Below are 110,417 nucleotides of genomic sequence, written 5' to 3'. Positions count from 1 at the left end.
GCCGACCAAAAACCGGCTCTCCAGCGACTCGTTGGGCCGTTGCTTGATGGCGTATTCGGCATCGCTCAGGCCGCATGCGTAGCCCATGCGCGTCAGCAGGCGCCGGGCGTGGTCCGCCCCCACCGAGGTGATCAGGTCCTGGCGCAGCGCCGCCAAGGCCGCCGTGTGCATCAGCACCATGCGCCGGTCGCCCAGCCAAATCGTGCCGCTGTCGGGTTCAAAGCGCAACAGGCGTCGCAAATCGAGGTCGGAAGGGTATTTGACGTTCATGGGCGGATCACTGGGTCGTGGAGCAGGCATTGTCTCGATATTTCGAGATTCACGCCGAGGCGCGTTGGCAGCCCCGTCATCTTTCTCGATTTGCTCATTTGATGAATTTTAGGTACAGAGGCTTGCTTAAATCGGCAAATTCTCGAATTTGGCGGCACTTTTGACGTTCGGGTAAACCCGAACAGCGTCGAATCCATGCCAATTTTCCAGATCAAGCGATGGCCCATTTTTAGGGGTTATCCCTATAAATATCGAGATTTCATGGGTTTGTGACAAAGCTGGCAAGCTCTTTGCAAAGTGCTGAGGGTCAAGCCCACCCCATCACTGCCATGCCAATCACCCATTGTTTTCAGCGCCAAGTCGGGCCTGCCGTGCCTCGGTTCTCAGGGAGCCGAGCATGAACCCGCAGACCCCGCCGGGCACGGATGAAGCCAGCGTCGAGATCCAACACAAGTTTGTTCGCATCAAGGAAGTGCGCCCAGGCGGACTAGTCTGCTTCGAGTTTTCTATTGGCTGGCCGGAGTTGTTTGTTGATTTGATGTTGCCGCAGGTTGCTTTTGACGATTTTTGTGCCCGCAACCAAGTGCAGCGCTTGAATGACTGATTCCCCTCAAAGCTTCTTTTTAAAAGGATAGTCCCCATGTCAGTTGATCTCCATACGCGTGAAATCAAACCTCTGCGCAACACCTTTTCCCACACCGCCCACTATGTCGGCCATGAGAAACCCGCGTCGCGCTACCAGGAGGCCACGCTCGACACACAACCGACGGACAACTTCCACTACCGCCCCACCTGGGACCCCGAGCACGAGATTTTTGACAAGTCGCGCACGGCCGTGAAGCTGGCCGACTGGAACGTGTTGCGTGACCCGCGCCAGTATTACTACGCAACCTGGACCATGGCCCGCGCCCGTCAGCAAGACGCCATCGAGTCGAGCTACGAGTTTGTGCAGTCCCGCGGGCTGGTTGCCAAGATGACCGATGTCGTGCGCCGCAAGGCCTGTGAGGTGCTGATGCCGCTGCGCCATGTGGCCTGGGGTGGCAACATGAACAACAGCGCGATTGGCGCCTACGGTTATGGCACGGTGTTCACCGCCCCGGCCATGTTCCACGCCATGGATCAGCTGGGTGCGGCGCAGTTCATCACCCGCCTGGGCCTGGCGCTGGACGAACCTGCCATTCTGGACGCCGGCAAAAACGACTGGCTCCACACCGCCTGCTGGCAGCCGCTGCGCCACTACGTGGAAGACACGCTGGTGCTGCAGGACCCGTTTGAATTGTTCGTGGCGCAAAACCTGGCGCTCGACGGCCTGCTTTACCCGCTGATCTACGGCCACTTTGTCGATGACCACATCGCCTTGCAAGGCGGCACCGCGGTGTCGATGCTGGCGGCTTTCATGCCCGAGTGGCATACCGAGAGCGCCCGCTGGATCGATGCGGTGGTCAAGGTGGCGGCGGCTGAATCCGACGCCAACCGCCAGCTGATCTCGGGCTGGGTGAAGGCCTGGACGGACCGCGCCCAGACCGCGCTGGCACCCGTGGCCGAACTGGCGCTGGGTGCCCATGGCGCCGACATCTTGCAAGAGGTGCGCGAAGCGCTCGACGTGCGCTGCAAAAAAGCCGGTCTGGTGGCCTGAGCGCGCCAAGCCCTTCCTTCATTCACGAAAGACCTCAGCATGTCCAATGTTTTCATCGCCTTCCAGGACAACGAAGATTCGCGTCCCATCATCGAGGCCATCCTGGCCGACAACGCCGCTGCGCAGGCCAGCTACCCCACCGGCCTGGTCAAGATTGATGCCCCCGGCAGCCTGGTGGTGCGCCGCGCCACCATTGAAGAGTTGGTCGGTCGCTCTTTCGACTTGCAGCAAATCCACGTCAACCTGGTGACCCTTTCGGGCCACATTGACGAAGACGACGATCAGCTCACGCTGAAATGGAACAACTGAACCCGAACCCCACCGCAAGGAGCACACATGGACACCCCTGTACAAAAAAAGAAACTCAGTCTCAAAGAACGTTATGCCGCCATGACGCGTGGACTGGCCTGGGACACCACCTACCAGCCCATGGACAAGGTTTTCCCGTATGACAAATACGAAGGCATCAAGATCCACGACTGGGACAAGTGGGAAGACCCGTTTCGCCTGACCATGGACGCCTACTGGAAATACCAGGGCGAAAAAGAGAAAAAGCTCTACGCCGTGATCGAAGCCTTTGCGCAAAACAACGGCCAGCTCGGCGTGACCGATGCTCGCTACATCAACGCACTCAAGATCTTCCTGACCGGCGTGACGCCGCTGGAGTACTACGCCTACCGGGGTTTTGCCCACGTCGGGCGCCAGTTCACCGGGGCCGGTGCGCGCGTGGCCTGCCAGATGCAGTCGATCGACGAGCTGCGCCATAACCAGACCGAAACCCACGCCCTGAGCCACTACAACAAGTACTTCAACGGTCTGCACAGCCCCAAACACATGTTTGACCGGGTGTGGTACCTGTCGGTGCCCAAGTCGTTCTTTGAAGACGCTTACACCGGCGGCCCGTTCGAGTTTTTGACCGCGGTGAGCTTCTCGTTCGAATACGTGCTGACCAACCTGTTGTTTGTGCCCTTCATGAGCGGCGCGGCCCACAACGGCGACATGTCCACGGTGACCTTCGGCTTCAGCGCGCAGTCTGACGAATCACGCCACATGACGCTGGGCATCGAATGCATCAAGTTCATGCTGGAGCAAGACCCGGCCAACGTGCCGATCGTGCAGGGCTGGATCGACAAGTGGTTCTGGCGCGGCTACCGGCTGCTGACCATCGTGGCCATGATGCAGGACTACATGCTGCCCAAGCGGGTGATGAGCTGGCGCGAAAGCTGGGAAATGTATGTGGAAGACAACGGCGAATCGCTGTTCAAGGACCTGGCGCGTTATGGCATCCGCAAACCCAAGGGCTGGATCCAGGCCTGCGAAGGCAAAGACCACATCAGCCACCAAGCCTGGGCGACCTTCTACCAGTACGGCGGCGCCGCAGCGTTCCAGACCTGGGTTCCCGAGAAAGAGGAACTGGCCTGGCTGAGCGAGAAATACCCCGAAACCTTTGACAAATACTACCGTCCGCGCTGGGAGCACTGGGGTGCACAGGCTGCAGAAGGCAAGCGCTTCTACAACATGACGCTGCCCATGCTGTGCACCACCTGCCAGGTGCCGATGCTCTTCACCGAAGAGGGTGACCCCACCAAGATCGCCTACCGCGAGAGCGACTACCTGGGTAACAAGTACCACACCTGCTCTGACCACTGCAAGGACATCTTTGACAACGAACCCGAAAAGTACGTCCAAAGCTGGCTGCCAGTGAACCAAATCTACCAGGGCAACTGCTTCAAGGAAGGCGTGGACCCGACCGCCGAAGGCTTCGACCCGCTGATGGCTGTGCTGGACTACTACAACGTCAAGGTTGGCCGCGACAACTTCGACTTTGAAGGTTCGGAAGACCAGAAAAACTTTGCTGCCTGGCGCGGTGAATCTGCAGAAGGAAACCAAAAATGAGCGTCAAATCAATCAAACCCTACAACTTTCCGGCCAAGGACGTGCGCGAAAACTTCCCCGCGCCACTGCTCTTCATCGGCTGGGAAGACCACCTGATGTTTTGCGCCCCCTTCGCCTTGCCATTGCCGCCCGACACGCCGTTTGGCGCGCTGAGTGCTGCGGTGCTGCCGACCATGTACGGTGTTCACCCCGACTTTGCCAAGATCGACTGGGACACCGTGCAGTGGTTCAAGTCGGGTGAACCCTGGCAGCCCGACCCCGCCAAGTCGCTGGCAGAAAACGGCCTGCAGCACAAGGACGCCATCCGCTTCAGAACCCCAGGGCTCACCGGCCTGAACGGCTCCTGCAGCTAAGGGATGCCGCTTCAGCACCATTTGAAACCTGAACCCTCCAAAAAGACCATGAGTTATGAACTGACGATCGAACCGCTGGGCGCCACCATTGAGGTGGAAGAAGGCCAGACGCTGCTGGATGCAGCGCTGCGCCAGGGCATTTACATCCCGCACGCCTGCGGGCATGGTTTGTGCGGCACCTGCAAAGTGCAAGTCAGCGAGGGTGAGGTCGACCATGGCCACGCCAACCCGTTCGCCCTGATGGACTTCGAGCGCGATGCCGGCAAGACGCTGGCCTGCTGCGCCACGCTGCAAAGCGATGCCTGCATCGAAGCGGACATCGACGAAGAGCCTGACGCCGAAATCATTGCCGTGCGGGACTTTGACTGCGTGGTGTCGCGCATCGAGGTGCTCACCCCCACCATCAAGGCCATTTTTCTCAAGCTGGGGCAGCCGCTGCACTTCCAGGCGGGGCAGTATGTGCAGGTGGTGATTCCCGGCGTCGAAGGTGGTCGCGCGTTTTCGATTGCCAACTCACCTGCCCAGGTACAAGCCACCGGCGAAGTGGAACTCAACGTACGCATCCTCCCAGGGGGCGCGGGCACCACCTGGCTGCATGAGCAGTTGAAGCCGGGTGACGCGTTGCGCATCTCTGGCCCCTATGGCCGCTTTTTTGTGCGCAAGTCTGCGGCCAAACCGGTGGTCTTTTTTGCCGGTGGGTCTGGCCTGTCCAGCCCGCGTTCCATGATTCTGGACCTGCTTGGTGGCGGCAGCACGCTGCCCATCACCCTGGTGTACGGCCAGCGCACGCCCGACGAGTTGTATTACGACGCCGAGTTTCGTGCGCTGGCGGCGCAGCACGCCAATTTCACCTACGTGCCGGCGCTGTCTGACACCGCCCAAGCGGCTGGCTGGCAGGGTGCGCAAGGTTTTGTGCACGAGGTGGCCAAGGCGCATTTTTCGGGCGACTTCTCCGGCACCCAGGCCTATCTGTGTGGCCCACCGGTGATGATCGAGGCCTGCATTGCCACCCTGATGCAAGGGCGCCTGTTTGAGCGCGACATCTTCACCGAGAAGTTCCTCTCGGCGGCCGATGCCAACCAGCAGCGCAGCCCCTTGTTCAAGCGCGTGTGAGGAGCGGCCATGTTCTTTGATACCCGCCCCAAAGTGCCGGTGCACGTGGTGCAGACCGGCGAAACCTTCCCCTGCGCCCATGACGAGAGTTTGTTGCAAGCCATGTTGCGCCTGGGTCGCAAAGGCATCCCGGTGGGCTGCGTCAATGGTGGCTGCGGCGTCTGCAAGGTCCACATCGTCGAGGGGGCGTGCCAGTCGCTGGGCCCCATCAGTCGCGCCCATGTCAGCGCCGAGGAGGAGGCCGCGGGCTTCACCCTGGCCTGCCGTGTCGCCCCGGTCACCGCCGTTCGGCTGGAGGTGACAGGCAAGTTTGAGAAGCCGTTTTGTAAAGGCTTTGCCAGCACGGCAAACGCCTGATTTTTTAACCACAAGGAGACAGCAATGGGCATCATGCGAATTGGTCACGTCAGCATCAAGGTGATGGACATGGCCGCGGCACTCAAGCACTACGAAAACGTGCTGGGTATGACAAAAACGATGGAGGACAAACACGGCAACGTGTACCTCAAGTGCTGGGACGAGTGGGACAAATACTCCCTGATCCTGACGCCCTCCGACCAGGCCGGCCTGAACCACGTGGCCTACAAGGTCGAAAAAGACAGCGACCTCGATGACCTGCAAAAGAAGGTCGAAGCCTACGGCGTTGCCACCACCGTCCTGGACGAAGGCACGCTGCCGTCCACCGGACGCTTGCTGCAGTTCAAGCTGCCCAGCGGGCATGAGATGCGCCTGTACGCCATGAAAGAGTACGTGGGCACTGAAGTCGGCACCAACAACCCCGACCCGTGGCCGGACAACATCAAGGGCGCCGGTGCCCATTGGCTCGACCACTGCCTGCTGATGTGCGAGATGAACCCGGAAGCCGGTGTCAACAAGGTGGCAGAAAACACCCAATTTGTCATTGAAGCGCTGGACTTCTTCCTCACCGAGCAAGTCCTGGTCGGCCCGAACGGCGACATGCAGGCCGCCACCTGGCTGGCGCGCACCACCACGCCGCACGACATTGCTTTTGTGGCGGGTCCGCGCATGGGTCTGCACCACATCGCTTTCTTCCTGGATTCGTGGCACGACATCCTGAAGTCTGCCGATGTGATGGCCAAGACCAAGACCCGCATCGACGTGGCCCCCACCCGCCATGGCATCACCCGCGGCGAGACCATTTATTTCTTCGATCCAAGCGGCAACCGCAACGAAACCTTTGCCGGTTTGGGTTACCTGGCGCAGCGCGACCGGCCTGTGACCACCTGGGACGAATCGCATCTGGGCAGCGGCATTTTTTACCACACGGGTGAGATGGTGCCGTCCTTCACCGAGGTGTACACCTGATTCCCTGACCGGTGTCATCCCGCCGCGCCCCCGAGTGGCGTGGCGGCCCATGTTTTTTGTCCCCCCATTTTTTGAACCACACAAGCATGAAAAAAATCGTTCTAGCCGCCCTGGCCACCGTGGCCAGCGTGTGCGCCACCGCAGGCGGGCATTACGTGCCCGGCGTTGAAGGCATCCAGGCCGCCAGCGTGCCGCCACCCGGCATGTATTACCTGGGTTACCTGGTGAACTACAGCATTGACGAGCTGCGCGCGCCCGGCAGCGAAACCAGCCTGCCAGGCAGCAACACCGGCACCGTCAGCGCGCTGGCCAACCGCTTTGTCTACATCAGCAACACCAAGGTCTTGGGTGCCGACTACGGCGTGGAAGCCATCGTGCCGGTGATTCGCAAGTCGATGGCCTTCGCTGGCGAGTCCAGCTCCGGTATCGGTGATGTCTACCTGGGCCCGCTGGTGCTGGGCTGGCATGGTGGCAACTGGGATGCGGTCGCGGCAGCCGGTCTTTGGTTTGACAACGCCAACAGTGATTCGATTTCCAAGCCCGGCAATGGCTACAAGTCCACCATGCTCACGGGCGGCGGCACTTACTATTTTGACGCTGCCAAAAGCTGGAGTGGTTCGGCCCTGCTGCGCTACGAGATGAATTCCAAAGACGACCGTGGGTTTGAGCCCGGCGACCAGGTCACCATGGAGTGGGGCATTGGCAAGACCGTTGGCCCCGTCCAGCTGGGTCTGGTCGGCTACGACCAATGGCAGACCAGCGACGACACGGGAACGGGCGCCAGCAACGACCGCGCCGAGCGCCATGCCATCGGCGTGGAGGTGGTTTACCCGCTGATGAAAGAGGCCGGTGTGATGCTCAAGGCCGCTTATTACGACGAGTATTCCGCCAAGGGCGGCAGCAACCCCCAGGCCAAGGGCTCGACCCTGCGCTTCACCTTCGTCAAGGCCTTCTGAGTCATGCCACGCTCCCTGATGCGAGACGGTGCCAGGGGGCGCAGCACGGCTTGCGCTATGCAAAAGGGGTATAGCTTGGCTTCGAAAATGGTATTGGACGGTATCGCAATGCATTTCTACGATACCGGCAACCCAGCGCTGGACACGGGTCAGCGGCTGGGGATCTCCCCACAACCAAGAGACAACATGCGCCGCCAATCAATCAGCCACCTAGACCGCCGGACCGCCATCCAGGCCCTGGGCGTCACCGCGTCCGGGGTTTGAGCCATGGACCTGCGGCAGCTGAAAAATTTTGTGGTGTTGGCTGAAGAGTTGAACTTCAGCCGCGCGGCCGTGCACTTGCACATTTCGCAGCCACCCTTGAGCCGCCAGGTGCAAGCCATAGAAAACGAGATCGGCGCGCCCCTGTTCGAGCGGCTGCCCAAAGGCTTGGCGCTGACCGCTGCCGGGTGCACCTTGCTCGACGATGCCCGGCGCATTCTGGGCATGGTGGACGCCGCCAAAGACCGCGCGGGCCAGGCCGGTCGGGGTGAAATGGGCCGCTTGGATGTGGGCATTTTTGGCTCGGCCATCTTTCACCACATTCCGCGTCTGCTGTTGCAGTTTCGCAGCCTGTACCCCCAGGTGAAGATCAGCTTGCATGAACAAACCAAGGCCGAACAAATTCGGGCATTGCGTGAGCGGCGTCTGACCATTGGCTTCAACCGCCATGTCCGGCCCGAGCCGGACCTGGTGGTCGAACCGGTGTACCAGGAGCCCCTGCTGGTGGCGCTGCACGGTGAGCACCCGCTGGCACAGCAGGCCGCCATCAGCGTGCGCGAGCTCAGTGCACAGCCGCTCATTCTGTACCCCAACAACACCCGTGAAGGCTTTGCGGACCACGTGTTGTCTTTGTTTCGCATGGCCGGGCTGCAAGCCCAGGTGGAGCTGCAAGTGAAGGACGTCGTCACCGCGGTGGCCCTGGTCTCCAGTGGTTTTGGCCTGTGCGTGACGCCCGAGGCAGCCAGCAGCCTGCAACTGCCGGGAGTGGTGTACCGGCCGCTCGACGCCGACCCGGCGCCCACGGTGGAACTGGTGTGCCTGTACCGCCGGGATGATGCCTCGCCGGTGCTGGCCGCTTTCCTGGACACCGTGCGCCAATTCCGGCCGCAAAGCGCCTCCCTCCCACCGGTTCGCTGAACACGCATCATGCCAAGCTACACCATCCACATTGAAAACGACGGCAGCAGCTACCGCTGCACCGACACCCGCAGCGTGCTCGAAGGCATGGAATCGCTGGGCAAGAAAGGGATTCCGGTGGGCTGCCGCGGCGGTGACTGTGGCGTCTGCAAGGTGCAGATTCTCAGCGGCAGCTACACCAAGCGGGTGATGAGCCGTGCGCACATCAGTGCCGAAGAAGAAGCCAGCGGCTGCGTGCTGGCCTGTCGCATCAAACCCACCAGCGACCTGTTGTTGCGGGTGATGGGGCCGATGAAAAAAAGCGTTTGCGGGGTGGTTGAACCGGCAGGCGTCCTCTCTCCCTCAACCTGATACTGGAGACATGCAACATGGCAATGACAGGTGTTTTGCGTCCCGGCCACGCCCAGCTTCGCGTGCTCGACATGGACGAGTCGGTCAAGTTTTATACCGACGTGATGGGCTTGCTGGAGACTGGACGCGATGCCTCGGGCCGCGTCTACTTCAAGACCCGCGCCGAGCGTGACCACAACAGCATCGTGTTGCGCCAGGCCGACCGCGCCGGGATGGACTTCCTGGGCTACAAGGTGCTCAACCAAGCCACGCTCGATGACCTGGAAGCCAAGCTCAAGGCCCACGGTGTGGCCACCGAGCGCCTGCCCGCCGGTGAGATGCTGGAGACCGGCGAGCGCGTGCGCTTCAAGATCCCGACCGGCCACACGCTGGAGCTGTACGCTGACAAAACTGATGTCGGCAACGGCATGGGCTACACCGACCCCGAGGTCGACGTGATCGACGGCAAGGGAATCCGCCCGATCCGCATGGACCACGCCCTGCTGTACGGTGGCGACATCGACGGCTCGCGCAAGATTTTTGAAGACGTGTTGGGCTTTAACCTGGTGGAGCGTGTCAAGCTCGAAGACGGCGCCACCGACCTGGCGGTCTGGCTGACCTGCAGTGCCAAGGCGCATGACGTGGCCATGGTGCGCCATGCGGAAGATGACAAGTTGCACCACATCTCGTTCCAGCTCGCCAGCTGGGAGCAGGTGCTGCGCGCCGCCGACATCATGAGCATCAACCGCGTCAGCATCGACATCGGCCCGACGCGCCACGGCATCACCCAAGGCACGACGATATATTTCTTCGACCCGTCGGGCAACCGGCTGGAGACCTTCTGCGGCGGTTATGACCACTACCCCGACATGCACCCCATCACCTGGACCTGGGACGAAGTCGGCCGCGGCATTTTTTACCACGACCGCAAACTCAACAGCGCTTTCCTGAGCGTGGTGAGCTGATGCAGGTCGCAGTTGCCCAATCGGTGGTGGGCTGGGATGCCGCCGCCACAGCGGTGCACGCCGCCGTGCAGCATGCCGACCAGCTGGGTATTCGCATCAACGTGGCGGTGGTCGATGTGGGTGGCAACCTGGCGGCGTTTTTGCGCATGCCTGGCGCGTTTTTGCACTCGATCGACATCGCCATCGACAAGGCGTACACGGCGGCCAGTTTTGGTTTGCCGACCAGCCAGTGGCATGCCGCGCTGCAGCAGCATTCCGACGCGGTGCGCGAAGGCATCGTGCGCCGCCCCCGTTTTGTGGCGTTTGGTGGTGGCTTGCCCATCGTCGAGGCGGGGCAGCGCGTGGGCGGCATTGGCGTCTCGGGTGGCTCCGAAGAACAAGACGAGGCCTGTGCCCAAGCGGGGTTGGCTGCGATCGGTTTGAGCAGCTGACTTTCCTGGCCCGGGTGGCAACCCTGCGGGCCATGAAAGTTATTTCACGTTAACGGCGCCAGGCTTTTGCCAACGCGCCACTTTAGGAAGAGTGGACCATGAAAGAAATCAAGAACTTCATCAACGGCCAGTACGTTACCAACGTCAGCGGTAAGACTTACGAGAAACGCAACCCGGTCGACAACAGCCTGATCGGTATGGTGTATGAAGCCGGTCAACCCGAAGTCGACGCCGCCGTGGCTGCCGCCCGTGCCGCGTTGCACGGCCCCTGGGGCAAGCTCTCGGTGGTGGACCGCTGCGCCATGCTCGACGGCCTGGTGGCCGAGATCAACCACCGCTTTGACGACTTCCTGCAAGCCGAAATTGCCGACACCGGCAAACCCGCACACCTGGCATCCCACATCGACATCCCGCGCGGTGCTGCCAACTTCAAGATATTCACCGACACCATCAAAAACGTCTCGACCGAGTCGTTCGAGATGCGCACCCCGGACGGCAAGACCGCCCGCTCTTATGGCGTGCGCACGCCACGCGGGGTGATTGCCATCATCTGTCCGTGGAACCTGCCGCTCTTGCTGATGACCTGGAAATGCGGACCGGCCATGGCGTGTGGCAACACCGTGGTCGTCAAACCTTCTGAAGCCACCCCCAGCACCGCCACGCTGCTGGGTGAAGTCATGAACAAGGTCGGCGTGCCCCCGGGCGTCTACAACGTCGTCAACGGCTTTGGGCAGAACTCGGCTGGCGCCTTCCTCACCGCCCACCAAGGCGTCAACGGCATCACCTTCACCGGTGAAACCAAAACCGGCACCGCCATCATGAAAGCCGGTGCGGACGGCATCCGCCCGGTGTCTTTGGAACTCGGTGGCAAAAACGCCGCCGTGGTGTTTGCCGACTGCGACTTCGAGAACGCCGTCAACACCGTCACCCGCTCGGTGTTTGAGAACTGCGGCCAGGTCTGCCTGGGCACCGAGCGCGTGTATGTGGAGCGCCCGATTTTTGAGAAGTTTGTCGCCGCCCTGAAAGTCAAGGCCGAGCAGATGAAGCCCGGCCGCCCGTTTGACCATGACACCAAGATCGGCCCGCTGGTCAGCAAGATTCACCAGAAAAAAGTGCTGTCTTACTACGCCAAAGCCAAGGAAGAGGGCGCCAATATCGTCTTTGGCGGCGGTGTGCCCGACATGCCCGACGACCTGAAAGACGGCTGCTGGGTCGAGCCGACCATCTGGACCGGCCTGCCCGAGACGGCCAGCGTGGTGCGTGAAGAAATTTTTGGCCCGTGCTGCCACATCCAGCCGTTTGATTCTGAGGAAGAAGCCGTGCGCATGGCCAATGACACCAAGTACGGCCTGGCCACCTCGATCTACACGCAGGACATCAGCCGCGCCAGCCGCCTGGCCACGCAGATCGAAGTGGGCCTGTGCTGGATCAACAGCTGGTTCCTGCGCGACCTGCGCACCCCGTTTGGCGGCTCCAAGCAGTCGGGCATCGGGCGCGAGGGCGGCGTGCACTCGCTGGAGTTCTACACCGAGCTGCGCAACGTGATGATCAAGTATTGAAAGTCCGCGCCATGACTCAAAACCCTGAAATCGGCCAATCCATCGTGGCCAACGGCATCCGTACCAACTACCACGACGTTGGCACCGGCTTCCCGCTGTTGATGATCCACGGCTCGGGTCCGGGCGTGAGCGCCTGGGCCAACTGGCGCCTGAGCATTCCGGTGCTGGCCCAAGATCGGCGGGTGATTGCGTCGGACATGGTGGGCTTTGGTTACAGCGAGCGCCCGGCCGGCATCCGGTACAACATGGCCACCTGGGTGGCGCAGGCGGTGGGCTTGCTGGACGCGCTGTGCATCGAGCAGGCTGACCTGGTCGGCAACTCGTTTGGCGGTGGCCTGGCGCTGGCACTGGCCATCGCCCACCCAAAACGTGTGCGCCGCCTGGTGCTGATGGGCGCGGCTGGTGTGTCGTTCCCGATTACGCCGGGGCTCGATGCGGTCTGGGGCTACCAGCCCTCGATTGCCAACATGCGCCAGCTGATGGATTTGTTCGCCTATGACCGCTCGCTGATGAGCGACGAGCTGGCCGAGCTGCGTTATCGGGCCAGCATCCAGCCCGGCTTTCAGGAGGCTTTCCAGTCGATGTTTCCGGCACCCCGGCAAAACGGTGTGGACGCGCTGGCCAGCCGCGAAGAAGACATCCGTGCCCTGCCGCACGAGACCCTGGTGTTGCACGGCCGTGAAGACTTGGTGATTCCGTTGTCCAACTCCCTGACGCTGGCCGACTGGATCAACCGCTCGCAGCTGCATGTGTTTGGCCGTTGTGGCCACTGGACGCAAATCGAACACTCCGCGCGCTTTTGCCAACTGGTCGGCAACTTTCTGGCCGAGGCGGACGCCCAAGCTGCCTGACTGGCACCCACCCTGATTCACTTCAACCAACCAACCGGACACCAACTTTATGGATTCCAAACTGATCGAAACCCTGGGCGATGAGCTTTTTCAGGCCATGCGCACCTGCACCGTGGTCGACCCGCTGACCAGCCGCCACCCCGACATCACCATCGAGAACGCCTACCACATCCAGCAGCGCATGCTCTCCAACCGGCTGAACGCTGGCGAGCGTGTGGTGGGTAAAAAAATTGGCGTCACCTCTGCCGCGGTGATGAACATGCTCGGCGTGTATCAGCCTGACTTTGGCTATTTACTGGACGGCATGATCTACAACGAAGGCCAGGCCATTGATGCCAGCACGCTGATCCAGCCCAAAGCCGAAGGCGAGATTGCCTTCATCCTCAAAAAAGACCTGATGGGCCCCGGCATCAGCAATGCTGACGTGCTGGCCGCCACCGAATGCGTGATGCCGTGTTTCGAGATTGTCGACAGCCGCATCCGCGACTGGAAGATCAAGATCCAGGACACCGTGGCCGACAACGCGTCCTGCGGCGTGTTTGTGCTGGGTGACCGTGCGGTGGACCCGCGCCGCGTGGACCTGTCCACCTGCGGCATGGTGCTGGAGAAAAACGGCGAAATCATCGGCACCGGCGCCGGTGCTGCCGCGCTGGGCTCACCGGTCAACGCCGTCACCTGGCTGGTCAACACGCTGGGCCAGCTGGGCATTGGCATGAAGGCTGGCGAAGTGATTTTGTCGGGCGCCTTGGCCGCCATGTCGCCGGCCAAAGCGGGTGACAACTTCCGCGTGAGCATCGGCGGGCTGGGCAGCTGCTCGGTGCGTTTCTCCTGATCTGCCATCAGCGCCATGGCCACCACCGCAGCTCAAGCCGTCAGCGCCGTCACCGTGCTGGTGTCGCGCCGCGTCAAGCCGGGTCATGAGGCCGCTTTCGAGCAAGCCTCTGCCGCCATGACTGCCGCCGCGCGGCCGTTTCCCGGTTACCTGGGCGGGCAGCTGGTGCACCCGGACCCCGAAGGCGACGCCGAGGAAAGCAACCTGTACCACACGGTATTTGCCTTTGACACGCCCGAGCATTTGCAGGCTTGGCAAACCTCGCCCGAGCGCACCGAGCGCCTGGCCGCCATTGCCCCGCACACGCTCAGCAGCACCCAGCTGCGCGAGGTCAGCGGTCTGGGTCACTGGTTCACACCGCCCGCAGGCGCGGCGCACCAGCCGCCACCGCGCTGGAAAGTGGCGGTGGTCACCTGGCTGGGCATTTGCCCGACGGTGTACGTGTTGTTCCTGACGGTCGCGCCTTTTCTGGCCGACTGGGCGCTGCTGCCGCGCGTGATGGTTATCACGATGCTGGTGGTGCTGCTCATGACCTGGGTGGTGGCGCCGCGCCTGACCACCTGGTTGAAACCCTTTTTGTATGCGCAAGCGCGCCACACAACCTGACAAGGACGCTGTATGGATTTGTTACTGCAAGGCAAACGTGCGCTGGTCACCGGCTCCACCTCCGGCATCGGCTGGGCCACCGCGCGTGAGCTGGCGTTGGAGGGCGCGCATGTCGTCCTCAATGGCCGTGACGCCGCCCGGCTGGCCAGCGCTCTGGCGCGCATCCAGGCCGAGTGCCCGCAGGCCACCGTGCGCGGCGTGGTGGCTGACCTGTCCACTGCCGCCGGGTGCCAGCAACTGCTGCGTGATGCCGGTGAGGTGGACATTCTGGTCAACAACCTGGGCATCTTTGAGCCCAAGCCGTTCGAGCAAATCAGCGACGACGACTGGATGCGTTTTTTCGAGGTCAATGTGATGAGCGGCGTGCGTCTGGCGCGGCATCACCTGCCCGCCATGAAGGCCCGCAATTGGGGCCGCATCGTGTTCATCTCCAGCGAATCGGGTATTTGCCCACCGGCCGAGATGGTGCATTACGGCATGAGCAAGTCGGCCCAGTTGTCGGTGTCGCGCGGCTTGGCCGAAACCTGCATCGGCACCCAGGTCACCGTCAACAGCGTGTTGCCCGGCCCCACCCGCACCGAAGGCGTCGGCGAGTTTTTTGCGAAGCTGGCGCGTGATGCGGGCCAAACCCTGCAACAGGCCGAGCATGACTTCTTCAAATTTGCCCGTCCCACCTCGCTGCTGCAGCGCTTCATCGAACCCGCCGAAGTGGCGGCCATGGTGACCTACGTTTGCAGCCCGCGCTCGGCTGCCACCAACGGCGCTGCCTTTCATGTTGAAGGCGGCGTGGTGCGCTCACTCATCTAATTTCAACCCACGGAGTTCTCATGTCTCAAAAAATCAAATGTGCCCTGATCGGCCCCGGCAACATCGGCACCGACCTCTTGGCCAAGTTACAACGCAGCCCGGTGCTGGAGCCGGTCTGGATGGTCGGCATCGACCCCAATTCGGACGGCCTCAAACGCGCCCGCGAGATGGGCATCAAAACCACCGCGGAAGGTGTCGACGGCCTCATTCCCCACATGCTGGCCGACGGCGTGCAAATCGTGTTTGACGCCACCAGCGCCTACGTCCACGCCGACAACAGCCGCAAGGTCAACGCCCTGGGCGCGCTGATGATTGACCTGACGCCTGCGGCCATCGGCCCGTTCTGCGTCCCCCCGGTCAACCTGATCGAACACGTCGGCAAGGGTGAGATGAACGTCAACATGGTCACCTGCGGTGGCCAGGCCACCATCCCGATGGTGGCCGCAGTCAGCCGCGTGCAACCCGTGGCCTACGGCGAAATCGTCGCCACGGTGTCCAGCAAATCCGCTGGCCCGGGCACCCGCAAGAACATCGACGAATTCACCCGCACCACCGCCAGCGCGGTCGAGAAGGTCGGCGGTGCCAAGAAAGGCAAGGCCATCATCATCCTGAACCCCGCCGAGCCGCCGCTGATCATGCGCGACACCGTGCATTGCCTGACCGAAACGGAACCCGATCAAGCCAAGATCACTGAATCCATCCACGCCATGATCAAGGAAGTGCAAAAGTACGTCCCCGGCTACAAACTGGTCAACGGCCCGGTGTTTGACGGCAACCGTGTCTCCGTCTTCCTCGAAGTCGAAGGCCTGGGCGACTACCTGCCCAAATACGCTGGCAACCTCGACATCATGACGGCAGCGGCCGCCCGCACCGCAGAGATGTTTGCCGAAGAAATCCTCGCGGGTCGCCTGACGCTCAAACCCGTGCAAGCCTGACCCCAAGGAGAAACACCATGACACAAGCCAAAAAAATCACCCTGCACGACATGACCCTGCGCGACGGCATGCACCCCAAGCGCCACTTGATGACACTCGACCAGATGAAAAGCATCGCCTGCGGGCTGGACGACGCGGGAATCCCGCTGATCGAAGTCACCCACGGCGACGGCCTGGGCGGCAGCTCGGTCAACTACGGCTTTCCGGCGCACACCGACGAGGAATACCTCAGCACCGTTATTCCGTTGATGAAGCAGGCCAAGATCTCGGCGCTGCTGCTGCCCGGCATCGGCACCGTTGACCACCTGATGATGGCCAAGGACCTGGGCGTCAACACCATCCGTGTCGCCACCCACTGCACCGAGGCTGACGTGAGTGAACAACACATCACCAAGGCCCGTGCGCTGGGCATGGACACGGTCGGCTTTTTGATGATGGCGCACATGGCCAGCCCGGAAAAGCTGGTCAGCCAGGCCAAACTGATGGAAGGCTATGGGGCCAACTGCATCTACGTCACCGACTCGGCCGGCCACCTGCTGCCCGACGGCGTCAAAGCCCGCCTGAGCGCGGTGCGCGCCGCACTCAAGCCTGAGACTGAGTTGGGCTTTCACGGCCACCACAACCTGGCCATGGGGGTGGCGAACTCGATCGCCGCCATCGAAGTGGGTGCCACCCGTATCGACGCGGCGGCGGCTGGCCTGGGTGCCGGTGCCGGCAACACGCCGATGGAAGTGCTGGTCTCGGTGCTGGACCTGATGGGCATCGCCACCGGTGTCGATGTCTACAAGATCCAGGACGTGGCCGAAGACCTGGTGGTGCCGATCATGGACTTCCCGATCCGCATCGACCGTGATGCCTTGACGCTGGGTTACGCCGGGGTCTACGGCAGCTTCCTGCTGTTTGCCAAACGCGCCGAGAAGAAATACGGTGTCAGTGCCCGCGACATCCTGGTCGAGATGGGCCGCCGTGGCATGGTGGGCGGGCAGGAAGACATGATTGAAGACACTGCCATGACGTTGGCGAAAGCGCGCGCTCAAGCTTAATTTTTAGGAACCTTATGAAACTCGATAACGCAACCATCAACGCCCTGGCCGAGCGGCTGGAAAATTGCCAGCTCACCCAGACCGACACCACCAAAATCACCGACGACCATCCCGACATGGATTGGGATGACGCCTACGCGATCCAGAACGAAATCCGCCGCCGCAAGCTGGCCCGGGGCCGCACCATCGTCGGCCTGAAAGCTGGCTTGACGTCTCACGCCAAGATGAAACAGATGGGCGTCAGCACCCCTGTGTTTGGCTTCATGACCGACGATTACGTGGTGGCTGACGGCGGCGAATGCAAAGTCAGCGAATTGATCCACCCCAAGGTCGAGCCCGAAATCGCCTTTGTCACCAAGACCGAGTTGCGTGGCCCGGGTTGCCACATCGGCACCGTGCTGGCCGCCACTGACTTTGTTTTGCCCGGCATCGAAGTCATTGACAGCCGCTACCGCGACTTCAAGTTTGACCTGAAAAGTGTGGTGGCGGACAACACCTCGGCGGCGCGCTTCGTGGTTGGTGGCCAGCCCATGAGCGTGGCGGATTGCGACCTGCGCACCGTGGGCGTGGTGATGGAAAAGAACGGCATCCCGGTGGCGTTTGGTGCCGGTGCCGCCGTGATGGGCCACCCGGCTGCCGCCATTGCGGCGCTGGCCAACCTGCTGGCCGAGCGTGGTGAGTGCATTCCGGCGGGCACGCTGATTTTGTCTGGCGGCATCACCGAAGCCGTGGCCGTGCAGGCTGGTGACAACGTGACCCTGCGTGTGCAGGGCATGGGCAGCACCAGCATCCGTTTCGTTTAATTTGAATTTTTAGCTCACAGGAGTCAAACATGCCATTTGCACAGATTTACCTCATGGAAGGCCGCACCGAAGAACAAAAGCGCGCCGTGATCGAGAAGGTCACCGCCGCACTGGTGGAGGCGGTGGGTGCTCCGATTGCCAACGTGCGGGTCTGGATTCAGGACGTGCCCAAGGAAAACTGGGGCATTGCCGGCGTCAGTGCCAAAGATCTGGGGCGCTGACCGCACCAACCACCGCCGTGGGATGACACCCCACGGTGGTCATTGAGAAAGTGGCTGCGGTTGCACCAGAAGCCGTCATTGCGGGCTTGACCCGCAAGCCATGACCCCGGGGGCCTGGATACCGGGTCAGCGCCCGGGATGAGAGCCCAAGCCTCCAACGCCCGAACCGCCCAGCACCGCCTCGCTTTGCGCATGCCAGGTGCCGCAGGCGCGCCGCCTAAAATAGCCGCACCCCACGTCGTAGCGGCTCGACATTTCCCCTCCCCAACCCGTCCATCATCGTCCATCAGCCGCATGGCTGTCGGTGACGGCGGCCTGTCGCTGCGGCCATTCTTCTTTTTCTCACGATCAACACCTACCTTTATGAGCTTGCTGGACTGGACCGAAAAATCGACCGATGTACTTCGACAAGGCGGCGTCATCGCCCCGGATGAACGCCTGCCTTGGCCGCAAACCGCCGTGATGGGCATGCAACACGTGATCGCCATGTTTGGCTCGACCGTGCTGGCGCCCATCCTGATGGGGTTTGACCCCAACCTGGCCATCCTGATGAGCGGCATCGGCACCCTGATCTTCTTTGTTTTGACCGGAGGTAAGGTGCCCAGCTACCTGGGCTCCAGCTTCGCGTTCATCGGGGTGGTGATTGCGGCCACCGGGTATGCGGGCAGTGGCTTCAATGCCAACATCGGTGTGGCGCTGGGCGGCATCATTGCCTGTGGTGCGTTGTACACCGCCATTGGCTTGCTGGTTCAGGTCGTGGGCACGCGCTGGATTGAGAAACTGATGCCACCGGTGGTGACCGGCGCGGTGGTGGCGGTGATCGGCTTGAGCCTGGCCTCGGTGCCGATCAAGAACATGGCCGCCAGCAATTTCGACAGCTGGATGCAGGCCGTCACGTTTCTGTGCGTGGCCCTGGTGGCGGTGTTCACACGCGGCATGGTGCAGCGGCTGCTGATTCTGGTGGGCTTGGTGGTGGCCAGCGGGGTGTATGCGCTGCTGACCAACGGGCTGGGTCTGGGCAAGCCAATGGACCTGTCGGGCCTGTTCAATGCCGCCTGGATCGGTGCGCCGTCGTTTTCCAGCCCGGTGTTTGACGCCAAGGCCATGCTGATGATTGCGCCGGTGGCCATCATTCTGGTGGCCGAGAATCTGGGCCACCTGAAAGCGGTGACGGCCATGACCGGCAAGAACCTGGACGTCTACATGGGCCGTGCCTTCATCGGTGATGGCGTTGCCACCATGGTCAGCGGCAGCGCTGGCGGCACCGGTGTCACCACCTATGCGGAAAACATCGGCGTCATGGCTGCGACCAAGATTTACTCCACTGCCATGTTTCTGGTGGCGGCCTTGCTGGCGGTGGTGTTGGGCTTCAGCCCCAAGTTTGGCGCCATCATCCAGACCATTCCGTTGCCGGTGATGGGCGGTGTGAGCATTGTGGTGTTTGGCCTGATCGCGGTGGCCGGGGCCCGCATCTGGGTGGAGAACAAGGTGGACTTTGCCGACAACAAAAACCTGATCGTGGCCGCCATCACGCTGGTGCTGGGCACCGGGGACTTCACGCTCAAGTTTGGTGACTTTGCTCTGGGTGGTATCGGTACCGCCACGTTTGGTGCCATTGTGTTGTACGCGTTGTTGAACCGTGGCAACGGTCAGGCATCAAGCGTGCCGTCGACCACGGCAGGTCATTGAACCCGTCGGGCCCGGTGGTTCAGTCGCTGTCGTCGGCATTGCCGCGCAACGCCGCCGGATCGGCGGTGATTGGGCGGTAGATTTCCACGCGTTGGCCGGGCTCCAGCCGCGCCTCGAGCGACACGGTTTTGCTGAAGATGCCCACTTTCTGGGTGCTCAGGTCCAGCGATGGAAAGCTGCGGGTGATGCCGCTGAGTTCAATGGCCTCGCGCACGGTAGCGTGTTCGGGCACCTCGATCTCGAGCCAGGTTTGCCGATCCGGCAAGCCGTAGGCGACACTGACCTTCATGATGCGGCAGCCAGGCTGGGGGGTGTGTCCGCTGGCGCGGCTTGTGGTCGTGGCGCCTTTTTGCGGGCGTCCAGTGTGCGTTTGGCGGCAATCATCAAACCCAGCACAATGAAGCCGCCCGCAGGCAGGATCATCACCAGCGCGCCGTCGCCCGGGTACAGGCGAGTCTCCAACACCCCCATGGCTGGCCCCAACAAGTTGGCGGCACCAGAGAACACCGTGCCACTGCCACCGATTTCACGCAGGGCGCCCATCAGCGTCAGCGCCAGAGTGAAACCCGCGCCCATCGCCAGCCCGTCCAACGCCGACAAAGCCACGCTGTTTTTGCAGGCGAAAGATTCCGCCCGCCCGAGGATCAGGCAGTTCACCACAATCAGCGGAATGAACAAGCCCAGCACCTTGTGCAACTCGTGCAACCAGGCGTTCATGGCCAAATCAACAATCGTCACCAGGGTGGCGATGATCAGCACAAAGGCGGGGATACGCACCTCGTCGGTGATCAGGCCGCGTAACAACGCCACCAGCGCGTTGGAGGCGATCAGCACCGCCATGGTGGCCGCGCCCATGCCCAGGCCCTGGGTCGCGGCCGAGGTCACGGCCAGGGTGGGACACAGCGACAACATCTGGCTGAACACCACATTGTTGCGCCACACACCATCAGAAATGATGTCACGAACTTGACTCATGGTTGGGCCTCCTGAAGCAACTCGTCACGGTGCGCGGCAAACAGCCGCAGCCCGTCGCGCACGCCCTTGACCACCGCGCGTGGGGTGATGGTGGCCCCGGCAAACTGGTCAAACGGGCCGCCGTCCTTTTTTACCGCCCATTTCTCTTCGGGCGGGTTGGTCAAAGACTTTCCGGTGAAGCGGGTGATCCAGTCGGTGCGGGTCACTTCAATCTTGTCACCCAGACCGGGCGTTTCGGTGTGGTGCAGCACCCGCACACCCAGCAGTTGGCCGTTTTTGTCAATGCCCAGCAGCAACCGGATGTCGCCGCTGTATCCGGAGGTGTTGGTCTCAAAGGCAACCCCGGTGATCTGCTTGGTTTGGCGTGCCCGGTACACCAGGACTGGCGCACCATCCACCAGCAACTCCAGGGTGTCGCCCGCCGGGTTGTTGTCGTGGATGCTGGCCGGAATCACCTGCTCCAGCGAGTGGCGCAGGTCTTCCAGCGCGCTTTGTTCAATCGGCGCCTTGGTCAGGCTGTAGGCCACCGTCAGCAACAAGGTGGCAACCAGCGAGAAGCCTCCCAGCACCACGGCGTGTTTGCCTCCCACCAGTTCCATGAGCCTGGCCACACGCTGCGAAAGACTGGCCACGGGCGCCAGGGGCGGTGTTGTGTCGGTGGTGTTCATAGTTTGATCTTCTGTCCCGAGTTGGCATCCAGCGACTGGCCACGCCGACTGCGGCCAAACACGCGCGGGCGAAAGCCCCTGTCAATCAGCGGCACCATCGCATTCATCAGCACCACGGCAAAGGCCACCCCTTCCGGATAGGCCCCGAGCGAGCGGATCACCCAGGTCAGGGCACCAATGCCGGCACCAAACAACAGTTGCCCACTGCGTGATACCGGCGAGGTCACGTAGTCGGTGGCGATGAAAAAGGCGCCCAGCAAGGTGGCCCCGGACAGCAGGTGGATCGGCATCGCGGCAAAGCGGCTGGGGTCCAGCGCGTTGGAGACCAGCGCCAGCGTGGCCAGGGTGCCCAGCATCGCCAGAGGGATGTGCCAGGAGATGATGCGCAAGGCCAGCAGCAACAGCCCGCCCGCCAGCAGCAGGCCAGCCGAGGTTTCGCCCATCGAACCTGACTCGCGGCCAATGGCCAGTTGCTCAGGGGGTGGCAGCTGTTCGGTGGTTTTGGCCACAGAGATGCCGCGTGAGTGTTCGGTTTTGAGAACACCCAGTGAGGTGGCTGCACTCATGTGTTCAGGCAGCGCGGTGTGGCCTGCGAAGTAAGCCAGGGCCTGTTGGAAGGACGGCGCACCAGGGCTGCCCATTGGCGCCGGTGCCACCCACACCGTGAGCTGCACCGGGAATGAAATCAATAACACGATACGCGCCACCATCGCGGGGTTGAACATGTTTTGGCCCAAACCGCCAAACAGGTGTTTGCCCAGCACAATCGCCACCAGCGCGCCCAGAAACCCGATCCACCACGGCGCCCAGGGTGGCAAACTCAGGGCCAGCAACCAGCCGGTCAGCAGGGCCGAGCCGTCCGCCAGCCGGGCGCGCACCGGCTGGCCCAGCAGCTTCAACATCAGCGCCTCTGCGACCAGGGCCGTGGCCAGGGTGATGGCAAACAGAAAAATGGCAGGCCAGCCAAACAGCCACAAACCGTAGGCGGTGGGTGGCAGCAGTGCCGCCATCACCCACAGCATGGTGCGGCTGATGCTGTTGACGGTGTGGGTGAAGGGCCCGGCCCGGGTGGCCATGGTGATCATGTGGATTCCTCCAGCTGGCTGGCAGGTGTGTCGACCGGCGCGGCGGCGCTGGCGGCTGCGGCGGCAGCTTTGGCGGCTTTGCGGGCAGCGGCGGCGGCCTTTTTGGCTTCGGCCTCGCGCGCGGCGCGTTCGTTGCGCGCCTGGATCAGGGCGCGGATACGGTCCTGCCGCCTTGAGTCGCGGTCCAGCGCACCCAGCTGCCCCTTGGCGAAGTTGAAGTAATGCGACAGCGGGATGTGCGACGGGCAGATGAAGGAGCACGAGCCGCAGCTCACGCAGTCCTGCAGGCCGATGGCTTGTGCCCCTTGCAGGTCGCCCCGGCGCACCAGTTGCGCCATCTCCAGCGGCACCAGGCCGCAGGGGCAAGCCGAGACACAACTGCCGCAGCGGATGCAGGGCGATTCGGCCCCGTCGTTGACCTCGTCGGCAGTCAGCGCCAGCACACCGCTGGTGCCCTTGACCACCGGCACCTGCACCGACGGCAGGGGCGCACCCATCATCGGGCCACCACCAATGAGTTTGTGTGGCACCGGGTGCAGGCCACCGCAGAACACCAGCAGGTCTTCCACCAGTGTCCCCAAGGGCACATTGATGTTGGCTGGCTCGCGGATGCCGCGCCCAGACACCGTCACCACCCGGCTGATCAGGGGTTCACCGCTGCGCACGGTGCGCGCCACGGCGCGTGCGGTGGCCACGTTGTGCACCACCACACCGATGTCTGCCGTGAGTTTGCGTGAAGGTGTTTCGCGCCCGGTGCAGGCCAGCACCAGGTGGCGCTCGGAGCCCATCGGGAAACGGGTTGGCAGGGCCATCACCTTGATCCAGGGCTCCACCCGGGCTGCCTCGCGGATGGCGGCCAGCGCCTGTGGTTTGTTGCGCTCAATCGCAAACACCACCGACTGCACCTCCAGCGCATAGGCCAGGATACGCACACCGTCGATCACGGCGGCGGCCTCTTCGCGCATCAGGCGGTCGTCGCAGGTCAGGTAGGGTTCACACTCGGCCCCGTTGATCAGCAGGGTGTCGAGCTGGTAACGGCTTTTCAGGTCGAGCTTCACCGCAGACGGGAAAGCCGCACCGCCCATGCCCACAATACCCGCCGCTGCCACGCGGCTGTTGAGTTCAGCGGGTGTCACACCCAGCGGAAAATCGTCGGTGATGGGTTTGGGCAGCTCGGCCCAGCGGTCTTGCCCGTCGGTGGCAATGATGATGGTCTTTTGCCGCAAACCGGACGGGTGTGGTGCCACATACTCTTCAATGGCAACCACCGTGCCGGAGCTCGAAGCATGCACTGGCGCCGACAAACCCGGCGCCGCCTTGGCAATCAACTGGCCCTTGAGCACGGTGTCACCCACCGCCACCACGGGTAGGGCAGGCGCGCCAATGTGTTGCTGCAGCGGCAGGTAGAGCCTGCGCGGCAGCGGCATAGGCACCACCGCTTTTTCGCTGGACAGTTCCTTGTGGTACTGCAGCTTGACGCCGCCACGAACACGAAAAGACCACATGCTGAAACGTCCTCGTTATTCGGTTGTCAAAGGGCTGGCCACGGCCGTTTTGGGCTTGGGTTTGGGCCAGTGCCAGGTGGCCAGCGTTGGCAGCACCGGTTTCATCACAATCGCTTGGGTCGGGCACTCGGCCACACACAGGCCACAGGCGTAACAGGCCTCGGGCAGCACGGTGTGCATCTGTTTGGCGGCTCCCACTATCGCGTCCGAGCCACATTTGCGGATGCAGCGGGTGCAACCAATACAACGCGCTTCTTCCACCCACGCCACCGTCGGCAGGGCCTCGTCTGAACCATCCATCACCAGCCGCATTCCCAACAAATCAGCCACACGTTGTGCCGTGGAGGCGCCACCGGGTGGGCAGGCGCTTGGGGCGGCGCGGCCGTCCACCATGGCGGCAGCGGCCTGTTTGCACCCGGCAAAACCACATTGGGCACAGTTGGAGCCTGGCAGCAGCGCGGCCACTGCCTCGGCGCGGTCATCCACCGGTGTCGACAAATAACGTGACGCCACCCCCAGAATCACGCCCAGAACCGTGCCCAGCACACCGATGGCGCCCACCGCCTGCGCGGCATGGCTGAGTGCGGTTGCGTCCATCAGTGGCCTCCCAGTCCGGCAAAACCCATGAACGCCAGCGACAAAACACCGGCGGTGATGAAACCAATCGGCGCCCCCTCAAAAGCCTTGGGCACCGAGGCCAGGGCCAGGCGTTCACGCAGCCCGGCAAAAATCACCAGCACCAGGCCAAACCCCGAGGCCGCGCCAAAACCACGCAACAGGCTGGCGACAAAGCCGTGACCGGCCTGGATCGTCAGTAGCGCAATGCCCAGCACCGCGCAGTTGGTGGTGATCAGCGGCAGGTAGACGCCCAGCGCCTCGTACAGCGGCGGTGAGATGCGCCGGATCACCATCTCGGTGAACTGCACCACTGCAGCAATCACCAGGATGAAAGTCATGGTGCGCAGGAAGGACAGGTCCAGCGGCGCCAGCAGCAGCGCCTCGGCCACCCAGACAAAACCGGTGGAGAGGGTCAGCACAAAGGTGGTGGCCAGCCCCATGCCAATGGCGGTGTCGATGCGCGACGAGGTGCCCATGAACGGGCACAGCCCCAGAAACTTGGCCAGCACCACGTTGTTGACAATGGCGGTGCTCAGTAACACAAGCAAAAAGTCATGCATCACAGACCCCGCTGCTCAACCACGGGAATGGCGACACGGCGCAGCGGCTCTGCGCTGGACGACCCACAGCCCGCGCCCGCCGCGCCGCTGGCGCGCCCCAGCACCACCGGCACCAGCGCCTCACGCCAACGCCGCGCCAGCACCCGTGCCGCAGCCACACCCAGCAACAAACCTGCCAGCGCCGCGACCACCGCCACCGTGTCACCTGCCGTTTGCAGGGCACTGGCGGCGACCAGCATCGTCAGCAGCGGCAAGGCATAAGCGGTCAGAGAGGCGCGTGTCAGCGCCCGGCGGTCCACCCCCACCAACACCTGGTCACCCAAGGACAGCAGGGGCTGGCCTGGCCCCAGGTCGCGCGGCACACACCAGCTGGCGCCGCGTTTGGCCTTGCCACTGCCACAGGCACTTTGGGTGGCGCAGCTGCCGCAGGCCGGTGGCGCCTCGGTGGCCAGCCAGACCCGGTCACCGTCGACACCAACCACGCGGGCCAGGCCCTCGATCAAGGCTTCATCGGGTGGGTAGGGCGTGTTCATGACAGCTCACTGACCTGGCCAGCGTGGTTGATGCAAATGGCACGGCAACCCGGTTGGGTGCGCAACAAGGCCAGCCGCGCTGACACATCGGTGCTGGGAATCAGCGCCAGCGCGGTGGACAAGGCGTCACCTTGCGTGGCTGTGGGCGCCACCACCGTGACACTTTCATAAGCGGGGGCGGTGCGCCCTGAGCGCGCATTGATCAGGTGGGTGTAGCGGCCAGCGTCATCCAGCCGGGTGCCATAACCACCGGAGGTGGCCACCGCTTGGTCCAGCACCGACAGGGTGTGGATCTCCCGGCTCGGTTCACGTGGGTCAGCCAAACCAATTTGCCAGGCCGAACCATCGGGCTTGGGCGCCACCGCGCGGGGCTCCCCCATGTCGACCAGCATGTGGCTGAAGCCGTGGCTGCGTAACACCGCGCTGCAGCGGTCGGTGATGAAACCCTGCGCCACGCCGTTGAGTGACAGCGCCATGCCAGGGCGGGCCAGCCGAACCTGGGAGCCTGTTATCTGCACTCCCTGCCAGTCCACCAGAGCACGGGCCTGCGCCACCTGCTCCTTGGCCGGTGGCGCTGTGTTGGCACCGGTCACAAAATGCTCAAAGTACAGACGCCACAGCGGCTGGATGCTGGGGTCAAACACGCCCTTGGAGGCTGCCGCCATGTCCAGCGCGGTGCCCAGCAGTGACACAAATTCGGTTGGCGCATCCTTGAGTTGGCCGCTGCGGTTGAGCTCGGAGATCAGCGAGTCAGCGCGAAACAGGCTGAACATGGCCTCCAGTCGGTTCACCTCGGCCAGCATGGCCGACAGTGCCGCCTGGGCGCGTGTCGTGTCGCCCCCATGGTGGAGGGTGACCGAGGCGGGCGCACCCATGGCCAACCCCTGCCACTGCAACGGGGCGGCATGGGCGCCTTGCTGAACGCGCCAGGCCACCAGTGGCACCGCCGCAGCCAGCAGCATCAGGCGGCGCCGGGTCAGCAGACCCTGCCGGGGCGCAACAACAGCCTGACTGACAGCCGTGACAGGGTGTGAAGGGCGTTGGGACACGGTGACTCCTTGGGGCTTGTCGAGGTGCTGCGCTTCAGGCCAGGGCGTGGCGTGGCAGCGATGACTTGAGGCTGTCCAGCGACACATGCTGGCGGCCATTGACGTCCTGAAACACCTTGAACACCTTTTCCTGTGCCGGGGTGGACTTGACGAAGTCGTTGTAGGCCTTGATCAGCTGCTCGCGGTAGGCGGTGTACAAGCCCACTTCGTTGCTCTCGGCCAGCAGGTTCTCTTGGCGGATGTACTGGAAGAAACGTTTCAGGATGTGCAGGCGGCTGACGTTGACCACACTCTGCTCAAACGGCACCCCGAAGTAATGCAGGAAGTCCTCGGCCGAGGAGAGGGCTTTGAGCTGTTGAAGAAAGGTTTCCATGGGGTGTCCTCCGGTGTGGCTGTGGGTGGGCAGTGGTGCGTTCGGTGGTTTAGGCTGCTCTGGCAAAAGCCAGAGGTGTTGGCCGTGCCAAAGACTCCAGCAAAAAGCTGCGCAGTTCGTCCGCTGTGGCTTCCTGCTTGACACGCATGGCATGGTCGCGGATGCGCCCAAGCAGGCGGGCGGTCAGGGCGTCGTCGTCCAGCACCACCCCCATCTGGGCATAAGCCTGGCGCACAGCCTGGGAGCCCGAATGTTTGCCCAGCACGGTGCGGCGCTGGCGCCCCAGCTCCGACGGGTCAAAACTCTCGTAGGTCGAGGCGTTTTTGAGCAGACCGTCGATGTGGATGCCGGACTCGTGGGTGAACACCGCCTCACCCACAATGCTTTTGTTGAACGCCACCTGGCGCCCCGAAGCGCGTGCGACCAAGTGCGAGATGGTCACCAGCGCTTGTGTGTCAACACCGGTGCAAGCGTGGTGTAGGTGGCGCACCCCCATCACCACTTCTTCAAGGGCCGCGTTGCCAGCACGTTCACCGAGACCGTTGACCGTGGTGTTGGCATGGGTGGCGCCAGCGCGCAGCGCGGCCAGGGTGTTGGCAGTGGCCAGGCCCAGGTCGTTGTGGGCATGGATCTCGATCTCGATGTCGACCGCGTCGCGCAATCTGGCAATGGCGTCATAGGTGGTGAACGGGTCCAGCACCCCCAGTGTGTCGGCAAACCGGATGCGGCTGGCACCACAGGCTTGCGCCCGACGTGCCACCTGGGCCAGAAAAGCCGGGTCGGCACGTGAGGCGTCCTCGGCGCCCAGCGACACCGTGCGGCCGCTGGCCACTGCCTGGCTGATCACCCGCGTGACCTGTTCAATCGCCCAGTCGCGCGACTGGTTCAGCTTGTGCTGCAGGTGGATGTCCGACACCGGGATCGACAGGTGGATGATTTCCGCATCACAACGCAGGGCGCTGGCCAGATCGGCCTCGGTCAGGCGGCCCCAGACCATCAGCTGGGCGGGTAACTGGAGGGCCGCGATGGCATTGATGCAGGCGATCTCTTCCTCACCCATGGCCGGGATGCCGACCTCCATCTCGGGCACACCCGCTGCTGACAACGCGGTGGCAATCGCACACTTCTCGGCCACCGTGAACGCGACACCGGCGGTTTGTTCGCCGTCGCGCAGGGTGGTGTCGTTGATGATGGGGTTCAGAGGCATGGTGTCGCTTCCTTTGCCTACCTCTTTGCAAGGCTTATGCCATCTGCATTTGCGCCCTTTTTCAGCCATTTAGCCCGATTGGCGGACCAGTTTGTCGGTTCTGGGTGGCACTTTCAGGCCAGCTGGCCGACGGCGCTTGTCGGAATTGTGGTGTTTCGCACAGAGCGTGGCTGCGCAGCAACACGCAGTTGTCCTGCGGTTGGTAGAAGTGGAATTGCTGCGACTTCCATAGTGGCTAGCCCTTGATTTATAAGGGCTAGAAGGCAATTTCATTCGCAAACTGGGCTTCAGCCCAACAGATGCGATCAGGTCTGACCCTTCTCCACCCACTTCTGGACGGTAGGCGCCTGGTAGCTGGCAAAACGGTCCAGCAGCGCGTCGGGCGTGGGCTCCACCATCAAGGTGCTGCGGTGTGCTGGCCGCACGAACTGCTCGGCCACCGTGTGGTCCAGGAACGTGGTCAGACCGTCGTAATACCCCGCCACATTGAGCAGGCCGCAGGGTTTGGCATGAAAGCCCAGTTGCGCCCAGGTCCAGACCTCGAAAATTTCTTCCAGCGTGCCAATGCCGCCCGGCAGCGCAATAAAGCCGTCTGACAGCTCGGCCATCAGGGTTTTGCGCTCGTGCATGGAGCGGGTGACATGTAACTCGGTCAGCCCGGTGTGCTCGATCTCCTTGCGCTTGAGGGCTTCGGGAATCACACCCACGGCGCGCCCGCCCAGTTGCAAGACCGAGTTGGCGATCAGCCCCATGATGCCGACGCTGGCACCGCCATAAACCAGCCCCAGGTCGCGGTCTACCAAGGCCTTGGCCAGCGAGCGCGCACCGTCTGCATAGGCCTCCAGTCGACCCGGGTTGGAGCCGCAATAAACGCAAATATTTTTCATGCTGTGTTGTGAGGAATGTGTTGAATCAAATCACATCCGTCTCGACTGGCCGCCCGTCATTCAGACAGACCCAGTGGACGCGCGTGTCAAAGTGAACATGGGATTGTGGTGCCAAATCAAGGGGCTCCAGACCCAGCGCACAGGCCATATGGCGATGTCAGAGTGAGTGTGCCGTTAGACAACCTCCTCGATGCACGCCAGGGCGACTGGGCCAGGCGCATGCGGTTTGGGGACCCAATCACGCGCGAGTGATGCCGATCAGTACGCCAGCCCCTGAGACGCGCGCCTTGGGCCCCCAAGCCCGGTCGCCTGACGCAATCACCCTGTCTCAGCCGTGCCGGTCAAGGCGGATTGAAGACGACACCTACAGCGAGCTGGTCAATGAAGGCCAACGCGGTGATGCACCGCTGGGCGCCATGAAGTCATGGGACACCACGGGCAATGTGATTTACTGCGCATCACTGCACAAAATTCTCGCGCCCGGTATGCGCCTGGGCTGGATGGCCGCCGGACACTGGCAAGCCCGGGTCGAAATGCTCAAGTTCACCCAAACCCGCAGCAACGAGGAGCTGTCACAACTGGCGGCGGCAGACTTCATCGCCTCACCCGCCTACGACCGCCATCTGCACCGCTTGCGCGCCACCTTGCAGGTTCAGCGGCAACACACGGCGGAAACCATTGCCAGCCATTTCCCGCCCGGCACCCGCCTGACTCTGCCCGACGGTGGCTTGTCGCTGTGGGTGGAAATGCCGCAGCAGCTGTCGAGCAAACGGGTGTTTGATGCGGCCTTGAAAGAGCAGATTCTGGTCAGCCCCGGCCTGATGTTCTCCAACTTGCTGCTCTTTGACGCCTTTCTGCGCATCAGCTGCGGCTGGCCGGTGGACAGGGATGTGGAGCAGGCGCTGAGGCGGCTGGGGCAGATCGTGACGGGGTTGTTGTGATTGCCTGCCCGGCCTTGGTGGGCACTGTGCAGGCCAATCGTGGGCATTGGACTTCGGATGACCCTAAACTTTTGGAGTCGCCCTGTCCTCCCTGGATCGATTCCTAGAAATTGATTGCATGAGTCAACACGCGGCAAGCATCGTGTTCTTTTGCGAGACTGCGGAACGGTTTTCGGCGCGGGCGGGCCGATTGTTTCGCTAGCCTATTTGGGTGTTTTTGGCAGGTTGGAGGTTTTGAACGACGCCCCGTCGCCCAAGAAGTCCCCAGGAGACTACTGAAACGATTTGGCAACATAGTGCGACAATAGAGATTGCGAAATACAATCGCTTTTATCGCACTATCGACCCCGTTTTCATGGAGTAGTCATGGTTAACTTAAAAGGATCAAGCGCCAGATCGGCAGATGGTTCGTTTGTACCGACTGAACGCACTCGCGTAGAGAACACGGCTCTCACGTCACTGCTGCCGCTTTTGGATAAGTCTAGATTGAAGGACAAAAACAAGGTCGATACCTACATACTTACACTTGCAAAGCTGATGAAAGACATGGAGGGACTCAGAAGAGGTTTGGACGTTCTTCAGAGATCAGCTGTGGATGATCACTGGGCGACAAAAGCCTTAATAGAAGAGACTCCAATTCGAGGCCTGGATCAGGTCAAAGACAAACTGAGGCGAAGGGGCGTTGAAGCTGTCCTCTCTGGTACGGAATGGCTCAAGGCAAAAGAGGTGGGGGAACGTGCAGCTCCGCTCGCCGAAAACAAGCATTCGCTGGTCTCACGGTGGCAAAAGGCTGGGAAGATCTTTGCGATTGAGCGTGCTGGCGTGAAATACTACCCCAACTACATTTTTGATGATTTGGGTAATCCGATCCCAGAGGTAGCGGAAGTGCTCAAGAGTTTTGAGGGATACACACCGATTCGCGTTGCATCCTGGTTTGAATCGACCAGTTCCGCAGCAGGCGGCAAGCGCCCGAGGGAACTGCTCAGCAATGAGCCAAAAAGCGTAATCGAGTTGGCAAAGGAGCACGTGGAGGGTGCTTTGCATGGCTAGTGCTAAGCCCGTCAGCACCTCTATGGCGAGCATGGCTCCACTGCCGTACCCACCTCCGAAAAACTCCTTTAGAGAACATTCAGTTCCTGCTGGCATTTGGTATCGAGTCCACAACTACGACGCAAGCACCGGCTTGTACGGGCCAACCCAGTTCAATGACACAAAACGCGGAAATGCACGCTTTAGCCCTTTGGTCGATAGCACCGGTAAAGTCATCCCGACCATCTATGCCGCCAAGACAGTACGCGGGGCCATGGCCGAAATCCTTCTGCACGATGTGCCAACGCCATCTACGAACTACCAGCACGACTGGGAGAGGGACAAATCGGGCAATCACCACCTCTCGCGGATTTCGCTCACGGATTTGAGCCTCGTTAACTTGACCACTCTTGGCTTGCGTGCTGCGGGTCTGACTGTGGCTGAAATTTTTGGTACGGAAAAGCCTGATTACCCACGCACCCGAGAATGGGCGTTGCACATCTGGAAGACGATGCCAAAGGCGCAGGGCTTGCACTGGATGTCCGTGCGAGACAACACGTGTGAGGTTGTGATTTTGTTTGGGGATCGGCTGAAGAGTAACAACATCCAGGATGAAAGGGACTCCAAGCACGTCATTCACTACGAGGCAGAGTTGATGAAGTTGCTGGACGATCTGGGTGCATCGTTAGCAGGAGCATGATGAAGGCCATCGTTAGGTTATGCGGTTGCGCGCTTCACTCCCATCGTTTTGCTGCCTAAATTGGCATCGCACGATTTCAGCAAGATCAGGGGGCCACTTTGACGTCAATGCCCGGAATGTCTGCCATCAGGCAAAGAGCATGAGCCAACCGAATTCCGCTTTGGGTCGATACCTATCTCCGAGGCCGGGCAATTGATTCGCTGTCTTGAATCCAAATCTATTCCCCACAACCCACCCGCCTAGCGCCACGCACACCAAGCTGTCAACAAACTTCTCTATTGATGATAGCTACCTACCCTTGATTTACCTGGTCTAGAGGCCAATTTCATCCACAAGTGCCTGGGATGCCATATCCTTTCGCCGCGCCGTCTTCGTGCGTGAAGAGGCATTTGCCGTCTGGGCTCAAGCTGGCTTACTGGTCGTCGTCCGGGGAGATCGCCGCTACGGGGAATGGGGTGCGCTCATCGCGCCCGCTCTTACCGGTTGTTGGCCGCGAGCTTGAGCCCAAACCCGATCAGTGCCAAACCGGCCAGCCGGGTCGCTATCTTGCGCGCCGAGGGCAGGGCTTTCAGGCGGGCCGCCACCGCATTGCCGACCAGAACCAACCCGGCCTGGTACAGCAGGCTGAGCACAGTGACATGGGCCATCATGACCGCCAGTGTCAGCGCCGAGGCCTGTGGCTGGATAAACAGCGGAAAGAACGCCACAAAAAACAGGATCACTTTCGGGTTGGTCAGGCTCACGGTCAAGGCTTGCCGGAAGTAGACGCGCGGCGAGCTTTGTTCTGTCTGCGAGACGGGCGCAGCGTTGACCGGTGTGCGCAGCAGTTGCCAGCCCATCCAGCACAGGTAGCCCGCGCCAAACCACTGCAATGCCTGGAACAGCATCGGGTTGGCCTGCATGGTGGCGGCCAGTCCGGCCACGGCGGCGAACATCATGATGAAGTCACCCAGCAGCGTTCCCAGCACGGCGGCCATACCCACTGCGATGCCGTGGCGTGCTGTGGCATTCAGGATGGCGATGGTGCCCGCACCGGGAACCAACTGAAAGACAAGCACGGCAAGCACAAAGCTGGTGTAGTTCTGGATGTCAAACATGGCGATGAGGCAGATGCAGGGGTTGAGGGCAGGTCGCCTCATCTTAAACCGGCATGCCGGGCAGCGACAAGCAATCACTCTATTTGTGATAGCTGAGGGCGTAATGTGGGTGAAGGCTGCAGGGCGATTGGGCGGTGGCTTGTGCGTGCCACCAAAGCCATTTTGATGATTCAAAGGCCGAGCCCCGCAGGCAAGGGTGATGCCCGGGGGAAGGTGACTTGCAAATAGGTCCCTTGTGAGGCCCCACTGCGCAACACTGGCTCGTGACCAGCTTGCTGGGTGCTGTGGATGACAGATGCCTTCAGTGTAGGCCGCAGGCCGGGGCAGAAGATTGCGTTGTTGCCTTGATTTGCTTTTAAGTTGGCATAACATGCTTCAATCAAATCCAACATTGGCAGAAATATGAAGATTGACCGCTACGACCAGCAAATCCTCGACATCCTGCAGGCCGATGGCCGCATCAACAACCAGGAGCTGGCCGACCGCATCGGCCTGTCGCCGTCACCGTGCCTGCGTCGGGTGCGGGCGCTGGAAGAGTCGGGCCTGATCACCGGTTACCACGCCCAGCTCGACGCCAAGAAGCTCGGCCTGTCATTGATGGCGCTGATTCATATCTCCATGGACCGGCACACGCCCGAGCGTTTTGCCAACTTCGAGGCTACGGTGAGCTTGCTGCCTGAGGTGCTGGAGTGTCTGTTGATCACCGGCCAGTCGGCCGACTACCAGCTCAAGGTGGCGGTGCGCGACATGGACCATTACCAGGCCTTGCTGCTCAACAAGATCACCCGCATCGAGGGTGTGACCGGTGTGCACTCCAGCTTTGTGCTGCGCCAGGTGGTCAGCAAGATGGCGCTGTCGGTGGTGAGTGGTGCGCTGTGAGCGGCAATTGCGGCCATGGCTATTCTTCGTAGCGGGTCTGGCTTTCTTTGGCCAGATGTCTGATTGAGACACGAAAATTGCTGAATAAATATAAAAGCAGCAATAGTCTGTCTAAAAAGATCGAAAAGATGACAAAAACGCAATCATTCACCCCGGCTTCAAGCCTACGATAGCTATCACTGTCCGTTATCGCTTCCAGAGGAACTTGCTCCATGTTGTCCAACCCCGCCACCAAATACCGCGCCTTTCCCACCATTGATTTGCCCAACCGCCAATGGCCGTCGCGCAGCATCACCCAGGCTCCTATCTGGATGAGTTCGGACCTGCGGGATGGCAACCAGTCGCTGTTTGAGCCGATGAATGTGGAGCGCAAGATGCGCATGTTCCGCACCTTGTGCCAGGTTGGGTTCAAGGAGATTGAGGTCGCGTTTCCGAGCGCCTCTCAAACCGACTTTGACTTTGTGCGCACCCTGATCGAGGGCGGCCACATTCCCGACGACGTGACCATCGAAGTGTTGACCCAATCGCGGGAACACCTGATCCGGCGCACGATTGAGTCCCTCAAGGGCGCACGCCGCGCCATCGTGCACGTCTACAACGCCACCTCGCCAGCGTTTCGTGAGATTGTGTTTGGCATGAGCCGGGATGAGATCAAGGCGCTGGCGGTGTCTTCGGTGCGGCTCATCAAGGACTTGTGTGCGCAGCAGCCTGAGACCGAATGGGTCTTGCAGTACAGCCCCGAGGTGTTCACCAGCACCGAGCTGGACTTTGCCTGCGAGGTGTGTGACGCGGTCACCGCCGAGTGGGGCGCGACACCCGACAACAAGGTCATTTTGAACCTGCCTGCCACGGTGGAAGTGGCCACGCCCAATGTGCATGCCGACCAGATCGAGTGGATGCACACCCACCTGGCACGCCGCGACAGCGTGCTCATCAGCGTGCACCCGCACAACGACCGGGGTTCGGCCGTGGCCGCTGCCGAGTTGGGCCTGATGGCGGGCGCCGACCGGGTCGAAGGCTGTTTGTTTGGCAATGGTGAACGCACCGGCAATGTCGACATCGTCACCTTGGCTTTGAACATGTACACCCAGGGCATTGCCCCAGGGCTGGATTTCTCTGACATCAACGCCGTGGCCCGCACCGTGGAGCATTGCAACCAGTTGCCGATCCACCCACGCCACCCGTATGTGGGTGACCTGGTGTTCACCGCTTTCAGTGGCTCACACCAGGACGCCATCAAAAAAGGTTTTGCCGCCCAGCAGGCTGCCGGGCCGGATGCCTTGTGGAATGTGCCCTACATGCCGATTGACCCGGCTGACGTGGGCCGCAGTTACGACTCGGTGATCCGTGTCAACAGCCAGAGTGGCAAGGGCGGTGTGGCGTATTTGATGGAGGCCGAGTTTGGTGTGGTCATGCCGCGGCGTTTGCAGGTGGAGTTTTCGGGCGAGGTGCAAAGTTACACCGACAGCCACGGCGGTGAGATGACGGCACAGGACATCTGGAAACTGTTCGAGAGCACCTATCTGGACGCCCCCGGCGCGTCAATGCGTTACGTGGAGCACCACCTGTTTGACCATGTCACACCGGGGAGCAAAAACCGTGTGCAGGGTATTCGCATCGGGGTGGAGGTGAACGGCCAGCCCATGTTGCTCACCGGCGAGGGCAATGGCCCGATCGACGCGGCGGTGCATGCGCTCCAAGGCGCTGGTATCGAGGTGCAGGTGCGCAGTTATGAGGAGCGATCCACCCGCGCCAGCACCCACGCCGGGGATGCCCAGGCCTGCGCTTTTCTGGAGCTGGTGTCCGCTGCCGGTGGCACGGAGCGCTATGGGGTGGGTATGGACACCAACATCGTCACCGCCTCGGTCAAGGCGCTGCTCAGTGGGGTGAACCGGCTGGGCTTGGTGGCTGCACTTGAGTTGGAGAGTGAAGCGGCCTGAGGGGTGGGCTGAGTTTGCCCACTGTCACACAACGCAGGCTACTTCTATGACTCACTCAGAAGGCGTTTGGACATCTGCTGCGTTGTTGTGCGCACAAAGCTTTGCAGGCGCAGGGCCAGGGTCTTGGCACCTGGCAGCCTCAAGCGTGCGGCCAGTGCCGCCCAAGTGGTGGCTTGGTAGGCCGGGCGCTCAGGGCTTTGACCCGCTGGCAAGATGACAAAACCACCCGCCGTGTCCCCCGCCACTTCGCGCAACAAGGCAAACAGGGTGGAGGCTTTTTTGCTGCTCGCAATGAAGCGGCGCAACTCACCCTCGGGCAGCAGGTTTTCAAAAAAGGCCGTGACTGCCGCGCTGCTGATCGGGCCTGCCGTAGGTGTGATGGCAGCAATTTGCGCTGTCTCGGGGCGGGCCAGCCACGCGTCGCTGTAAGTGAAGGACAACGGCGCGCTGTCAAACACGTGGCCCACCAGCTGATCACCGAAAAAAACCGCGAGTTGCGCCATCTCGGGCATCGGTTCGGGTGTCACTGGCTGGCTCCCGCTTTGGCGCGAATCACCACCTCCAGGCCCAGCAAGGCCAGCACATCAAGCACCTTTTGCAACTGCAATGTGGGTTTGCCCTGCTCCAGCTCGACGATGAAGCGGTTGCCGGTGTTGCTCAAGCCAGCAACATCCAGCTGCGTGAGCGCCATCTGTTGTTGACGTTCACGCGCCAGCTGGCCGAGTTCGGCAGTGCTCTGAATCACCTGGTCACTGCCAGTCAAAAAATGACCGTTCGGGATGATTTTTTTGCTTGTGCTCATGGTTGGTCCTAAAACTTACCGTTCGGTAATTCTAGGGCGAATGGGATGAACTTGGGAGCAAAAATGACCTATCGGTCATATGCCTGCCGTGGCGACCGGCTTGAATCTCTCAATGCTCCCGCGCATGGTTGCGCGTGTGTCTGGGCAGCTCGATGGTGATGTCGCTCTCGCCCAGCTTGATACAACAGGACAGGCGCGACTGCGCCTCCAGGCCCCAGGCGTTGTCGAGCTGGTCGTTCTCGTTGTCATCAGCCCCAGCCAGCGAATCGCCGCCTTTGCGCACATAGACGTGGCAGGTGGAGCAGGCCGCCACCATCTCGCAGGCGTGTTCAATCGCCACACCGGCCTTGAGCAAGCCTTCGCACAGAGACTTGCCGGGTTTGATCTCGATGTCCCGCCCCTGCGGGCACAGTTCGGGGTGGGGCAGCAGGCGGACTCTGGGCATGTGGTGTTTTTTTGGGGTGGTGGGTGACTCTGGCGGGCAGACGGGGTTCAGGCCAGGCTGTCCATGCTCTGTCCGGCCAGCGCCTGACTGATCGAGGCATTCATGCGCCGGGCGGCAAATTCATCGGTGGCAGAACTCAGCGCACTGGTGGCACGGCGCAGGTCAGCCAGCGGCGCCTCGGTTTCCAGCATCTCGCCCACCCGGTACATGGCCAGATGAATCGCCTGGATTTCCGGTGCCGACACCAGTGCGGCATCCGCGTGCAAGGCGGCCTCGGTGGCATCGAGCAGGCGCCGGGCGTCCACCTGCGCCTCGCGCATAGATCGCAACTGCATGTCTTCCTGGCTGGCGCTGATGGCGTCCTGCAGCATGGCCGAGATCTGGGTGTCGGCCAGGCCGTAGGTGGGTTTGACCTCGATGTGTGCCTCGATGCCGCTGATGCGCTCTCGCGCTGTCACTGACAGCAGCCCGTCGGCATCAATCTGAAAGGTCACGCGGATGTGCACCGAGCCCGCCACCGCAGGCGGAATGCCACGCAACTCAAACCGTGCCAGCGACCGGCAATGTGCCACCGACTCGCGCTCGCCCTGCACCACGTGTAATGACATCGCGGTCTGTCCGTCCTTGAATGTGGTGAACTCCTGCGCGCGGGCCACTGGCAGGGTGGAGTTGCGCGGGATGATCTTCTCCACCAAGCCGCCCATGGTCTCCAGCCCCAGGGAGAGCGGGCACACGTCCAGCAGCAGCCAGTCGTCGCCACTGCCGTTGCCCACCAGCACATTGGCTTGCAGAGCGGCGCCAATCGCCACCACCTGGTCGGGGTCGATGTCGACCAGCGGTTCTCGCCCGAAAAATTCGCTCACCACCGTGCGTACCATCGGCATGCGGGTGGAGCCGCCCACCAGCACCACCCCGGAGATGGTCTCGATGCCGAGCTTGGCGTCGCGCAGGGCACGCCGGGTGGCGGCCATGGTGCGCTTGATCAGCGGTTCGCCGAGTTCGGCAAACTGGGCACGCGACAGGATCGCCTGTTGGGTGCTGCCATCGGCGTTGGTCAGCGCCAACGCGGCAGATTCGTGGTTTGACAAGGTTTCTTTGGCTTGGCGCGAGGCGGCTAGCAGGCCTCGCTGGGCGCCGGGTGGCAAGGCGGCCAAGCCAGCGATGCCGTGCTGGGTGCAAAACCACTCGGCAATCTCGTGGTCAAAGTCGTCACCCCCCAGCGCAGAGTCACCGCCGGTAGCCAGCACCTCAAACACACCTTTGCTCAGGTGCAGGATAGAGATGTCGAAGGTGCCACCACCCAAGTCGTAGATCGCAAAGGTGCCTTCGGCCGCTTTGTCCAGCCCGTAGGCAATGGCCGCCGCCGTGGGTTCGTTGAGCAGGCGCAGCACGTTGAGTCCAGCCAGCTTGGCCGCGTCCTTGGTGCCCTGGCGTTGTGCGTCGTCAAAGTAAGCTGGCACGGTGATCACCACCCCGGCCAGCGGTCCGCCCAAGGACACTTCGGCGCGTTCACGCAAGGCAGTCAAGATCTCGGCCGACACCTGCACCGGCGAGCGTTCCCCGCTCACGGTGTGGATTCCAACCATGCCTGGCCCGTCGGTAAAACGGTAAGGCAGGCCAGCGGCTTGGGTCACGTCGGCCAGGCTGCGGCCCATAAAGCGCTTGACCGACACAATCGTGTTCTCGGGGTCGTCGGCTTGGGCGTCCTGCGCTTCACGACCGACCACAATGCCATTGCCCGGCAGGTAACGCACCACCGAGGGCAGCAGCAGCGCCCCGTCTTCGTCGGGCAGCGCCCGCGCCTGGGCACTTTGCACCGTGGCAATCAACGAGTTGGTGGTGCCCAGATCAATGCCCGCCGCCAGCCGGTGCTGGTGCGGCGCGGCGCTTTGACCGGGTTCGGCAATTTGCAACAAAGCCATAAAAGTGTTCTCAGATCGTGCTAACTGCGGCGACCGTTGTTAGCAGCAGGCCAAAGCCAGAAACACCGCGGGACTGGCTTTGCCAGACCGCCGGTGTTGCCCCCTTGAGGGGGGTGGCGGCTACACGCAGTGAGCAAGCAACGGGGGGGAACTTCATACAGTAAAACTCTCACCACAACCGCAATTGGCCTTGGCGTTGGGGTTGTTGAACTTGAAGCCTTCGTTGAGGCCTTCGCGCACAAAGTCGAGTTCGGTGCCGTCCAGCATGCTCAGGCTGCGTGGGTCCACAATGACCTTCACACCGTGCTGCTCAAAACAGGCGTCTTCGGGGTTGGTGGCGTCGACAAACTCCAGCCCGTAGGCAAAGCCGTTGCAGCCACTGGTTTTGACGGCCAGGCGCAGGCCCAAACCACTGCCTCGCTTGGATAGCGACTTCTGCACATGCCTGGCTGCTGCGGGGGTGAGGGACACACTCATGGCAAACCTCTCAGACCGAAAACGAACTGCCACAGCCACAGGTGGTCTGGGCGTTCGGGTTGTGGATGATGAAACGTGAGCCTTCCAGGCCTTCCTCAAAGTCGACCCGCGCACCCATCACATACTGCAGGCTCATCGCGTCCACCACCAGCGTGACGCCTTCGGTGACGGTGAGGGTGTCGTCAGCGGCCACGCTGTCGTCAAAAGCAAACCCGTAGGAAAAGCCCGAGCAGCCGCCGCCGGTGACGTACAGGCGTAGCTTGAGATCGGGGTTGCCCTCTTCCAGAACCAGCTCTGCCACCTTGGCCGCCGCAGCGGGCGTGAATTCGAGCAGGCTGGGCATGTCGCCCACAGACACGGGGCTTTCAGTTAGTAAGGCCGCTTGCATGGTGAGTCCTTTGCTACAAAAGTTAAAGTGGGCAAGGGGTCAGCGGGTGCTCGATGCACACGCAATCTGCTCTGACACCAGGGTGGCTGCACCCGCCGGATGCCGTGCGCGAAAGTCCGCCACCGCCGCCTTGATCGCGTCTTCGGCCAGGATCGAGCAGTGGATCTTGACGGGGGGGAGCGCCAGCTCTTCGGAGATGTCCGAGTTCTTGATGGCCAGTGCCTCGTCCAGCGTGCGACCACGCACCCACTCGGTCACCAGCGAGCTCGACGCAATCGCCGAGCCGCAACCGTAGGTCTTGAACTTGGCGTCTTCGATCACGCCTTGGGCGTTGACGCGGATCTGCAGGCGCATCACATCACCACAGGCGGGCGCACCCACCATGCCGGTGCCCACGTTCTCGTCGTCCGCAGCAAACGAGCCGACGTTGCGCGGGTTTTCGTAGTGGTCCACCACCTTGTCGCTGTAGGCCATGTGTGTTCTCCGGTTGTCAGTTGAAGGGGGTGTTCATTTAATGCGCAGACCACTGGATGCTGCTCAGGTCGACCCCGGCTTGCACCATGTCCCACAGCGGGCTCATGGCGCGCAGCCGGGTCACCACCTGGGTCACCTGCTCAATGGCGTAGTCGATGTCCTGCTCGGTGGTGAAACGGCCAATCGAAAACCGCACCGAGCTGTGCGCCAGCTCGTCGCTGCGCCCCATGGCGCGCAACACATAACTGGGCTCCAGACTGGCCGAGGTGCAGGCCGAACCGGATGACACCGCCACACCTTTGATGCCCATCAGCAGGGATTCACCCTCAACATAGTTGAAGCTGACATTGAGGTACTGCACCGCGCGCTGGGTCTCGTCGCCGTTGAGCACCACCGCGTCCAGTTTCTGGAACCCGGCCCACAGGCGGTCGCGCAGGGATTGGATGCGGGCGTTGTCAGCGTCCATGGTGTCGCGCGCCAGCCAAAAGGCCTCACCCATGCCCACAATCTGGTGGGTGGGCAGGGTGCCGCTGCGCATGCCGCGCTCATGGCCGCCACCGTGCATTTGCGCCTCCAGTCGCACGCGCGGTTTGCGCCGCACATACAAAGCACCAATGCCTTTGGGGCCATAAATTTTGTGCGCTGACAAAGACATCAAATCGATGGGCAACTGCGCCAGATCGATGGCCACTTTACCCGCCGCCTGCGCGGCATCCACATGGAACAGCACCCCTTTGGCGCGGCAAATGGCACCTAAAGCGGACACATCCTGGATCACACCGGTCTCGTTATTGACATACATCACGGAAGCCAGCACCGTATCGGGGCGCAGCGCCGCTTCGAACACCGCATGGTCCAGCAGGCCGCTGGGCAACACCGGCAGCACCGTCACCTCAAAACCTTCGCGCTCCAGCTCGCGCATGCTGTCCAGCACCGCCTTGTGTTCGGTAGCCACGGTCACCAGGTGTTTGCCTTTGCTCTTGTAGAAATGCGCCGCGCCTTTGATGGCCAGATTGTTCGATTCGGTGGCGCCCGAGGTCCAGGCGATTTCGCGCGGGTCGGCATGGATCAGCGCACACACCTGTTCGCGCGCCAGCTCCACCGCCTCGTCGGCGGCCCAGCCATAGGCGTGGGAACGGCTGGCCGGGTTGCCATAAATTTCCGTCAGGTAGGGCACCATCTTGGCCGCCACACGCCGGTCCACCGGGGTGGTGGCGGCGTAGTCCAGGTACACCGGCTGGGCAGGTCGTGCTGTGGACTGGGCTTGGCGTGTGTCTGACATGGCGGGCTCCAGGAAAAAGTTTGACCTGGCGCAATCCGCAATTTCAATGCCACGCTGAAACAGGGTTCAACAGGGTTTGTTTGCGGGGGATTTGTTGCGTTTGTCAGATGGCGCGCGTTGGCGGTCGATGGCCGTGTCTTGTTTGTCGGGAACGACTCGACGCAGCGCGTGTGTGAAGCGCGCGACCCTTCAGCTGGTGCAGTTATTGCTTCACTGCTGCAGGGGCGGCTGTATGGGTTCCGCAGACAAATAGACGGAGTTCCAACCATGGTGAATACACAAGCAATTGAATTTCAGCGCGAGCTCAACGCGATTTACGAAGTCAGCAAAACGCTGGCCATGTCGCTGGACGTGGCCAAAACCTTTCGCGAAGCGCTGAACTACCTGTCACACGCTTATGACTGGCGCCGCGCCTTTGTGGTGCTGGGTGAAACAGACGGCGGTTTGCAAGGGCTGTGCGCGGTGGGGCTCACGCAAGAGGAGCAGCAGCGTCTGCGTTACCAGTCTGGCGAAGGCATCGTCGGGCGCGTCTATGCCAATGGCATCCAGGTGATGGTGCCCAACGTGCACACCGAACCCCTGTTTTTGAACCGCACCGGCGGTGGCGACCAGAACCCGGACATGCCCATTGCCATGTTGGTCACCCCCATCAGCGCCGACCGCCGTACGGTGGGTGTGCTGGCGGTGGACTGCCTGAACCCGGACGAGGCGCGCAGCTTTTCCAACGATCTGCGTCTGCTCAAAATGGTGGCCACCCTGATGGGCCAGGCGCTGCTGCTGCAGCGCAGTGTCAGCGCCGCGCACGACTCGCTGCAAGACGAGGTGCGCCGCATGAGCAAGGAGCTCAAGCCGCTGCACCAGATCGACCAGGTGGTGGGCATTTCCAAACCCATGCAACAAGTGTTTGAGCAGGTGCACCAAGTGGCACCGTCGCGCACCACGGTGCTGCTGCGCGGTGAAAGTGGCACCGGCAAGGAGGTGATTGCGCGTGCCCTGCACAACCTGTCGCCGCGCAAGCGTGAGGCGTTTGTGCGCGTCAACTGCGCCGCACTCACCGAGTCGCTGCTGGAGAGTGAGCTGTTCGGCCACGAAAAAGGCTCCTTCACCGGCGCGCAAGGCCAGCGCAAGGGGCGCTTTGAGATGTCACATGGCGGCACCCTGTTTCTGGATGAAATTGGCGACATCTCGGCCTCGTTCCAGGCCAAGCTGCTGCGGGTGTTGCAAGAGCGCGAGTTTGAGCGCGTGGGTGGTACCACCAGTGTCAAGGTCGATGTGCGGCTGATTCTGGCCACCAACCGCAACCTGGAGCGCATGGTGCAGGCCGGTGAGTTCCGCGCTGATCTGTATTACCGCATCAACGTGGTCAGCATCCAGCTGCCGCCGCTGCGCCAGCGCCGCGAAGACATCCCGGCCATGGCCCGGCTGTTTCTGGAACGCTTCAACAAGGAAAACGGCCGCAACACCCAGTTCAGCCCGGCCGCCATGCGGGTGCTCACCAGTTGTTACTGGCCCGGCAATGTGCGTGAGCTGGAAAACTGTGTGGAGCGCACCGCGACCATGGCACATGACAACGTCATCACCAACCTGGCTTTTCCCTGCCAGGGCAACGGCTGCCTGACCCAGGTGTTGCACCACATCGACCGGGTGGACGCGGTCAGCCCGGGTCGCATCAGCGAGATCCCGGTGGTGGAAGGCCCGGTGCCGCCGCGCGCGGCGCCGCCTGCCGTTGAGCCAGAAAGCGCCCCGGCCGAAGACGCGGCCAGCGCCAGCAGCCCGGCCCCCGCCGCCGCACCCGACAACGACGGCAAACCCGAAGGTGAGCGCGAGCGCCTGATCTGGGCCATGGAGCGCTGCGGCTGGGTCCAGGCCAAAGCGGCCCGGCTGCTGAAGATCTCACCGCGCCAGATGGGGTATGCCTTACAGAAAAACGGCATCGAGGTGCGCAAGTTTTGAGGCTCTTGGGTTCGCGTGGTGCCAGGCGGGCGGCGGAGTTACCGTTCTCCGGCCCCCTCGCGGGATACGGTATAGGTTGGGCGCTTGCTGGGGTGTTGCCGCTGAGGGTGGTGCGCCACATGTCTCACCACGCGAATGGGTTCTGTGCCCGGTAACCCCACCACCCGCCTTCAACTGATGTGCACCCACAGTTGGAGTTGGTCAATTCCAGCCTATCGGAAAACACATTCTTATTGAAAATAAATCAACTATTTGCAGTAATGGTTCATAATTCGAATATATTTTATATTTAATGGGTGAATTCAATGCTGACCGAGTTCCGTGTAAAGAACTTCCGCAGCCTGCGCGACGAGCAGGTGCTCAGCCTGGTTGCTTCCGCCGACCAGACCTTGCTGGACACCCATGCCTTGGCTACCGGGCTGAAGGCGGCCCCACACGTGCTCAAAAGTGCGGTGGTGTACGGTGCCAACGCCAGCGGCAAGTCCAACCTCATCAAAGCCCTGCAGTACATGCATGGCGTGGTGCTGGCGTCGGCCGCGCTGCAGCCGGGCCAGACTTTTGACCGACTCCAGCCCTTCAAGCTGGACGCCACATCGGGCAGCCAGCCAACGGAGTTTGAGGTCACCTTCATCCTCGCCGGTGTGCGTTACCAATATGGGTTTGCCATGAATGCGCAACGCATCGTCAGCGAGCATCTCTTGGTCTACAAGACCTTCAAGCCACAACGCTGGTTCGAGCGCCACTTCGATGCTGAAAGCGGCAAGGATGTGTATGCGTTCGGGTCCAGCCTGAAAGGTGCCAAGAACCTGTGGGAGGGGGCCACCCGACCCAATGCCTTGTTCCTGTCGGTGGCTGTGCAGCTCAACAGCGAGGCCTTGCGCCCGGTGTTTGACTGGTTCGCCAACCGGCTGGTGATCATCAATGAGCAGTCGCCCTTATCGCCGCAGTTTTCGGTGCAATTGCTCAAACAGGAAGCGCAGCGCAAAGCCATTTGTGAGTTTCTGCGTGCCGCTGACATCAGCATTGCCGACATTGAAGTGGCCACCAAGCAGGCCATGGTGCATACCATCAACTTCGACCTCGCCACCGGCAAACGCGAGGAGGCAGCCAGCGAGCAGGCCGTGGACGAAGTGAAGTTTCACCACATCACTGAACACGGCAAAGCGGTGTTCGATCTGATGGACGAATCCAGCGGCACCCGCAACCTGCTGTTCCTGACCGGGCCTATTCTGGACATCCTCAACAAGGGCTTGACGCTGGTGGTGGATGAGCTCGATACCAGCCTGCACACGCTGCTGGTGCAGTCTCTGGTGCGCTTGTTCCACAACCCCGAAGCCAACACCGGCGGTGCGCAACTGATCTTTACCACGCACGACACCTCGCTGCTCGATGCTTACGGCCTGTTTCGCCGCGATCAGGTCTGGTTTGTGGAAAAGCGCCCGGATCAAAGCTCATCGCTGTATCCCTTGCTCGACTTCAGCCCGCGCAAGAATGAAGCGCTGGAGCGCGGTTACCTGCAGGGGCGCTACGGGGCACTGCCCTTGCTGCGCAATCAGGCCCTGGGAGTACAACCCTGATGGGGCGTGATAACCAGGCCAAAGACCGCCAGCTGCGCCGCAAGACGGTCAAAGAGGCACGGCGCGCCAGTTACACCCGCATTTTGATCGTCACCGAGGGCAGTAAAACCGAGCCGCTGTATCTGGAAGAGATCCGCGCCGCGCATCAGCTGCACTCCGCCAACGTCGCTGTGCAGCCGGGGCAACTGGGCACTGCGCCGATCCAGGTGGTGCGCTACGCCCAGCAGCTGTTTGAAGAAGGCGATTTGGTCAAAGGCATTCGCCCCAAGAGCTTCGATCGGGTGTATGCCGTGTTTGACCGGGACGAACACGGCAGCTATTTCAACGCTCTGAGTTTGGCGCAATCGCTGGACGGCAAACTGCGCAACGACGACAGGCAAGTGGTCAGCTTTAAGGCCATCACCTCCATTCCCAGCTTCGAGCTGTGGTTGCTGCTGCACTACGAGGATGTTCAGGCACCGATCCACCGCGACGAAGTGATGGCGCGTTTGAAGCACCACATTCCCGGCTACGAGAAGGGCGCAGGCGGTGCATTTGCAACCACCCGCACACGGCTGGAAACTGCGACGCAACGGGCGCAATCACTGGCCGCGAAGTTCAGTGCCTACACCGACCCCGAACCCTTCACCGCCTTGCACGAACTGGTCACGCTGCTGACCACGCTACGCGCCTGAGAAGGTCGATCTGGTCCATGGAGCGCTGCTGCTGGGTTCAGGCCAAAGCCGCCCGGCTGAGTTTGAGAGTTCTAAGAGAAATTGGCCTCTAGCCCTGTTGGAATAAGGGCTAGTAGCTATTGATTACGCAGTATATTGGGCTTTCGGCGCTTGGGTTCGCGTGGCGCCAGGCGGGCGGCGGGGTTACCGTTCTCCGGCCCCCTCGCGGGATGCGGTGTTGGTTGGGCGCTTGTTGGGGTGTTGCCGCTGAGGGTGGTACGCCACCAGTCTCATCACGCGAATGGGTTCTGCGCCCGGCAACCCCACCATCCGCCGTCAACACATCTGGATGCCTTGACGGGGGAGGCAAGTCAGCTTTGGGCTGGAAACGAAAATTGAATGCATGCACACCAGGGTGTGTTTCAAACTTCTTTTTTGGCTGGTCCTAGTCCCGGTCCCGGTCCCGGTCGGCGGCATAGCGCCCTGAGCAGTAGTAGCAGCGGTACTCCACGCAGTGTTCGTCATTCCAGATTTCTAGCGCGCCCGACGTCATATGCGCGCCGCAAATCGAGCAGCAGGCAGGCAAGTCATCCCCATCCTCGTTATTGCAAAACGTGCAGCGATAGCCCGTTCCAGATTTCTCGTTGACCACCATCGTGTGATTACCGCACTCCTCGCAATCCATGCGAACAGGGGCGGCTTCAGGATCCATCGGGTCGACAGGGTTCGCCTGCTCGACATCATCAGCCTTCATGAGGGCATCGTGCAGCTTGAACTGGTAATCATCAGAGAGAACCGAGAAGATTGCTTTGGTCTCCTCCGGTATTCGTTTCTCAACGTCTACCACTCCGTAGTAGTCAAGGAACTCCAGAACAGAGCGAAATAGACGGCCGATGGCGATTCGAGCGGCGGGCACGTCCATCTCGAACTTGTGATGCTCGATTTCGTTCCGCAGCTTCTTCAGCCATTCCAAATCCTTCCTGAAATCTCCCGCAACGGCGTCCTTCTCTTCGTTATTGATGAAGTTGACTGCTTCCCACAGGCCGATGGTCTTCGCAGTCGCCGGGTCGATCTTTGCTGCGAAAGGGTTAGCGTAGATCAGCAGCGGGTGCTTCTCGGTGATGTGGTGCTTGAAGATCAGTTCAATGAAGTGCGCCATGTGGAGCACGCAGAACTTGTAGGCTTTCTGGTCACCTTCGTCCCCCTCTTGGAACTTCTTCAGCGCCTCCTCTAGGCTGTCCATCGCGTTGCCAAGCAAGTCCAGCTTATGGCTCATGTGATCACCCTCCAATCGTTTCCTTTCGATAATAGATGCTAGCCACAGACCTGCGTTTGCTTCCGCTGCATCTTGGCCACCTGCCAGTCACAACTGTTGAACCATCTGCGCTTCCCCGGTTTTCCAAGCCAGAGAGTGATGAAGTGCACAAAAGGCGGATCACCCCCCAGAAAACGAGCTATCCCGGGAGCAAATCGCCCCACCTTCACCAGATTCTTGCAACACGTGATCGACTCCCAATCTCATAGCAACCATACGAGACAATAGGCGCATGACCGTTGACATCCATACCTTGCTTTTGGTGATTGTTCTGATGGGGACCGTGCTGGCCGTGTCGGTGGCTGTGGTGGCGCATCAGGACCAGCGTGATGGCATGCGTTACTGGGCTGCGGGGCTGGCCTTGCACATGGCGTCGTATGTGTTTTTCAGCCAGGTGGACGCCTTGGGCCAGTTTGTGGGTTTGTTCGCCGCTGTGGTGACACGCGCCTGTGCCTGGGCGCTGTTCACCCGGGGTTTGTTCGAGTTCTACCGTCGTTCCGCACCCCGGGGCCTGATCTGGGGCCCGGTGATGGCCGAGGTGGTGATTTTTGTGCTGCTGTATGAGCAGGCCGCCATCCGCTTTGTGGTGGTCAACCTGATTTCGGTGTTTCAGGCGGGGCTGGCCTTGGGGCTGATGTTGCTGGCCCGTCGCCACACCCCCGGGCGCGGCCAGTACTTTCTGATGACCGGGCTGGTGATGGCGACGGTGCTGTTGAGCTTTCGGGTGCTGGATGTGCTTCGCACCGGGTCGGTCGGGGTGCTGGACGCCAGCGGGAACAATCCGGTGCAGGTCATCAGTCTGCTCGGCGTGCTGGTGACCCTGGTGCTGCTGTCGATTGGTTTTGTTCTGATGTCCAAAGACCGGGCCGATGACCAGAACCGCCAGCTGGCCACCCAGGACGAGCTCACCGGGCTGGCCAATCGCCGCCACCTCAACCAAGCGCTGACCCAGGAGTGGGCGCGGTTCAAGCGGTCCAGGCAGCCCTTTGCGGTGGTGATGATCGACATCGATTTCTTCAAACCCTATAACGACCACTATGGCCATCTGGCCGGTGATGAGTGCCTGCGGCACATCGCGCAGGTGATCCAGTCGGGCATGCGCCGGGCCGGTGATCTGGCGGCGCGTTATGGCGGTGAAGAGTTTCTGCTGATTCTGCCCAACACCCATGCCGAGGACGGCCAACGTCTGGCGGATGCCGTGCGGCAATCGGTGGAGCAGTTGAACCTGCCCCATGCCAAGGCGCCTTTGGGGCGGCTGACGGTGAGCATGGGGGTGGCGGCCATGGTGGACGGTGGTTATGTTGACGCCTTGGCTTTGCTCAGTGCCGCGGATGAGGCGCTGTACCTGGCCAAACAGGGCGGGCGCAATCGGGTGCAGTTGGCGCAGAAGGCCACCGTGTCTGCGCAGGTGCCCGGCAGACTGCTGCCCTTGGTCTGGCACCCGCGTTATGAAAGTGGCAACCTGGTCATCGATAGCCACCACCACAGACTCTTCAACGAAGCCAACCGAATTTTGGATGTGATTGTGGCCGGGCGCGGTGTGGCCGAGATGGCACAACATATCGACAACTTTGTGGCCGACATTGCGGAACACTTTCAAGAGGAAGAGGCGTTTCTTCACCAAACCGGTTACCCCGGTGCGGTCGAGCACGCCAGACTGCACCGCGACCTGCTGGACCAGGCCCGCACGCTGTCGGCGCAGTTCAAGGGCGGGCAGCTGTTGGTGGGTGAGTTGTTTGTCTACCTGACCCAGGAAGTGGTGGCGCGCCACATGCTCACCGCAGACCGCGAGTTCATCGTTTTTCTGCATCCCGCGCATTGAGCCAACGGCTGTCTTGAGCAGCTGGCCACCGATGTGGACACGTCCGCGTCCTCCGTCCGACGCTGTGTCAGCTTTGTCGCATCACTGACAAGCCGCCCGCCAAGTCGCTCTGGCCGCACTGGGTCGGGTGTGTCACAACCGACAAAACCCAGCCAAAAACCGGTGTTTTGGCGTGGCATGGAACTCGCTAATCAAGCCCCAAGCGGTCACGGTCGACCGCATGAAGGGTTTCTCCATGCCAACAAGCGCGCTCACCGGTACCCAACCCGGCACGACCTATGTCAGCATGGGTCAGCTCAAACCTCTGAAGATCAGGCTTGAATCGGCCTCAAACGGTGGCGGCTGCGGTACCACCGGGGGTGAGGGCAAGGCCAGTTGTGGCTCGTCCGATGGTCCGCAGGACATGCCGGCCGAGGTCTGGGACAAGGTAAAGAACCACCCCTGTTACTCCGAGGAAGCCCACCACCACTTTGCCCGCATGCATGTGGCGGTGGCGCCGGCCTGCAACATCCAGTGCAATTACTGCAACCGCAAATACGACTGCAGCAACGAGTCGCGCCCGGGTGTGGTGTCACAAAAGCTCACGCCCGAGCAGGCCGTGAAGAAGGTGGTGGCGGTGGCCAGCGCCATCCCGCAGATGACAGTGCTCGGTATTGCCGGTCCTGGTGATGCGTTGGCCAATCCGAGGAAGACCTTCGACACCATGCGCATGCTCACAGCGAGGGCCCCCGACATCAAGCTGTGTCTCTCGACCAACGGGCTGGCCTTGCCCGATCTGGTGGACGAGATCTGCAAACACAACATTGACCACGTGACGATCACCATCAACATGGTGGACCCCGAGATCGGCGCCAAGATCTACCCCTGGATTTTCTGGAACCACAAACGGCTGACCGGCATCGAGGCCGCTACTGTGTTGCACCAGCGCCAGATGCTGGGCCTGGAGATGCTCACCGCACGTGGTGTGCTCACCAAGGTCAACTCGGTGCTGATCCCCGGCATCAATGACCAGCACCTGATGGATGTGAACCGCGAGGTGAAAAAACGCGGTGCCTTCCTGCACAACATCATGCCGCTGATCTCCGAGCCCGAACACGGCACGGTGTTTGGCCTGACCGGCCAGCGTGGCCCCAGCGCCCAGGAGCTCAAAGCCGTGCAGGACGCCTGCATGGGCGGCGCCAACCTGATGCGCCACTGCCGCCAATGCCGTGCCGACGCGGTGGGCCTGCTTGGTGAAGACCGCAGCGACGAATTCACCCTCGACAAGCTCGACGCCATGGAGGTGGACTACGACCTGGAAAAACGCAAGGCCTACCAGGACAAGGTTGAGCAGGAGCGCAGTGCCCAGCAGGCCGCCAAACAGCAGGCCCTGGCGGTGGCCAGTGCGCTGCAGGCCGCGCAGGACCTCAAGGTGCTGGTGGCAGTGGCCACCAAGGGCGGCGGGCGTGTCAACGAGCACTTTGGCCATGTGACCGAGTTCCAGGTCTATGAGGTCTCTGCCGCCAAGGCCCATTTTGTGGGCCACCGGCGGGTGGACCAGTACTGCCAGGGCGGCGCCGGTGACGACGAACAACTGCCCTCGGTGGTGCGCGCCATCAACGACTGCCACGCGGTGCTGGTGGCCAAGATCGGCGCCTGCCCGCGCGACGAACTGATGTTGGCCGGTGTCGAGCCGGTGGACGCTTATGTCGGTGAATTCATCGAAAAAGCCGCGCTCGACTGGTTCAACGACTACCGCGCCCGCGTGGCCAGCGGCGCCGTGTTGCACCAGCACCGTGGTGACGCCGCCATCCGCCAGGGCGCCTACACCGCACTGGCCGCCTGAACCTTTTTTCATTAGCCAACCCGACAGGAGATTAGCCATGACCCACAAGATCAACACCGACATCTGCACCTCGTGCGACGCCTGCGAGCCGGTGTGCCCCAACGCCGCCATCCGCGTCAAGAGCGGCATCTACGCGATTGACCCCAAGAAGTGCAACGACTGCGAAAGCCACTTTGACGACCCGCAGTGTGTGGCCATCTGTCCGGTGGACGACTGCATCACCGAAGTCTGATGCCATTTCTCTGAAAGCACCCCCGCCATGTTGCCCAACCTCACCGTCACCCCTGCTGCAGCGAAATTCATCAACCGTGTTGTGCGCTTCTCTGGCCTGGGCGCAGGCGCAGGCCTGCGGCTGGCGGTCACGCCGGGTGGCTGCTCCGGCTACTCCAGCGACTTCAGCGCCCAGCTGGCGCCCGCTGCCGACGAGCAGCTGTGTGAGGTGGGCGGTGTGCGCCTGTTTCTGGCGGCTGAGAGTCGTTTGTTGCTCAATGGCCTGACCATGGACTTCATCGAGACCGCCACCGAGTCGGGACTGAGCTTCACCGACCCCAACAAGGAGGCCTGCGCCTGCAGCAGCGCGGGCGCCCCTCAGGCGGGTGTGACACACATCAACATCAGCGCGATTGGCCGGGGTCGCCCGGTGGCGCCTGTGCTGCCGTCCTGACGGCGGCCCCCATACCATGCCTGCGGACCGCCTGCAGTTTGCCAATGACCTGGCGGCTTTTGCCGACGGTGTCATTGGTGGCGGCCTGAGCCCGCAGGTCGAGGCACTGATCACCGAGGCGGGGCGTTGCCGCGACAAGCCACAACAGGCCCTGGCCCTGCTGGAGCAGGCGCGTGCCGCCGCACCTCGGCACCCGGCGCCGCTGATTGCGCTGTATCGCTATTATTTTTACAGTCATGATCTGACGCAGGCGAGGGCGACCGGCGACAACGCCCTGGCCATTGCTCGCACTGCCCTGGGGCCGAATTTTGGTGATCAGCCACCAAGCAGTGAGGCCACCCGCAGCGACCCGGCGGTGCGCTTCTATTTGTTCACCCTCAAAGGTCTGGCCTACCTCAACCTGCGCCTGGGCGACATGGACGAGGCCCGGCTGATGCTGGGCGAGTTGCGCCGCCTGGACCCGCAAGACCAGGTGGGCGGCGCGCTGCTGTGGCATGTGCTCAACCGCCATGAACACGGCCTGCCCGAAGGTGCGCCGCTGGACTATCCGGTGCGCGGCTGGGGTGACACATCGCCGGGTCCAGGCCCGAGCCCGGGTTGAGGTTTATGAACGCGGTTGTCGTCCTGCCAGCACCCCGCCGCACACCCGGCGCACGTCGTGTGCGCGCGCTGGCGTTTGCGCGCCTGGCCCGTCCCCTTCATCTGGCAGAGGTGCTTCATGGCTGACATCAACCGCGACGAGGCAGAGATTGAGCTGGCCTACCCGCCACGGTTTGACTATGGCGAGCGGGTGGTGTCGCGCTCGGTGGTGCGCAACGATGGCACCTACCGCGGCTACGACATCGGTGACGTGCTGGTGCACAAGGGGGATGTGGGGTATGTCACCAGCATTGGCACCTTTTTGCAGCAGTACTACATCTACGCGGTGGAGTTTGTCGAGACCGGCCACCGCGTCGGTATGCGCGCCAAGGAACTCTGCACGCTGGACAAGCTGCCCGACGAGGTGCTGGCGCAACTGGGTGACAAGGCCGCCGCCGTGGCCCGCCTTGGCACCGGCCAACCCGCACCGTCCCCCACCGACTGAGGCCCACCATGAACACACCCGCTGCCACACCCGTTTTGCCCGGATTGGAGCCCCGCGCCCCCGCCTACGCCTGGGGCCAACGCGTGATGGCGCTGGACGACCTGATCAACGACGGCAGCCACCCCGAGCGTGCGCCTGACGCGCTGCTGGCCGCGCGCGGCTCGCTGGGTGAGATTGTCAACATCGGCTACGCGAGCGACCTCAACGAACCGGTGTACCTGGTGCAGTTTGTCGACTGTGTGGTGGGCTGCCTGGAAATGGAGCTGGCGCCGGTGCCGCCGGGCCTGCTGCCTGAGACGGCGGGGACGGCATGAGGCCCGCCGACGCAGCCATCGCGGCGCCCGGCGCCCAGGTGCTGGACCTGATCCAGCTTCGCCTGCAACGTGCCCTGCGTGCGCGCCAGCGCTACCGTTACGTCAAACCGGTGGTCCTGGCTGAGGGGGGCAACTTTCGCATTCAAAGCCCCTGCTGCTCACGCCATGTGGACCCGCAGGGCGGCCAGATTGACATCGCCCTGCTGGCGCCGCAGCCCGGCGGCCACTGGCGCCTGTACGCGCGTGACCATGCCAGCGGCACCTGGATCGTGCGCTTTGATCACCAGCCGCTGGACGCCGCGCTGGAACGGCTCTGCACCGACACCGAACGCCAGTTCTGGCCCTGAGCCAGCGTTTGATGCCCCCGTTTTTGCCATGATCTACCTCGACCACAACGCCACCACGCCGCTGGCACCTGCGGTGATCGCGGCCATGCTGCCGGTGATGGCCGGTGTGTGGGCCAACACCTCGTCACAACACGGGCCAGGGCAGGACGCCAAACGCCGCCTGGCGGGGGCGCGGGCCACGGTCGCGCGGGTACTGGGCTGCCACCCGGGTGAAGTCATTTTTACCAGTGGTGCCACGGAATCCAACCACCTGGCGGTGCGTGGCCTGCTGGCGGCTGCGCCCGCCAGCCGCCCGCGGGTCCTGTTCAGTGCGGTAGAGCATGCCGGGCACTTGCGGCTGGCCCGCGCCTTGGCTGCGGCCGGTGTGCCGGTGGACTATCTGCCGGTGTGCCCAGACGGCGCGCTGGACCTGGCCGCCGCTCAGAAGCAGATCGGCCCGGACGTGGCGCTGGTCTCGCTCATGGCTGCCAACAACGAAACCGGCGTCTTGATGCCGGTGGCAGCCGTGGCGGCGCTGGCACACGCTGCCGGTGCGCTGCTGCATGTGGATGCCACCCAGTTCATTGGCAAACAGCCCTTTGACTTTGCCACCTGCGGTGCCGATGCGGTGTCGCTGTCCGCCCACAAGTTTCAAGGCCCCAAAGGCGTGGGGGCGCTGCTGCTGCGCCAGGGCGTGCCCCTGTTGCCCCAAACTCAGGGTAGCCAGGAGCGTGGCCGCCGGGGCGGTACCGAAAATTTGCCCGGCATCGTCGGTTTGGCGGCTGCGCTGGAGGCGCTGGGGGACATTCCCGCCGAGGCCCGTCGCCTCACGGCGCTGCGCGACCAGCTGGAACGTGGCCTGCAAGCGGCCGTGCCCGGGACCCAGGTGTGGTGCCAGCACCTGCCGCGCCTGCCTGGCACCAGCTACCTGCGTTTCGGTCAACTGTCAGCCGATGTGGTGCTGCAGCGGCTGGAGCGGCTGCAGGTGGCCGCCTCCAGCGGTGCCGCGTGTTCGTCGGGCGCAAGCGTACCGTCGCATGTGCTCACCGCCATGGGCGTGTCGCCTGACGAGGCACTGGCCACCATGCGCTTGTCGCTGGGCGCCACCACCACCGCGCAAGACGTGGCCTACCTGCTGCGCGAACTGCCGCCGCTGCTGGCCCCGCTGCGGTGTGAGGCGCCGCTGAGCCTGCCTTGATGCCCACTTTTCCACCCTGTGACCCACCCTGGAGCCGACGATGAAACTCATGATCCGCAAAGACAGCAAAGGCGTTTTGACCGGCTATGTGCCGAAAAAAGACCTGGAAGAACCCATCATCGCCATGGTCAAGCCCGGCATGTGGGGCGGCCTGGTCACGCTGGCCAATGGCTGGCAGTTTGACCTGCCTGACCTGCCTTTGGATACCCCGCTGCCCATCACGGTCGAAGCCCGCCGCCTGGCCCTGACCGACGGCGCGGGAGATTGACCATGGCCATCTCGCCGGACTACCTGCACAGCGTTGCTGCGGTGATGGGGGCCGCCGCCAGCGTGCGTGAGGCTGCCGCCCACTGGCGTGCGCGTGACCCCGCCATGCGGGTCGTGGTGGTGGACGCGATGGACATGCGCGGCGAAACCCCGGCCCTGCGGCTGGGTTCGCGCAGCCTGTACCTGGCCACGTCAAGCGGCCATTGCTGGTCCATCACCGCCAAGCCGGAAGAAGCCACGGCGCTGATCCTGACCCAAAACGACGCCTGATGCCAAAGGAACCCGCATGGACACCCACGACCTGATCGATGACATTGCCCGCCAACTCGCCACCGACGCGGTCATTCCGTACCTGGGGCCCGACATGCTCTCGCTGTGCAGCAATGTTGCCGTGCCTGCCACGCCGTTGGCGCTGGCCGAGTTCATGACCGCCAAGGTCAGCGTGCCGCACAAGATCCGCAAACGCCTGACGCAAGCCGCCCAGTTCATCGAGAACTTCAAACACCGCAAATCGGTGGTGCACCTGATGAACGAGGCCTTTGCCGCCACACCTGAGCCGTCTGCCCTGCAACTGGCGTTGGCCGCCAGCGGTGCCAAGCTGTGGGTGGATACCTGGTACGACGACAGTTTTGCCCGCGCGCTGGCGCAAGACGGCCAGCCCTGGGTGCAGGTGCAGGCTTTGTCGCAATCCGAGCATTTCGGGCAATGGACCGGCGCTTACGCGGCAGACGGCACGCCACTGGCCGAGCTGTCCACCAACCCCGGTCGCCTGCTTTACAAACCTTGGGGCGCACACAGCCCGGCGGGCAACTACCTGGTGTCAGACAGCGACTATGTGGAAGTGCTGACCGAGATCGACATCCAGACCCCCATTCCACCCGCCGTGCAAGCTTGGCGCACCGGCCGGAACTTCTTGTTTCTGGGCTGCCGCTTCAACGACCAGCTCACCCGCAGTTTTGCCCGCCAGATCATGAAACGCGCCAGCCAGCAGCACTGGGCGGTGCTGCCCGACGAGCCTACCCGCATGGAAGCGCTGTTTCTGGCTGAGCAACACATCACCCGCATCCCGCTCACCTTGGCTGAATTTGCCCCGCGGCTCATGGCGGCGATGTCCAACCCGTGCGGTGCTCACCTTACCCAATCAGCGCCACGGCCTTGATCTGCACCCACACGCGCTGGCCGCTTGCCAGCGCCAGCTCGGCGGCTGCGCGCCGGGTCAGGCGTGCCAGCACCGGTGACGCGCCCACCGTCAGCCGCACCAGCGACAGTGCCGGATGGTGGTCGTGCGCGAGTTGATCCACCGTGGCGCTCAAACAGTTCTGGATGCTGGTGCCGGTGACCGGGTGCAGGGCAATGCTGACATCGCGCGCCAGAATGCGCACGCGTACCGACTGGCCCAGGGCGTGCCCGCCATCGCGCACCCACAGGTGGCCGCCGGGGAAGCTCACGCGTGCCAGATGCCAGTGTGCGTCGCGCTCGGCCACCGTGGCGTCCAGCACCACGCCCGCGTCTTCGCCCAGGTGAATGGGCAGGTCCAGCCGGGCCAGCGTTTGCGCCAGCGGGCCAGCGGCCACGGCGCGGCCGTCCTTCAGCACCACGATGTGGTCGGCCAGGCGGGCCACTTCGTCGGGGGAATGGCTCACATACAGCACGGGAATGTCCAGCTCCGCGTGCAGCCGCTCCAGGTATGGCAGGATTTCCTGTTTGCGCGCCAGGTCCAGCGCGGCCAGTGGTTCGTCCATCAGCAGCAGGCGCGGGCTCAAGCTCAGGGCGCGGGCCATGCTGACGCGCTGGCGCTCACCGCCGGAGAGCCGGTCGGGCATGCGCGCCAGCAGGTGACCGATGCCCAACAACGCAATCGCTTGTTCCAGACTGACCCGCTGCGGGCCACGGGTGCGGCGCAACCCGTAGCGCAAATTGCCCAGCACCGACAGGTGGGCAAACAGGCTGGCTTCCTGGAACACGTAACCCAGCGGGCGTTGATGGGTGGGCAGCCAGTGATGGGTGTCTTGCCAGACCTCGTCGTTGACGACCAGGCGGCCTTGGCGGGCGCGTTCCAGCCCGGCGATGCAGCGCAGCAGCGTGGTTTTGCCCGAGCCCGAGTGGCCAAACAGCGCCGTGACACCGCGCGCGGGCAGGTCCAGGTCCACGTCCAGCACAAAGCCCGGCCAATCCAGGTGGAAACGCGCTTGAATACCTGCCATGTCAGACGCCCTGGCCCGGTTTGGGTTTGCGGGTGTACAGCGCCAGCAGCACCAGGAACGAGAAGCCCAGCATCACCGCCGACAAGCGGTGCGCGTCCAGGTACTCCATGGCTTCCACATGGTCGTAAATCTGCACCGAGGCGACGCGGGTGATGCCGGGAATGTTGCCGCCAATCATCAGCACCACGCCAAACTCACCCACGGTGTGCGCAAAGGTCAGGATCGACGCGGTCAAAAAGCCCGGCCACGCCAGCGGCACCGCCACGGTAAAAAAAGCATCCAGCGGCGAGGCGCGCAAGGTGGCCGCCACTTCCAGCGGGCGCTCGCCCAGCGACTCAAAGGCGGTCTGCAGCGGCTGCACCATGAAGGGCAGCGAGTAAAACACCGACGCCACCACCAGCCCCCAAAACGTGAATGGCAAGGTGCCCAGGCCCAAGCCCTGCGTCATCTGCCCCACCAGGCCGTTCGGCCCCATCGCCAGCAGCAGATAAAACCCCAGCACCGACGGCGGCAACACCAGCGGCAGCGCCACCACCGCGCGCACCGGCCCTTTCCACCAGGCCTTGCTGCGCGCCAGCCACCAGGCAATCGGGGTGCCCAGCAGCAGCAAAATCAGCGTGACGATGCCCGCCAGCCGCACGGTCAGCCAGAGGGCTTGTAAATCACTGTCGGTCAAATACATGTGGGTCCGGTGGGGGTGTCAGGGGAAGTCAGGCGGTTGGCTGGGTTCATGTCTCGGGCGCAAAACATTGGGCGCGTTCGGCACATGCCCCGCACGACGGGGCCGGGCAGAGGTCAAGGCCGTCACGACTGCAGTATTGTCGGTAAATGAACTTCTTCCATTTCATGTCGCCGCTGTTCAGTGCCGCCAGGGAGGGGAAGGCGAGGCTCATCAAGGCGGAGAGTTCGCCCCGGTGCGCCAGGCCCAGGTCTTGCCACAGGTGGTCACGCCCACCGCAGGCACAGGCCACGATGTCGGCCAGCCAGACTTCAGACTCGCGCCGCCCAGCGCGGTGCGCCAGCAGCAGCTCACGCAGGTCCTCCAGCTCGAACAGGTTTTGCTCAGGCGCGTTTTGCAGCTCGATCGGGTCACCCGGAAAGTACCCTTCACACAGCGCCCGGAAGGCAGGCGCCGGCAAGCCCAGCGTGGCGGAGAGCACCCCCAGTTGCAGGCAGCGCCCGGCCAGCAGACTGGCCAGCACCGGCCGCAATGGGTCGGCTACGGCGGGCGGGTGCGCAGGTCGGCCCAGCAGGTCTGCCAACAGACGGGCGCGGGCGTCATGGTCTGGGGTCATGGGCGCAAGGTGTCAGTGGCGTGAAAACAGGTCACGCAATTTGCACAGGGTGGTGGTGATGTCAAAGCGCGTGTCGGCCAGCGCCTCACCGGCCAGGACCTTTGTCAGGGCGGTTGGCGGGTCGGTCTCGCCGGTCAGCAGCACCTGGGCGCCCCACTTGGCCATGTGGCGGATGTAGCCGTCACCCGCGCTGGCGGCCACCACCACCTCCACGCCGTGCAAGGGGTGCGGGCCGTCGTCCTGAAAGTGGTGCGGCAACTGCGCCTTGGTCAGCACGATGCGCTGCGGCTCGGGAACGGGCTGGCCTGGCTGGCAGTCATACACCAGCCAGTCGGTGGTTTGTCCGGCGTGACCAGACACCTGCGTCCAGTCGGCTTTGGTGGCGATGGCAATTTTCATGGCGTGTGATCGTGATGAAGTCGTTGTCGCTTGGGTCAAGCCAGTTCCGTGCCTGTTGTGGCCACGCCTTCAGGGCAATTCGTAGCCATAAGACTGGATGACGGCTTTGGCCCTGTCGGATTGCAGGTATTTCATCAGCGCGTCTGCCGCTGGTTGGCCTTGGCCTTTGTTCAGAAGCACCGCGTCCTGGCGGATGGGGGTGTACAGATGGGCCGGCACCCGCCAGCTGGAGCCGGCAATCTTGCCGTCTTGGAGCACCTGCGACAGCGCCACAAAACCCAGCCGTGCGTTGCCGGTGCTGACAAACTGATGCGTTTGGCTGATGTTTTCACCGGTGACAAATTTGGGCTGCAACGCCGCCAGCAGACCGAGGGCTTGCAGGGTTTGTACGGCAGCGGCGCCGTAGGGCGCGGTTTTCGGGTTGGCCACGGCCAGGTGATCAAAGTCGCCCTTTTTCAGCACCTCACCCGCCGCGTCCACCACCGCCGGTTGAGGCGACCAGAGCACCAGTTTGCCCAGCGCATAGGTGAAGGCGCTGCCGGCCACCGCAGCGTTCTCTGTCACCAGCCGCGCCGGGGTTTCGTCATCGGCCGAGAGCAGCACCTCAAACGGCGCACCGTTCTTGATCTGGGCGTAAAACTTGCCAGTGGCGCCGTATGAGGCCACCACCTTGTGGCCGCTGTCTTTCTCAAAATCGGCGGCGATTTGCTTCATCGGTGCGGTGAAGTTGGCGGCGACCGCCACCGACACCTCATCGGCATGCACTGCGAACGATGCGCTCACCAGACAGGCGAGCAACACGGACATCCGGCGTGATGGTTTCATGACAACTCCCTTGTTGTGAACAAACTCAATCGGTGGACGCCAGGAAAACGCTGGACGCCTTGAACACCGCGGTGACTGGCTGGCCCAGGCTCAACCGCAGGCGCTGGACGCTTTGCTCGGTCACCACCGCGGTCAACACGTGCTGGCCGCCGGGCAGGGCCAGCGTCACTTCCGAGTTGACCGGCCCCTCGGAGATGCTGGCCACCGTGCCGGTGAAGCGGTTGCGCGCCGAGATCTGGCCGTCGTCACCGGTCATCAACAAGATTGACGACGCCTTGACAAACGCCAGCACATCGCGGCCCAGCGCCAGGCCCATGTTGTCCGCCGACTCGCGGGTGACGATGGCGGTGACCGCCAGCTTGGGGCCGAGCTGAAGCGTGACTTCGGTGTCCACCACGCCCTCTTTGATGGCGCTGATGGGTCCGGCGAACTGGTTGCGGGCACTGGTTTTCATGGACATCCTTTTTAAAACTTGTCGGAAATCGGCAATATCGGCCACACCGTTTTGCTCCAGATTGCGGGTCAGGCGCGCCAGCGCTAGTTGCGACTCCTGCTCCAGCGCCCGGTAAAACGCGATCAGGCGCCGGGCGAAGGTGGTGAGCTCGGTGCCACCGCCGTGTTTGCCACCCGCCGTGCGGCGCACCAGCGGCTCGGTGGCCACGTTGTTCATGTCGTCCACCGCGTCCCAGGCGGCCTTGTACGACATGGGCACCGCCTTGGCCGCCTGCGAGATGGAGCCGCATTTGTCGATGGCCTCCAGCAAGCGGATGCGTTTGTCGCCCAGAAAACTGCCCATCGCGGTGTCGATGTGTAACTTGCCGGTGAAGTGGGTGGGCGTGGTGGTCACGATGCTGTGGTTCTTTGGGTGGGTAGGCTCTTTTTGCAAACACCATGCCAGAGTTGGCTCCATGGCCGCAAAAATCGTTAACAACTTGACTATATAGCGCCAATCTCAAAAATAGAGGTCAAATCGCTCAACGGGCAGCACAACTGGCGTGAGATTCGCTACACCGATGTATAACTCGCTACACAACAAAACGACACACTGTGACAAAGACGACAAAAGCCACAGCGCCTGGCGGGCCGGGTCAAGGCCGTGAGGCCCTGACGCCAGCCGCCAGCCGCTGTGGCTTTTTCTGGCGCCTGTGGCTCAGGGTTTGATGGCGATTTTGAGCACGCCGTCGCGCTGGTGGGCGAACAGGTCATAGGCGGCGACGATGTTGTCCAGCTTGTACTGGTGGGTGACCAGCGCGCCCAGGTCCACCCGGCCGGACTGCACCACATTCATCAGTCGGCGCATGCGCTCCTTGCCGCCGGGGCACAGCGCGGTGTTGATCTTGTGGTCGCCCAGGCCGGCGGCAAAGGCTGAGAGCGGAATTTTCAGGTCAGTGGAATACACGCCCAGGCTTGACAGTGTGCCGCCGGGTTTGAGCACCCGCAGCGCCGACTCAAAGGTGAGCTGCGTGCCCAGCGCCTCAATGGCGCTGTCGGCACCGCGGCCGCCGGTGAGCTTCATGATCTCGTCAACCACGTCGCAGTTCTTGAAGTTGAGCGTGATGTCGGCGCCCATTTTTTTGGAAATGTCCAGCCGGTGGTCGTTGCCGTCCACGGTGATGATGGTGCTGGCCCCCAGCAGCCGCGCGCCTGCGGTGGCGCACAGGCCAATCGGCCCCTGGGCAAACACCACCACGGTGTCGCCAATGCGGATGTTGGCGTTTTCGGCGCCTTTGAAACCGGTGGACATGATGTCCGGGCACATCAGCACCTGCTCGTCGGTCAGGCCATCGGGAATGGGCGCCAGGTTGGCTTGCGCGTCCGGCACCAGCACGTATTCGGCCTGGGTGCCGTCGATCAGGTTGCCAAAGCGCCAGCCGGCGGTGGCCTTGAAGCCGTGGCAGCCGCACAAGCCTTGCGGCACCAGGTAGCTGCCGTCTTGCGACGGGGCGCCGTCTTGCGCGGCATACGAGTTGAAGTTGGGGCAAATCGCGCCGGCAATCACCCGCTGGCCTTCCTGGTAGCCCTGCACGGCACTGCCCAGCTTCTCGATCACGCCCACTGGCTCGTGGCCGATGGTCAGGCCCTTGGCGACGGGGTATTCACCCTTGAGGATGTGCACGTCGGTGCCGCAAATGGTGGTGGTGGTGATGCGGATCAGCGCATCGTTGGGGCCCACGTCGGGGATGCGTTTGTCGACCACTTCAATACGACCGGACTCAACAAACACCGCAGCTTTCATCATGGTGGCCATGGGAACTCCTCAGGTTGGAAAAGCCTAAATCAGGCAGAACACGGTGGTTCAGTCTAGGCTTATCCGGCCAGAAAGTGAAGTCTTGTGGCGGCGTTTTTCACCTGCGGCAACCCGGCCAGGGTGCCGCCCGCTGCGTCCAGCGTGCCAAAGCCAGAGTCACACCCCCGCCGGGCGTGCGAACGCGTGTTCAGGCGGGCTTAGAAACACTCGCATTCCAGCTGGTCCAGCCAGGCCAGGCCGGTCTCGTCACCGCGCGACTCCAGCAGCTCGCGGATCTGGTTGACGAAGCTCGACAGCAGCAATTGGTCGTCACAGCGCATGCCCTGGGTGGCGTTGCGGCGCTTGAAAAAGTAGACCCAGAACGGGTCGTCCAGGCCCTGGGTGTGTAGCTCAATGCGGGCGATCATGCGAGCGGTCTGGCCGTCGACATCGATGCCCTTGAAGGTGCGGTAGCGGTCCGTGGTGTCCATGTCAGATGTTCTTTTTTCCCTGGAGCAATTTGGCTTTGTCGGAGGGGCTGTAATTGTCAAAAAGACCCTGCGCGGCGGCCACACGGCGGTGCGCCATGCGGATGGCTTCGATCTTGCCCGCCGGGGCGATCGGTGAGACGCATTTGTCGAGCGCGGTGCTGGCGCATTGCGGGCAAGCGGGTGTGGCGCCAGAACGCACCAGCGCCTCAAAGCGGTGGCCACAGGCCTGGCAGTGGTAGTCATAAATGGGCATGGGGATCTCCTGAAAATCAAGGGGTACGGCCTGTCAGGGCCAACAGCCCGCAGGTCTGGTCGGTCACCGCGCGTTTGACGTCAGGCTGCAGCCGCTTCAGCCAGCGTGAGGGCAGCCGGGCGGCACCGCAGCGCGCACCGGCCAGCATGCCGACCAGTGCGCCGGTGGTGTCGGCATCGTCGCCCTGGTTCACCGTGGCCACCAAAGCGGCTTCAAAGTCGTCATGCAGGGTGAGGTAGTGCAGCACGGTTTGCACGGTGTCCACCACATAGGCGGTGGCCCGGCCTCGGTAGGGGGTCAACCGGAAACTGGGGTTGTCGGCCACCCACTGCGACACCCAGGCCTGGCAGCCAGCGTGGTCCAAACCGCCCAGCAGCAGGCGCAGCAGCTGGCCCAGGCCGAGGGTGGCCGCATCTGACAGCGGGTGGTGGTGTGTCAGGCGGGCCTGCGCCAGGGACAGCTGCTCAAACAAGGCGTCGTGACCCAGTGTGGCCAGCACGGCGGGCAGGTTGCGCATCAGGGCGCCGTTGCCGCCGTCACCGGGGTTCAACGGGCCTTCGAGCGTGCCCTCCACCATGAAGCGCAGGATGCCGCGCCGACAGGTGTTGCCGCAGTCCACGGGCCGCGCCTTGAACCACTGCACATACGCCTGGCCGATGTGACGCACCAGTGTGTCATCGCCATGGGCCAGGGCGGCCAGCGCCGGGCTGCCGCCTTGCAGCAGCGCGCCGCCCAGCGCCAGGCTCATGGTGGTGTCGTCGGTGACCTGGCCGCGCGAGAGCTTGAGCCAGCCGCCGCCGATGATGTCGCGGTGCACACCGTAGGCCTGGGCGATTTCGCGCGGGCGCATGAACTCGACCGTGGCGCCCAGCGCGTCGCCAATCGCCATACCCAGGTAGGCGCCCAGAGCGCGGTCCAGCAGATCACGCATAACGTGCCGTCACTTCAAAATTGCCGCCGAGCGCCAGCACCTCCTGTTCACCTTGCAGCACCTGGCCGGGCAAGAGGCCGGGAAACACCAGCACCTTGCACACCGGCACCTGCACCTCCAGCACCCAGTCACCAAAACACGAGGCATCTTCGGCTGACTGGCTGAACGACACCAGGTTGTTCAGCCGCACCGTGCAGTGCCGGTCTTGCAGGCGCCCGGCAATCAGCTGCTCCTCACAGCGGTTGCTGCCGCGCCAGAGCCGAAGGTGTTTGCCCGTGGGCACGCCGGGCAAGACGGCGTGGCGCAGCGCCCATTGGCAGAATTCGTACAACAGGTCGAGCTGCTGGTGGATGTTGTTATTGTTGTGGCGGCTGGCGGTTTTTTCCTGCAGATAAGCCACCCACGCGGGTGACGGAAAACGTGCCAGCGGCGCTTTGTGAAAACTCGGCACCAAGCCAAAGCGGCTTTCCACCCAGCCCTTGAGCACCGCACCTGCCGCGCCATTGGCATCCATGCCCCAGCCCTGCAGCAGCTTGCGCCAGCTGCTGTGCCAGCGCCGCTGCTCCGACGCACCCATGCTGCGCAGCTCATCCGCGTCGGGCTTGCGCAGCCCGAAGGCAATGCTCAGGTAGTGGGTGAACATGTCTTGTGCCTCGCTCAGGTCGCGGCTGCGTTCCAGCAGGGCGAACAGGCCTTGGTGTGACTCGCGTGTACCCGCAATCGCCAGCGGCACCGGGTTGGCATTGAACGCCGCGCTGCCCAGCAGCAGCGACGGCACTCCCACCAGGTTGGTGCCGTACCAGCGGTGGGGCTGATCCAGTTCCTCGAAGACATCATCTGTAGCCATGAACGAGGTGTTTGATCGGATGGGTTCCGTCGCGAGCAGCCCGAGGTCAATGTGAGAAGCGCAGCCGTACTGCCGTACGGCGAGCATCGCAGCGTTGAGATCGGGTTACGCAGCAGGAAGCCACCGCTCAAACGGGCCGGTTTTCGTTGGGGTTGCGTACCGGCCCCATCAGCGCCAGGCCCTGCTCATAGCTGATGACTTCAAACTTGGCGCTGAACTTGAGTGCGGCATTGGCCACCGAGTCGAGCTTGCCTGCCGTGTCTTTTTTCTTCAGGTCGTTCTTCTCCAGGTACAACAGGTCCAGCATTTCGTTGTACACGGTGGACTCCAGAATGGGCAGCACGTAGAAGGTGGCGCCGTTGTAAGGCACCTGGTATTTTTTGGACAGGTCGATGTTGTCGCAGAACAGGAAATATTTGCCACGGGCGCTCAAGCCCTCGCCCAGAACTTCGGCCACGTCTTTCAGATGCTCAAAACTCAGCAGATACCCGGCAAAAAACGGAATGTCTTTTTCGCCCACGTTGGCAATGGCCATGGCCTGCGGGCACAACAGTTCAGGCGGGCGGGCCTCATCGGCCAGCTTGGGGGCAAAACGCAGGGCGAGTTCACCGCGAAAACCGACCCGGCCTGGTTCGCCGGTGAGCGCTTTGTGCAGGGGGTTGAGCAGCCGCCCTTCGCTCTCAAGCGGCGCAAGCGCGGTGTCGTCGATCTCTGGGCGGGCGAGGGTAGCGGTCATGAAACATCCTTGGGTGGTGGTTGAACGGGTGGACTTGATAGCAAGCCCGGCTCTAACTGCAATGACCGTACCAACCTGAAACCCCGCCAAAGCCAGCCAAAACCCGGCAGCAGGCGCTGCAAACGCGACACAAACCGGCGCCAGGCGCCTTCGACGACGGGCTTTTTACGACACGGTCGCTGGTTTTGTCGGGAAGCGAACAAAACCCTGGCATCACGCAAAAAGCACCCAAAAAATTGTTTTTGTCCAATGAAAACAACAACTTATAAAACCATGACAAGCACCGTAGACACATGGCACGGAAGCTGCAATGAACAGGGAGCGCGGACTCACATCCGGCCAAACGTGACTACAAGAAGAAGACCATTGGACACGTCAGGCAGACAAGTAGTCGCGGCTACGCAAGCTTGGTTTTTCAACCCTTCCTGATTGGAGTACTGCAATGGCTAAACTTCGGCAAATCGCCTTCTACGGCAAAGGTGGCATCGGCAAATCCACCACTTCTCAAAACACCCTGGCAGCCTTGTCTGACCTGGGCCAAAAAATCCTCATCGTCGGCTGCGACCCCAAAGCCGACTCCACCCGTCTGATCCTGCACGCCAAGGCACAGGACACCATCCTGTCACTGGCCGCCGAAGCCGGCTCGGTGGAGGATCTGGAGCTCGAAGACGTGATGAAGATTGGTTACAAAAACATCCGTTGTGTTGAATCCGGTGGCCCAGAGCCAGGTGTCGGTTGCGCTGGCCGCGGTGTGATCACCTCGATCAACTTCCTCGAAGAAAACGGCGCCTACGACGGTGTGGACTATGTGTCCTACGACGTGCTCGGTGACGTGGTGTGTGGCGGTTTTGCCATGCCCATCCGCGAAAACAAGGCGCAGGAAATCTACATCGTCATGTCCGGCGAAATGATGGCCATGTACGCCGCCAACAACATCTCCAAGGGCATTCTGAAATACGCCAACTCGGGTGGTGTGCGTCTGGGTGGCCTGGTGTGTAACGAGCGCAAGACCGACAAGGAATACGAACTGGCCGACGCGCTGGCGGGCATGCTCGGCAGCAAGCTGATCCACTTTGTGCCGCGTGACAACGTGGTGCAACACGCCGAACTGCGCCGTATGACGGTGATCGAATACGCCCCTGACTCCAAACAGGCCGGTGAATACCGCACGCTGGCGCAAAAGGTCCACAACAACGCGGGCAACGGCACCATCCCCACCCCCATCACGATGGACCAGCTCGAAGACATGCTGATGGAGTTCGGGATCATGGACGTGATCGACGAATCCCTGGTCGGCAAGGCTGCCGCAGAACTGGCCGCTGCCCAAGCCGCCGCAGCGCAGCTCGCCGCTGCCTAAGAGGTGTGAATTCCGGTCTGCGTTGCGCTACGTGACCAGACCGGGACTTTCACCACACCCCCAACATCACCTACTGGAGTTACCCCATGACCGCCACCGTTGAAGAGCGCAAGGCCACCAACAAGGCCCTGATTGAAGAAGTGCTGAAGGCCTACCCCGAAAAAATGGCCAAGCGGCGCGCCAAACACCTCAGCACTTTTGAAGAAGGCCGCCCCGATTGCGGGGTCAAGTCCAACATCAAGTCGCTGCCCGGCGTGATGACCATTCGTGGCTGCGCCTATGCGGGCTCCAAAGGGGTGGTCTGGGGCCCGATCAAGGACATGGTGCACATCAGCCATGGCCCGGTCGGCTGCGGCCAGTACTCCTGGGCCAACCGCCGCAATTACTACATCGGCACCACCGGCATCGACTCCTTTGTGACGATGCAGTTCACCTCCGACTTCCAGGAGAAGGACATCGTTTTTGGCGGCGACAAAAAGCTCGACAAGATCATCGACGAGATCCAGGTGCTGTTCCCGCTGAACAAAGGCATTTCGATCCAATCCGAGTGCCCGATTGGCCTGATTGGTGACGACATCGAGGCCGTCTCCAAGAAAAAGAGCAAGGAGTACGAAGGCAAGACCATCGTGCCCGTGCGTTGTGAAGGTTTCCGGGGTGTCAGCCAGTCGCTGGGCCACCACCTGGCCAACGACGCCATCCGCGACTGGGTGTTCGACCGCACCGACACCGGTCACACCTCGCAGTTTGTGTCGACCCCGTACGACGTGGCCATCATTGGTGACTACAACATCGGTGGTGATGCTTGGTCCAGCCGCATCCTGCTCGAAGAAATGGGCTTGCGTGTGATCTCGCAGTGGTCCGGTGACGGCACCATCGCTGAAATCGAGAACACGCCTAAGGCCAAGCTCAATGTGCTGCACTGCTACCGCTCGATGAACTACATCAGCCGGCACATGGAAGAAAAGTACGGCATCCCATGGGTGGAATACAACTTCTTTGGTCCGAGCAAGATCGAAGCCAGCCTGCGCGAGATCGCCAGCCACTTTGACGACAGCATCAAGGCCAAGGCCGAAGAGGTGATCGCCAAGTACAAACCGCTGATGCAAGCTGTCATCGACAAGTACCGTCCGCGTCTGCAAGGCAAGAAAGTGATGTTGTATGTGGGTGGTCTGCGTCCGCGTCACGTGATTGGCGCCTACGAAGACCTGGGGATGGAAATTGTGGGCACCGGCTACGAGTTCGCCCACAACGACGACTACCAGCGCACCACCCACTACGTCAAAGACAGCACGCTGATTTATGACGATGTGACGGGTTACGAGTTCGAGCACTTTGTGGAAGGCATCAAGCCCGACCTGGTGGGCTCAGGCATCAAGGAAAAGTACGTGTTCCAGAAGATGGGTGTGCCCTTCCGTCAGATGCACAGCTGGGACTACTCCGGCCCTTACCACGGGTATGACGGCTTTGCCATCTTTGCCCGTGACATGGACATGGCGATCTCCAGCCCGGTCTGGGGTTTGACCAAGGCCCCCTGGAAAGCTTGATCCTCCCCGTTGCTTGCTCACTGCGTGTAGCCGCATACCCCTCAAGGGGCGCACCCAACGGACCGGCGAAGCCGGATCCGTGGGTGCCCTGGCAGGGTGTAGCAAGGCTCGCTTAGCCGCCAACCTTTAACCCTTATTGGAGCCCACCATGCCTCAAGTTGCCGACAAAGTCATTGACCACGAAATGTTGTTTCGTGAACCCGAGTACCAAGACCTCTTCGAGAAGAAGAAGGCCTTTGAATTCAACCATTCCGAAGCCACCATCGGCCAGACCGTGGAGTGGACCAAGACCGAAGACTACAAACTCAAAAACTTCGCCCGCGATTCCCTCGTGGTCAACCCGGCCAAAGCCTGCCAGCCGCTGGGTGCGGTGTTTGCCGCCAACGGCTTTGCCAAAACCCTGAGTTTTGTGCATGGCAGCCAGGGTTGTGTGGCGTATTACCGCGCCCACTTCTCGCGCCATTTCAAGGAGCCCACCAGCTGTGTGTCATCCAGCATGACCGAAGACGCCGCAGTGTTTGGTGGCCTGAACAACATGGTCGACGGCTTGGCCAACGCCTACAGCCTGTACAAGCCGGACATGATTGCGGTGTCCACCACTTGCATGGCCGAGGTGATTGGTGATGACGTCGACGCGTTCATCAAAACCAGCAAACAAAAGGGCAGCATTCCCGAAGAGTTTGACGTGCCGTTTGCCCACACCCCGGCTTTTGTAGGTAGCCACATCACCGGCTACGACAACGCTTTGCTGGGTGTGCTGCGCCACTTCTGGGACGGCAAGGCCAAGACCGAAGAGCCGCTGGTGCGCGTGCCCAACGACAGCATCAACTTCATCGGTGGTTTCGACGGCTTTGTCGTCGGCAACATGAAGGAAATTCGCCGCATCTTCAGCCTGTTCGACGTCAAGGTGAACATCATCTGTGACCCGTCCGAGAGCTGGAACACCCCCACTGACGGCGAATTCCGCATGTACGCCGGTGGCACCACCAAAGAAGAAGTCGTGGCCGCCCTGCACGCCAAGGCCACCATCGTGTTCCAGGAATTCTGCTGCGAAAAAACCAGCAAATTCATCGCTGAGCACGGCCAGGAAGTGGTCACCCTCAACGCCCCGGTCGGCGTGGCTGGCACCGACAAGTTCCTGATGGCCATCTCGCACTTGACAGGTAAACCCATTCCTGCTGAGCTGGAAAAAGAGCGCGGCCAGTTGGTGGATGCGCTGGCCGACAGCCAGGCCCATTTGCACGGCAAACGTTTCGCCCTGTATGGTGACCCTGACCAGCTGTTGGGTTACGCCGCCTTCTTGCTCGAACTCGGTGCCGAGCCGACCCATGTGTTGTCCACCAACGGCACCAACGAATGGGCGGCCAAGGTGCAGGCGCTGTTTGACTCCACGCCTTACGGCAAGGGTTGCAAGGTGTATCCGAAGCGTGATCTCTGGCATCTGCGTTCGTTGCTGTTCACCGAACCGGTGGACTTCCTGATTGGCAACACTTATGGCAAGTTCCTGGAGCGTGATACCAAGGTGCCACTGGTGCGTCTGGTGTTCCCGATCCACGACCGCCACCACCACCACCGTTACCCCACCTGGGGTTATGAAGGCGGCCTGCGTGTGCTGGTGATGTTGCTCGACGAGTTCTTTGAAGCGTTGGATGCCAACACCATGGCCATCGGCAAGACCGACTACAGCTACGACATCGTTCGTTAAAGGGGAACATCATGGCCAATGTGACTTTTAGCTCCCCCCGCATGAAAAAAGACGTGACGGTGTATGCCGTTGCCGGTGATACCAAAACCCTGCTTGCCGTGGCCAAGGCCAACGACGTGCCGTTATCGTCCGAGTGTGAAAACGGCGAATGTGGCTCCTGCCAGGTGCAGGTGTCGGTGCTGTCGGGCAAAACACCGATTGGTGTGGCGCTGACCGAAAAGGAAAAACTGGTGCTCAAGCTCGCGGGCAAGATCACCGCCCAGCAGATTGCGGACGCCGAGACCAAAGACCTGCCGCCGCCGTGGCGCCTGGCCTGCCAGATGGTGGTGCGCGACGAGGATATTCTGGTCAAGTTCTGACAGCTTGCCAGATCCTGATGGCCGCCAGCCCTTTTGCCATAAGGGCTGGCGGCCATTTTTGTCGTGAAGAGCGCGGCGGTTCAGTCGCGTGGCTGACGACTCGCGCTAACGCTGAAAGTGTTGCCAGGTCGGGTCGGGCCGCCAGGTGCTCACCCAGCCGGGCAGGGCGTCGGCTGGCATCGGCCGGGCAATGCCGTAGCCCTGCGCCAGGTCACAGCCAAGTTGCAGCAGCGCGGTGCCGTGCGCCACGGTTTCGACCCCTTCGGCAATCACCTCGCGCTTGAAAGCGGCCGCCAGCCCGATCACCCCTTCCAAAATCGCCAGGTCGTCTGCGTTGTCCAGCATGTCGTGCACAAAACTCTGGTCGATCTTCAGCAGCGCCACCCGCAGGCGCTTCAGGTAAGTCAATGACGAGTAGCCGGTGCCAAAGTCGTCCAGTGCAAACTTCACGCCCATCTGTTCGCAGGCTTCAATCACTCGGGACACCTGGGTCATGTCATGCAGGGCGCTGGTTTCCAGGATTTCAAGCTCCAGCCAGGCCGGATCAACCTGCGGGTGGGCCGCCAGAATCGTCTTGAGCCGCATCACAAAATCCGATTGCTGCAACTGGCGTGCGCCCACGTTGATGCTGATGGCCAGGTCCAGCCCGGCGCGGCGCCAGGTCTCGATCTGGCTCAGCGCCGTGTCCAGCACCCATTCACCCATTGCCACCGACAGCGGGTGGTCCTCCACCACCGGCAAAAACAGGCCCGGCGCCAGCAGACCTTTGACCGGGTGCTGCCAGCGGATCAAGGCTTCGACGCCCACCACACGGCCTGTGCGCATGTTCACCTTGGGCTGGTAGTGCAGCACAAATTCGTTGCGCGCCAGCGCCTGCCCGATGCCGGTCAGCGTCTCGTGGCGGTCGCGGATGCTGCTGTCCTGCTCGGCATCAAAGAGGTGGTAGCGATTTTTGCCGGCCAGTTTGGCCTGGTACATGGCCTGATCGGCCTGGCGCAGCAACTGGTCGGCGTCCAGCGTCTGATCCTGCGGGTAAAACGTCACGCCCAGACTGGCCGACACCTGCACCGTCAGGTCACCGAGTTGCACCGGCTCGCAGGCTGCGCTGACCAGGCGGCTCAGCATGGGCAGACTCGCCGCCACGTTGTCCAGATCAATCAGGACAGCGACAAATTCGTCACCGCCGATACGCGCCAGCGTGTCGCCCTCGCGCAGGGTTTCCTTGATGCGTTTGGCCAGCGCCAGCAGCAACAGGTCACCTATGTCATGGCCATAGGTGTCATTGACCGACTTGAAATCGTCCAGGTCCAGGTAGGCCACCGCCAGTTGTTGGCCGCTATGCGGCATGTGCTGCATGGCCTGCTGCAGGCGGTCTGTCAGCAGGATGCGGTTGGGCAGGTTGGTCAGGGCATCGAAATGGGCGACACGCTCCAGCTCGATCTGGTGTTCCTTGAGTTCGGTGATGTCTGACAGCAGGGCCACATACTGCACGGTGTGACCTGACGCGTCGCGGATGGCGCTGATGGTCATCAGTTCGGCAAAAATTTCACCATTTTTGCGGCGGTTCCAGATTTCGCCACTCCAGTAACCACGCGCCATCAGGTCGCCCCACAGCCCGGCATAAAACGCTTGACCTTGCCTGCCGGACTGCAACAGGGAGGGCTTCTGACCCACCGCCTCGTCACGGGCATAGCCCGTGATGCGGGTGAACGCTTCGTTGACATCGACGATCACACCGTCGGCGCTGGTGACCATGATGCCTTCGCGGGCATGGGTGAAAACGCGTCCGGCGAGCTGGAGTTTTTCGTCGGCGGATTTGCGTTGTGTGATGTCGCGGGCAATGAAGATGAAGTGGTCGTGCGGGTCTTCACTGTCGCGCAGCGGCGACACCGACAGCTCGAACCAGCGTTGCCCCTGCGGTAACTGAAGCGCATAGGTCTTGCCGGTTGAATACCCGTGTTCGGCAGCCTCCCGCAGCGCCGCAAGACACACCTGGGACGCCAGCGGTGGCAGGAAGTCAGAGAACAACTTGCCCAGAAACAGGTCAGGCGGCGACGCCAGCAAATCGTCGCGATGGGTGTGGCAGCGGTAGATGCGGCCATCCTGGCTCACTTCAAACAGCATGTCGGGCAAGGCGTCCAGCGTGGCCTGGAGTCGGCTTTGGCTTTCGCGCAATTCCAGTTCTCTTTGCTTGACAGCGTCTATCGAGTGGTGCAACCGGTCCACCATCCGCCGAATCAGGCTGAACAGGAACAGCGATGTCACCGCGACAAACAGCCAACCCTTGAGCATGCTGATCCGCGTCATGCTGGCCGTATCGGTGATCAGCCAGTTCAAAGCCTTGTCCGACACCAATATCCACAGGCTGGCAAAGCCGGCATACACCAGCACGATTGGCCAGGCCTCATCGATGCTGGACTTGTGGGGCGGCAAAGGACGATCAGGCATGCCAGGTGGCATGGCCGGCCAGCCATGCCCACGCCGCGTCACCGGGGCGGTTGGGGGGTGTGGGTTCTGTTGGATGTGTCATCTTGTCAGGTCAGCAGCGGGCTGCAAGGTCTCTGGGTTCCAGACTCGAATTCTAGGGCTGCGATGTCTGGCTGTGTCGTTGGCGGTGGGGTGACTTTCGGCGTCAAGTTTTGTCGGGATTCCTTCAAATCGGCCAAAACCGTCTGTCGGGCGCGCTCTGGCACCGTCAAACGGGTGGGTGGCGGCTGTTTTGGCCTGGCACCAAAAATGCATTGACAGACGCAACTACCTCATCAGGAGCCTGCCATGTCTGTCGCGCTCAAGGCCAAGATTGCTGACCTGTTTGAAGAGCCTGCGTGCGACAAAAACCAGGCCAAATCCGAGAAAGACCGCCAAAAGGGCTGCGGCAAACAACTCGCGCCCGGTGCCGCGGCGGGTGGCTGTGCGTTTGACGGCGCCATGATCGCCCTGCAGCCGATCGCCGATGTGGCGCACCTGGTCCACGGGCCGATTGCCTGCGCGGGTAATGCCTGGGACAACCGGCACAGCGCCTCCAGCGGCCCGCAGATTTACCGCACCGGCTTCACCACCGACACCAACGAGCTGGACGTGATTTATGGCGGTGAAAAACGCCTGTTCAAGTCGATCCGCGAGATTATTGACAAATACAACCCGCCTGCGGTGTTTGTCTACCAGACCTGTGTGCCCGCTCTGGTGGGTGACGACATCGAGGCGGTCTGCCAGCGCGCGTCAGAGAAATTTGGCAAACCCGTCATCCCGGTCAACGCGCCCGGTTTTGCCGGCATCAAGAACCTGGGCAACAAGCTGGGTGCCGAGGCGCTGCTGGACTACGTGATCGGCACCGTCGAGCCCGAGTTCACCACGCCCTATGACATCAACATCATTGGTGAGTACAACCTGGTGGGTGAGTTGTGGCAGGTCAAGCCGCTGCTCGATGCTTTAGGCATCCGCATCTTGTGCTGCATTGCCGGTGATGGCCGCTACAACGAGATTGCCAGCGCCCACCGCGCCCGGGTGAACATGATGGTGTGCTCCAAGTCGATGATCAACGTCGCCACCAAAATGCAGGCGCGCTGGGGTATTCCGTACTTTGAGGGCTCGTTCTACGGCATTGGCGACATGAGCGACAGCCTGCGCCAGATCGCCCAATTGCTGGTGCAGCAAGGCGCACCTGCTGACTTGCTGGTGCGTACCGAGCAGCTGATTGCGGTGGAGGAAGCCCGTGCCTGGCAGCGGATCGACCATTACAAACAGCGCTTAAGCGGCAAACGGGTGCTGCTGATCACCGGCGGCGTCAAGTCCTGGTCGGTGGTGGCGGCGCTGCAAGAAGCCGGGCTGGTGATTGTGGGCACCAGCGTCAAAAAATCGACCAAGGAAGACAAGGAAAAGATCAAGGAGATCATGGGCGACGACGCCCACATGATCGACAACATGACCCCGCGCGAGATGTACGACATGCTGCGCGAGGCGCGTGCCGACATCATGCTCTCGGGCGGGCGCAGCCAGTTTGTGGCGCTCAAGGCACGCATGCCCTGGCTGGACATCAACCAGGAGCGTTTCTACGCCTACGCGGGTTATGAAGGCGCGGTGGAACTGGTGCACCAGATCGACCGCGCCTTGTCCAACCCGGTCTGGCAGCAGGTGCGTTTGCCCGCGCCCTGGGGTGACGACGGCGACACCTTGGGGGCCGTGCCAGCGGTGACACCGCAGCCCGCAGCGGCCCAACCGATCCATTTTCTGGCGGATGTCGCGGCACACGCTTTGGGCCTGGCGCCCGAAGAGATTCCGGCCTGAACACCGCCCCAACGCGAGAACCCTGCTTCATGGCACACGTTGTTGAATCCAAAAAAGCCTGTGCGGTCAACCCGCTCAAGATGAGCCAGCCGTTGGGCGCCAGTCTGGCCTTTCTGGGGCTGGACGCCTGCATGCCGGTGATGCACGGCTCGCAAGGCTGCACCTCGTTTGGCCTGGTGCTGCTGGTGCGCCACTTCAAGGAGTCGATTCCGTTACAAACCACCGCCATGAACGAGGTCACCTCGATCCTGGGCGGTTACGACAACATCGAGGCGGCGTTGCTCAATATCCGCAAGCGCGCCGCGCCCAAGATCATCGCCATCTGCTCCACTGGCCTGACCGAAACCAAAGGCGACGATGTAGAGGGGTTCATCGTCACGGTGCGCAAACGCCACCCCGAACTGGCCGACACCGAGATCATCTACGCCTCCACGCCCGACTATGTGGGCGGTTTTGAGGACGGCTACCGCCATGCCGTCACCGCCATCGTGCGCACCTTGGTCAAACCGTTGCCGGTCAAGCCCGATCAGGTCACGCTGTTGCCGGGCAGCCATTTGTCGCCCGCTGATATTGATGAGTTGCGCGAGATCATCGAAGCCTTTGGCCTGACGGTGATGGTGTTGCCCGACATGTCGGGCTCGCTCGATGGCCATATTCCGCCGGACTGGCGCGGCACCACGTTGGGCGGCACCACACTGGAAGACATTCGCGCTGCGGGTGCCTCGGCCCTGACGATTGGCGTGGGTGAACAAACCCGCGATGCCGCGCTGGCTTTGCAAGAGATTGCCGGGACACCGCTGGAAATTTTTGACCGGTTGACCGGCTTGGCGGTGAACGATCACTTTCTGCAGCGGCTGTCGCAACTCTCCGGTAAACCGGTGCCCGCCAAATACCGCCGCCAGCGCAGCCAATTGCTCGACGCCATGCTGGACGGCCATTTCTACACCGGCGGCATCAAGGTGGCCATCGCCGCCGAGCCTGACTTGCTGCTGGCCGTGGGTTGCCTGCTGCACGAGATGGGCGCCGAGCTGCGCTGTTGTGTCAGCACCACCAAATCGGCCGCCCATGCCCTGCTGCCCGCCGAGACCGTGTTGTTGGGCGACCTGGAAGACCTGGAGCGTGGCGCCGCCGATTGCGATCTGCTGGTGACCCATTCGCATGGCCGCCAGGCCGCCGAGCGGCTGGGCAAACCCTTGCTGCGCATCGGTTTCCCGGTGTTTGACCGCGTGGGCAACGCGCACCGCTGCCAGGTCGGTTACCGCGGCACCATGGCGCTGATTTTTGAGGTAGCCAACCTGATGATCGAGCAGATCAAACACCACCACGCGACCGACTGGCCGCTGAGCCCCGAGGCCCTGCGCGCTGCCTCAACCGTTGCCGCCGACCCTGAGTTTTCCGCTTCACCCGCCCACCCCAGCCTGGCCGAGACCAGCGCCTGACTCACCTTTAATAAGGAGCGCACCATGAAAATCGCCTTCACCACCCAGGACAAAGCGCGTGTGGATGCGCACTTTGGCTGGGCGCCCAGCATCGTCGTGTACGACATCTCGCCCGAGGGCTACCACTTCGTCGAGAGCTTCGAGTTTGGCAGCGACCTCGAAGAAGATGGCGACGAAGACAAACTCGGCCCCAAGATCGCCGCCATCCAGGACTGCGCCATCGTGTATGTGGCGGCCATTGGCGGCTCGGCGGCTGCGCGTGTGGTGGCGCTGAAGGTTCACCCCATCAAGGTGCCGCAACCCGAGTCGATCACCGGCATTCTGGACAAGCTGCAGGGGGTGCTCAACGGTACACCGCCACCGTGGCTGCGCAAGGCGCTGGCCAAAGACGGCGTGCGCAGCTTTAACTTTGAAGAAGACGAGGTGACCCCATGACCGAGCAAGCCACCCTGGACATCGCCACCGAGCCCGCCAGCGACGCGGCTCACTTGGCCAGCCCGTTTGTGCAGCAGTTGATCAAACAGCTGCGTGCGCAGGACATCAATGGCACCTGGGACAACAAAACCGACCTGCAGCTGCTCAAACCCTACCTGCACACCGCCGAAGAGCGGCGCGCCCTGCCCATCATCGGCGACCCGGACCCCGAGACGCTGTGGCACCTGGAACTGTTTTACAACGCCATTGCGGTCGCCATCGAGCACGAGACCGGCCAGATGGTCTCGCCCATGATGAAGATGAGCCACGAAGGTTTTGGCCGCATGGTGCTGCTGGCCGGGCGGCTGGTGGTGGTCAACAAACAGCTGCGCGACGTACACCGCTTTGGCTTCACCTCGCTGGCCAAGCTGTCCGAGGCGGGCACCAAGTTCCTGAACGAAGCGGTCACCATGATCCGCACCTACCCCGAAGTTGCCCAATACGGAGCCTGACCATGCCCATGGAAACCGACGAACTCAAGGCGCGGCTGAAAAAACTCAACGCCCGCGCCACCCAGGCCAAGATGGACCTGCATGACCTGTCCGAAGAGCTGCCGACCAACTGGGAATCAATCCTGCAGGTGGCCCAACGTTGCCATGAAGCCCACGCCATGCTGATGGACGCCCGCCAAGCCGCCGCAGCGGCCGGGCTCTGAACCGCAAAGCCTAAGGAGACGCAGACATGACCAGCCCCTACACCGTGACCCTGCCCAGCGGCGAGGTCTGGACACCGACCTTTGTCACCGCCATCGACGACGAAAAATGCATCGGCTGCGGCCGCTGCTTCAAAGTCTGCCCGCGCGGCGTGATGGAACTGGTCGGCCTCACCGAAGACGGCGAGCGCATCGCCGTTGATCTGGACGACGATGACGACGACGAGGAATACGAAAAGAAGGTCATGACCCTGGCCCACCCGGAGCAGTGCATCGGCTGCACGTCGTGCGCCAAGATCTGCCCGAAAAAGTGTTATTCGCACGCACCCGCCATGGTGTGACGCTGTTCTGCGTGAGGGGCGTGGGTGATGACGCTGGCCGCCAGCGGGTCATGCCAAGGCGGGCAGGGCGGGCAAGGTGGGCGCGCCGGTTTTGTCTTCAGGGCCGCTGGCGTCTCTGGCCACACGGTCGGTGCGCCGTCGTGTCGGCACGGCGAGGCGGGACAGGTCCAGCACCGTGCTGGCGCCGGTCTTGTGCATCACCCGGGCCCGGTGGACTTCCACCGTCCGGTAGCTGATGCCCAGTTGCCGTGCAATTTCCTTGTTGGTCAGGCCTTGCACGGCCAGGGTCATCACCTCACGTTCGCGCTCCGTCAGTGCGGCCATGCGGCTGGCAACGCTGCGGCTCATTTCTGTCTGCTCGTACAGCAGCACACCGGCATTGAGAGCGCTCTGCACACTGTTCATCAGCGCTTGGGCGGTGACGGGTTTGGTCAGAAAGTCGATCGCCCCCGCCTTGATGGCCCGCACACTTTGCGCAATATCGCCGTAACCTGTCAAGAAAATCAGCGGGATGTGGCAGCCGCGCCGTGTCAGCTCTTTCTGCAGCGCCATCCCGTCCATGCCGGGCATATGGATGTCAACAATGACGCAACTCACCGGCAGCCAGCGGTTGGTGGCCAGGAAATCCTCGGCACTGGCAAAGCTCTCCACCAGGACGTTTTCCTGTTCCAGCAGCAGCGTCAATGATTCCCGCACCGCCGGGTCGTCGTCCACGATATACACCTTGACTAATTTCTTCATGATGCAAAAGGTAGTGAAAAGTGCAGAATGGCGCCCGGCCCGGGCGCGGGGTCAACCCACAGCTGGCCGCCGTTGGCCTCGACGAGCGCGCGGCTGATGGCCAAGCCCAGGCCGATGCCGTTGGTTTTGGTGGTGAAGAACGGGTCGAACGCGCGTTTGATCGACTCGGCGCTGAAGCCGGGTCCTCGGTCATACACGCTCACTTGGGCCATCGGGATGTCGGCCATGTGGCGCACCATGACCTTGATCGTGATCGCGTCATGCGGCAGGTCCTTGGTATGCATCGCCTCGCAGGCGTTTTGCACCAGGTTGATGACCACTTTCTGAATCTGCAGACGGTTGATTTGTACTGGCGGCAGATCAGGGTCTTGCTCCAGAGCCACCGTGCAGGTGCAATGGTTGCCCTTTTCGACAAACCCGACCGCCTCCGACACCACCTGGTTCAGGTCCAGCGACTCGGTGGCGGTCTCGCCTTTGTGCAGAAAGTCAAGCAATTCGTGTAACGCCCGCCCGGCGCGCTGGGCCTGTTGCACCGCACCCTCGAGCGCACGTTTCAGTTTGTCCTTCTGCTTCACCCCATCACGCAGCATGTGCAGGGCGGCCTCGCTGTAGGCCGACACCGAGATCAGTGGCTGGTTGATTTCGTGGGCGATGGCCGCAGCCGTCTGCGTGGCGATTTGCTGGTGCGCCAGCAGCTCCATGGCATGGCGTCGGGCCCGCACCTCTTCCTCCAGTTGGACATGTTCGGTGATGTCGTTCACGGTGCCGATGATCCGCACGGCCAACCCGTCCCGGTAATACACCCGGCCAAAAGCCACGACATGGTGCACGACGCCCGTGACCCGGTTGACCACACGGTACTTGGCGAAATAGTGGCCGTTGCCACGCGGGCTGAGCGATCGGGCCAGGGCGGTCTGCATCGCCTGGCGGTCGTCCGGGTGCACCCCGGCCACCACCTGTTGAAAGCTGACCGGCTCATTGGGCTCAAAGCCCCAGATCTCGCGCAGGCGGTTGTCCAGCAGGGGAAGGTCGCCTGTCAGGTAGTCGTCAAACAAGCCCAAACCACTGGCGGCGGTCGCCATTTGCAGACGATCTTCCCGGGTTTGCAGCTCAGCCAGTGCCTGTTTCAGGTCGGTGATGTCGCTCAGCGCGATGCGCACGCCCCGCAACTCACCCGCCACCTGAATGGCGGCGCACTTGACACGCACCGTGGTCACTGCGCCGTCTCGGCCTATCAGATCAATTTCGCCGCGCTGGAGCTCGTTGCCTTGCAGCGCCTGCTGCCAAAACATGTGCCAGGCGTGCTGGTTGGCGGGCGCCACGTACTGGAAAAACCGTCGGTGCAGCAGGGTTTGCCGGTTGTCCTGAAGCAGCTTGGCGCCGTACAGGTTGATCTCTTCGATGCTGCCGTCCACGCTCAGGGTGAGGTGCCCGACGGGGGCCATCTCATACAAATCCTGGTAGCGGTCGCGCGACTCTTCCAGGATGACCTGCGCCTCATGCAAGGCCTCGTTTTGCATCTCCAGCTCAAGTTGATGGACGCGCAGTTCGTGCAAGACGGGGTCGGCCGACGCGTTGGCGTCGTCCCGCATCGAAGCTGCCAGTTGCGCCTCGGCGGTCTTTCTCAAGGGGTTTTGTTCATCGTCTGCAGGTTGGATGGACGGGAACAACGGGTCTTCTGCGTGCATGACCACCGAGGCTGCCGTGGGTGGCTTCGGCGCAGGGTGATGACCCTTCTTCCGTGGTGGACGCGTTGTCATTCTTCTCTCTCCGCTGAACCGCTCGGGCATCGTGACCAGAGGGCGCTGACAGCGTAACAAAAAGGTGTGTCCGCGTCTATACAAAGCTGTATCTTCATACATACGTGCAACTGCTTACCAACCGCACCGTAAGCGCGAGCACGTATTCACAAGCCCCAAGCTGCTCGATAAGCTCCCGGCCCACATCAGTTCCAAAAAGTGCGGCCATGAAGCAACTTGAAACGACTCACCCATCTGGCACTGGCACCCTCCCGCCCGATGCACCCCGAACCCGCTGGATGCCGGTGGCATCAGGTCATTCCCACCCCACGGCCTCTGCAGCCTATTTCAAGGCGCAGGCGCAAAGTTTCGGCCCCAGCGCGGAGATGCATGACTGGATGGTGGTGATGGACGAACTTAGCCAACAGCCACGCCCCTAGCCTGTCCCCTTTTTTGATCCACGCCAAGACGTGGACACCCGCCATCCCCTGTCACACGCCTAACGCTTGGCCAACGAACCCGAGGAGACAACCCATGTTTGATTTGGCATACGCGACCCCCTTCGCCCGGGCCTCCATCGGCAGCCGCCAGATGCCTGTTGATGTCACGCCAGATGACAAGACCTGCACGTGGGGTGCCAACATGGCGGGGGGCGCCATTGCATGATGACGCTACCCGGCACCGGGCCCACCGCCCAGGGGCGAGCAACGAGCCCGCTAGCTTTTCGCCGTCATGAGCACACGCACATCCCGGTGCGGTCACCCCCGGTGACGGCACCGTCCGAGCCGCAGGACGCGCCACATGGCCTGCAAGCGCCCCCCTTCAGCGTGGCGACGCCAAACGACACCGTGCGGCAGCTACAGGAGGAACTGGCGGCGTTGCGGGAACGTTTTGCTGACTTTTATGAGATGGCCCCGGTGGGCTACCTCACCATCACCGACAAGGGGGTGGTGGCCGAGGCCAACCTGACCGCGGCCCATTTCCTGAGAACCGAGCGCGCCAAGCTGCTGACCTGTCCTTTTTCGCAGTTCGTGGTGCCCGAGCAGACGGATCTGTGGCACACCTACTGCGTCAAGGCCTTCAAACAGGACGAGAAACTCAGCGCTGAGCTGGCGCTGGTGGCTGCAGACGGTTTTCGCCTGCATGTGCGGCTGGACAGTCTGCGCCTGCTCAAACCCGGGCAGCCTGCCACCTTGCGCGTCGTGGTGACGGACGTGATGCAGCAGGTCAAGGCGGCCGCCGAACTCAAACGCTACCAGTACCGGCTGGAAGAGTTGGTGGCGCAGCGCACCGCTGAACTGCACCAGGCGCAACAGGCGGCCGAGGTGGCCAACCAGGCCAAAAGCGCTTTTCTCGCCAATGTCTCGCATGAAATCCGCACCCCGCTCAACACCATCGCGGGCATGCTCTACCTGCTGCGCCGCTCCGGCCTGACGCTTGAGCAACTCGGGCGCCTTGACAAGATGGAAGCTGCAGAAAGGCGGCTGCTCAAAATCATGGATGCCATCCTGACCGTGGCCGACATCGAGTCGTGCCAATTTGTGCCGGCGCTGGAGGCCGTGCAGGTCAGCAGCGTGGTGGACAACGTGGTGAACGCGCACCGGTCGGCGGCCCGGGCCAAGGGTCTGCGGGTGGTCTGCGAGGTGGCGCGGGTGGCGCCGTTGCTGCTGGGTGACCGGGTCAAGCTGCAGCAGGCTTTGCACAATCTGGTGGACAACGCCATCAAGTTCACCGAATCGGGCACGGTCACGGTGCGTGTTGACACGGTGGACGAAAGCGGCGACAGCGTCTTGTTGCGTTTTGAGGTGACCGACACCGGGATCGGCATTGCACCCGAAGACAGCCCGCGGCTGTTTGGCCTGTTTGAGCAGGCCGACAACTCGACCACCCGGCGATTTGCCGGGGTGGGGCTGGGCCTGGTCATGACCAGGAAGCTGGCGCAGCTCATGGGCGGTGAGGCCGGCATGGTCAGCACACCGCTGGTCGGCAGCAGTTTCTGGTTCACCGCCTGGCTGAAAAAAGCCACCTGCCCGCTGCCTCCGGGGTGACGAGCCAGACCATGACCGGCTCGCTGGTTGCAAACCTTTACAACTGAGACGGTCTATTTCACGCAAGCGACGCCGCTGCAACGGGCGCTGTCACGATAATCCGGGGCTTTTGACCCTTGCTGCACGTGGCAGCGCACCCCCGGGTCTTTTTTGCCTTGTCCATCTTGAAACCATTCCTCTCTGCCGGCCTGTGCCGCGTGCTGTTGCTGTGGGCACTGAGCTGGCCCGTGGCCTTTGCCGCCACCCCGCTGGACCTGCCCAGCCTGGACGTCCTGACCGACTACCGGCCCAAAATCCCGCTGCGCGTCTACACCAGTGACAACGTGCTGATTGGTGAGTTTGGCCAGGAGCGGCGTGACTTTGTAGCCATCAAAGACATCCCGTTGATCCAGCGCCAGGCGCTGCTGGCCATTGAAGACGCGCGTTTTTACGACCACGGCGGGGTGGATTACAAAGGCGTGGTGCGGGCCGTGCTGGCGGACCTGAGTGGAGGCCTCAAGCAGGGTGCCTCCACCATCACCATGCAGCTGGCGCGCAACTTTTTCCTGACCCGCGAAAAGCTGATTTCGCGCAAGATCACCGAGGTGATGCTGGCCTACAAGATTGAGCGCGAGCTGAGCAAAGACCAGATTCTGGAGCTCTACATGAACCAGATTTACCTGGGCCAGCGGGCGTACGGCTTCAGCAGCGCGGCGCGCATTTACTTTGGCAAACCGCTGAAAGACCTGACGCTGGCGCAGGCCGCCATGCTGGCCGGTTTGCCGCAAGCGCCGTCCAGCATCAACCCGATTGCCAACCCCACGCGCGCCAAAGCTCGCCAGGCGCTGGTGCTCAAACGCATGCTGGCGCTGGGTTACATCACCGAGGCGCAGCACAAGGCCGCGTTGCAGGAAAACCTGCATGTGCTGGGCGAGGGCCAGTCGGTGGGCAACCATGCGCAGCACGCGGCCGAGATGGTGCGCCAGGCCATCTATGCCCAGTTCAAGGACGAGGCCTACACCCGCGGCATCAGTGTCACCACCACGCTGGTCAATGCCGATCAAAAAGCCGCTTATGACGCGCTGCGCCGCCATGTGCTGGCCTATGACCAGCGCCACGGCTACCGTGGGCCCGAGGCCCACATCACCCTGCCCGCCAACACCACCGAGCGGCAGAAACTCATCGAGGCCACGCTGCAGCAGCACCCGGCCAGCGACGCACTGCTGGCGGCGGTGGTGCTGTCGGCCAAACCGGGCAGCGTGCAGGCGGTGCTGGCCAATGGTGAAACGATTGAGCTGGTGGCCGATGGCCTGCGCTGGGCGGCGGCCGCCCTGTCGCCCAAAGCGTCGGTGGCGCTCAAGATCCGGCCCGGTTCGGTGATCCGTGTCGTCAAAACCAGCCGCGGCGGCTGGGCCATGGCGCAGTTGCCCACGGTAGGCGCCGCATTGGTCGCGCTGAACAACCAGACCGGCGCCTACCGCGCCCTGGTGGGCGGGTTTGATTTTGGTCTCAGCGAGTTCAACCACGTCACGCAGGCCTGGCGCCAGCCTGGCTCGACCATGAAGCCGTTCATTTACTCGGCCGCGCTGGAAAAAGGCTACTCACCGGGCACGCTGGTGAATGACGCGCCGCTGACGCTGACCTCGGCCGAGACCGGTGGCCCGCCCTGGTCGCCGCAAAACGACGACAACGTTTACGACGGCGCCATCACCCTGCGTACCGCGCTGGCGCAGTCCAAAAACGTGGCGGCGGTGCGGCTGCTGCGCGGCATCACGCCGCAAGTGGCACATGACTTTTTGCCGCGTTTTGGTTTTGACGCGGCCCGGCACCCGGTCAACTACACGCTGGCGCTGGGCACCGGCGCGGTCACGCCGCTGCAGATGGCCGGGGCGTACTCGGTGTTTGCCAATGGCGGTTATCAGATCAACCCGTATTTGATCCAGAAGGTGGTGGACAGCCGCGGTACGGTGCTGTTTGAGGCCAAACCGGCGCTGCCCGCGCAGGAGAGCGCGCGGGTGCTGGATGCGCGCAACGCCTTCATCACCGACAGCCTGCTGCGTGAAGTGGTCACCTCGGGTACGGGCGCCGCCGCCTCCAACCGGCTGGCCCGGTCAGACCTGGCGGGCAAGACCGGCACCAGCAGCGATGCGTTTGACGGCTGGTTTGCCGGTTACAGCGGCAGCACCACGGCGGTGGCGTGGATGGGCTTTGACGAGCCGCGCTCGTTGGGGGCGCGTGAATTTGGGTCCACCGTGGCGCTGCCGATCTGGATTGACTTCATGCGCACCAGCCTGGCGGGCCAGCCGCTGCATCGCATGCCGCAGCCCGCCGGGGTGACGCAGGCTCAGGGTGACTGGGTGCTGGAAGAGTTTCAGACTGCAGGCGGCGTCTGGCGGCTGGACCTGGACCCGCTGCAGTGGCTGAAAGACCTGTTTGCGGGCTGAACCGACGCTGCCGTCAGTCAGCCGCGGATGCGGCGGACCAGCGCCTGGGTGAACTCTGCCGTGCCCGCCTTGCCACCCAGATCGCCGGTGCGCACCCCATCGGCGTTGAGCGTCTCATCAATCGCGGTGCGCAGCTTGGTGGCCATGGCGGGCAGCTTGACGTGGTCCAGCATCATGGCCGCAGCCAGCATCAGGGCGATCGGGTTGGCCATGCCTTGGCCGGCAATGTCCGGCGCCGAGCCGTGCACGGCTTCAAAAATGGCCGCGTCGGCCCCAATGTTGGCGCCGGGCGCCATGCCCAAACCACCCACCAGCCCGGCCACCAGGTCAGACAAAATGTCGCCAAACAAATTGGTGGTGACCAGCATGTCGAACTGCCAGGGGTTGAGCACCAGTTTCATCGCGCAGGCGTCGATGATCACCGTGTCCAGCTCAAATTTGCCTTTGTACTTGTCTTCATAGAGCTTCAGACCGGTCTCCAGGAAGATGCCGGTCAGCGCCTTCATGATGTTGGCCTTGTGCACGATGGTGACTTTTTTGCGCCCGGTGGTCACGGCGTGGTCAAAGGCAAATTCGAGCAGGCGGCGCCCACCCGCGCGGGTGTTGATGCCGGTGGCCATGGCCACGGCGTGCGGGTCGTCGTCGATCTTTACATAGTGTTCATGGCCGATGTACAGGCCTTCCAGGTTTTCGCGCACAACCACCAGGTCGATCTTGTCAAAGCGCCCGCCGGGGATGAGGGTGCGGGCCGGGCGCAGGTTGGCGTAGAGCTGGAATTCTTCGCGCAGGCGCACGTTGGAGCTGCGGTAGCCACCGCCCGAGGGCGTTTCCAGCGGGCCTTTCAGGGCCAGGCGGGTGCGCCGGATGCTCTCTAGAGTGGCCGCAGGCAGCGGGTCACCGGCCACCTTCACGCCCTCCAGTCCGGCCACCTGGCGCTCCCAGACGAACGGGGCGCCCAAGGCGTCGAGGACCGCCAGCGTGGCGTCCATGATTTCGGGGCCGATGCCGTCGCCGGGGATCAGCGTGGCTGCAATGGGTGTTGTCATGGGGTGTCCTGGTGGATGGGCTGACAAAAAGGGAGGCTGCCCGTGGCGGGGTTCAGCCCTGGTTCAGCGCGACAAACGCGTCCATCACCAACTGCGGGTTGGCCATCAGGCGGTCTTTCCACTCGCCCAGATGGCGGTGCGACTGGATCAGCCCGCGAATCGCGCCCACATGGTGCGGGTGGCCGATGGTGATGGCGCCCACCAACTGGTCGCTCTGGAAACACAGGCGGGTGTAGATGTAGTTGGCCTCGTCCACCACCTCGGTGATGTCGCCATCGGCCGCACCTTGCCACTGGCCGAAGGTATGCGAGATCAGACCCACGGTGTCGAGCACGTTCATGCTCAGGCTGCCCCGGTAGGGCACGTTTTGCCCCGCCATGTTGAGCGCGGCAAAACGGCCGTGTTCGGTGGCGGTGGGTTGCAGCGCATGCACCACCCATTCGCCGGTGGAGAAATCGCGCCCCTGGGCCACGTCACCCGCGGCATAAATGTGCGGCACGCTGGTGCGCATGTGGGCGTCAATCACGACACCGCTGCGCACCTCGACCCCGGTGCCTTGCAAGAACGCCACGTTGGGGTGGACGCCGGTGGCCAGGATGATCAGGTCGGCGTCGAGCGTGCGGGTGTCCATCACCAGCCGCGGGCCGGGCTCGACGCGCAGGCTCTGGCCGCTGGTGATCACCTCGACACCACGGCTTTCCAGCCAGCGCTGCAACATGCGGCTGCCCACCGGGGTCATCATCGAGCGCAGGATTTGCCCGGAGCGCCCGGCCACCACTGACAGCTTTGCACCGCTGGCCACCAGAGATTTCATGATCACCCCCGCCACAAAACCGGCGCCCAGCAGCACGATGCGCGCGCCCGGTTTGAGCTGGGCGGCGATCTGGCGGGCGTCTTCCAGCGTCCAGCAGCTCACCACGCCGGGCAGGTCGGTGCCGGGCAGCGGTGGCAGGCTGGGCGACGAGCCGGTGGCCACCAGCAGCTCGTCATAGAGCAGGCGGGTGCCGTCGGCCAGCTCCACCTGACCGCCATCCGGCCCGGCGTGCACTTGCTGCACCTGGCCGTGCAGGTAGTGGATGCCAAGCGATGGCAGATGTTGGACCGATCGGCGCTGGCGGGCGCCGTCTTCGTCGATGGCGCCGGTCAGGATGTACGGGATGGCCATGCGGGCGTAGGGTTCACCCGGTTCGCCGCTGATCAGGGTGATGCTGGCCTGGGGCGCGTTCTCGCGCAGCGTTTCGGCAGCCCGCACGCCTGCGGCCCCGGCGCCAATGATGACGAAGTTCATGGTGGCTCGCCTTGTTGTGCACCCGGTGCGGATGCGTTGTGATGGAACCCGACTCGCTCAAATTCTAGGGGGGAATGGGCCGTGGTGCGTGGCCCGCGTCGTGCCAGAGCGTGGTTGGGACGCCTTGCAGCAGCGGGCGGTGCAGACTGAAAATGGTCAAAAACACTACACTGCCCCATTTTTCACGCGGCTTGATTGCCTTTTGCGGAGTTTTGATGTCGTCTGCTTCCCTTCCTGCCGGTACACCCGCGTACCGGCGACTGATGACGGTGCTGTTCATCGGCGTCTTCATGTCGGCGCTGGACACGGCCATCCTGGCGCCGGTCATCCCTGCGCTGCGGGAAACCTTCCAGGTCGACAACCGGCAAGTGGGCCTAGTGATGATCGCCTTCATCCTGTCGTCTTTGAGCAGCACCGCGCCGCTGGCCAGCCTGGGCGACCGCTACGGGCGCCGCCCCATCTACATGATCAGCATCGCGCTGTTTGCCCTGGGCTCGCTGGTGATTGCGCTGGCGCCCACCTTCTGGATGGTGGTGCTGGGCCGGGCCATTCAGGGCGTTGGCGGGGGCGGCATCATTCCCACCGCCAGCGCGGTGATTGCCGATGCGCTGCCACCCAAGGAGCGTGGCCGGGCACTTGGCCTGATTGGCGCCACCTACGGCATGGCCTTTGTGCTGGGCCCGCCGCTGGCCGGGCTGGTGATGGTTACGCTGAACTGGCACTGGATCTTTCTGGCCAACCTGCCGATTGCCGCCTTTGTGCTGTACCTGAGCGTGCGGGCGATACCCAGCCAGCGGCCCCAAGGCGCGTTGCCGCCGCTGGACTGGGGCGGCATCGTCATCCTGGTGCTGTTGCTGGCCGCGCTGGTGGCCACCGTCACGCAGATTCTGGACGACATGACCGGCCAGACGGTGTGGCCGTTCACGCTGGTGGCCATGGTGCTGCTGCTGCCCCTGTTCATCTGGGTGGAGCGGCGGGCGCAGCAGCCGCTGGTGCCGATGTCGATGTTTGCCAACCGGCAACTGTCGCTGACCTATCTTTTGACTGTGGGCGCCGGGTTTGGCATGGGTAGCGTGATTTTTCTGACGTCGATTGCCACCTTGGCCTACGGGGTGGCGCGGGAGAACGCCGGTTTTGCGCTGTTGCCAATGGTGGTGTGCTCAATTATGGGGTCGATGGGCGCCGGGCGGCTGCTGAACCGGCTGGGGGCGCGCACGCTGATCCTGGTGGGGTTTGCCTTGCTGTGCGTCGGTTACGGCGCGTCGTCCTTGACCGGCTTTGGCCTGTGGGGGTTTCTGCTGGCCACCATGCCGGTCGGGCTGGGGGTGGGCGTGGTGGTGAGTGGTGCGCTGCGCACCATCGCCATTGAAGAGGCGCCGCTGGCGTTTCGTGGCACCGCGCAGGGGCTGATCAATATCTTCACCAGCGTCGGCACCTTGCTGTCGGCTGCGGCGATTGGCGCGCTGGCGGACTTTGGCGGGGCGGGTGTTGCAGGCTTCAGCGTGGCCTACGAGGTGGTGGCCGCCTTGATGGGGCTGATGCTGGTGCTGACGCTGGGGTTGCGCAAACACAGCCCGGCGCTGGAGACGCTCAACGTCTGACCCGCGCAGCCTGCCTGCCCATGTTGTCGGTATCGCTTGGCCCGCTGGCTTTGCCCGTGGCGCCGCTGATCTTGCTGCTGTCGGTGTGGGTGGCGGCCAGTGTGGCGGGTCGTCTGGTGGCCCCAGAGAGCCGGGCAAAAGCTGAAAACACCGTGTGGTACGCCCTGCTGCTGGGGATGCTGGCAGCCCGCCTGGGGTATGTGTTGCCCATTGCCGCCCTCTATCTGGCCACACCCTGGACCCTGTTGGACCTGCGCGATGGTGGCTGGCTGGCACCTGCCGGGTTGGCCGGTGGTGCGGCGTGGTTGGCCTGGCGCGCCTGGCAGTGGCCTGCTGCCAGACGGGCGTTGGGGCTGGCCGCGTTGACCGGGGTCACGCTCTGGGGCGGGGCCAGCGCGGTGGTGTGGTGGGCCGATGGCGGCACCGCGCGCCCACAAGCACCTGCAGTGATGTTGACGGAGGCTGCCACCGGGCAAGTGCGCAGCCTGCCAGACGTCATTCGAGGCCAGCCCGCCGTGGTCAACCTGTGGGCCAGTTGGTGTGGGCCGTGCCGCATCGAGATGCCCGACCTGGCCGCCGCGCAACTGCGCGAGCCCGGCGTGCGGTTCATCTTTGTCAACCAGGGCGAGTCTGCTCAGGTCATTCAGACCTACCTGCAGCGCGCCGGGCTGACGCTGCAAAACGTGTGGATGGACAACACCAGCAGCCTGGGTCCGGCTGTGGGCTCCCAGGGCCTGCCCACCACGCTGTTTTTTGATGCCCGAGGTCGGTTGGTGGACGCGCATTTCGGGGTGATCAACCCCGCCGCCCTACAAGCCAAAATTCAATCCTTGAAGTAGGTGCGTCTTCAGCGCCCGATCACCATCGGGATGCGTTGTCGGCCGAAATTGCCAGCGCGCGTGTCAAACCGACCGGCCAGCGCCGCGCCGCAGTCCGGGCAGCAGCCGGTGGCGGTGAGCCGGTAACGGTTGATCTGGTACCAGTCCCGCACGATCAGCGGCGCCTGGCAGGCCGGGCAAAAGGTGGTGTCACCCTCGATGTGGTGCACATTGCCGGTGTAGACGTGATGCAGGCCGGTTTTCAGGGCGATGTGGCGGGCGCGTACCAGCGTGGCGGGTGGCGTGGCGGGCACATCGGGCATTTTGTGGTCCGGGTGGAAGGCCGAAAAATGCAGAGGCACCTCCGGCCCCAGTTTTTCCATCACCCAGTTCGAGAGCGCCGTCAGTTCTTCGTCCGAGTCGTTGTGGCCAGGGATCAACAGCGTGGTGATTTCAAACCAGACATCGGTTTCATGCTTCAAATAGATGAGCGTTTCGAGCACCGGCTGCAGGTGCGAGCCGGTCAGGTGAAAGTAAAAGTCGTCGGTGAACGCTTTCAGGTCCACATTGGCGGCGTCCATCTCGGCGAAGAAGTCGCGCCGCGGCTGGTCGTGTATGTAGCCTGCGGTCACTGCCACGGTTTGCACCCCTACGGCATGGCAGGCATCGGCCACGTCCATGGCGTATTCGGCAAAGATCACCGGGTCGTTGTAGGTGAAGGCGACACTCTTGCAGCCATATTTGCGCGCCTCGGCAGCAATCACCTCAGGCGAGGCCTGGTCCATCAGCCGGTCCATGTCGCGTGATTTGCTGATGTCCCAGTTCTGGCAAAACTTGCAGGCCAGGTTGCAGCCTGCCGTGCCAAATGAGAGCACGCTGGAGCCGGGGTAGAAGTGGTTCAGCGGTTTTTTCTCGATCGGGTCGATGCAAAAGCCCGATGAGCGCCCGTAGGTGGTCAGGACCATCTGGTCACCCTCGCGCATCCGCACAAAACAGGCGCCGCGCTGGCCGGTTTGCAATTTGCAGTCACGCGGGCACAGGTCGCACTGCAGGCGGCCATCGGGCAGGGCGTGCCAGTAGCGCGCCAGGTAGGGCTCAGTGGCGGTGGACATCAGTTTCTCCCGGTGGGTGGTTGTTCATGCCAGGGCTGCACGGTGTAACGCTGCAGGCGCACATCAGCGTCCCAGAAGTTGGCCGACAACCCGGCCTTGCGTTTCAAGCGCGCCATGAAGTCGCGCGCGTCTGGCAGCTGCGCCCACACCTGGGGCAAAAACGTGCTGCGGTGAGGGCCAAATTCGAACACCAGACCATCGACACCGGGGCGCAGTTGCGCCAGCGCATCGGTTTCGCTCGCAAAGTGCATGGCTTGCATCGCCGACAGCACCGAGACCTCGATGTCGGTGTGGTCCAGTTCGGCCAGGCTCAACGGGGCAAAACGGCTGTCGTGCAGCGCGGCGGCCACGGCGTTGGCTTGCACATCGGCCAGCAGGCTGCGCCGTGCCTGCAACGAGCCAATGCAGCCGCGCAATTGCCCGGCTTGGGTCAGCGTGACAAAACAGGCACCCGGCGCCTGCAAGCCAGGCGTGTCGTCGGCGGCGTCCATCCGGCGACCCAGCGCGGTGGCGATGCTGGCCCGGGCCAGGCGCAACAGGCTGGTGCCCAGCGCATCGGGCGCATCGGGCGTGTCGGGCGTGTCGGGCGTGTCGGGCGTGTCGGGCGCGGCGGGTGTGTGGTGGGGCGTGGCGTCAGTGGACATGATGGGCCTCTTCAAATGCGAGGGCCGTGTAGCCGACCACGCGGCCTTTGTCGCCCGCGGTGTCGCCTGAATTGCACAGCCCCAGCAGCTGCGGCTGCAGAGCGTGCTGACGCGCAGCCAGCAGCAAGCCGTTGATCGGTGTGCCGCCACAGGCTTGCTGGTGCGTGAGTGGGCCGCGCAGGCTGAGGATCGCTTGCACGGTCTGGCGGTCCAGTTGCTGGGCGGTGGGGTAGGGCAAAAAGTGCGACAGGTCCGAGCTGATGACCAGCAGCGTCTCTGGCCCGCCCCACAGCAGGTTCAGCACCTCGGCCACCTCGTCAGGGCTGGCATCACCCACCACCAGCGGCACCAGGGTGAAGTCGTCCAGCACGGTTTGCAGAAACGGCAATTGCACTTCCAGCGAATGTTCCTGGGCGTGCACGGCGCGACTCACCACCACTTGCGGCAGCCGCGCCAGTTGGGCCACGGCCGCCTGATCCACTGCCACCTGACCCAGCGGTGTGGCCAGATAGTCGTCACCCGGCAGCGCCAGGCCACGCACGGGCACCCGGTGGGCAGGCCCGAGCAAGACCACGCGGTGGAGGGTGTGGCGGGCCGGTGCCAGGCGGCCATAGGCCAGAGCAGCCGTGCTGCCTGAGTAGATGTAACCGGCGTGCGGCACGATGATGGCTTTGGGCACACCCTCAGCCGCCGTGCCCGCGGCAACCTGGGTGGCAGCTTTGGCCAGAAAGTCCTGCACATCTTTCGCCAGCACTAGCCCTTGCGCGGGGTAAAAAGCGCCCGCAACCGCGGGTGGACGGACAGAGTTCATAAAAACCTCCGTGTGGCGATATCTCTGGCACATCAGGCTGATGGGGCGAATATCAAGTGGCAAGCCACCAGACTATCAGCGTGACCTTGCTTACGCAATACGTGCTGCACATGGCTGCCTGGACGGGGTGCGTTTCAACGTCTTGGGTCGGCGTTGCGCTGGTTCACCAGTGATGTGGAGACGCGAGCGGTATCAATTCACAACAAGCGGGTGACACGCTGCAGCCATGCGCAGCAGGGCGACTGGGTGATGCGCGTGCGGTTATGAGATGAAATCACGCGCGGGGCTGAGGCTTGCGTACGCAACGGCCTGCGGGCGCGCGCCTTTCATCCCAAAGCCCGGTCGCATCACCCAATCACCCTGCCTCAACGCTGTTGGAGATGGCTGAAGGCCAGAACACGCCTATGGATGTTTTACCTGCCTTCGCCGCAGCTGGCGACCACCGCCGATCGTGGGGTGGTGCGTTGGCGCCGCTATCATGCCGCGATGACTTTGAACGACTCAAGCGCCCCGCCCAAGCCGCCGGGCTGGCTGGCCACCCTGAAGGTGTATCTGGAACCGGCTTCGGTGCGGATGCTGTTGCTGGGTTTTTCCGCCGGGCTGCCTTTGCTGCTGGTGCTGGGCACGCTGAGTTTCTGGCTACGCGAGGCGGGCATTGACCGCACCACCATCGGGTACCTGAGCTGGGTCGGGCTGGCCTATGCCTTCAAATGGGTCTGGGCGCCGTTGGTGGACCGGCTGCCGATTCCTGTGTTGACGCGCTGGCTGGGGCGCCGACGCAGCTGGCTGTTGTTGTCGCAGCTGGCGATTCTGGTCGGGCTGGTGGCGATGAGTTTCAACGACCCGCAGGTGGCGCTGGCGCCGGTGGTGTGGGGCGCGCTGGCGGTGGCGTTTGGCTCGGCGACGCAAGACATTGCGCTGGACGCGTTTCGCATCGAGTCGGCCGACGTGAACCGGCAGGCCGCGCTGGCCGCGTCGTACCAGACCGGTTACCGGCTGGCGATGATCTGGGCCGGTGCCGGTGTGTTGTGGGTGGCGGCGCGGGCGCAAACTGAGGGTGTGATCGGTTACGAGCACGGCGCCTGGCACACCGCTTATCTGGTGATGGCCGCCAGCATGTTGCTGGGCGTGCTGACGGTACTGCTGTCACCCGAGCCGCTGCGCCGCCCGCTGCCGCCCAGCAAAAATCTCACCGAGTGGTTGCACGGCGCTCTGGTGGCGCCGTTTGCCGATTTCCTGAAGCGCTTTGGCTGGCAGGCGGCGCTGATCCTGGCGCTGATTGCCACCTACCGCATCAGCGACGTGGTGATGGGCATCATGGCGAATCCGTTTTACGTGGACATGGGTTACACCAAGGACGAGGTGGCGGCGGTGACCAAGGTGTTTGGCGTGATCATGACGCTGGTGGGCGCCTTTGTGGGCGGTGTGCTGGCGATGCGCTTTGGCGTGATGCGGGTGCTGATGCTGGGCGCGGTGCTGAGTGCCGCCAGCAACCTGCTGTTTGCTTACCTGAGCACCCGCGGCCATGACCTGACCGGGCTGGTGTGGGTGATCTCAGCCGACAACCTGGCCAGCGGCATTGCCTCGGCGGCGTTCATTGCTTACCTCTCTGGCCTGACCAATGTGGCGTATTCGGCCACGCAATATGCGCTTTTCAGCTCGATGATGCTGCTGCTGCCCAAGTTCCTGGCGGGTTATTCGGGCAGCTACGTGGACAGCTTTGGTTACCAGAACTTCTTTACCGCCACTGCCTTGCTGGGCGTGCCGGTGCTGTTGCTGGTGTGGCTGACTTCAAGGCTGAAAATAGCCGCTGACCCACGGCCATGAAGCTGAACGCTGTGTGACTGTGATGGCAGCAAAAGCACGCCGCAGGATGACAGCAGGCATGGCACGTCAAAGAGGAGCCTGCTTTTTACCTAACTTTACGCAGACGACAAGCCCCCTTGGTGTCTGCCCCCTAGACTGAACCCATGAACCAGCACCTGTTGATGATCGAAGACGACGCCCGCCTGGCCCACATGGTGTGTGAATACCTGGGCCAGTCCGGCTACACCGTGGCCCACGCAGGCGACGCCACCAGCGGCTTGCAGGCGCTGCATGACAAACCGCCGCACCTGGTCATCCTGGACCTGATGTTGCCGGACATGGACGGCCTGGAGGTGTGCCGCCGCATCCGGGCACTGCCGGGTGCGCTGGCCAGCACGCCAGTGCTGATGCTCACCGCCAAAGGCGACCCGATGGACCGCATCATCGGCCTGGAAATGGGCGCTGACGATTACCTGCCCAAACCCTTCGAGCCGCGTGAACTGCTGGCGCGCATCCGCGCCGTGTTGCGCCGCCGTGTGGACGGCGCCCAACCTGTGGCCAGCAATCAGCTGCATTTTGGTTCGCTGGAGATTGACCGTGACGCGCGGCTGGTGAGCGTGGCCGGTCAGCCGTGTGAGCTGACCTCGTACCAGTTTGACCTGCTGGTGGCGCTGGCCGAGCGCGCGGGCCGGGTGCTCACGCGTGACCAGATCATGGAAGCCGTGCGCGGGCGCGAGCTGGATGCGTTTGACCGCTCCATCGACGTGCACATGGGCCGCATCCGTGCCGCCATCGAGGTGGATGCCAAAGCGCCCAAACGCATCCTGACCGTGCGCGGTGTTGGCTACGTCTTTGCCCGGCAGCAGGACTGATGTTCAACAAACTTTACGTCCGCATCTGGCTGGCGGTGGTCATGGCGGTGGCCGTGCTCATTCTGCTGGTGGGCTGGATCTGGCGCATGACCGCCGACCCGCCACCGCGCGAGGTGGTGGTGAGCAACGCGACCGGGCAGATCATTGGCCGCGGGCGACCACACCACATGCTGGACGAGCATGCCATGCGCGAGTGGCGGGAGCAGCGCCATGCCGCCCGTGAGGCGCGTCGCCAGGCCGCGCAACTGGGCCAGATGGCACCGGCTGACGTGCCAGAGGGCGACGAACCTGATGCCGGGCCTGGTGTCACCAGCCCGCAGGCGGCCGCCTCCACGGCGGCTGAAGCAGACCTGCGGCCAGGCTCGGAATTTGTCGTGCGTATGCAAGACGGCCAGACCGTCCGTGTGCGCCTGACGCGCCCGCCGCCGTCCTTCTGGAGCCGCCCGCCCTTTGGCTTTGCCTGGATGCTGGTGTGGGTGGGCCTGGCCGTGGCGCTGGCCACCTACCCGATCGTGCGCACCCTCACGCGCCGCCTGGAGTGTCTGCAAAACGGCGTGCAGCAATGGGGCGAGGGCGATTTGTCGGCCCGTGTTCCCGAAACCGGCTCGGACGAGGTGGCGTTTCTGGCCAAGCGGTTCAACCACGCCGCCGAGCGGGTGGAAACGCTGGTCAAGTCGCATGAGGCGCTGCTGGCCTCGCAAAAGTCCTTGCTGGCCAATGCCTCGCATGAGTTGCGCTCGCCGTTGACACGTATCCGCATGGGCCTGGAGCTGATGGGGCCGAACGTGTCGCCCGCCTTTCGCGATGAAATTGCCCGCAACATCACCGAGCTGGACCAGCTGATTGAAGAGATTTTGCTGGCCAGCCGACTCGATGCGCGCGAAAGCGACATGGGCACGGTGGAGTCGGTTGACCTGGTGGGGCTGGCCGTGGAGGAATGCGCCCGGGTCGACGCCGAGCTGGTGTTGCCAGACCACGACGCCGCCGGCAGCGCCCAGGTGTCGCATGAGTTGCCGGTGCAAGGGGTGGCCAAACTGTTGCGCCGCGCGGTGCGCAACCTGCTGGAAAACGCCCGCCGCCACGCCAAAGGGGAGGTCAGCCTGCGCCTGCGCCAGACCGCGGCGGGTGTGGAAATCAGGGTCTGTGACCGCGGCCCCGGTGTGCCGCCTGAGCTGATGGAGCGTATTTTTGAGCCGTTTTACCGGCTGCCCGGCGCCACCGAGCGTGATGGGGGCGTTGGTTTGGGGCTGGCGCTGGTGAAATCCATCGCCCAGCGCCATGGCGGGCGGGCTTTTTGCGAGAACCGGCCCGACGGTGGCGCCTGTTTTGTTGTCGAGTTGCCCCTGCAGCAGGCCAAGCACTGAGGTTTGTTTCAAAAAAATTGAAAAATTCTTTGAAAACCCCCTCAATATCCCCCATTTGGGGGATACCCAAACGCTCAGAGGCCCGTTACAGTTCTCCTCGCTGCTGTCACAGTCATGAAGCAAAACTCTCTGAGAAGGTATTCAAAAGTACTTTTGGATTTTGCAAGGTTTCCAACGACGTTCCCTTCGGGGAACTTTTACAAGCCACCTTCGGGTGGCTTTTTTTTAATCCATATCAGCCCTCAGTGCTCATCGAACCGCGGTGCGTGGCTCTAACAACGGCAACACCTGACTGGCCGCGATGTCGTTGAGGCAACGGGTGTGGCCCAGCGGGCAGACGCGCTCAAAGCACGGCGCGCAATCCAGCGGGGGAAGATAGGCGGGGTCGTTTTTCAGCCACAACACATGGGCGGCATCGTTGAGCGGCGGTGTGTGCAGCGGGCTGCTGGAGCCAAAAATGGCCACCTGTGGCACGCCAAAACCGGCCGCCACATGCATCAGCCCCGAGTCGTTGCTGACCATGTTCTTGGCCGCGCTGATCACACACAGCGCCTGGGTCAGGGTGGTTTTGCCGGCCAGATTGATGATGGTGGGGCTGCCGCCTGGCAAGGTGCTGGTGCCATCTTGAACAATCTCGGCGCAGAGGTCGGCTTCTTTGCCTGAACCCAGTAACACCACCGGCACGGTCAACTGGCGGGCCAGGTCGGCAAAGTGGCGGGTGGGCCAGCGCTTGGCGGGGCCAAATTCTGCGCCCGGGGCCATCACCACATAGCCGCCGCGCTGCAAGCCCAGCACCCGCAAGGTGGCGTCTGCGCTGGCGGTGTCCAGCTGCAAGCGCGGCCGGTCTGCGGCGACATCGGTATCGCCACTGAGTGCCGAGTAAAAGGCCACCATCGGCGGGCGCTGGCGCTTGGCCGGGTTTTTCAGGCGGTGGGTCAGCACACCCACGCGGGCTTCGCCCAGGTAACCCACCCGCTCCGGTATCCCCGCAAGAAAAGGCAGCAGGGCACTTTTGAGGGAGTTGGGGCAGATGTAGGCCACGTCAAACTGGCCATCGAGCTGCCGGGCCACGGCGCGGCGCTCTCGCCATTGCAGGCCGCCATGGGCAAAAGGGAATTCGATGACGTCGGCGACCTGCGGCATGGCCCGGTACACCGGCGCCACCCAGGGCAGCGCACCCACCGTGAGCCGCTCGCCGCGCGTCTGCAGGCGGCGCAGCAGCGGCTCGGTCATGACGGCGTCGCCGATCCACTGCGGCGCAATGACCAGCGCACGTTTGGCTGTGCGCGCTGGCGCGTGGCCCTCAGCCATCAGTGGCCTTGAACGTGTTCGCCGGCTTTGAGTTGGTACACCGTGCCGCAGTACGGGCACCTGGCCTGGCCGGTACGGGCCACATCCAGATACACCTTGGGGTGGGTGTTCCAGAGGGTCATGTTGGCCAGTGGACTCGGGCAATACACCCCGCCGGCGTGGTTCAAGTCCTTGGCCAGCAGTTCAACGGTTGCTTTTGTCATGGTGTGTTCAACTTTGCGAAGTTTCAGACCAGGGTCAGCCAGTGGGCGTATTTTGGGTTGCGGCCGTTGACGATGTCAAAAAACGCGCTCTGGATTTTCTCGGTGATCGGGCCACGGCTGCCGCAGCCGATTTCCAGCCGGTCCACCTCGCGGATCGGGGTCACTTCGGCGGCGGTGCCGGTAAAGAAAGCTTCGTCGCTGATGTAGACCTCGTCGCGGGTGATGCGTTTTTGCACCAGCTCCAGGCCCAGGTCCTTGCAGATGTGCAGCACGGTGTTGCGGGTGATGCCGTTGAGTGCACCAGCGGACAGATCCGGCGTGTAGACCACGCCGTCTTTCACCACAAACAGGTTTTCGCCGGCGCCTTCCGAGACAAAACCGCTGGCGTCCAGCAGCATGGCTTCGTCGTAGCCGTCGTCGGTGGCTTCCATGTTGGCCAAAATGGAATTGGTGTAGTTGCTGACCGCTTTGGCCTGCGTCATGGTGATGTTGACGTGGTGGCGGGTGTAGCTGGAAATTTTCACGCGGATGCCACGGCGCATGCCTTCTTCACCCAGGTAGGCGCCCCAGGGCCAGGCGGCGACCATCAGGTGGATGGTGTTGCCCTTGGGTGAGACACCGAGTTTTTTGTCACCAATCCAGGTCAGCGGGCGCAGGTAGCCGGAGTCGAGCTTGTTCTCGCGGATCACGGCTTTCTGGGCCTCGTTGACCTCTTCCTTGGTGAAAGGGATCTTCATGCGCAGGATTTTGGCGCTGTTGAACAGGCGGTCGGTGTGCTCTTCCAGGCGGAAGATCGCCGGGCCGTTGACGGTGTTGTAAGCGCGCACGCCCTCAAACGCACCGCAGCCGTAGTGCAGGGTGTGGGTCAGCACGTGGATCTTGGCGTCGCGCCAGTCCACCATCTGGCCGTCCATCCAGATTTTGCCGTCGCGGTCAGCCATGGAAGGGGGTAGGGGGCTCATCGGTTGTTCCTCAAAGTGTTTAGCGGGCGCTGTGTAACAAAGTCGTTCATTTTAGAGGTCTGGTCCGGGCGAAACCAGAGTCACGCCTAGGGCTAACCCCCGGTTACAGGTCGTTCACCGAAACTTGACGGCATGCGGGTATCCTTGCCGCTTGATGGATGGCGCGGTCGCTGTCGGTTCTGGAGGTCTTTATGGCAAACAAGTCACAGTTCGTTATCAAGCGGGCGGCCCTGGCCGCTGGTCTGCTCTGTTTTTTGTCGGTTAGCCCGGCGCTGGCGCAAACCAGCTGGACCAGCAACCCACAGGCCAAAGCCAGCGCAGAAGAAGCCAAAGTGCGTTTTGAGGCGGACAAGAAGTTGTGCGCTGACGAAGCCTCGCCCGAGGCGCGTATCCAATGCCGCCGTGATGCGCAAGCCATCTACGACAAATCACTGGCCGCCTTGCGCACCCAGCCGGGCACCTACAGCACCCAGCCCACGGCCAAAGACTGCGCCGACTGCGGCCGGGTGACGGCCATCAACCTGGTGGACAAAGAAGGTGAGGCCAATGCGGTGGGGCTGATTGCCGGTGGCGTGGCCGGTGCCGTGCTGGGGCGTCAGGTGGGCGGCGGTTTTGGCAAAGACCTGGCCACCATTGCCGGTGCCGCGGGCGGCGCCTATGCCGGCAAAAAGATCCAGGAAAACATGAACACCACCCAGGTCTGGCAGGTGAGCGTGACCTACAGCCACGGCGGCAGCGCCACGTTTGACTTCGCGCAGGACCCCGGCTTCAAGGTCGGTGACCCGGTCAAAAAATCAGGCAACACGGTGGTTCGCCAATAAGGCCATTCGGCACACGGCGCATTCCGTCGCACAATCTCTTCTTTCACTTCATCACACCCCACCATGACCCAACAACACACGTCTTTTTTCGGCAACCACGGTGCGCTCCAGCGCTTTGGCGCGGGCCTGTTCCTCAGTTTTCTGTGCGCTTTTGGCATGAGCGCTGCGCAAGCGGCAGATTTTTCTGCCGGTCGCGTCGGGTTTGTCAACCTGGAGCGGGTGTTGAAAGAATCGGCCCCCGCCAAGGCCAGCCAGGTCAAGCTGGAGAAAGAGTTTTCTGCGCGGCAAAAAGACGGTGCTGCACAAGACACCGCGTTCAAGTCAGCCGTGACCAAGTTCCAGACCGATGCCCCCGTGCTGGCCGAGGCCAAACGCCTGGAGCAGCAAAAAAAATTGATGGAGCAAGAGCGTGACCTGCAGCGCACCCAGCGCAGCTTTCAGGAAGACCTGAACAAACGCAAGAACGAAGAGCTGCAAAAGCTGCTGGTCAGCGTCAACAAAGCGGTGAAAGACATTGCCGCCGCTGAAAAGCTGGACTTTGTGCTGCAGTCCGCGATTTTTGTTGACCCCAAAAACGACTTGACCGACCGTGTGCTGAAGATGCTGGACGGCAATTAAGCCAGACTGCGCACAATCTCCATGGCCTGCTCGACACGCTCCACGGCGTGAATCGTCAGGCCTTCAAAGTCTTTGGATTGGAGGTTTTTGGGCACATTGGCCTTGGGCACCACGGCCACACTGAAGCCCAGTTTGGCGGCTTCTTTCAGGCGCTCCTGCCCGCGTGGCGCCGGGCGCACCTCACCGGCCAGCCCCACTTCGCCAAACGCGAAGAAGCCTTTGGGCAGTGGTTTGCCTCTGAGTGATGACGTGATCGCCAGCAGCACCGCCAGGTCCGCGGCGGGCTCCGAGATCCGGACACCGCCTACCGCGTTGACAAACACGTCCTGATCCATACACGCCACCCCGGCGTGGCGGTGCAGCACCGCCAGCAGCATGGCGAGGCGATCCTTGTCCAGACCGACGCTCAAGCGCCGCGGGCTGGGGCCACCACTGTCTACCAGCGCCTGAATCTCCACCAGCATGGGTCGCGTGCCTTCCAGCGTGACCATCACACAGCTGCCGGGCACCGGCTCGGCGTGCTGGCTCAGAAAGATGGCACTCGGGTTGCTGACGCCTTTCAGGCCTTTTTCGGTCATGGCAAACACGCCGATCTCGTTGACCGCGCCAAAACGGTTCTTGATGGCGCGCACCAGTCTGAAGCTGCTGTGGGTGTCGCCCTCGAAATACAACACCGTGTCGACCATGTGCTCCAGCACGCGCGGCCCGGCCAGCGCGCCTTCTTTGGTGACGTGGCCCACCAGCACGATGCACACGCCCGAGGCTTTGGCGGCGCGGGTCAGGTGGGCGGCACATTCGCGCACCTGCGCCACCGAGCCAGGTGCCGAGGTGAGCTGGTCGGAATAGACGGTCTGGATCGAGTCGATCACGGCAATGTCGGGCTGGGTGGCGTCCAGCGTGGCCAGAATTTTCTCGAGCTGAATCTCGGCCAGCACCCGCACCTGCGAGTGGTCCAGCCCCAGCCGACGCGAGCGCAACGCCACCTGGGCGCCGCTTTCTTCGCCGGTGACATACAGCGTGCTTTGGCCGCTGCGCTGCAGCGAATCGAGCGCCTGCAACAGCAGGGTCGATTTGCCGATGCCGGGGTCGCCGCCGATCAGCACCACACCGCCTTCGACCATGCCGCCACCCAGCACGCGGTCCAGCTCGTCGTGGCCGGTGGGGGTGCGGGCCATGTCCACCGCGTCGATGTCGCCCAAAATGGCCACCTCAGCCGTCTTGGCCAGCGAGGCAAAGCGGTTTTTGGTGGGCGCGGTGCTCTCGGGTGCGGATTCGATCAGGGTGTTCCAGGCGTTGCAGCTGGGGCATTTGCCCTGCCATTTGGGGCTGACGCCGCCACACTCCGAGCACACATACACAGTTTTTTCTTTGGCCATGGCCACAATGTTACTGTATGAATTCACAGACATGACGCCTGATACGGGGCGGCAGGTCCAGCCCGGCAGGATGCGGCGGGTGTGTCTGGACTTTTGATCAGGCAACGGCGATGATGAACCGCGCTGTCAACCACTTACCGACAAAAACGGAACGCCAACATGGCCCACAACCATCTGTCTGATGCAAAGGCTGCCGCCAGGGCGCTGCCGCAGCTGGGCCTGAGTGCCGAGCAGGCGGCGCAGCGCTTGCGCGACGAGGGCCCCAATGTGTTGTCTTCGGCGCAGCAGCGCGGCTGGCTGGCGATGGTGCGGGAGACCTTGTCTGACCCGATGTTTGCGCTGCTGCTCGGCGCAGGCGTTCTCTACCTGGTGCTGGGTGATCTGCAGGAGGGGCTGGTGCTGTTTGGCCTGGTGCTGGTGGTGCTGGCGCTCACGCTGTACCAGGAGGGCAAAACCGAACACGCGCTGGCGGCCCTGCGTGACCTGACCAGCCCGCGTGCGCTGGTGTGGCGCGATGGCGCCGCGGTGCGCCTGGCCGGCAGCGATGTGGTGGTTGGCGATGTGCTGGTGCTGGCTGAGGGCGACCGTATTGCGGCGGATGCGCTGCTGATGGAGGGCGCCGATGTGCAAGTGGATGAGTCACTGCTGACCGGCGAGGCCATCCCGGTGGACAAGTCGGCCACGGATGCGGCGGGCGTTGGGGACGGCGCCCATGTTGATGGCACGGCGGCGGCCAATGCCCAGCTGTTTGCCGGCACGCTGCTGGTGCGTGGGCACGGTTTGGCCCGCGTCACGGCCACCGGGGCGCGCAGTGAGATCGGGCGCATTGGCGCTGCGTTGGCCGGTCTCACCCCGGAGGCTTCGCCGCTGCGGTTGCAGACGGCACAACTGGTCAAAGGGCTGGCCGTCATGGCAGCTGTGGCTAGCCTGATGCTGGTGCTGACCTATGGCTGGCTCAAGGGCGATTGGCTGGGGGCCTTGCTGGCCGGGATTGCCCTGGCGATGGCGCTGTTGCCGCAGGAGTTCAGTGTGGTGCTGACCGTGATTCCCGCGCTGGGCGCCTGGCGTCTGTCCAAACACAAGGTGCTGACGCGTCGCATCGCCGCCATCGAAACCCTGGGCGCGACCAGCGTGTTGTGCGTCGACAAAACGGGCACCTTGACCGAAAACCGCATGACTGTGGCGCAGTTGTACGCCGAGCCGGGCGGCACCCAACCAGAGGCAGCGGGGGTGCCGGGCGAGTGCCTGCTGATCGACTACGCCACCACCCCTGAGTTACCCGAGGCCTTTCACACCTTGGTGGAGTATTCGATTCTGGCCAGCGTGCGTGATCCGTTTGACCCCATGGAAAAAGCGTTTCACCGCCTGGGCCAGCACTTTTTGAAAGACACCGAGCACTTGCACCGCGACTGGACGCTGATGCAGCAGTACGGCTTGACGCCCGAATTGCGTGCCATGTCCCACGTCTGGAAAGCGGTGGATGGCCAGGCGCATGTGGTGGCGGCCAAAGGCGCGCCCGAGGCGATTGTGGATTTGTGCCACATGGACGCTGCTGCCCAGGCGCGGGTGGCCAGCGCCGTGGAGGCGATGGCGGTGCGCGGTTTGCGGGTGCTGGGGGTGGCGCGTTCGCGTTTTGAGGGCATGGACTGGCCCGCCATTGAACATGATTTCGAGTTTGAATTTGTCGGCCTGCTCGGCCTGGCCGACCCGCTGCGCGCCGACATCCCGGCCGCGGTCGCGCAGGCGCGCACGGCGGGCATCCGTGTGGTGATGATCACCGGCGACTACCCGGCCACCGCGCAGGCGATCGCGCATCAGGCGGGGTTGTACCTGCCGACACCGCCCGACCACCCGCCGCCACAGGGCCTTGCCACGTCTACGGCTGACCAGGCGCAACCGCCGCCGGATGATTGGTTGCTGACCGGCGATGGCATGAACCAGCTCGATGACGCCGCGCTGCGGCAGCGTCTGGCCACGGTCAGCGTCTGCGCCCGCATCGCACCCACGCAAAAGCTGCGCATCGTGCAAGCCCTCCAAGCCCGCGGCGAGGTGGTGGCCATGACCGGTGACGGCGTCAACGACGCGCCGGCCCTGAAAGCGGCCCATGTCGGGGTGGCCATGGGGGAGCGTGGCACCGATGTGGCGCGCGAGGCGGCGTCCATCGTGCTGCTGGACGACAACTTTGCCGGGTTGGTGCAGGCGGTGCGGCTGGGGCGCCGCATTTTTGACAACCTGCGCAAGTCCATGTCGTACATCCTGGCGGTGCACGTGCCGATTGCCGGCATGGCGCTGCTGCCGGTGCTGCTGGGCTGGCCGACCATGCTGTACCCGCTGCACATCGCGTTTCTGGAACTGGTGATTGACCCGGCGTGCTCCATGGTGTTTGAGAACGAACCCGCCGAGCCTGACCTGATGCAGCGCCCGCCGCGTGATGTGACCACGCCGCTGTTTGGCGGCCTGACGCTGCTGTGGGCGCTGCTGCAGGGCCTGGGCGCACTGGCGGTGGTGCTGGCGGCCACCTGGTGGGGCATGGCCAACCTGGGTGAAGGTGCGGCCCGGGCCTTTTCGTTTGCCACCATCGTGGCCAGCAACCTGGCGCTGATTCTGGCTAACCGGTCGCGCAGCGGTTCGCTGTGGCACAGCCTGCGGGTGCCCAACCGCACTTTGTGGTGGGTGTGTGGCGCGGCGCTTGCATTGATGCTGCTGGCGCTGTATGTGCCCTGGCTGGCTGGGCTGTTCAAGTTTGCGCCGCTGCCGCTGGCCTGGTTGGCTGCGGCGATGGGCGTGGGTGGGCTGGTGGTGCTGGGGTTCGGCTGGCTCAAACCCCGTGGAGTTGGCGCAGGCGTTTGATCTTGTCACCGTTCACCTTGACCTGCACGGTATGCGCGGGCACGGGCGCTTTCACTGCCAGCGCGCTGGTGCGGGTGTCGCGGTAGCTGTACATGCTCACGGGCATGCCGCTGGCGTTGATGATGCAGGCCACATGCGGGGTGTTGGCCTTGGGGCCGCGGGCGATCACCACGGCGATTTCGCCGTTGGCCAGCTGCACATAGCTGCCCGGTGGAAAAAAGCCCATCGCCGCAGCCATCGCGTGGCGCAGTTCGGTGGTGGCCTTCGAGCTTTGCATCACCAGGCTCTTGGTGGCGGCCATCGGCAGCAGGGCATGCCGTATTTGGCGCGGCGCCATTTTGGCGATCAAGGTATCGGCCAGGTTCAGCAGGCGCACCAGCGTCAGAGGCACCTCGTCACCCTGGAACAGATCGGGCGTGTGGTGCCTGCGCACGATGTCCACCAAGGTGTTGTCCTGCAGCCCGAAGCCTTGCAGGATGGCCACGCTCAGCGCGGCGTGGTCGTCAATGTTGTGCTGCTGCAGAGGTGTCGGGACGGATTTTTGTCGCGCCAGGTTGTCCTGCAGGCGTGCCATGCCAATGTTCATCACCAGGGCGGCGCGCATCAGCGTGCTGCGTGCGCCGGGTTTGAGCGCCAGTTTGTCGGCGCTGAGCACACTCACCAGGCCCGCCAGCAGCGCGTGGGTGGCGCAGTAGCCCAGGCTCAGGTCGGGCAGCGCCTGAAACAGGGTGAACAGGCCGTCGTCCGGGTCACTGGCCAGCAGCGCCAGGGCGCGGTCTTCCAGCGCCTGCAGCCGTGGCAGCGGGGTGACGGCGGCCTCGCCCTGGTAGAGCAGGCCGCGCAACACGTCCTGCACGTCCAGCCAGCCGCCGGTGACTTCGTGGTCGGGCAAAAAATCGTCCTCCTGGATCTCGCTGGGCAGCGGCAATTCGCCCAGCGCCGACAGATCGGCACCGTCGTGGTGGAGGCTGCGCATCAGCCGCTCCAGGCTGCGTTGCCAGGCGCGGGCATCGGTTTCGGTCATGCTGGCCTGGTGGCTGGCGAGCATGTCGCGGTGGGCAGGAGACTGCAGGATCTGCGCCCGGCGCAGCAGCAGGCGCCCGTCCGGGCTCCAGAGGTCAATGGGCAGCGGTTTGCCGATCTGTACCCGCTCCAGCGGCACCGGCAGGTAAGGGGGCATCAGTCCTGTACCTGTACCGGCACCCGTGGCGCCAGCGCACACATCAGCTCATAACCCAGCGTGCCCGCCGCCTGGGCAACCTCGTCAATGCCCAGCACGGCGCCGTTGCTGGCGCGGCCCCAGAGCGTGACCTCGCTGCCAAAACCGACGTGGTGGCCCGCCTCGACCAGCGGGGTGAGATCCACCGTGAGCATGTCCATGCTGACGCGCCCCAGGGTGCGGGTGCGCTGTCCGGCCACCAGGATGGGTGTGCCTGTCGGGCAAACCCGCGGGTAACCGTCGGCATAACCGCAGGCCACGATGCCAATCGTCATGGGCTGCTCGGCAACAAATCGGGAGCCGTAACCGACGCTGTCCCCGGATTGCAGGGTTTGGGTGGCGATCAGTTTGGAGGACAGGGTCATGCCCGGCTGCAGGCCCCAATCAGCGATGGTGTGTTCAGGGTAATCCGGCGCGCTGCCGTAGAGCACGATGCCGGGGCGGATCCAGTCCGACACCAGCGCGTCTTGCGCGGCTGTGGCGTCGGCGGCCATGTGGCGCAGGGTGGCGGCGCTGTTGCTCAAACTGCGTTCGCCCGGCAAATCTCTTGTGACCTCGTTGAACACCTGCATCTGGTGGCTGATGCCGCGCGGGCCGTCGGCGTCGCTGAAGTGGGTCATCAGCGAGATTTCATCCACCTGTGGCAACGCGTTCAGGCGTGCCCAGGCCGAGCGGAATCGCTCAGCCGTGAAACCCAGCCGGTTCATGCCCGAGTTCATTTTCAGGAAAACGCGGTGCGGCACATTGGTCTTGTGGGCGGCCAGCATGTCGATCTGCTCGTCGCAATGCACCGCGTGCCACAGGTCCAGCCGCGAGCACAGTTCCAGGTCTCGCGCCTCAAACACACCTTCCAGCAACAAAATCGGGCCGCGCCAGCCCAGATCACGCACACGCTGGGCCTCGTCGAGGTCCAGCAGGGCAAAGCCGTCGGCGCTGCGCAGGCCTTCAAACACGCGCTCAATGCCGTGGCCGTATGCGTTGGCCTTGACCACCGCCCAGGCTTTGGCATCCGGTGCTGCACGGCGTGCACGGGCCAGGTTGTGCTGCACTGCAGCAGGATGAATGGTGGCGAGAATGGGGCGGGGCATGGCGTCTGGCGCGTTGGGGCAATACGAAAGCCTGGATTTTGACACCGCCGTGCCGTGCTATAACCGCCGCCTGTTCGGAGACAACTTACATCGATTGGAGCCTGGTTCACAGGCGCTTCTTTTTTCCTGATGAAACGCGGCTTTTACACCATCATGTCAGCGCAGTTTTTCAGCTCGCTGGCCGATAACGCCTTGTTCGTGGCGGCCGTTCAGCTGCTGAGAACCAATCACTCTCCCCAATGGCAGCAGGCGGCTTTGGTGCCGATGTTTGCGTTGTTTTACGTGATTTTGGCGCCTTTTGTGGGGGCGTTGGCCGATTCGATGCCCAAAGGCCGGGTGATGCTGATCAGCAATTTCATCAAGATCGCGGGCTGTCTGTTCATGCTGTTTGGCACGCATCCGCTGTTGGCTTACGCGGTGGTGGGGCTGGGGGCGGCGGCGTATTCACCGGCCAAATATGGCATCCTGACCGAGCTGCTGCCCGCCTCCCAACTGGTCAAGGCCAATGGCTGGATCGAGGGGCTGACCATCGGTTCGATCATTCTGGGGGTGCTGCTGGGGGGCCAGCTGGTGGCGCCGTTTATTGCCGACAAGATTTTGTCGGTGCAGTTTCCCATTGCCTACCTGGGCATCAACACCCGGGCCGAGGCCGCCATTGCGGTGCTGATTTTTGTCTACCTGCTGGCCGCCTGGTTCAACACCCGCATCCCGCTCACCGACGTGCTGATGCGCCCGTTGCCTAAAAAGATGTTCTCCTTGCTGCCGGATTTCTGGTCCTGCAACACCCGCCTGTGGCGCGACAAGCTGGGCCAGATCTCGCTGGCGGCCACCACCCTGATCTGGGGTGTGGCGGGCAACCTGCGCTTTATCGTGCTGGCTTGGGCGGCCGCTGCGTTGGGTTACGGGGTGACGCAGGCGTCGGCCTTGCAGGGGGTGGTGGCGATTGGCATGGCCGCCGGGGCCGTGGTGGCGTCGATGCGCATGCGCCTGGAAGACGGCCCGCGCGTGATCACGCTGGGCATCGGCATGGGGCTGCTGATCATTTTGCTGATCTTCATCACCAATGTGTGGGTGGCGGCGCCGTTTTTGATCTTGCTGGGTGCCTTGGGCGGCTTTTTGGTGGTGCCGATGAACGCGCTGCTGCAGCACCGGGGCCACAATTTGATGGGCGCCGGGCGCTCGATTGCGGTTCAAAACTTCAACGAACAGGCCTGTATTTTGGTGCTGGGGGCGCTCTACAGCCTGTCCACCGGCCTGGGGCTGCCCACGTTTGGCGCCATCACCATGTTTGGCCTGGTGATTGCCGGGTTCATGTGGCTGATCAAACGCTGGCATGCGCGCAACTGCCGCGAACACAGCGCCGAGGTGGAGCGCTTGCTGGCCATCGCCAGAAACGACAAGGCGCACGGCTGATTTCAAGGTTTATCAGGCGTGATACGTCGTTGCACCGCTTTGCCGTGCTGAAGCACTGTCTGCAGCGGTGCGCCTAGTCTCGCACCTGATAAACCTTGAAATTGTGGGCTTTTTTCAATGTGAGAAAGTCGGGACATGAACACTATTTACGACTTTGAAGCGCTGTCCATCGACGGCAAGCCGGTATCGCTGAAGCAATTTCAGGGCAAAGCGATGCTGATCGTCAACACCGCCAGTGCCTGCGGCTTCACCCCGCAGTTTGCCGGGCTGGAGAAGTTGCACGAAACCTATGGCGCCAAGGGCTTGGTGGTGCTGGGCTTCCCGTGCAACCAGTTTGGCGCGCAGGACGTGGGCACCAACGGCGAAATTGCCCAGTTTTGCCAGCGCAACTACGGTGTGAGCTTCCCGATGATGGCCAAGATCGAGGTCAACGGCAGCGGCGCACACCCGCTGTACCAGTGGCTTGCCAGCGAAGCACCGGGACTGCTGGGCAGCAAAGCCATCAAGTGGAACTTCACCAAGTTTTTGGTCGGCAAGGACGGCGCGGTGCTCAAACGTTACGCCCCCACCGACACGCCTGCCAGCCTGGCCAAAGACATCGAGGCCGCGCTGGCGGCTGGGTGAACCCGGCTGCTGCGGCTGTCATGCCGGACTTGATCCGGCATCCACGGCTTTGTTTGAACCCGGCCCGTCCTTAACGTGAACGGGCGCGCAAGCGCTCAGCCGCTTCGCGCAGGCTGGCCTCTGTGGCTTCCCAGCCCAGGCAGGCGTCGGTGATGGAGACGCCGTAGCGCAGCGCCTTCGGGTCGCCCAGCTTCTGGTTACCCTCGAACAGGTTGGATTCGAGCATCACGCCCTTGATGGCGCGGTTGCCGTCGGTGATCTGCCCCACCACGTCCTTGAGCACCAGGCTTTGCAGGGCGTGGTTTTTGCGCGAGTTGGCGTGGCTGCAGTCGACCACGATGTTGACCGGCAATTTGGCCGCCGCGAGTTCGGTGGCTGCTTGCGCGACCGAGACCGAGTCGTAATTGGGCACACTGCCGCCGCGCAAAATCAGATGGCCAAACGCGTTGCCCCGCGTTTGGGTCAACGCCACCTGGCCAAATTCATTGATGCCCAAAAACGCATGCGGCTGCGCAGCAGACAGCATGGCGTTGATGGCCACATCCAGGTTGCCGTCGGTGCCATTCTTGAAGCCGACCGGGCTGGACAGGCCGCTGGCGAGTTCGCGGTGGGTCTGACTCTCGGTGGTGCGTGCGCCAATGGCGCTCCAGGCGATCAGGTCGCCCAAGTAATGGGGTGTGATCGGGTCCAGCGCCTCGGTGCCACATGGCAGGCCCATGTCGTTCAGGTTCACCAGCAGTTGGCGGGCGATCTGCAGGCCTTCCTCGATGTGAAACGAGTCGTCCATGCGCGGGTCGTTGATCAGCCCTTTCCATCCGACTGTGGTGCGCGGCTTCTCGAAATACACCCGCATCACCACAAACAGCTGGTCTTGCACTTCGTCCGCCAGGGTTTTCAGGCGCTGTGCGTAGTCCATCGCTGCTGGGATGTCGTGGATCGAGCATGGCCCTACCACCACCAGCAGGCGCGGGTCGGTGCCTTGCAGGATGTTGGCCACCGTCTGGCGGGCGCTGCTCACGGTGCGGGTGGCACCCTCGGTGGCGGGCACGGCGTCGTGCAGGGCGGACGGTGGCAGCAGCGTTTGCTGCGACAGCACGTTCAGGTTTTCAAAGGCGTTGGGAAAGGGCATGGTGTTCAGGGAAGAAAGGGCCACCAGCCTGTGGGATACAGGGGCTGGCAACCGGGGTTGAGGTCGATCTGCAGGTGTGTCAGGTCAGGTGGCGGGTGGGTGAACGGCGTGCGTCAAGCGAGCGGTCTTGTCATGAGGCTGCAGCATAACCGCCCGTCCGGGTGCTGTCGTACAGAGTTCCCTCAGGAAAGCGGCCACAGTGGACATTTTTCATCACTGAAAGGCACACCATGTTGCGAAGCATGACCGACCTCAAGGGTTACACCCTGGGCGCGACCGATGGCGACATGGGCCACGTGACCGACTTTCTGTTTGACGACACCCGCTGGACCATCCGCTACCTGGTGGTGGAAACCGGCTCGTGGCTGAAGAGCCGCAAAGTGCTGATCTCACCGTTCTCGCTGGCAGGCGCCGATTGGACGCACAAGCGCCTGCCGGTGCACATCAGCCGTGAAGAGGTCAAGAACAGCCCGGACATCGACACCGACAAACCGGTGTCACGCCAACACGAGGCGCAACACGCCGACTACTACGGCCTGCCCTACGACAGGGGCGGCGGCGGGTTGACCGGTGCCGCTCAGGATGCCCCGGTGCTGACCTCACCGCCCGGCTTCACAGCCGGGGCGCAGACGTCGGCGCGCAGCGATGTGACCGAGGTGATGGACCGCGCCGTGCCCACCCGGCAACGCAACGACGACCCGCACCTGCGCAGCTGCCAGGCGGTGATCGGCTACCACCTGGAGGCCAGCGACGGCGACATCGGCCACGTGCACAGCATGCTGGTGGAGGAGGACAACTGGGCCATCCGGTACCTGGTGCTCAACACCAGCAACTGGTGGCTGGGGCATCAGGTGCTGATGGCGCCGGACTGGGTGAGCGACATCCGCTGGGCTGACTCACGCGTCAGTGTCAACCTGAGCCGCCAGGCCATCCAGACCAGCCCGCGTTTTGATGCGTCAACCCCACTGACCCGTGAACAAGAACAGGCGTTGTACCACCACTACGAACGCCCGACCTACTGGGAGCGCGAACACAAAAACGCGCCGGATCGGTCGTAGGCGGGGTGCCTGCATGGCAGGGTTGTGTGTGGTGTCTGCTGGGGTTTGTGTCAAAACTGACGATAGTCCTTATTTCACAAGGGATCGAAGCTATAACTACTGAAGCTCTCGCGAGGTCGAAGAGGCCTTGCGTGGCCCGGTGCGGTTGAGTACCAGTTGTGGCATTTAGTGCCACAGTCTGGTGAGTGCGCAGGCCGATGCTGCCGGGACTTGGTGCATCACTTTCGCGATGCGGCGGATGGCGGGTTAAGGCTGGTAGCTGTCAGCCAAATTTCCAGACAGCGGTCATCCAAATCATCTGTGTTTGGTATGCGGCTGGGCATCCCATATTGAGTCGATGCAGATGATCAGGCATCGTCCCCACGAAGGAGATCGTGGAGATGATGAATCAAATATCGACAGTAGAGCGACCCCGGCGGCGCGAGTACAGCGCC

General features: G+C 62.8%; 118 protein-coding genes (1 of these 118 running past the window's edge). 68 read left to right on the top strand and 50 right to left on the bottom strand.

What is annotated here, in order from left to right:
* Positions 1-270 carry the 5' end (the start) of a sigma-54-dependent Fis family transcriptional regulator gene (locus tag LHU53_RS14345; protein ID WP_227333345.1) on the bottom strand. 1,431 nt of this gene lie to the left of the window's left edge, so only the first 270 of its 1,701 coding nucleotides appear in the window; the start codon lies at positions 268-270; the stop codon falls past the left edge of the window.
* Positions 271-667: 397 nt separating this feature from the next.
* On the opposite strand from LHU53_RS14345, the gene LHU53_RS14340 reads away from it, so the two are divergent.
* The 23 genes from LHU53_RS14340 (at position 668) to LHU53_RS14230 (ending at position 19,801) form a co-directional block, all read left to right on the top strand.
* Positions 668-874, top strand: coding sequence for a phenol hydroxylase subunit (locus tag LHU53_RS14340; protein ID WP_227333344.1), 207 nt, complete (start codon positions 668-670; stop codon positions 872-874).
* A 36-nt stretch (positions 875-910) separates the two neighbouring features.
* Positions 911-1,906: an aromatic/alkene monooxygenase hydroxylase subunit beta gene (locus LHU53_RS14335; RefSeq protein ID WP_227333343.1), complete on the top strand. Its 996-nt coding sequence runs from the start codon at positions 911-913 to the stop codon at positions 1,904-1,906.
* A 39-nt stretch (positions 1,907-1,945) separates the two neighbouring features.
* Positions 1,946-2,215, top strand: a complete 270-nt coding sequence (locus tag LHU53_RS14330) for an MmoB/DmpM family protein (protein WP_227333342.1) — start codon at positions 1,946-1,948, stop codon at positions 2,213-2,215.
* Between the two features lie 27 nt (positions 2,216-2,242).
* Complete coding sequence (locus LHU53_RS14325; RefSeq protein ID WP_227333341.1) at positions 2,243-3,802, top strand: aromatic/alkene/methane monooxygenase hydroxylase/oxygenase subunit alpha; 1,560 nt, start codon at positions 2,243-2,245, stop codon at positions 3,800-3,802.
* A complete protein-coding gene (locus tag LHU53_RS14320; protein WP_227333340.1) occupies positions 3,799-4,155 on the top strand; it encodes a phenol hydroxylase subunit P4 in 357 nt (118 codons plus the stop codon). The genes LHU53_RS14325 and LHU53_RS14320 overlap by 4 nt, the downstream gene beginning before the upstream one ends.
* 48 nt (positions 4,156-4,203) lie before the next feature.
* Positions 4,204-5,268 carry an NADH:ubiquinone reductase (Na(+)-transporting) subunit F gene (locus LHU53_RS14315; RefSeq protein ID WP_227333339.1) on the top strand — a complete coding sequence of 355 codons (1,065 nt, stop codon included), beginning with the start codon at positions 4,204-4,206 and terminating at the stop codon, positions 5,266-5,268.
* 9 nt (positions 5,269-5,277) lie between these two features.
* Complete coding sequence (locus LHU53_RS14310; protein ID WP_227333338.1) at positions 5,278-5,625, top strand: 2Fe-2S iron-sulfur cluster binding domain-containing protein; 348 nt, start codon at positions 5,278-5,280, stop codon at positions 5,623-5,625.
* A gap of 24 nt (positions 5,626-5,649) precedes the next feature.
* Positions 5,650-6,594: a catechol 2,3-dioxygenase gene (locus tag LHU53_RS14305; protein WP_227333337.1), complete on the top strand. Its 945-nt coding sequence runs from the start codon at positions 5,650-5,652 to the stop codon at positions 6,592-6,594.
* A gap of 86 nt (positions 6,595-6,680) precedes the next feature.
* Complete coding sequence (locus tag LHU53_RS14300; RefSeq protein WP_227333336.1) at positions 6,681-7,550, top strand: transporter; 870 nt, start codon at positions 6,681-6,683, stop codon at positions 7,548-7,550.
* 267 nt (positions 7,551-7,817) lie between these two features.
* The gene (locus tag LHU53_RS14295; RefSeq protein WP_227333335.1) at positions 7,818-8,729 is read left to right on the top strand and encodes a LysR family transcriptional regulator; all 912 of its coding nucleotides are present in this window, start codon (positions 7,818-7,820) and stop codon (positions 8,727-8,729) included.
* Positions 8,730-8,738: 9 nt separating this feature from the next.
* On the top strand, positions 8,739-9,080 hold the full coding sequence (locus LHU53_RS14290) for a 2Fe-2S iron-sulfur cluster binding domain-containing protein (RefSeq protein ID WP_227333334.1): 342 nt from the start codon (positions 8,739-8,741) through the stop codon (positions 9,078-9,080).
* A gap of 17 nt (positions 9,081-9,097) precedes the next feature.
* Positions 9,098-10,024: a catechol 2,3-dioxygenase gene (locus tag LHU53_RS14285; protein WP_227333333.1), complete on the top strand. Its 927-nt coding sequence runs from the start codon at positions 9,098-9,100 to the stop codon at positions 10,022-10,024.
* Positions 10,024-10,455, top strand: a complete 432-nt coding sequence (locus LHU53_RS14280) for a heme-binding protein (RefSeq protein WP_227333332.1) — start codon at positions 10,024-10,026, stop codon at positions 10,453-10,455. Before LHU53_RS14285 ends, LHU53_RS14280 begins: the two co-directional genes overlap by 1 nt.
* A 98-nt stretch (positions 10,456-10,553) precedes the next feature.
* The gene (locus LHU53_RS14275; protein ID WP_227333331.1) at positions 10,554-12,014 is read left to right on the top strand and encodes a 2-hydroxymuconic semialdehyde dehydrogenase; all 1,461 of its coding nucleotides are present in this window, start codon (positions 10,554-10,556) and stop codon (positions 12,012-12,014) included.
* A gap of 11 nt (positions 12,015-12,025) precedes the next feature.
* Positions 12,026-12,865 (top strand): alpha/beta fold hydrolase, encoded by an 840-nt coding sequence (locus LHU53_RS14270; protein WP_227333330.1) that lies wholly within the window; start codon positions 12,026-12,028, stop codon positions 12,863-12,865.
* Positions 12,866-12,914: 49 nt separating this feature from the next.
* Positions 12,915-13,697 (top strand): 2-oxopent-4-enoate hydratase, encoded by a 783-nt coding sequence (dmpE, locus tag LHU53_RS14265; protein ID WP_227333329.1) that lies wholly within the window; start codon positions 12,915-12,917, stop codon positions 13,695-13,697.
* Between the two features lie 15 nt (positions 13,698-13,712).
* Positions 13,713-14,303 carry an antibiotic biosynthesis monooxygenase gene (locus tag LHU53_RS14260; protein WP_227333328.1) on the top strand — a complete coding sequence of 197 codons (591 nt, stop codon included), beginning with the start codon at positions 13,713-13,715 and terminating at the stop codon, positions 14,301-14,303.
* Positions 14,304-14,315: 12 nt separating this feature from the next.
* Positions 14,316-15,110, top strand: coding sequence for an SDR family NAD(P)-dependent oxidoreductase (locus LHU53_RS14255; protein ID WP_227333327.1), 795 nt, complete (start codon positions 14,316-14,318; stop codon positions 15,108-15,110).
* A 20-nt stretch (positions 15,111-15,130) separates the two neighbouring features.
* A complete protein-coding gene (gene bphJ, locus LHU53_RS14250; RefSeq protein WP_227333326.1) occupies positions 15,131-16,045 on the top strand; it encodes an acetaldehyde dehydrogenase BphJ in 915 nt (304 codons plus the stop codon).
* 17 nt (positions 16,046-16,062) lie between these two features.
* Positions 16,063-17,088 carry a 4-hydroxy-2-oxovalerate aldolase gene (gene dmpG / locus LHU53_RS14245; protein ID WP_227333325.1) on the top strand — a complete coding sequence of 342 codons (1,026 nt, stop codon included), beginning with the start codon at positions 16,063-16,065 and terminating at the stop codon, positions 17,086-17,088.
* Positions 17,089-17,102: 14 nt separating this feature from the next.
* Entirely contained in the window at positions 17,103-17,891 is a 789-nt protein-coding gene (dmpH, locus tag LHU53_RS14240) for a 2-oxo-3-hexenedioate decarboxylase (protein ID WP_227333324.1), read from the top strand.
* Positions 17,892-17,920: 29 nt separating this feature from the next.
* On the top strand, positions 17,921-18,112 hold the full coding sequence (locus tag LHU53_RS14235; protein ID WP_227333323.1) for a 2-hydroxymuconate tautomerase: 192 nt from the start codon (positions 17,921-17,923) through the stop codon (positions 18,110-18,112).
* Between the two features lie 363 nt (positions 18,113-18,475).
* A complete protein-coding gene (locus LHU53_RS14230) occupies positions 18,476-19,801 on the top strand; it encodes a solute carrier family 23 protein (protein WP_227333322.1) in 1,326 nt (441 codons plus the stop codon).
* Between the two features lie 19 nt (positions 19,802-19,820).
* Here LHU53_RS14230 and LHU53_RS14225 read toward each other — a convergent pair whose 3' ends face one another.
* From LHU53_RS14225 to LHU53_RS14170, 12 genes are all read right to left on the bottom strand, one after another.
* Positions 19,821-20,090: an RnfH family protein gene (locus tag LHU53_RS14225; RefSeq protein ID WP_227333321.1), complete on the bottom strand. Its 270-nt coding sequence runs from the start codon at positions 20,088-20,090 to the stop codon at positions 19,821-19,823.
* Entirely contained in the window at positions 20,087-20,776 is a 690-nt protein-coding gene (locus LHU53_RS14220) for an electron transport complex subunit E (protein ID WP_227333320.1), read from the bottom strand. The genes LHU53_RS14225 and LHU53_RS14220 overlap by 4 nt, the downstream gene beginning before the upstream one ends.
* A complete protein-coding gene (gene rsxG, locus LHU53_RS14215; protein WP_227333319.1) occupies positions 20,773-21,444 on the bottom strand; it encodes an electron transport complex subunit RsxG in 672 nt (223 codons plus the stop codon). The genes LHU53_RS14220 and rsxG overlap by 4 nt, the downstream gene beginning before the upstream one ends.
* The gene (locus tag LHU53_RS14210; protein ID WP_227333318.1) at positions 21,441-22,529 is read right to left on the bottom strand and encodes an RnfABCDGE type electron transport complex subunit D; all 1,089 of its coding nucleotides are present in this window, start codon (positions 22,527-22,529) and stop codon (positions 21,441-21,443) included. Before LHU53_RS14210 ends, rsxG begins: the two co-directional genes overlap by 4 nt.
* On the bottom strand, positions 22,526-24,034 hold the full coding sequence (gene rsxC, locus LHU53_RS14205; protein WP_227333317.1) for an electron transport complex subunit RsxC: 1,509 nt from the start codon (positions 24,032-24,034) through the stop codon (positions 22,526-22,528). Before rsxC ends, LHU53_RS14210 begins: the two co-directional genes overlap by 4 nt.
* 15 nt (positions 24,035-24,049) lie before the next feature.
* Positions 24,050-24,631 carry an RnfABCDGE type electron transport complex subunit B gene (locus LHU53_RS14200; RefSeq protein WP_227333316.1) on the bottom strand — a complete coding sequence of 194 codons (582 nt, stop codon included), beginning with the start codon at positions 24,629-24,631 and terminating at the stop codon, positions 24,050-24,052.
* Positions 24,631-25,212, bottom strand: coding sequence for an electron transport complex subunit RsxA (gene rsxA, locus LHU53_RS14195; protein ID WP_227333315.1), 582 nt, complete (start codon positions 25,210-25,212; stop codon positions 24,631-24,633). Before rsxA ends, LHU53_RS14200 begins: the two co-directional genes overlap by 1 nt.
* Complete coding sequence (locus tag LHU53_RS14190) at positions 25,212-25,745, bottom strand: SoxR reducing system RseC family protein (RefSeq protein ID WP_304621935.1); 534 nt, start codon at positions 25,743-25,745, stop codon at positions 25,212-25,214. Before LHU53_RS14190 ends, rsxA begins: the two co-directional genes overlap by 1 nt.
* On the bottom strand, positions 25,742-26,794 hold the full coding sequence (locus tag LHU53_RS14185) for an FAD:protein FMN transferase (RefSeq protein WP_227333314.1): 1,053 nt from the start codon (positions 26,792-26,794) through the stop codon (positions 25,742-25,744). Before LHU53_RS14185 ends, LHU53_RS14190 begins: the two co-directional genes overlap by 4 nt.
* 34 nt (positions 26,795-26,828) lie before the next feature.
* Complete coding sequence (gene nifW, locus LHU53_RS14180; protein ID WP_227333313.1) at positions 26,829-27,167, bottom strand: nitrogenase stabilizing/protective protein NifW; 339 nt, start codon at positions 27,165-27,167, stop codon at positions 26,829-26,831.
* 49 nt (positions 27,168-27,216) lie between these two features.
* Positions 27,217-28,374, bottom strand: a complete 1,158-nt coding sequence (nifV, locus tag LHU53_RS14175; protein WP_227333312.1) for a homocitrate synthase — start codon at positions 28,372-28,374, stop codon at positions 27,217-27,219.
* Between the two features lie 305 nt (positions 28,375-28,679).
* On the bottom strand, positions 28,680-29,261 hold the full coding sequence (locus tag LHU53_RS14170; RefSeq protein WP_227333311.1) for a TIGR00730 family Rossman fold protein: 582 nt from the start codon (positions 29,259-29,261) through the stop codon (positions 28,680-28,682).
* Positions 29,262-29,512: 251 nt separating this feature from the next.
* Here LHU53_RS14170 and LHU53_RS14165 point away from each other — a divergent pair, with 251 nt between their 5' ends.
* The 3 genes from LHU53_RS14165 (at position 29,513) to LHU53_RS14155 (ending at position 31,931) form a co-directional block, all read left to right on the top strand.
* A complete protein-coding gene (locus tag LHU53_RS14165; RefSeq protein WP_370632310.1) occupies positions 29,513-30,202 on the top strand; it encodes a PLP-dependent aminotransferase family protein in 690 nt (229 codons plus the stop codon).
* Between the two features lie 366 nt (positions 30,203-30,568).
* Positions 30,569-31,252, top strand: coding sequence for a hypothetical protein (locus LHU53_RS14160; protein ID WP_227333310.1), 684 nt, complete (start codon positions 30,569-30,571; stop codon positions 31,250-31,252).
* On the top strand, positions 31,245-31,931 hold the full coding sequence (locus LHU53_RS14155; RefSeq protein ID WP_370632309.1) for an RES family NAD+ phosphorylase: 687 nt from the start codon (positions 31,245-31,247) through the stop codon (positions 31,929-31,931). Before LHU53_RS14160 ends, LHU53_RS14155 begins: the two co-directional genes overlap by 8 nt.
* Positions 31,932-32,407: 476 nt before the next feature.
* Here the strand turns inward: LHU53_RS14155 and LHU53_RS14150 are convergent, their stop codons facing one another.
* Entirely contained in the window at positions 32,408-33,028 is a 621-nt protein-coding gene (locus tag LHU53_RS14150) for a LysE family transporter (protein ID WP_227333309.1), read from the bottom strand.
* A gap of 402 nt (positions 33,029-33,430) precedes the next feature.
* Here LHU53_RS14150 and LHU53_RS14145 point away from each other — a divergent pair, with 402 nt between their 5' ends.
* Positions 33,431-33,907 carry an Lrp/AsnC family transcriptional regulator gene (locus tag LHU53_RS14145; RefSeq protein ID WP_227333308.1) on the top strand — a complete coding sequence of 159 codons (477 nt, stop codon included), beginning with the start codon at positions 33,431-33,433 and terminating at the stop codon, positions 33,905-33,907.
* Positions 33,908-34,119: 212 nt separating this feature from the next.
* Positions 34,120-35,847 carry a 2-isopropylmalate synthase gene (gene leuA, locus LHU53_RS14140; protein WP_227333307.1) on the top strand — a complete coding sequence of 576 codons (1,728 nt, stop codon included), beginning with the start codon at positions 34,120-34,122 and terminating at the stop codon, positions 35,845-35,847.
* Between the two features lie 44 nt (positions 35,848-35,891).
* Here the strand turns inward: leuA and LHU53_RS14135 are convergent, their stop codons facing one another.
* The 8 genes from LHU53_RS14135 to LHU53_RS14100 form a co-directional block, all read right to left on the bottom strand.
* Complete coding sequence (locus tag LHU53_RS14135; RefSeq protein ID WP_227333306.1) at positions 35,892-36,374, bottom strand: HipA N-terminal domain-containing protein; 483 nt, start codon at positions 36,372-36,374, stop codon at positions 35,892-35,894.
* Positions 36,371-36,649: a transcriptional regulator gene (locus tag LHU53_RS14130; protein WP_227333305.1), complete on the bottom strand. Its 279-nt coding sequence runs from the start codon at positions 36,647-36,649 to the stop codon at positions 36,371-36,373. The genes LHU53_RS14135 and LHU53_RS14130 overlap by 4 nt, the downstream gene beginning before the upstream one ends.
* Positions 36,650-36,758: 109 nt before the next feature.
* Entirely contained in the window at positions 36,759-37,094 is a 336-nt protein-coding gene (fdx, locus tag LHU53_RS14125) for an ISC system 2Fe-2S type ferredoxin (protein ID WP_227333304.1), read from the bottom strand.
* Between the two features lie 47 nt (positions 37,095-37,141).
* Positions 37,142-39,016, bottom strand: a complete 1,875-nt coding sequence (hscA, locus tag LHU53_RS14120) for a Fe-S protein assembly chaperone HscA (RefSeq protein ID WP_227333303.1) — start codon at positions 39,014-39,016, stop codon at positions 37,142-37,144.
* Positions 39,017-39,169: 153 nt separating this feature from the next.
* The gene (iscA, locus tag LHU53_RS14115; protein WP_078365356.1) at positions 39,170-39,493 is read right to left on the bottom strand and encodes an iron-sulfur cluster assembly protein IscA; all 324 of its coding nucleotides are present in this window, start codon (positions 39,491-39,493) and stop codon (positions 39,170-39,172) included.
* A gap of 10 nt (positions 39,494-39,503) precedes the next feature.
* Positions 39,504-39,881 (bottom strand): iron-sulfur cluster insertion protein ErpA, encoded by a 378-nt coding sequence (gene erpA / locus LHU53_RS14110; protein WP_227333302.1) that lies wholly within the window; start codon positions 39,879-39,881, stop codon positions 39,504-39,506.
* Between the two features lie 39 nt (positions 39,882-39,920).
* Positions 39,921-40,355, bottom strand: coding sequence for a Fe-S cluster assembly scaffold IscU (gene iscU / locus LHU53_RS14105; RefSeq protein ID WP_180125058.1), 435 nt, complete (start codon positions 40,353-40,355; stop codon positions 39,921-39,923).
* Between the two features lie 37 nt (positions 40,356-40,392).
* Positions 40,393-41,637 carry an IscS subfamily cysteine desulfurase gene (locus tag LHU53_RS14100; RefSeq protein WP_227333301.1) on the bottom strand — a complete coding sequence of 415 codons (1,245 nt, stop codon included), beginning with the start codon at positions 41,635-41,637 and terminating at the stop codon, positions 40,393-40,395.
* Between the two features lie 267 nt (positions 41,638-41,904).
* On the opposite strand from LHU53_RS14100, the gene nifA reads away from it, so the two are divergent.
* The 3 genes from nifA (at position 41,905) to LHU53_RS14085 (ending at position 45,841) form a co-directional block, all read left to right on the top strand.
* Positions 41,905-43,590: a nif-specific transcriptional activator NifA gene (nifA, locus tag LHU53_RS14095; protein ID WP_227333300.1), complete on the top strand. Its 1,686-nt coding sequence runs from the start codon at positions 41,905-41,907 to the stop codon at positions 43,588-43,590.
* Between the two features lie 305 nt (positions 43,591-43,895).
* Positions 43,896-45,167: an ATP/GTP-binding protein gene (locus LHU53_RS14090; protein ID WP_227333299.1), complete on the top strand. Its 1,272-nt coding sequence runs from the start codon at positions 43,896-43,898 to the stop codon at positions 45,165-45,167.
* Positions 45,167-45,841 carry an RloB family protein gene (locus LHU53_RS14085; protein ID WP_227333298.1) on the top strand — a complete coding sequence of 225 codons (675 nt, stop codon included), beginning with the start codon at positions 45,167-45,169 and terminating at the stop codon, positions 45,839-45,841. The genes LHU53_RS14090 and LHU53_RS14085 overlap by 1 nt, the downstream gene beginning before the upstream one ends.
* Before the next feature lie 424 nt (positions 45,842-46,265).
* Here the strand turns inward: LHU53_RS14085 and LHU53_RS14080 are convergent, their stop codons facing one another.
* The gene (locus LHU53_RS14080; protein WP_227333297.1) at positions 46,266-47,096 is read right to left on the bottom strand and encodes a hypothetical protein; all 831 of its coding nucleotides are present in this window, start codon (positions 47,094-47,096) and stop codon (positions 46,266-46,268) included.
* A 271-nt stretch (positions 47,097-47,367) separates the two neighbouring features.
* On the opposite strand from LHU53_RS14080, the gene LHU53_RS14075 reads away from it, so the two are divergent.
* From LHU53_RS14075 to LHU53_RS14020, 12 genes are all read left to right on the top strand, one after another.
* Entirely contained in the window at positions 47,368-48,957 is a 1,590-nt protein-coding gene (locus tag LHU53_RS14075; RefSeq protein ID WP_227333296.1) for a diguanylate cyclase, read from the top strand.
* 286 nt (positions 48,958-49,243) lie between these two features.
* Positions 49,244-50,782, top strand: a complete 1,539-nt coding sequence (gene nifB / locus LHU53_RS14070; RefSeq protein WP_370632311.1) for a nitrogenase cofactor biosynthesis protein NifB — start codon at positions 49,244-49,246, stop codon at positions 50,780-50,782.
* Between the two features lie 37 nt (positions 50,783-50,819).
* Entirely contained in the window at positions 50,820-51,014 is a 195-nt protein-coding gene (locus LHU53_RS14065; RefSeq protein ID WP_078365364.1) for a 4Fe-4S dicluster domain-containing protein, read from the top strand.
* Between the two features lie 27 nt (positions 51,015-51,041).
* The gene (locus LHU53_RS14060) at positions 51,042-51,446 is read left to right on the top strand and encodes an iron-sulfur cluster assembly accessory protein (RefSeq protein WP_227333294.1); all 405 of its coding nucleotides are present in this window, start codon (positions 51,042-51,044) and stop codon (positions 51,444-51,446) included.
* Between the two features lie 16 nt (positions 51,447-51,462).
* Positions 51,463-52,047 (top strand): hypothetical protein, encoded by a 585-nt coding sequence (locus LHU53_RS14055; protein WP_227333293.1) that lies wholly within the window; start codon positions 51,463-51,465, stop codon positions 52,045-52,047.
* Positions 52,048-52,164: 117 nt separating this feature from the next.
* Positions 52,165-52,530 carry a nitrogen fixation protein NifZ gene (locus LHU53_RS14050; RefSeq protein ID WP_227333292.1) on the top strand — a complete coding sequence of 122 codons (366 nt, stop codon included), beginning with the start codon at positions 52,165-52,167 and terminating at the stop codon, positions 52,528-52,530.
* Between the two features lie 8 nt (positions 52,531-52,538).
* Positions 52,539-52,844, top strand: a complete 306-nt coding sequence (locus tag LHU53_RS14045) for a nitrogen fixation protein NifZ (protein ID WP_227333291.1) — start codon at positions 52,539-52,541, stop codon at positions 52,842-52,844.
* The gene (locus LHU53_RS14040; RefSeq protein ID WP_227333290.1) at positions 52,841-53,191 is read left to right on the top strand and encodes a hypothetical protein; all 351 of its coding nucleotides are present in this window, start codon (positions 52,841-52,843) and stop codon (positions 53,189-53,191) included. The genes LHU53_RS14045 and LHU53_RS14040 overlap by 4 nt, the downstream gene beginning before the upstream one ends.
* A 28-nt stretch (positions 53,192-53,219) precedes the next feature.
* Complete coding sequence (locus tag LHU53_RS14035; protein WP_227333289.1) at positions 53,220-54,368, top strand: cysteine desulfurase family protein; 1,149 nt, start codon at positions 53,220-53,222, stop codon at positions 54,366-54,368.
* A gap of 40 nt (positions 54,369-54,408) precedes the next feature.
* Positions 54,409-54,636, top strand: coding sequence for a putative nitrogen fixation protein NifT (nifT, locus tag LHU53_RS14030; protein WP_227333288.1), 228 nt, complete (start codon positions 54,409-54,411; stop codon positions 54,634-54,636).
* Between the two features lie 2 nt (positions 54,637-54,638).
* Positions 54,639-54,905 (top strand): hypothetical protein, encoded by a 267-nt coding sequence (locus tag LHU53_RS14025; RefSeq protein ID WP_227333287.1) that lies wholly within the window; start codon positions 54,639-54,641, stop codon positions 54,903-54,905.
* 16 nt (positions 54,906-54,921) lie between these two features.
* Entirely contained in the window at positions 54,922-55,794 is an 873-nt protein-coding gene (locus LHU53_RS14020; RefSeq protein WP_227333286.1) for an SIR2 family protein, read from the top strand.
* Here LHU53_RS14020 and modC read toward each other — a convergent pair.
* From modC to LHU53_RS13960, 12 genes are all read right to left on the bottom strand, one after another.
* Positions 55,769-56,839, bottom strand: a complete 1,071-nt coding sequence (gene modC, locus LHU53_RS14015; RefSeq protein ID WP_227333285.1) for a molybdenum ABC transporter ATP-binding protein — start codon at positions 56,837-56,839, stop codon at positions 55,769-55,771. The genes LHU53_RS14020 and modC overlap by 26 nt on opposite strands.
* Position 56,840: 1 nt before the next feature.
* Complete coding sequence (modB, locus tag LHU53_RS14010) at positions 56,841-57,521, bottom strand: molybdate ABC transporter permease subunit (RefSeq protein WP_227333284.1); 681 nt, start codon at positions 57,519-57,521, stop codon at positions 56,841-56,843.
* Between the two features lie 46 nt (positions 57,522-57,567).
* Positions 57,568-58,134, bottom strand: a complete 567-nt coding sequence (locus LHU53_RS14005; RefSeq protein WP_227333283.1) for a nitrogen fixation protein NifQ — start codon at positions 58,132-58,134, stop codon at positions 57,568-57,570.
* Between the two features lie 12 nt (positions 58,135-58,146).
* Entirely contained in the window at positions 58,147-58,533 is a 387-nt protein-coding gene (locus tag LHU53_RS14000) for a hypothetical protein (RefSeq protein WP_227333282.1), read from the bottom strand.
* Between the two features lie 69 nt (positions 58,534-58,602).
* On the bottom strand, positions 58,603-59,358 hold the full coding sequence (gene modA, locus LHU53_RS13995) for a molybdate ABC transporter substrate-binding protein (protein WP_227333281.1): 756 nt from the start codon (positions 59,356-59,358) through the stop codon (positions 58,603-58,605).
* Positions 59,359-59,383: 25 nt separating this feature from the next.
* Positions 59,384-60,205, bottom strand: a complete 822-nt coding sequence (locus tag LHU53_RS13990) for a TOBE domain-containing protein (RefSeq protein WP_227333280.1) — start codon at positions 60,203-60,205, stop codon at positions 59,384-59,386.
* Between the two features lie 303 nt (positions 60,206-60,508).
* Positions 60,509-61,606 (bottom strand): NAD(P)-dependent alcohol dehydrogenase, encoded by a 1,098-nt coding sequence (locus LHU53_RS13985; protein WP_227333279.1) that lies wholly within the window; start codon positions 61,604-61,606, stop codon positions 60,509-60,511.
* 197 nt (positions 61,607-61,803) lie between these two features.
* Positions 61,804-62,076, bottom strand: a complete 273-nt coding sequence (gene cowN / locus LHU53_RS13980) for a N(2)-fixation sustaining protein CowN (protein ID WP_227333278.1) — start codon at positions 62,074-62,076, stop codon at positions 61,804-61,806.
* Position 62,077: 1 nt separating this feature from the next.
* Positions 62,078-62,329, bottom strand: coding sequence for a zinc ribbon domain-containing protein (locus tag LHU53_RS13975; protein ID WP_227333277.1), 252 nt, complete (start codon positions 62,327-62,329; stop codon positions 62,078-62,080).
* Between the two features lie 16 nt (positions 62,330-62,345).
* Positions 62,346-63,260, bottom strand: coding sequence for an ADP-ribosyl-[dinitrogen reductase] hydrolase (draG, locus tag LHU53_RS13970; RefSeq protein WP_227333276.1), 915 nt, complete (start codon positions 63,258-63,260; stop codon positions 62,346-62,348).
* Positions 63,253-64,107 (bottom strand): NAD(+)--dinitrogen-reductase ADP-D-ribosyltransferase, encoded by an 855-nt coding sequence (locus tag LHU53_RS13965; protein ID WP_227333275.1) that lies wholly within the window; start codon positions 64,105-64,107, stop codon positions 63,253-63,255. Before LHU53_RS13965 ends, draG begins: the two co-directional genes overlap by 8 nt.
* A 127-nt stretch (positions 64,108-64,234) precedes the next feature.
* Positions 64,235-64,843 carry a hypothetical protein gene (locus tag LHU53_RS13960; RefSeq protein ID WP_227333274.1) on the bottom strand — a complete coding sequence of 203 codons (609 nt, stop codon included), beginning with the start codon at positions 64,841-64,843 and terminating at the stop codon, positions 64,235-64,237.
* A gap of 442 nt (positions 64,844-65,285) precedes the next feature.
* Here LHU53_RS13960 and nifH point away from each other — a divergent pair, with 442 nt between their 5' ends.
* The 4 genes from nifH to LHU53_RS13940 all read left to right on the top strand — a co-directional run bounded on the left by nifH (position 65,286) and on the right by LHU53_RS13940 (position 69,808).
* Positions 65,286-66,200 (top strand): nitrogenase iron protein, encoded by a 915-nt coding sequence (gene nifH / locus LHU53_RS13955; protein WP_078365407.1) that lies wholly within the window; start codon positions 65,286-65,288, stop codon positions 66,198-66,200.
* A gap of 86 nt (positions 66,201-66,286) precedes the next feature.
* A complete protein-coding gene (gene nifD, locus LHU53_RS13950) occupies positions 66,287-67,744 on the top strand; it encodes a nitrogenase molybdenum-iron protein alpha chain (protein WP_227333273.1) in 1,458 nt (485 codons plus the stop codon).
* Positions 67,745-67,892: 148 nt separating this feature from the next.
* On the top strand, positions 67,893-69,449 hold the full coding sequence (gene nifK / locus LHU53_RS13945) for a nitrogenase molybdenum-iron protein subunit beta (protein WP_227333272.1): 1,557 nt from the start codon (positions 67,893-67,895) through the stop codon (positions 69,447-69,449).
* 41 nt (positions 69,450-69,490) lie between these two features.
* A complete protein-coding gene (locus tag LHU53_RS13940; protein ID WP_227333271.1) occupies positions 69,491-69,808 on the top strand; it encodes a 2Fe-2S iron-sulfur cluster-binding protein in 318 nt (105 codons plus the stop codon).
* Between the two features lie 105 nt (positions 69,809-69,913).
* Here LHU53_RS13940 and LHU53_RS13935 read toward each other — a convergent pair whose 3' ends face one another.
* Complete coding sequence (locus tag LHU53_RS13935) at positions 69,914-72,256, bottom strand: bifunctional diguanylate cyclase/phosphodiesterase (RefSeq protein WP_227333270.1); 2,343 nt, start codon at positions 72,254-72,256, stop codon at positions 69,914-69,916.
* A 327-nt stretch (positions 72,257-72,583) separates the two neighbouring features.
* Between LHU53_RS13935 and nifE the strand changes: the two genes are divergently transcribed.
* From nifE to fdxB, 6 genes are read left to right on the top strand one after another with little or no spacing between them, the layout of a single operon-like run.
* Positions 72,584-74,092, top strand: a complete 1,509-nt coding sequence (gene nifE, locus LHU53_RS13930) for a nitrogenase iron-molybdenum cofactor biosynthesis protein NifE (RefSeq protein WP_227333269.1) — start codon at positions 72,584-72,586, stop codon at positions 74,090-74,092.
* Positions 74,093-74,121: 29 nt separating this feature from the next.
* Positions 74,122-75,531 carry a nitrogenase iron-molybdenum cofactor biosynthesis protein NifN gene (gene nifN / locus LHU53_RS13925; RefSeq protein WP_227333268.1) on the top strand — a complete coding sequence of 470 codons (1,410 nt, stop codon included), beginning with the start codon at positions 74,122-74,124 and terminating at the stop codon, positions 75,529-75,531.
* 24 nt (positions 75,532-75,555) lie between these two features.
* Complete coding sequence (nifX, locus tag LHU53_RS13920) at positions 75,556-75,966, top strand: nitrogen fixation protein NifX (RefSeq protein ID WP_227333267.1); 411 nt, start codon at positions 75,556-75,558, stop codon at positions 75,964-75,966.
* Positions 75,963-76,457 (top strand): NifX-associated nitrogen fixation protein, encoded by a 495-nt coding sequence (locus tag LHU53_RS13915; protein WP_227333266.1) that lies wholly within the window; start codon positions 75,963-75,965, stop codon positions 76,455-76,457. Before nifX ends, LHU53_RS13915 begins: the two co-directional genes overlap by 4 nt.
* A 2-nt stretch (positions 76,458-76,459) precedes the next feature.
* Complete coding sequence (locus LHU53_RS13910) at positions 76,460-76,660, top strand: CCE_0567 family metalloprotein (protein ID WP_227333265.1); 201 nt, start codon at positions 76,460-76,462, stop codon at positions 76,658-76,660.
* Between the two features lie 26 nt (positions 76,661-76,686).
* Positions 76,687-76,998: a ferredoxin III, nif-specific gene (gene fdxB / locus LHU53_RS13905; RefSeq protein ID WP_227333264.1), complete on the top strand. Its 312-nt coding sequence runs from the start codon at positions 76,687-76,689 to the stop codon at positions 76,996-76,998.
* A 48-nt stretch (positions 76,999-77,046) separates the two neighbouring features.
* On the opposite strand, the gene LHU53_RS13900 is transcribed toward fdxB, so the two are convergent.
* Together LHU53_RS13900 and LHU53_RS13895 are read right to left on the bottom strand one after the other, a co-directional pair.
* Positions 77,047-77,739 (bottom strand): response regulator transcription factor, encoded by a 693-nt coding sequence (locus LHU53_RS13900; protein ID WP_227333263.1) that lies wholly within the window; start codon positions 77,737-77,739, stop codon positions 77,047-77,049.
* The gene (locus LHU53_RS13895) at positions 77,736-79,427 is read right to left on the bottom strand and encodes an ATP-binding protein (RefSeq protein WP_227333262.1); all 1,692 of its coding nucleotides are present in this window, start codon (positions 79,425-79,427) and stop codon (positions 77,736-77,738) included. The genes LHU53_RS13900 and LHU53_RS13895 overlap by 4 nt, the downstream gene beginning before the upstream one ends.
* A gap of 278 nt (positions 79,428-79,705) precedes the next feature.
* On the opposite strand from LHU53_RS13895, the gene LHU53_RS13890 reads away from it, so the two are divergent.
* The 4 genes from LHU53_RS13890 to LHU53_RS13880 all read left to right on the top strand — a co-directional run bounded on the left by LHU53_RS13890 (position 79,706) and on the right by LHU53_RS13880 (position 83,949).
* Positions 79,706-79,918, top strand: a complete 213-nt coding sequence (locus LHU53_RS13890) for a hypothetical protein (protein WP_227333261.1) — start codon at positions 79,706-79,708, stop codon at positions 79,916-79,918.
* Positions 79,919-80,012: 94 nt separating this feature from the next.
* A complete protein-coding gene (locus LHU53_RS19745) occupies positions 80,013-80,144 on the top strand; it encodes a hypothetical protein (protein WP_255632042.1) in 132 nt (43 codons plus the stop codon).
* An 86-nt stretch (positions 80,145-80,230) separates the two neighbouring features.
* Positions 80,231-81,526: a PAS domain-containing hybrid sensor histidine kinase/response regulator gene (locus LHU53_RS19890; RefSeq protein WP_227333260.1), complete on the top strand. Its 1,296-nt coding sequence runs from the start codon at positions 80,231-80,233 to the stop codon at positions 81,524-81,526.
* Between the two features lie 164 nt (positions 81,527-81,690).
* Positions 81,691-83,949: a penicillin-binding protein 1A gene (locus LHU53_RS13880; protein WP_255632041.1), complete on the top strand. Its 2,259-nt coding sequence runs from the start codon at positions 81,691-81,693 to the stop codon at positions 83,947-83,949.
* 17 nt (positions 83,950-83,966) lie between these two features.
* Here LHU53_RS13880 and LHU53_RS13875 read toward each other — a convergent pair whose 3' ends face one another.
* Both LHU53_RS13875 and LHU53_RS13870 read right to left on the bottom strand, forming a co-directional pair.
* A complete protein-coding gene (locus LHU53_RS13875; RefSeq protein WP_227333259.1) occupies positions 83,967-84,995 on the bottom strand; it encodes an isocitrate/isopropylmalate dehydrogenase family protein in 1,029 nt (342 codons plus the stop codon).
* A 52-nt stretch (positions 84,996-85,047) separates the two neighbouring features.
* Positions 85,048-86,283: an NAD(P)/FAD-dependent oxidoreductase gene (locus tag LHU53_RS13870; protein ID WP_227333258.1), complete on the bottom strand. Its 1,236-nt coding sequence runs from the start codon at positions 86,281-86,283 to the stop codon at positions 85,048-85,050.
* A 215-nt stretch (positions 86,284-86,498) separates the two neighbouring features.
* Here LHU53_RS13870 and LHU53_RS13865 point away from each other — a divergent pair, with 215 nt between their 5' ends.
* Positions 86,499-87,884 carry an MFS transporter gene (locus tag LHU53_RS13865; protein ID WP_370632307.1) on the top strand — a complete coding sequence of 462 codons (1,386 nt, stop codon included), beginning with the start codon at positions 86,499-86,501 and terminating at the stop codon, positions 87,882-87,884.
* 20 nt (positions 87,885-87,904) lie between these two features.
* Entirely contained in the window at positions 87,905-88,723 is an 819-nt protein-coding gene (locus tag LHU53_RS13860) for a TlpA family protein disulfide reductase (RefSeq protein WP_227333256.1), read from the top strand.
* An 8-nt stretch (positions 88,724-88,731) separates the two neighbouring features.
* On the opposite strand, the gene amrS is transcribed toward LHU53_RS13860, so the two are convergent.
* From amrS to amrB, 3 genes are read right to left on the bottom strand one after another with little or no spacing between them, the layout of a single operon-like run.
* On the bottom strand, positions 88,732-89,814 hold the full coding sequence (amrS, locus tag LHU53_RS13855; RefSeq protein WP_227333255.1) for an AmmeMemoRadiSam system radical SAM enzyme: 1,083 nt from the start codon (positions 89,812-89,814) through the stop codon (positions 88,732-88,734).
* Complete coding sequence (amrA, locus tag LHU53_RS13850) at positions 89,814-90,458, bottom strand: AmmeMemoRadiSam system protein A (protein WP_227333254.1); 645 nt, start codon at positions 90,456-90,458, stop codon at positions 89,814-89,816. The genes amrS and amrA overlap by 1 nt, the downstream gene beginning before the upstream one ends.
* A complete protein-coding gene (gene amrB, locus LHU53_RS13845; protein ID WP_227333253.1) occupies positions 90,448-91,269 on the bottom strand; it encodes an AmmeMemoRadiSam system protein B in 822 nt (273 codons plus the stop codon). Before amrB ends, amrA begins: the two co-directional genes overlap by 11 nt.
* A 486-nt stretch (positions 91,270-91,755) precedes the next feature.
* Between amrB and LHU53_RS13840 the strand changes: the two genes are divergently transcribed.
* From LHU53_RS13840 to LHU53_RS13830, 3 genes are all read left to right on the top strand, one after another.
* The gene (locus LHU53_RS13840; RefSeq protein ID WP_227333252.1) at positions 91,756-93,096 is read left to right on the top strand and encodes an AmpG family muropeptide MFS transporter; all 1,341 of its coding nucleotides are present in this window, start codon (positions 91,756-91,758) and stop codon (positions 93,094-93,096) included.
* Between the two features lie 143 nt (positions 93,097-93,239).
* Positions 93,240-93,947: a response regulator gene (locus LHU53_RS13835; protein WP_227333251.1), complete on the top strand. Its 708-nt coding sequence runs from the start codon at positions 93,240-93,242 to the stop codon at positions 93,945-93,947.
* Positions 93,947-95,311, top strand: a complete 1,365-nt coding sequence (locus LHU53_RS13830) for a cell wall metabolism sensor histidine kinase WalK (RefSeq protein ID WP_227333250.1) — start codon at positions 93,947-93,949, stop codon at positions 95,309-95,311. The genes LHU53_RS13835 and LHU53_RS13830 overlap by 1 nt, the downstream gene beginning before the upstream one ends.
* Positions 95,312-95,560: 249 nt before the next feature.
* Here LHU53_RS13830 and waaF read toward each other — a convergent pair whose 3' ends face one another.
* Genes waaF through LHU53_RS13815 form a run of 3 tightly spaced genes read right to left on the bottom strand, consistent with a single transcriptional unit; the run spans position 95,561 to position 97,787 of the window.
* Positions 95,561-96,622: a lipopolysaccharide heptosyltransferase II gene (gene waaF, locus LHU53_RS13825; RefSeq protein WP_227333249.1), complete on the bottom strand. Its 1,062-nt coding sequence runs from the start codon at positions 96,620-96,622 to the stop codon at positions 95,561-95,563.
* A complete protein-coding gene (locus LHU53_RS13820) occupies positions 96,622-96,825 on the bottom strand; it encodes a zinc-finger domain-containing protein (RefSeq protein ID WP_227333248.1) in 204 nt (67 codons plus the stop codon). The genes waaF and LHU53_RS13820 overlap by 1 nt, the downstream gene beginning before the upstream one ends.
* Before the next feature lie 23 nt (positions 96,826-96,848).
* Positions 96,849-97,787, bottom strand: coding sequence for a branched-chain amino acid transaminase (locus LHU53_RS13815; protein WP_227333247.1), 939 nt, complete (start codon positions 97,785-97,787; stop codon positions 96,849-96,851).
* 191 nt (positions 97,788-97,978) lie between these two features.
* Between LHU53_RS13815 and LHU53_RS13810 the strand changes: the two genes are divergently transcribed.
* Positions 97,979-98,608 carry a glycine zipper 2TM domain-containing protein gene (locus LHU53_RS13810; protein ID WP_227333246.1) on the top strand — a complete coding sequence of 210 codons (630 nt, stop codon included), beginning with the start codon at positions 97,979-97,981 and terminating at the stop codon, positions 98,606-98,608.
* Positions 98,609-98,671: 63 nt separating this feature from the next.
* Positions 98,672-99,226, top strand: coding sequence for an OmpH family outer membrane protein (locus LHU53_RS13805; protein ID WP_227333245.1), 555 nt, complete (start codon positions 98,672-98,674; stop codon positions 99,224-99,226).
* Here LHU53_RS13805 and radA read toward each other — a convergent pair.
* Complete coding sequence (gene radA, locus LHU53_RS13800) at positions 99,223-100,602, bottom strand: DNA repair protein RadA (RefSeq protein WP_227333373.1); 1,380 nt, start codon at positions 100,600-100,602, stop codon at positions 99,223-99,225. The two genes, LHU53_RS13805 and radA, sit on opposite strands and share 4 nt — an antisense overlap.
* Positions 100,603-100,761: 159 nt before the next feature.
* Here radA and LHU53_RS13795 point away from each other — a divergent pair, with 159 nt between their 5' ends.
* A complete protein-coding gene (locus LHU53_RS13795) occupies positions 100,762-103,452 on the top strand; it encodes a cation-translocating P-type ATPase (RefSeq protein WP_227333244.1) in 2,691 nt (896 codons plus the stop codon).
* Here LHU53_RS13795 and LHU53_RS13790 read toward each other — a convergent pair.
* Positions 103,421-104,632 (bottom strand): HD-GYP domain-containing protein, encoded by a 1,212-nt coding sequence (locus LHU53_RS13790; RefSeq protein WP_227333243.1) that lies wholly within the window; start codon positions 104,630-104,632, stop codon positions 103,421-103,423. The genes LHU53_RS13795 and LHU53_RS13790 overlap by 32 nt on opposite strands.
* The gene (alr, locus tag LHU53_RS13785; protein WP_227333242.1) at positions 104,632-105,759 is read right to left on the bottom strand and encodes an alanine racemase; all 1,128 of its coding nucleotides are present in this window, start codon (positions 105,757-105,759) and stop codon (positions 104,632-104,634) included. The genes LHU53_RS13790 and alr overlap by 1 nt, the downstream gene beginning before the upstream one ends.
* Positions 105,760-105,888: 129 nt before the next feature.
* On the opposite strand from alr, the gene lplT reads away from it, so the two are divergent.
* The gene (gene lplT / locus LHU53_RS13780) at positions 105,889-107,172 is read left to right on the top strand and encodes a lysophospholipid transporter LplT (RefSeq protein ID WP_227333241.1); all 1,284 of its coding nucleotides are present in this window, start codon (positions 105,889-105,891) and stop codon (positions 107,170-107,172) included.
* 135 nt (positions 107,173-107,307) lie between these two features.
* Positions 107,308-107,796: a glutathione peroxidase gene (locus LHU53_RS13775; RefSeq protein ID WP_227333240.1), complete on the top strand. Its 489-nt coding sequence runs from the start codon at positions 107,308-107,310 to the stop codon at positions 107,794-107,796.
* 70 nt (positions 107,797-107,866) lie between these two features.
* On the opposite strand, the gene LHU53_RS13770 is transcribed toward LHU53_RS13775, so the two are convergent.
* On the bottom strand, positions 107,867-108,925 hold the full coding sequence (locus LHU53_RS13770) for a 3-deoxy-7-phosphoheptulonate synthase (RefSeq protein ID WP_227333239.1): 1,059 nt from the start codon (positions 108,923-108,925) through the stop codon (positions 107,867-107,869).
* A gap of 230 nt (positions 108,926-109,155) precedes the next feature.
* Here LHU53_RS13770 and LHU53_RS13765 point away from each other — a divergent pair, with 230 nt between their 5' ends.
* Positions 109,156-109,983 carry a PRC-barrel domain-containing protein gene (locus tag LHU53_RS13765; protein ID WP_227333238.1) on the top strand — a complete coding sequence of 276 codons (828 nt, stop codon included), beginning with the start codon at positions 109,156-109,158 and terminating at the stop codon, positions 109,981-109,983.
* Positions 109,984-110,417 lie beyond the last annotated feature (434 nt).

Source organism: Rhodoferax sp. U2-2l (assembly GCF_020594515.1).
GTDB lineage: Bacteria > Pseudomonadota > Gammaproteobacteria > Burkholderiales > Burkholderiaceae_C > Rhodoferax.
The sequence above is the reverse complement of the archived record's forward strand: the minus strand, read 5'-3'. Positions and strand labels throughout refer to the sequence as shown.

Excerpts from the sequence above, each read along its gene's own strand:
- LHU53_RS14340 (WP_227333344.1), top strand. The coding sequence starts at position 668 with ATGAACCCGCAGACCCCGCCGGGCACGGATGAAGCCAGCGTCGAGATC.
- LHU53_RS14335 (WP_227333343.1), top strand. The coding sequence starts at position 911 with ATGTCAGTTGATCTCCATACGCGTGAAATCAAACCTCTGCGCAACACC.
- LHU53_RS14330 (WP_227333342.1), top strand. The coding sequence starts at position 1,946 with ATGTCCAATGTTTTCATCGCCTTCCAGGACAACGAAGATTCGCGTCCC.
- LHU53_RS14325 (WP_227333341.1), top strand. The coding sequence starts at position 2,243 with ATGGACACCCCTGTACAAAAAAAGAAACTCAGTCTCAAAGAACGTTAT.
- LHU53_RS14320 (WP_227333340.1), top strand. The coding sequence starts at position 3,799 with ATGAGCGTCAAATCAATCAAACCCTACAACTTTCCGGCCAAGGACGTG.
- LHU53_RS14315 (WP_227333339.1), top strand. The coding sequence starts at position 4,204 with ATGAGTTATGAACTGACGATCGAACCGCTGGGCGCCACCATTGAGGTG.
- LHU53_RS14310 (WP_227333338.1), top strand. The coding sequence starts at position 5,278 with ATGTTCTTTGATACCCGCCCCAAAGTGCCGGTGCACGTGGTGCAGACC.
- LHU53_RS14305 (WP_227333337.1), top strand. The coding sequence starts at position 5,650 with ATGGGCATCATGCGAATTGGTCACGTCAGCATCAAGGTGATGGACATG.
- LHU53_RS14300 (WP_227333336.1), top strand. The coding sequence starts at position 6,681 with ATGAAAAAAATCGTTCTAGCCGCCCTGGCCACCGTGGCCAGCGTGTGC.
- LHU53_RS14295 (WP_227333335.1), top strand. The coding sequence starts at position 7,818 with ATGGACCTGCGGCAGCTGAAAAATTTTGTGGTGTTGGCTGAAGAGTTG.
- LHU53_RS14290 (WP_227333334.1), top strand. The coding sequence starts at position 8,739 with ATGCCAAGCTACACCATCCACATTGAAAACGACGGCAGCAGCTACCGC.
- LHU53_RS14285 (WP_227333333.1), top strand. The coding sequence starts at position 9,098 with ATGGCAATGACAGGTGTTTTGCGTCCCGGCCACGCCCAGCTTCGCGTG.
- LHU53_RS14280 (WP_227333332.1), top strand. The coding sequence starts at position 10,024 with ATGCAGGTCGCAGTTGCCCAATCGGTGGTGGGCTGGGATGCCGCCGCC.
- LHU53_RS14275 (WP_227333331.1), top strand. The coding sequence starts at position 10,554 with ATGAAAGAAATCAAGAACTTCATCAACGGCCAGTACGTTACCAACGTC.
- LHU53_RS14270 (WP_227333330.1), top strand. The coding sequence starts at position 12,026 with ATGACTCAAAACCCTGAAATCGGCCAATCCATCGTGGCCAACGGCATC.
- dmpE (WP_227333329.1), top strand. The coding sequence starts at position 12,915 with ATGGATTCCAAACTGATCGAAACCCTGGGCGATGAGCTTTTTCAGGCC.
- LHU53_RS14260 (WP_227333328.1), top strand. The coding sequence starts at position 13,713 with ATGGCCACCACCGCAGCTCAAGCCGTCAGCGCCGTCACCGTGCTGGTG.
- LHU53_RS14255 (WP_227333327.1), top strand. The coding sequence starts at position 14,316 with ATGGATTTGTTACTGCAAGGCAAACGTGCGCTGGTCACCGGCTCCACC.
- bphJ (WP_227333326.1), top strand. The coding sequence starts at position 15,131 with ATGTCTCAAAAAATCAAATGTGCCCTGATCGGCCCCGGCAACATCGGC.
- dmpG (WP_227333325.1), top strand. The coding sequence starts at position 16,063 with ATGACACAAGCCAAAAAAATCACCCTGCACGACATGACCCTGCGCGAC.
- dmpH (WP_227333324.1), top strand. The coding sequence starts at position 17,103 with ATGAAACTCGATAACGCAACCATCAACGCCCTGGCCGAGCGGCTGGAA.
- LHU53_RS14235 (WP_227333323.1), top strand. The coding sequence starts at position 17,921 with ATGCCATTTGCACAGATTTACCTCATGGAAGGCCGCACCGAAGAACAA.
- LHU53_RS14230 (WP_227333322.1), top strand. The coding sequence starts at position 18,476 with ATGAGCTTGCTGGACTGGACCGAAAAATCGACCGATGTACTTCGACAA.
- LHU53_RS14225 (WP_227333321.1), bottom strand. The coding sequence starts at position 20,090 with ATGAAGGTCAGTGTCGCCTACGGCTTGCCGGATCGGCAAACCTGGCTC.
- LHU53_RS14220 (WP_227333320.1), bottom strand. The coding sequence starts at position 20,776 with ATGAGTCAAGTTCGTGACATCATTTCTGATGGTGTGTGGCGCAACAAT.
- rsxG (WP_227333319.1), bottom strand. The coding sequence starts at position 21,444 with ATGAACACCACCGACACAACACCGCCCCTGGCGCCCGTGGCCAGTCTT.
- LHU53_RS14210 (WP_227333318.1), bottom strand. The coding sequence starts at position 22,529 with ATGATCACCATGGCCACCCGGGCCGGGCCCTTCACCCACACCGTCAAC.
- rsxC (WP_227333317.1), bottom strand. The coding sequence starts at position 24,034 with ATGTGGTCTTTTCGTGTTCGTGGCGGCGTCAAGCTGCAGTACCACAAG.
- LHU53_RS14200 (WP_227333316.1), bottom strand. The coding sequence starts at position 24,631 with ATGGACGCAACCGCACTCAGCCATGCCGCGCAGGCGGTGGGCGCCATC.
- rsxA (WP_227333315.1), bottom strand. The coding sequence starts at position 25,212 with ATGCATGACTTTTTGCTTGTGTTACTGAGCACCGCCATTGTCAACAAC.
- LHU53_RS14190 (WP_304621935.1), bottom strand. The coding sequence starts at position 25,745 with ATGAACACGCCCTACCCACCCGATGAAGCCTTGATCGAGGGCCTGGCC.
- nifW (WP_227333313.1), bottom strand. The coding sequence starts at position 27,167 with ATGGAAACCTTTCTTCAACAGCTCAAAGCCCTCTCCTCGGCCGAGGAC.
- nifV (WP_227333312.1), bottom strand. The coding sequence starts at position 28,374 with ATGCCTCTGAACCCCATCATCAACGACACCACCCTGCGCGACGGCGAA.
- LHU53_RS14170 (WP_227333311.1), bottom strand. The coding sequence starts at position 29,261 with ATGAAAAATATTTGCGTTTATTGCGGCTCCAACCCGGGTCGACTGGAG.
- LHU53_RS14165 (WP_370632310.1), top strand. The coding sequence starts at position 29,513 with ATGCCGATCAGTACGCCAGCCCCTGAGACGCGCGCCTTGGGCCCCCAA.
- LHU53_RS14160 (WP_227333310.1), top strand. The coding sequence starts at position 30,569 with ATGGTTAACTTAAAAGGATCAAGCGCCAGATCGGCAGATGGTTCGTTT.
- LHU53_RS14155 (WP_370632309.1), top strand. The coding sequence starts at position 31,245 with ATGGCTAGTGCTAAGCCCGTCAGCACCTCTATGGCGAGCATGGCTCCA.
- LHU53_RS14150 (WP_227333309.1), bottom strand. The coding sequence starts at position 33,028 with ATGTTTGACATCCAGAACTACACCAGCTTTGTGCTTGCCGTGCTTGTC.
- LHU53_RS14145 (WP_227333308.1), top strand. The coding sequence starts at position 33,431 with ATGAAGATTGACCGCTACGACCAGCAAATCCTCGACATCCTGCAGGCC.
- leuA (WP_227333307.1), top strand. The coding sequence starts at position 34,120 with ATGTTGTCCAACCCCGCCACCAAATACCGCGCCTTTCCCACCATTGAT.
- LHU53_RS14130 (WP_227333305.1), bottom strand. The coding sequence starts at position 36,649 with ATGAGCACAAGCAAAAAAATCATCCCGAACGGTCATTTTTTGACTGGC.
- fdx (WP_227333304.1), bottom strand. The coding sequence starts at position 37,094 with ATGCCCAGAGTCCGCCTGCTGCCCCACCCCGAACTGTGCCCGCAGGGG.
- hscA (WP_227333303.1), bottom strand. The coding sequence starts at position 39,016 with ATGGCTTTGTTGCAAATTGCCGAACCCGGTCAAAGCGCCGCGCCGCAC.
- iscA (WP_078365356.1), bottom strand. The coding sequence starts at position 39,493 with ATGAGTGTGTCCCTCACCCCCGCAGCAGCCAGGCATGTGCAGAAGTCG.
- erpA (WP_227333302.1), bottom strand. The coding sequence starts at position 39,881 with ATGCAAGCGGCCTTACTAACTGAAAGCCCCGTGTCTGTGGGCGACATG.
- iscU (WP_180125058.1), bottom strand. The coding sequence starts at position 40,355 with ATGGCCTACAGCGACAAGGTGGTGGACCACTACGAAAACCCGCGCAAC.
- LHU53_RS14100 (WP_227333301.1), bottom strand. The coding sequence starts at position 41,637 with ATGTCAGACACACGCCAAGCCCAGTCCACAGCACGACCTGCCCAGCCG.
- nifA (WP_227333300.1), top strand. The coding sequence starts at position 41,905 with ATGGTGAATACACAAGCAATTGAATTTCAGCGCGAGCTCAACGCGATT.
- LHU53_RS14090 (WP_227333299.1), top strand. The coding sequence starts at position 43,896 with ATGCTGACCGAGTTCCGTGTAAAGAACTTCCGCAGCCTGCGCGACGAG.
- LHU53_RS14085 (WP_227333298.1), top strand. The coding sequence starts at position 45,167 with ATGGGGCGTGATAACCAGGCCAAAGACCGCCAGCTGCGCCGCAAGACG.
- LHU53_RS14080 (WP_227333297.1), bottom strand. The coding sequence starts at position 47,096 with ATGAGCCATAAGCTGGACTTGCTTGGCAACGCGATGGACAGCCTAGAG.
- LHU53_RS14075 (WP_227333296.1), top strand. The coding sequence starts at position 47,368 with ATGACCGTTGACATCCATACCTTGCTTTTGGTGATTGTTCTGATGGGG.
- nifB (WP_370632311.1), top strand. The coding sequence starts at position 49,244 with ATGGGTCAGCTCAAACCTCTGAAGATCAGGCTTGAATCGGCCTCAAAC.
- LHU53_RS14065 (WP_078365364.1), top strand. The coding sequence starts at position 50,820 with ATGACCCACAAGATCAACACCGACATCTGCACCTCGTGCGACGCCTGC.
- LHU53_RS14060 (WP_227333294.1), top strand. The coding sequence starts at position 51,042 with ATGTTGCCCAACCTCACCGTCACCCCTGCTGCAGCGAAATTCATCAAC.
- LHU53_RS14055 (WP_227333293.1), top strand. The coding sequence starts at position 51,463 with ATGCCTGCGGACCGCCTGCAGTTTGCCAATGACCTGGCGGCTTTTGCC.
- LHU53_RS14050 (WP_227333292.1), top strand. The coding sequence starts at position 52,165 with ATGGCTGACATCAACCGCGACGAGGCAGAGATTGAGCTGGCCTACCCG.
- LHU53_RS14045 (WP_227333291.1), top strand. The coding sequence starts at position 52,539 with ATGAACACACCCGCTGCCACACCCGTTTTGCCCGGATTGGAGCCCCGC.
- LHU53_RS14040 (WP_227333290.1), top strand. The coding sequence starts at position 52,841 with ATGAGGCCCGCCGACGCAGCCATCGCGGCGCCCGGCGCCCAGGTGCTG.
- LHU53_RS14035 (WP_227333289.1), top strand. The coding sequence starts at position 53,220 with ATGATCTACCTCGACCACAACGCCACCACGCCGCTGGCACCTGCGGTG.
- nifT (WP_227333288.1), top strand. The coding sequence starts at position 54,409 with ATGAAACTCATGATCCGCAAAGACAGCAAAGGCGTTTTGACCGGCTAT.
- LHU53_RS14025 (WP_227333287.1), top strand. The coding sequence starts at position 54,639 with ATGGCCATCTCGCCGGACTACCTGCACAGCGTTGCTGCGGTGATGGGG.
- LHU53_RS14020 (WP_227333286.1), top strand. The coding sequence starts at position 54,922 with ATGGACACCCACGACCTGATCGATGACATTGCCCGCCAACTCGCCACC.
- modC (WP_227333285.1), bottom strand. The coding sequence starts at position 56,839 with ATGGCAGGTATTCAAGCGCGTTTCCACCTGGATTGGCCGGGCTTTGTG.
- modB (WP_227333284.1), bottom strand. The coding sequence starts at position 57,521 with ATGTATTTGACCGACAGTGATTTACAAGCCCTCTGGCTGACCGTGCGG.
- LHU53_RS14005 (WP_227333283.1), bottom strand. The coding sequence starts at position 58,134 with ATGACCCCAGACCATGACGCCCGCGCCCGTCTGTTGGCAGACCTGCTG.
- LHU53_RS14000 (WP_227333282.1), bottom strand. The coding sequence starts at position 58,533 with ATGAAAATTGCCATCGCCACCAAAGCCGACTGGACGCAGGTGTCTGGT.
- modA (WP_227333281.1), bottom strand. The coding sequence starts at position 59,358 with ATGAAACCATCACGCCGGATGTCCGTGTTGCTCGCCTGTCTGGTGAGC.
- LHU53_RS13985 (WP_227333279.1), bottom strand. The coding sequence starts at position 61,606 with ATGGCCACCATGATGAAAGCTGCGGTGTTTGTTGAGTCCGGTCGTATT.
- cowN (WP_227333278.1), bottom strand. The coding sequence starts at position 62,076 with ATGGACACCACGGACCGCTACCGCACCTTCAAGGGCATCGATGTCGAC.
- LHU53_RS13975 (WP_227333277.1), bottom strand. The coding sequence starts at position 62,329 with ATGCCCATTTATGACTACCACTGCCAGGCCTGTGGCCACCGCTTTGAG.
- draG (WP_227333276.1), bottom strand. The coding sequence starts at position 63,260 with ATGCGTGATCTGCTGGACCGCGCTCTGGGCGCCTACCTGGGTATGGCG.
- LHU53_RS13965 (WP_227333275.1), bottom strand. The coding sequence starts at position 64,107 with ATGGCTACAGATGATGTCTTCGAGGAACTGGATCAGCCCCACCGCTGG.
- LHU53_RS13960 (WP_227333274.1), bottom strand. The coding sequence starts at position 64,843 with ATGACCGCTACCCTCGCCCGCCCAGAGATCGACGACACCGCGCTTGCG.
- nifH (WP_078365407.1), top strand. The coding sequence starts at position 65,286 with ATGGCTAAACTTCGGCAAATCGCCTTCTACGGCAAAGGTGGCATCGGC.
- nifD (WP_227333273.1), top strand. The coding sequence starts at position 66,287 with ATGACCGCCACCGTTGAAGAGCGCAAGGCCACCAACAAGGCCCTGATT.
- nifK (WP_227333272.1), top strand. The coding sequence starts at position 67,893 with ATGCCTCAAGTTGCCGACAAAGTCATTGACCACGAAATGTTGTTTCGT.
- LHU53_RS13940 (WP_227333271.1), top strand. The coding sequence starts at position 69,491 with ATGAAAAAAGACGTGACGGTGTATGCCGTTGCCGGTGATACCAAAACC.
- LHU53_RS13935 (WP_227333270.1), bottom strand. The coding sequence starts at position 72,256 with ATGCCTGATCGTCCTTTGCCGCCCCACAAGTCCAGCATCGATGAGGCC.
- nifE (WP_227333269.1), top strand. The coding sequence starts at position 72,584 with ATGTCTGTCGCGCTCAAGGCCAAGATTGCTGACCTGTTTGAAGAGCCT.
- nifN (WP_227333268.1), top strand. The coding sequence starts at position 74,122 with ATGGCACACGTTGTTGAATCCAAAAAAGCCTGTGCGGTCAACCCGCTC.
- nifX (WP_227333267.1), top strand. The coding sequence starts at position 75,556 with ATGAAAATCGCCTTCACCACCCAGGACAAAGCGCGTGTGGATGCGCAC.
- LHU53_RS13915 (WP_227333266.1), top strand. The coding sequence starts at position 75,963 with ATGACCGAGCAAGCCACCCTGGACATCGCCACCGAGCCCGCCAGCGAC.
- LHU53_RS13910 (WP_227333265.1), top strand. The coding sequence starts at position 76,460 with ATGCCCATGGAAACCGACGAACTCAAGGCGCGGCTGAAAAAACTCAAC.
- fdxB (WP_227333264.1), top strand. The coding sequence starts at position 76,687 with ATGACCAGCCCCTACACCGTGACCCTGCCCAGCGGCGAGGTCTGGACA.
- LHU53_RS13900 (WP_227333263.1), bottom strand. The coding sequence starts at position 77,739 with ATGAAGAAATTAGTCAAGGTGTATATCGTGGACGACGACCCGGCGGTG.
- LHU53_RS13895 (WP_227333262.1), bottom strand. The coding sequence starts at position 79,427 with ATGCACGCAGAAGACCCGTTGTTCCCGTCCATCCAACCTGCAGACGAT.
- LHU53_RS13890 (WP_227333261.1), top strand. The coding sequence starts at position 79,706 with ATGAAGCAACTTGAAACGACTCACCCATCTGGCACTGGCACCCTCCCG.
- LHU53_RS19745 (WP_255632042.1), top strand. The coding sequence starts at position 80,013 with ATGTTTGATTTGGCATACGCGACCCCCTTCGCCCGGGCCTCCATCGGC.
- LHU53_RS13875 (WP_227333259.1), bottom strand. The coding sequence starts at position 84,995 with ATGACAACACCCATTGCAGCCACGCTGATCCCCGGCGACGGCATCGGC.
- LHU53_RS13870 (WP_227333258.1), bottom strand. The coding sequence starts at position 86,283 with ATGAACTTCGTCATCATTGGCGCCGGGGCCGCAGGCGTGCGGGCTGCC.
- LHU53_RS13865 (WP_370632307.1), top strand. The coding sequence starts at position 86,499 with ATGTCGTCTGCTTCCCTTCCTGCCGGTACACCCGCGTACCGGCGACTG.
- LHU53_RS13860 (WP_227333256.1), top strand. The coding sequence starts at position 87,905 with ATGTTGTCGGTATCGCTTGGCCCGCTGGCTTTGCCCGTGGCGCCGCTG.
- amrS (WP_227333255.1), bottom strand. The coding sequence starts at position 89,814 with ATGTCCACCGCCACTGAGCCCTACCTGGCGCGCTACTGGCACGCCCTG.
- amrA (WP_227333254.1), bottom strand. The coding sequence starts at position 90,458 with ATGTCCACTGACGCCACGCCCCACCACACACCCGCCGCGCCCGACACG.
- amrB (WP_227333253.1), bottom strand. The coding sequence starts at position 91,269 with ATGAACTCTGTCCGTCCACCCGCGGTTGCGGGCGCTTTTTACCCCGCG.
- LHU53_RS13840 (WP_227333252.1), top strand. The coding sequence starts at position 91,756 with ATGACTTTGAACGACTCAAGCGCCCCGCCCAAGCCGCCGGGCTGGCTG.
- LHU53_RS13835 (WP_227333251.1), top strand. The coding sequence starts at position 93,240 with ATGAACCAGCACCTGTTGATGATCGAAGACGACGCCCGCCTGGCCCAC.
- LHU53_RS13830 (WP_227333250.1), top strand. The coding sequence starts at position 93,947 with ATGTTCAACAAACTTTACGTCCGCATCTGGCTGGCGGTGGTCATGGCG.
- waaF (WP_227333249.1), bottom strand. The coding sequence starts at position 96,622 with ATGGCTGAGGGCCACGCGCCAGCGCGCACAGCCAAACGTGCGCTGGTC.
- LHU53_RS13820 (WP_227333248.1), bottom strand. The coding sequence starts at position 96,825 with ATGACAAAAGCAACCGTTGAACTGCTGGCCAAGGACTTGAACCACGCC.
- LHU53_RS13815 (WP_227333247.1), bottom strand. The coding sequence starts at position 97,787 with ATGAGCCCCCTACCCCCTTCCATGGCTGACCGCGACGGCAAAATCTGG.
- LHU53_RS13810 (WP_227333246.1), top strand. The coding sequence starts at position 97,979 with ATGGCAAACAAGTCACAGTTCGTTATCAAGCGGGCGGCCCTGGCCGCT.
- LHU53_RS13805 (WP_227333245.1), top strand. The coding sequence starts at position 98,672 with ATGACCCAACAACACACGTCTTTTTTCGGCAACCACGGTGCGCTCCAG.
- radA (WP_227333373.1), bottom strand. The coding sequence starts at position 100,602 with ATGGCCAAAGAAAAAACTGTGTATGTGTGCTCGGAGTGTGGCGGCGTC.
- LHU53_RS13795 (WP_227333244.1), top strand. The coding sequence starts at position 100,762 with ATGGCCCACAACCATCTGTCTGATGCAAAGGCTGCCGCCAGGGCGCTG.
- LHU53_RS13790 (WP_227333243.1), bottom strand. The coding sequence starts at position 104,632 with ATGCCCCCTTACCTGCCGGTGCCGCTGGAGCGGGTACAGATCGGCAAA.
- alr (WP_227333242.1), bottom strand. The coding sequence starts at position 105,759 with ATGCCCCGCCCCATTCTCGCCACCATTCATCCTGCTGCAGTGCAGCAC.
- lplT (WP_227333241.1), top strand. The coding sequence starts at position 105,889 with ATGAAACGCGGCTTTTACACCATCATGTCAGCGCAGTTTTTCAGCTCG.
- LHU53_RS13775 (WP_227333240.1), top strand. The coding sequence starts at position 107,308 with ATGAACACTATTTACGACTTTGAAGCGCTGTCCATCGACGGCAAGCCG.
- LHU53_RS13770 (WP_227333239.1), bottom strand. The coding sequence starts at position 108,925 with ATGCCCTTTCCCAACGCCTTTGAAAACCTGAACGTGCTGTCGCAGCAA.
- LHU53_RS13765 (WP_227333238.1), top strand. The coding sequence starts at position 109,156 with ATGTTGCGAAGCATGACCGACCTCAAGGGTTACACCCTGGGCGCGACC.